General features: G+C 43.3%; 98 protein-coding genes, 9 tRNA genes and 2 pseudogenes (1 of these 109 running past the window's edge). 41 read left to right on the plus strand and 68 right to left on the minus strand.

Annotated features, from left to right (window positions below; genetic code table 11):
• Positions 1–2: 2 nt before the first annotated feature.
• The 3 genes from AC27HD_RS03755 to gltX form a co-directional block, all read right to left on the minus strand.
• Positions 3–78, minus strand: a tRNA-Glu gene (locus AC27HD_RS03755).
• A 169-nt stretch (positions 79–247) separates the two neighbouring features.
• Positions 248–323, minus strand: a tRNA-Ala gene (locus AC27HD_RS03760).
• 85 nt (positions 324–408) lie between these two features.
• Complete coding sequence (gene gltX, locus AC27HD_RS03765; RefSeq protein WP_487103917.1) at positions 409–1,818, minus strand: glutamate--tRNA ligase; 1,410 nt, start codon at positions 1,816–1,818, stop codon at positions 409–411.
• A 463-nt stretch (positions 1,819–2,281) separates the two neighbouring features.
• Here gltX and AC27HD_RS03770 point away from each other — a divergent pair.
• From AC27HD_RS03770 to AC27HD_RS03790, 5 genes are all read left to right on the plus strand, one after another.
• Positions 2,282–2,357, plus strand: a tRNA-Val gene (locus AC27HD_RS03770).
• 34 nt (positions 2,358–2,391) lie between these two features.
• A tRNA-Val gene (locus tag AC27HD_RS03775) sits at positions 2,392–2,467 on the plus strand.
• 25 nt (positions 2,468–2,492) lie between these two features.
• Positions 2,493–2,568, plus strand: a tRNA-Val gene (locus AC27HD_RS03780).
• A gap of 651 nt (positions 2,569–3,219) precedes the next feature.
• Positions 3,220–3,522, plus strand: a complete 303-nt coding sequence (locus tag AC27HD_RS03785) for a hypothetical protein (protein ID WP_032096084.1) — start codon at positions 3,220–3,222, stop codon at positions 3,520–3,522.
• 467 nt (positions 3,523–3,989) lie between these two features.
• A complete protein-coding gene (locus AC27HD_RS03790; RefSeq protein ID WP_032096083.1) occupies positions 3,990–5,618 on the plus strand; it encodes a response regulator in 1,629 nt (542 codons plus the stop codon).
• Positions 5,619–5,803: 185 nt separating this feature from the next.
• On the opposite strand, the gene AC27HD_RS03795 is transcribed toward AC27HD_RS03790, so the two are convergent.
• The 3 genes from AC27HD_RS03795 to moaA form a co-directional block, all read right to left on the minus strand.
• Positions 5,804–10,108 (minus strand): two-component regulator propeller domain-containing protein, encoded by a 4,305-nt coding sequence (locus AC27HD_RS03795; RefSeq protein ID WP_487104681.1) that lies wholly within the window; start codon positions 10,106–10,108, stop codon positions 5,804–5,806.
• 175 nt (positions 10,109–10,283) lie between these two features.
• Positions 10,284–10,811, minus strand: coding sequence for a GNAT family N-acetyltransferase (locus AC27HD_RS03800; protein WP_349378950.1), 528 nt, complete (start codon positions 10,809–10,811; stop codon positions 10,284–10,286).
• A gap of 160 nt (positions 10,812–10,971) precedes the next feature.
• Entirely contained in the window at positions 10,972–11,940 is a 969-nt protein-coding gene (gene moaA, locus AC27HD_RS03805) for a GTP 3',8-cyclase MoaA (protein WP_487103920.1), read from the minus strand.
• 331 nt (positions 11,941–12,271) lie between these two features.
• Here moaA and AC27HD_RS03810 point away from each other — a divergent pair, with 331 nt between their 5' ends.
• The 3 genes from AC27HD_RS03810 to AC27HD_RS03820 all read left to right on the plus strand — a co-directional run bounded on the left by AC27HD_RS03810 (position 12,272) and on the right by AC27HD_RS03820 (position 14,686).
• Complete coding sequence (locus AC27HD_RS03810) at positions 12,272–14,062, plus strand: ABCB family ABC transporter ATP-binding protein/permease (RefSeq protein ID WP_487103922.1); 1,791 nt, start codon at positions 12,272–12,274, stop codon at positions 14,060–14,062.
• Positions 14,063–14,084: 22 nt separating this feature from the next.
• Positions 14,085–14,300, plus strand: coding sequence for a DUF3820 family protein (locus AC27HD_RS03815; RefSeq protein WP_334028262.1), 216 nt, complete (start codon positions 14,085–14,087; stop codon positions 14,298–14,300).
• 62 nt (positions 14,301–14,362) lie between these two features.
• The gene (locus AC27HD_RS03820; RefSeq protein WP_487103924.1) at positions 14,363–14,686 is read left to right on the plus strand and encodes a hypothetical protein; all 324 of its coding nucleotides are present in this window, start codon (positions 14,363–14,365) and stop codon (positions 14,684–14,686) included.
• A gap of 142 nt (positions 14,687–14,828) precedes the next feature.
• Here AC27HD_RS03820 and AC27HD_RS03825 read toward each other — a convergent pair whose 3' ends face one another.
• The 4 genes from AC27HD_RS03825 to AC27HD_RS03840 form a co-directional block, all read right to left on the minus strand.
• Positions 14,829–16,172, minus strand: coding sequence for a class II 3-deoxy-7-phosphoheptulonate synthase (locus AC27HD_RS03825; RefSeq protein WP_334028257.1), 1,344 nt, complete (start codon positions 16,170–16,172; stop codon positions 14,829–14,831).
• A gap of 94 nt (positions 16,173–16,266) precedes the next feature.
• On the minus strand, positions 16,267–17,037 hold the full coding sequence (locus tag AC27HD_RS03830) for an ATP-binding cassette domain-containing protein (protein WP_487103926.1): 771 nt from the start codon (positions 17,035–17,037) through the stop codon (positions 16,267–16,269).
• Entirely contained in the window at positions 17,034–17,990 is a 957-nt protein-coding gene (locus AC27HD_RS03835; protein ID WP_487104682.1) for a FecCD family ABC transporter permease, read from the minus strand. Before AC27HD_RS03835 ends, AC27HD_RS03830 begins: the two co-directional genes overlap by 4 nt.
• A gap of 21 nt (positions 17,991–18,011) precedes the next feature.
• The gene (locus AC27HD_RS03840) at positions 18,012–18,494 is read right to left on the minus strand and encodes a low molecular weight protein-tyrosine-phosphatase (protein ID WP_287010030.1); all 483 of its coding nucleotides are present in this window, start codon (positions 18,492–18,494) and stop codon (positions 18,012–18,014) included.
• Positions 18,495–18,650: 156 nt separating this feature from the next.
• Between AC27HD_RS03840 and pepE the strand changes: the two genes are divergently transcribed.
• The gene (gene pepE / locus AC27HD_RS03845; protein WP_487103928.1) at positions 18,651–19,373 is read left to right on the plus strand and encodes a dipeptidase PepE; all 723 of its coding nucleotides are present in this window, start codon (positions 18,651–18,653) and stop codon (positions 19,371–19,373) included.
• Here the strand turns inward: pepE and bioD are convergent.
• From bioD to bioB, 4 genes are read right to left on the minus strand one after another with little or no spacing between them, the layout of a single operon-like run.
• Complete coding sequence (gene bioD / locus AC27HD_RS03850) at positions 19,344–20,033, minus strand: dethiobiotin synthase (protein WP_487103930.1); 690 nt, start codon at positions 20,031–20,033, stop codon at positions 19,344–19,346. The genes pepE and bioD overlap by 30 nt on opposite strands.
• On the minus strand, positions 20,030–20,932 hold the full coding sequence (locus AC27HD_RS03855) for a methyltransferase domain-containing protein (RefSeq protein ID WP_487103932.1): 903 nt from the start codon (positions 20,930–20,932) through the stop codon (positions 20,030–20,032). The genes bioD and AC27HD_RS03855 overlap by 4 nt, the downstream gene beginning before the upstream one ends.
• 29 nt (positions 20,933–20,961) lie before the next feature.
• The gene (locus tag AC27HD_RS03860) at positions 20,962–22,209 is read right to left on the minus strand and encodes an aminotransferase class I/II-fold pyridoxal phosphate-dependent enzyme (protein ID WP_487103934.1); all 1,248 of its coding nucleotides are present in this window, start codon (positions 22,207–22,209) and stop codon (positions 20,962–20,964) included.
• Positions 22,209–23,339 (minus strand): biotin synthase BioB, encoded by a 1,131-nt coding sequence (gene bioB, locus AC27HD_RS03865; RefSeq protein ID WP_487103936.1) that lies wholly within the window; start codon positions 23,337–23,339, stop codon positions 22,209–22,211. The genes AC27HD_RS03860 and bioB overlap by 1 nt, the downstream gene beginning before the upstream one ends.
• Positions 23,340–23,448: 109 nt before the next feature.
• Between bioB and bioA the strand changes: the two genes are divergently transcribed.
• From bioA to AC27HD_RS03895, 6 genes are all read left to right on the plus strand, one after another.
• A complete protein-coding gene (gene bioA / locus AC27HD_RS03870) occupies positions 23,449–24,714 on the plus strand; it encodes an adenosylmethionine--8-amino-7-oxononanoate transaminase (protein ID WP_487103938.1) in 1,266 nt (421 codons plus the stop codon).
• Positions 24,715–24,995: 281 nt separating this feature from the next.
• On the plus strand, positions 24,996–25,517 hold the full coding sequence (locus AC27HD_RS03875) for a DUF2937 family protein (protein ID WP_032096069.1): 522 nt from the start codon (positions 24,996–24,998) through the stop codon (positions 25,515–25,517).
• A gap of 264 nt (positions 25,518–25,781) precedes the next feature.
• Positions 25,782–26,063 (plus strand): hypothetical protein, encoded by a 282-nt coding sequence (locus AC27HD_RS03880; protein WP_032096068.1) that lies wholly within the window; start codon positions 25,782–25,784, stop codon positions 26,061–26,063.
• A gap of 245 nt (positions 26,064–26,308) precedes the next feature.
• On the plus strand, positions 26,309–27,145 hold the full coding sequence (locus tag AC27HD_RS03885; protein ID WP_487103940.1) for a substrate-binding periplasmic protein: 837 nt from the start codon (positions 26,309–26,311) through the stop codon (positions 27,143–27,145).
• A 323-nt stretch (positions 27,146–27,468) separates the two neighbouring features.
• Complete coding sequence (locus tag AC27HD_RS03890) at positions 27,469–28,308, plus strand: DUF1206 domain-containing protein (protein ID WP_487103942.1); 840 nt, start codon at positions 27,469–27,471, stop codon at positions 28,306–28,308.
• Between the two features lie 61 nt (positions 28,309–28,369).
• The gene (locus AC27HD_RS03895) at positions 28,370–29,500 is read left to right on the plus strand and encodes an AI-2E family transporter (protein ID WP_032096066.1); all 1,131 of its coding nucleotides are present in this window, start codon (positions 28,370–28,372) and stop codon (positions 29,498–29,500) included.
• Between the two features lie 43 nt (positions 29,501–29,543).
• Here AC27HD_RS03895 and AC27HD_RS03900 read toward each other — a convergent pair whose 3' ends face one another.
• The gene (locus AC27HD_RS03900; RefSeq protein WP_487103944.1) at positions 29,544–30,650 is read right to left on the minus strand and encodes a DUF748 domain-containing protein; all 1,107 of its coding nucleotides are present in this window, start codon (positions 30,648–30,650) and stop codon (positions 29,544–29,546) included.
• A gap of 751 nt (positions 30,651–31,401) precedes the next feature.
• Between AC27HD_RS03900 and AC27HD_RS03905 the strand changes: the two genes are divergently transcribed.
• On the plus strand, positions 31,402–32,370 hold the full coding sequence (locus AC27HD_RS03905; protein ID WP_032096065.1) for a calcium/sodium antiporter: 969 nt from the start codon (positions 31,402–31,404) through the stop codon (positions 32,368–32,370).
• 20 nt (positions 32,371–32,390) lie between these two features.
• Here the strand turns inward: AC27HD_RS03905 and AC27HD_RS03910 are convergent, their stop codons facing one another.
• On the minus strand, positions 32,391–32,825 hold the full coding sequence (locus AC27HD_RS03910; protein WP_152561537.1) for a hypothetical protein: 435 nt from the start codon (positions 32,823–32,825) through the stop codon (positions 32,391–32,393).
• 265 nt (positions 32,826–33,090) lie between these two features.
• Here AC27HD_RS03910 and asnS point away from each other — a divergent pair, with 265 nt between their 5' ends.
• The 9 genes from asnS (at position 33,091) to AC27HD_RS03955 (ending at position 46,054) form a co-directional block, all read left to right on the plus strand.
• Positions 33,091–34,488: an asparagine--tRNA ligase gene (asnS, locus tag AC27HD_RS03915; RefSeq protein ID WP_487103947.1), complete on the plus strand. Its 1,398-nt coding sequence runs from the start codon at positions 33,091–33,093 to the stop codon at positions 34,486–34,488.
• A gap of 160 nt (positions 34,489–34,648) precedes the next feature.
• The gene (locus AC27HD_RS03920; protein ID WP_487103949.1) at positions 34,649–35,992 is read left to right on the plus strand and encodes a short-chain fatty acid transporter; all 1,344 of its coding nucleotides are present in this window, start codon (positions 34,649–34,651) and stop codon (positions 35,990–35,992) included.
• Between the two features lie 136 nt (positions 35,993–36,128).
• Positions 36,129–37,271: a paraquat-inducible protein A gene (locus tag AC27HD_RS03925; RefSeq protein WP_487103951.1), complete on the plus strand. Its 1,143-nt coding sequence runs from the start codon at positions 36,129–36,131 to the stop codon at positions 37,269–37,271.
• On the plus strand, positions 37,268–38,923 hold the full coding sequence (gene pqiB / locus AC27HD_RS03930; protein WP_487103953.1) for an intermembrane transport protein PqiB: 1,656 nt from the start codon (positions 37,268–37,270) through the stop codon (positions 38,921–38,923). The genes AC27HD_RS03925 and pqiB overlap by 4 nt, the downstream gene beginning before the upstream one ends.
• A 244-nt stretch (positions 38,924–39,167) precedes the next feature.
• Positions 39,168–39,815 (plus strand): PqiC family protein, encoded by a 648-nt coding sequence (locus AC27HD_RS03935; protein ID WP_487103955.1) that lies wholly within the window; start codon positions 39,168–39,170, stop codon positions 39,813–39,815.
• Between the two features lie 5 nt (positions 39,816–39,820).
• On the plus strand, positions 39,821–40,912 hold the full coding sequence (locus AC27HD_RS03940) for a GGDEF domain-containing protein (RefSeq protein ID WP_487103957.1): 1,092 nt from the start codon (positions 39,821–39,823) through the stop codon (positions 40,910–40,912).
• A 184-nt stretch (positions 40,913–41,096) separates the two neighbouring features.
• Complete coding sequence (locus AC27HD_RS03945; protein ID WP_487103959.1) at positions 41,097–42,245, plus strand: efflux RND transporter periplasmic adaptor subunit; 1,149 nt, start codon at positions 41,097–41,099, stop codon at positions 42,243–42,245.
• Positions 42,246–42,258: 13 nt separating this feature from the next.
• Positions 42,259–45,435, plus strand: coding sequence for an efflux RND transporter permease subunit (locus tag AC27HD_RS03950; RefSeq protein WP_487103961.1), 3,177 nt, complete (start codon positions 42,259–42,261; stop codon positions 45,433–45,435).
• A gap of 127 nt (positions 45,436–45,562) precedes the next feature.
• A complete protein-coding gene (locus AC27HD_RS03955; RefSeq protein WP_334061425.1) occupies positions 45,563–46,054 on the plus strand; it encodes a GNAT family N-acetyltransferase in 492 nt (163 codons plus the stop codon).
• Between the two features lie 94 nt (positions 46,055–46,148).
• On the opposite strand, the gene AC27HD_RS03960 is transcribed toward AC27HD_RS03955, so the two are convergent.
• Positions 46,149–46,760 carry a TetR/AcrR family transcriptional regulator gene (locus AC27HD_RS03960; protein ID WP_487103964.1) on the minus strand — a complete coding sequence of 204 codons (612 nt, stop codon included), beginning with the start codon at positions 46,758–46,760 and terminating at the stop codon, positions 46,149–46,151.
• 168 nt (positions 46,761–46,928) lie between these two features.
• Between AC27HD_RS03960 and AC27HD_RS03965 the strand changes: the two genes are divergently transcribed.
• Both AC27HD_RS03965 and AC27HD_RS03970 read left to right on the plus strand, forming a co-directional pair.
• Complete coding sequence (locus AC27HD_RS03965) at positions 46,929–48,002, plus strand: efflux RND transporter periplasmic adaptor subunit (RefSeq protein WP_487103966.1); 1,074 nt, start codon at positions 46,929–46,931, stop codon at positions 48,000–48,002.
• A 3-nt stretch (positions 48,003–48,005) separates the two neighbouring features.
• Positions 48,006–51,047 (plus strand): efflux RND transporter permease subunit, encoded by a 3,042-nt coding sequence (locus AC27HD_RS03970; protein WP_487103968.1) that lies wholly within the window; start codon positions 48,006–48,008, stop codon positions 51,045–51,047.
• A 126-nt stretch (positions 51,048–51,173) separates the two neighbouring features.
• Here AC27HD_RS03970 and AC27HD_RS03975 read toward each other — a convergent pair whose 3' ends face one another.
• Positions 51,174–51,593: a CBS domain-containing protein gene (locus tag AC27HD_RS03975; protein WP_032096056.1), complete on the minus strand. Its 420-nt coding sequence runs from the start codon at positions 51,591–51,593 to the stop codon at positions 51,174–51,176.
• 329 nt (positions 51,594–51,922) lie between these two features.
• On the opposite strand from AC27HD_RS03975, the gene asd reads away from it, so the two are divergent.
• The 3 genes from asd (at position 51,923) to AC27HD_RS03990 (ending at position 54,357) form a co-directional block, all read left to right on the plus strand.
• Entirely contained in the window at positions 51,923–53,077 is a 1,155-nt protein-coding gene (gene asd / locus AC27HD_RS03980) for an aspartate-semialdehyde dehydrogenase (protein ID WP_487103970.1), read from the plus strand.
• A gap of 375 nt (positions 53,078–53,452) precedes the next feature.
• Positions 53,453–53,740: a hypothetical protein gene (locus tag AC27HD_RS03985; protein ID WP_487103972.1), complete on the plus strand. Its 288-nt coding sequence runs from the start codon at positions 53,453–53,455 to the stop codon at positions 53,738–53,740.
• A gap of 53 nt (positions 53,741–53,793) precedes the next feature.
• Positions 53,794–54,357 (plus strand): CBS domain-containing protein, encoded by a 564-nt coding sequence (locus AC27HD_RS03990; protein WP_487103974.1) that lies wholly within the window; start codon positions 53,794–53,796, stop codon positions 54,355–54,357.
• Positions 54,358–54,427: 70 nt separating this feature from the next.
• Here the strand turns inward: AC27HD_RS03990 and AC27HD_RS03995 are convergent, their stop codons facing one another.
• A complete protein-coding gene (locus AC27HD_RS03995; protein WP_487103975.1) occupies positions 54,428–55,444 on the minus strand; it encodes a 2-dehydropantoate 2-reductase in 1,017 nt (338 codons plus the stop codon).
• 888 nt (positions 55,445–56,332) lie between these two features.
• Here AC27HD_RS03995 and AC27HD_RS04000 point away from each other — a divergent pair.
• A complete protein-coding gene (locus AC27HD_RS04000; RefSeq protein ID WP_487103977.1) occupies positions 56,333–58,072 on the plus strand; it encodes a protein adenylyltransferase SelO family protein in 1,740 nt (579 codons plus the stop codon).
• A 437-nt stretch (positions 58,073–58,509) separates the two neighbouring features.
• The gene (locus tag AC27HD_RS04005) at positions 58,510–59,484 is read left to right on the plus strand and encodes a GGDEF domain-containing protein (protein WP_487103979.1); all 975 of its coding nucleotides are present in this window, start codon (positions 58,510–58,512) and stop codon (positions 59,482–59,484) included.
• A gap of 40 nt (positions 59,485–59,524) precedes the next feature.
• Here AC27HD_RS04005 and AC27HD_RS04010 read toward each other — a convergent pair whose 3' ends face one another.
• The gene (locus AC27HD_RS04010; RefSeq protein ID WP_487103981.1) at positions 59,525–59,905 is read right to left on the minus strand and encodes a glutathione S-transferase N-terminal domain-containing protein; all 381 of its coding nucleotides are present in this window, start codon (positions 59,903–59,905) and stop codon (positions 59,525–59,527) included.
• 549 nt (positions 59,906–60,454) lie between these two features.
• Between AC27HD_RS04010 and AC27HD_RS04015 the strand changes: the two genes are divergently transcribed.
• Positions 60,455–60,889 (plus strand): DUF1499 domain-containing protein, encoded by a 435-nt coding sequence (locus tag AC27HD_RS04015; RefSeq protein WP_487103983.1) that lies wholly within the window; start codon positions 60,455–60,457, stop codon positions 60,887–60,889.
• Between the two features lie 34 nt (positions 60,890–60,923).
• Here AC27HD_RS04015 and nei read toward each other — a convergent pair whose 3' ends face one another.
• The 6 genes and pseudogenes from nei to AC27HD_RS04045 form a co-directional block, all read right to left on the minus strand.
• Positions 60,924–61,748, minus strand: a complete 825-nt coding sequence (gene nei / locus AC27HD_RS04020; protein ID WP_487103985.1) for an endonuclease VIII — start codon at positions 61,746–61,748, stop codon at positions 60,924–60,926.
• A gap of 316 nt (positions 61,749–62,064) precedes the next feature.
• Positions 62,065–62,805 carry a hypothetical protein gene (locus tag AC27HD_RS04025; protein WP_487103987.1) on the minus strand — a complete coding sequence of 247 codons (741 nt, stop codon included), beginning with the start codon at positions 62,803–62,805 and terminating at the stop codon, positions 62,065–62,067.
• Between the two features lie 247 nt (positions 62,806–63,052).
• A complete protein-coding gene (locus tag AC27HD_RS04030; protein WP_487103989.1) occupies positions 63,053–64,003 on the minus strand; it encodes a tyrosine-type recombinase/integrase in 951 nt (316 codons plus the stop codon).
• A 26-nt stretch (positions 64,004–64,029) separates the two neighbouring features.
• Positions 64,030–64,515: a hypothetical protein gene (locus tag AC27HD_RS04035; RefSeq protein WP_487103991.1), complete on the minus strand. Its 486-nt coding sequence runs from the start codon at positions 64,513–64,515 to the stop codon at positions 64,030–64,032.
• 556 nt (positions 64,516–65,071) lie between these two features.
• Entirely contained in the window at positions 65,072–65,497 is a 426-nt protein-coding gene (locus AC27HD_RS04040) for a hypothetical protein (protein ID WP_287009062.1), read from the minus strand.
• A gap of 966 nt (positions 65,498–66,463) precedes the next feature.
• Positions 66,464–66,559, minus strand: a pseudogene (locus AC27HD_RS04045) (transposase); the annotation flags it as partial.
• A 50-nt stretch (positions 66,560–66,609) separates the two neighbouring features.
• Between AC27HD_RS04045 and AC27HD_RS04050 the strand changes: the two are divergent.
• Positions 66,610–66,815: pseudogene (locus AC27HD_RS04050) on the plus strand (IS3 family transposase); the annotation flags it as partial.
• Between the two features lie 103 nt (positions 66,816–66,918).
• Here AC27HD_RS04050 and AC27HD_RS04055 read toward each other — a convergent pair.
• From AC27HD_RS04055 to AC27HD_RS04095, 9 genes are all read right to left on the minus strand, one after another.
• Positions 66,919–67,437 (minus strand): hypothetical protein, encoded by a 519-nt coding sequence (locus tag AC27HD_RS04055; RefSeq protein WP_487103993.1) that lies wholly within the window; start codon positions 67,435–67,437, stop codon positions 66,919–66,921.
• A 298-nt stretch (positions 67,438–67,735) separates the two neighbouring features.
• Positions 67,736–68,278 carry a hypothetical protein gene (locus AC27HD_RS04060; RefSeq protein ID WP_487103994.1) on the minus strand — a complete coding sequence of 181 codons (543 nt, stop codon included), beginning with the start codon at positions 68,276–68,278 and terminating at the stop codon, positions 67,736–67,738.
• A gap of 690 nt (positions 68,279–68,968) precedes the next feature.
• A complete protein-coding gene (locus tag AC27HD_RS04065) occupies positions 68,969–69,832 on the minus strand; it encodes a hypothetical protein (protein WP_487103995.1) in 864 nt (287 codons plus the stop codon).
• 147 nt (positions 69,833–69,979) lie between these two features.
• Entirely contained in the window at positions 69,980–70,669 is a 690-nt protein-coding gene (locus tag AC27HD_RS04070) for a hypothetical protein (RefSeq protein WP_487103996.1), read from the minus strand.
• 214 nt (positions 70,670–70,883) lie between these two features.
• Positions 70,884–71,771 carry a hypothetical protein gene (locus tag AC27HD_RS04075; protein ID WP_487103997.1) on the minus strand — a complete coding sequence of 296 codons (888 nt, stop codon included), beginning with the start codon at positions 71,769–71,771 and terminating at the stop codon, positions 70,884–70,886.
• A gap of 245 nt (positions 71,772–72,016) precedes the next feature.
• A complete protein-coding gene (locus AC27HD_RS04080; RefSeq protein WP_487103999.1) occupies positions 72,017–73,342 on the minus strand; it encodes a hypothetical protein in 1,326 nt (441 codons plus the stop codon).
• A gap of 114 nt (positions 73,343–73,456) precedes the next feature.
• On the minus strand, positions 73,457–74,167 hold the full coding sequence (locus AC27HD_RS04085) for a hypothetical protein (protein WP_487104001.1): 711 nt from the start codon (positions 74,165–74,167) through the stop codon (positions 73,457–73,459).
• Positions 74,168–74,564: 397 nt separating this feature from the next.
• The gene (gene proA / locus AC27HD_RS04090; RefSeq protein ID WP_487104003.1) at positions 74,565–80,291 is read right to left on the minus strand and encodes an anti-phage protein ProA; all 5,727 of its coding nucleotides are present in this window, start codon (positions 80,289–80,291) and stop codon (positions 74,565–74,567) included.
• A gap of 57 nt (positions 80,292–80,348) precedes the next feature.
• Positions 80,349–80,474, minus strand: a complete 126-nt coding sequence (locus AC27HD_RS04095; protein ID WP_487104004.1) for a hypothetical protein — start codon at positions 80,472–80,474, stop codon at positions 80,349–80,351.
• A 675-nt stretch (positions 80,475–81,149) separates the two neighbouring features.
• On the opposite strand from AC27HD_RS04095, the gene AC27HD_RS04100 reads away from it, so the two are divergent.
• On the plus strand, positions 81,150–82,124 hold the full coding sequence (locus tag AC27HD_RS04100; protein WP_487104006.1) for a helix-turn-helix domain-containing protein: 975 nt from the start codon (positions 81,150–81,152) through the stop codon (positions 82,122–82,124).
• A 336-nt stretch (positions 82,125–82,460) separates the two neighbouring features.
• Positions 82,461–82,721, plus strand: a complete 261-nt coding sequence (locus AC27HD_RS04105) for a hypothetical protein (RefSeq protein ID WP_487104008.1) — start codon at positions 82,461–82,463, stop codon at positions 82,719–82,721.
• Between the two features lie 330 nt (positions 82,722–83,051).
• Here AC27HD_RS04105 and AC27HD_RS04110 read toward each other — a convergent pair whose 3' ends face one another.
• The 22 genes from AC27HD_RS04110 to aspS form a co-directional block, all read right to left on the minus strand.
• Entirely contained in the window at positions 83,052–84,173 is a 1,122-nt protein-coding gene (locus tag AC27HD_RS04110; RefSeq protein ID WP_487104010.1) for a hypothetical protein, read from the minus strand.
• Positions 84,174–84,591: 418 nt separating this feature from the next.
• Positions 84,592–84,816 carry a hypothetical protein gene (locus tag AC27HD_RS04115; protein ID WP_487104012.1) on the minus strand — a complete coding sequence of 75 codons (225 nt, stop codon included), beginning with the start codon at positions 84,814–84,816 and terminating at the stop codon, positions 84,592–84,594.
• An 87-nt stretch (positions 84,817–84,903) separates the two neighbouring features.
• On the minus strand, positions 84,904–85,314 hold the full coding sequence (locus AC27HD_RS04120) for a hypothetical protein (protein ID WP_163105725.1): 411 nt from the start codon (positions 85,312–85,314) through the stop codon (positions 84,904–84,906).
• A gap of 39 nt (positions 85,315–85,353) precedes the next feature.
• A complete protein-coding gene (locus AC27HD_RS04125) occupies positions 85,354–85,611 on the minus strand; it encodes a hypothetical protein (protein WP_487104014.1) in 258 nt (85 codons plus the stop codon).
• A 114-nt stretch (positions 85,612–85,725) separates the two neighbouring features.
• Positions 85,726–86,886: a site-specific integrase gene (locus AC27HD_RS04130; RefSeq protein ID WP_487104016.1), complete on the minus strand. Its 1,161-nt coding sequence runs from the start codon at positions 86,884–86,886 to the stop codon at positions 85,726–85,728.
• Between the two features lie 347 nt (positions 86,887–87,233).
• Positions 87,234–87,323: transfer RNA gene (locus tag AC27HD_RS04135), tRNA-Ser, on the minus strand.
• Positions 87,324–87,449: 126 nt separating this feature from the next.
• Complete coding sequence (gene nadA, locus AC27HD_RS04140; RefSeq protein ID WP_487104018.1) at positions 87,450–88,505, minus strand: quinolinate synthase NadA; 1,056 nt, start codon at positions 88,503–88,505, stop codon at positions 87,450–87,452.
• Positions 88,506–88,934: 429 nt separating this feature from the next.
• Positions 88,935–89,010 (minus strand) — tRNA-Lys (locus tag AC27HD_RS04145).
• 54 nt (positions 89,011–89,064) lie between these two features.
• Positions 89,065–89,140, minus strand: a tRNA-Lys gene (locus AC27HD_RS04150).
• Positions 89,141–89,163: 23 nt separating this feature from the next.
• Positions 89,164–89,239, minus strand: a tRNA-Lys gene (locus tag AC27HD_RS04155).
• A gap of 290 nt (positions 89,240–89,529) precedes the next feature.
• Positions 89,530–90,306, minus strand: a complete 777-nt coding sequence (ybgF, locus tag AC27HD_RS04160) for a tol-pal system protein YbgF (protein ID WP_487104020.1) — start codon at positions 90,304–90,306, stop codon at positions 89,530–89,532.
• Positions 90,306–90,872 carry a peptidoglycan-associated lipoprotein Pal gene (pal, locus tag AC27HD_RS04165; protein WP_032096027.1) on the minus strand — a complete coding sequence of 189 codons (567 nt, stop codon included), beginning with the start codon at positions 90,870–90,872 and terminating at the stop codon, positions 90,306–90,308. The genes ybgF and pal overlap by 1 nt, the downstream gene beginning before the upstream one ends.
• A 39-nt stretch (positions 90,873–90,911) precedes the next feature.
• The gene (gene tolB / locus AC27HD_RS04170) at positions 90,912–92,267 is read right to left on the minus strand and encodes a Tol-Pal system beta propeller repeat protein TolB (RefSeq protein WP_487104023.1); all 1,356 of its coding nucleotides are present in this window, start codon (positions 92,265–92,267) and stop codon (positions 90,912–90,914) included.
• Between the two features lie 4 nt (positions 92,268–92,271).
• Positions 92,272–92,994, minus strand: a complete 723-nt coding sequence (gene tolA, locus AC27HD_RS04175) for a cell envelope integrity protein TolA (protein ID WP_487104684.1) — start codon at positions 92,992–92,994, stop codon at positions 92,272–92,274.
• Positions 92,995–93,187: 193 nt separating this feature from the next.
• Complete coding sequence (tolR, locus tag AC27HD_RS04180) at positions 93,188–93,607, minus strand: protein TolR (RefSeq protein ID WP_163105423.1); 420 nt, start codon at positions 93,605–93,607, stop codon at positions 93,188–93,190.
• Between the two features lie 23 nt (positions 93,608–93,630).
• Positions 93,631–94,314: a protein TolQ gene (gene tolQ, locus AC27HD_RS04185; protein ID WP_487104025.1), complete on the minus strand. Its 684-nt coding sequence runs from the start codon at positions 94,312–94,314 to the stop codon at positions 93,631–93,633.
• Positions 94,304–94,702: a tol-pal system-associated acyl-CoA thioesterase gene (gene ybgC, locus AC27HD_RS04190; RefSeq protein ID WP_487104027.1), complete on the minus strand. Its 399-nt coding sequence runs from the start codon at positions 94,700–94,702 to the stop codon at positions 94,304–94,306. Before ybgC ends, tolQ begins: the two co-directional genes overlap by 11 nt.
• 393 nt (positions 94,703–95,095) lie before the next feature.
• On the minus strand, positions 95,096–96,100 hold the full coding sequence (gene ruvB, locus AC27HD_RS04195; protein WP_487104028.1) for a Holliday junction branch migration DNA helicase RuvB: 1,005 nt from the start codon (positions 96,098–96,100) through the stop codon (positions 95,096–95,098).
• A gap of 54 nt (positions 96,101–96,154) precedes the next feature.
• On the minus strand, positions 96,155–96,775 hold the full coding sequence (ruvA, locus tag AC27HD_RS04200; protein ID WP_032096021.1) for a Holliday junction branch migration protein RuvA: 621 nt from the start codon (positions 96,773–96,775) through the stop codon (positions 96,155–96,157).
• Between the two features lie 53 nt (positions 96,776–96,828).
• Complete coding sequence (gene ruvC / locus AC27HD_RS04205) at positions 96,829–97,347, minus strand: crossover junction endodeoxyribonuclease RuvC (RefSeq protein ID WP_487104031.1); 519 nt, start codon at positions 97,345–97,347, stop codon at positions 96,829–96,831.
• Positions 97,347–97,787: a dihydroneopterin triphosphate diphosphatase gene (gene nudB, locus AC27HD_RS04210; RefSeq protein ID WP_349378993.1), complete on the minus strand. Its 441-nt coding sequence runs from the start codon at positions 97,785–97,787 to the stop codon at positions 97,347–97,349. Before nudB ends, ruvC begins: the two co-directional genes overlap by 1 nt.
• Before the next feature lie 3 nt (positions 97,788–97,790).
• Positions 97,791–99,551, minus strand: coding sequence for an aspartate--tRNA ligase (aspS, locus tag AC27HD_RS04215; protein ID WP_487104033.1), 1,761 nt, complete (start codon positions 99,549–99,551; stop codon positions 97,791–97,793).
• A 233-nt stretch (positions 99,552–99,784) separates the two neighbouring features.
• Between aspS and AC27HD_RS04220 the strand changes: the two genes are divergently transcribed.
• Positions 99,785–100,696 carry a DUF72 domain-containing protein gene (locus tag AC27HD_RS04220; protein WP_487104035.1) on the plus strand — a complete coding sequence of 304 codons (912 nt, stop codon included), beginning with the start codon at positions 99,785–99,787 and terminating at the stop codon, positions 100,694–100,696.
• Between the two features lie 184 nt (positions 100,697–100,880).
• On the opposite strand, the gene AC27HD_RS04225 is transcribed toward AC27HD_RS04220, so the two are convergent.
• The gene (locus tag AC27HD_RS04225; RefSeq protein WP_487104037.1) at positions 100,881–101,516 is read right to left on the minus strand and encodes a DUF642 domain-containing protein; all 636 of its coding nucleotides are present in this window, start codon (positions 101,514–101,516) and stop codon (positions 100,881–100,883) included.
• A 123-nt stretch (positions 101,517–101,639) separates the two neighbouring features.
• Positions 101,640–101,813 carry a hypothetical protein gene (locus tag AC27HD_RS04230; protein ID WP_487104039.1) on the minus strand — a complete coding sequence of 58 codons (174 nt, stop codon included), beginning with the start codon at positions 101,811–101,813 and terminating at the stop codon, positions 101,640–101,642.
• A gap of 71 nt (positions 101,814–101,884) precedes the next feature.
• Here AC27HD_RS04230 and AC27HD_RS04235 point away from each other — a divergent pair, with 71 nt between their 5' ends.
• A complete protein-coding gene (locus AC27HD_RS04235) occupies positions 101,885–102,382 on the plus strand; it encodes a GAF domain-containing protein (RefSeq protein WP_487104041.1) in 498 nt (165 codons plus the stop codon).
• Positions 102,383–102,504: 122 nt separating this feature from the next.
• Here the strand turns inward: AC27HD_RS04235 and AC27HD_RS04240 are convergent, their stop codons facing one another.
• From AC27HD_RS04240 to AC27HD_RS04275, 8 genes are all read right to left on the minus strand, one after another.
• Entirely contained in the window at positions 102,505–103,845 is a 1,341-nt protein-coding gene (locus tag AC27HD_RS04240; protein ID WP_032096015.1) for a sigma 54-interacting transcriptional regulator, read from the minus strand.
• Positions 103,842–104,426, minus strand: coding sequence for a hypothetical protein (locus AC27HD_RS04245; protein ID WP_487104043.1), 585 nt, complete (start codon positions 104,424–104,426; stop codon positions 103,842–103,844). Before AC27HD_RS04245 ends, AC27HD_RS04240 begins: the two co-directional genes overlap by 4 nt.
• A 141-nt stretch (positions 104,427–104,567) precedes the next feature.
• A complete protein-coding gene (locus AC27HD_RS04250) occupies positions 104,568–105,983 on the minus strand; it encodes a sensor histidine kinase (protein WP_487104686.1) in 1,416 nt (471 codons plus the stop codon).
• 140 nt (positions 105,984–106,123) lie between these two features.
• Entirely contained in the window at positions 106,124–106,420 is a 297-nt protein-coding gene (locus AC27HD_RS04255; RefSeq protein ID WP_487104045.1) for an EF-hand domain-containing protein, read from the minus strand.
• A gap of 379 nt (positions 106,421–106,799) precedes the next feature.
• Positions 106,800–108,872 carry a putative bifunctional diguanylate cyclase/phosphodiesterase gene (locus tag AC27HD_RS04260; RefSeq protein WP_487104047.1) on the minus strand — a complete coding sequence of 691 codons (2,073 nt, stop codon included), beginning with the start codon at positions 108,870–108,872 and terminating at the stop codon, positions 106,800–106,802.
• A gap of 145 nt (positions 108,873–109,017) precedes the next feature.
• On the minus strand, positions 109,018–109,467 hold the full coding sequence (locus AC27HD_RS04265) for a tellurite resistance TerB family protein (RefSeq protein WP_032096011.1): 450 nt from the start codon (positions 109,465–109,467) through the stop codon (positions 109,018–109,020).
• A gap of 99 nt (positions 109,468–109,566) precedes the next feature.
• A complete protein-coding gene (locus tag AC27HD_RS04270) occupies positions 109,567–111,231 on the minus strand; it encodes a SpoIIE family protein phosphatase (protein WP_487104049.1) in 1,665 nt (554 codons plus the stop codon).
• A 155-nt stretch (positions 111,232–111,386) separates the two neighbouring features.
• Positions 111,387–111,692 (minus strand): STAS domain-containing protein, encoded by a 306-nt coding sequence (locus AC27HD_RS04275; protein WP_487104051.1) that lies wholly within the window; start codon positions 111,690–111,692, stop codon positions 111,387–111,389.
• A gap of 162 nt (positions 111,693–111,854) precedes the next feature.
• Between AC27HD_RS04275 and yciH the strand changes: the two genes are divergently transcribed.
• The 3 genes from yciH (at position 111,855) to pheA (ending at position 114,479) form a co-directional block, all read left to right on the plus strand.
• A complete protein-coding gene (gene yciH, locus AC27HD_RS04280; protein ID WP_487104053.1) occupies positions 111,855–112,187 on the plus strand; it encodes a stress response translation initiation inhibitor YciH in 333 nt (110 codons plus the stop codon).
• 50 nt (positions 112,188–112,237) lie between these two features.
• On the plus strand, positions 112,238–113,038 hold the full coding sequence (locus AC27HD_RS04285) for a response regulator (RefSeq protein ID WP_032096008.1): 801 nt from the start codon (positions 112,238–112,240) through the stop codon (positions 113,036–113,038).
• A gap of 259 nt (positions 113,039–113,297) precedes the next feature.
• Positions 113,298–114,479, plus strand: a complete 1,182-nt coding sequence (gene pheA / locus AC27HD_RS04290) for a prephenate dehydratase (protein ID WP_032096007.1) — start codon at positions 113,298–113,300, stop codon at positions 114,477–114,479.
• Positions 114,480–114,595: 116 nt separating this feature from the next.
• On the opposite strand, the gene tyrA is transcribed toward pheA, so the two are convergent.
• Positions 114,596–115,343, minus strand: the 3' portion of a protein-coding gene (tyrA, locus tag AC27HD_RS04295) for a bifunctional chorismate mutase/prephenate dehydrogenase (RefSeq protein ID WP_487104056.1). 398 nt of this gene lie beyond the right edge of the window; only the last 748 of its 1,146 coding nucleotides appear in the window; its start codon lies off the right edge, out of view; the stop codon is at positions 114,596–114,598.

Here is a 115,343-nt window from a genome sequence, read left to right on the forward strand (position 1 = left end):
TATGGCGTCCCCTAGGGGATTCGAACCCCTGTTACCGCCGTGAAAGGGCGGTGTCCTAGGCCTCTAGACGAAGGGGACAATAAATCTTTTCAAACGTATCCGTTTGAATCAGTTACACCTTAAATCTACTAAATAAACAACAATGTAATGAAATATTGTCGCAACCGATTACACTCAACCCGAGTTCTCAGTTAGCCTATTAAGTTACAAGATATTCTCTTTATCATGCTAGGCACAATGTGTAACTTGGTGGAGCCAGGCGGGATCGAACCGCCGACCTCCTGCATGCCATGCAGGCGCTCTCCCAGCTGAGCTATGGCCCCGTCGTGTCGTAGTCAATTCAATATGACTGTTCCGTGACAGCGGGGCGCATTCTAGGCATCCCCCCCTGCCATGTCAACGGTTTTTTTATGAATTTTCTCTGTTTGCTATAAAATTAAGCGCTTTGTCGATTCTCTCACCAACTTTCTCTTTTGAGAGCAGGTTTAACGTCACGTCTAGCGAGGGTGAATTACCACTGCCTGTAGATGCTACACGTAGCGGCATGCCTACCTTTCCCATACCTACTTCAAGTTCTTCCGCTGTGGCATTTATCGCAGCTTGAATACTCGCTGGCGTCCACTCTTCAAGTGCTAATAGCTTATCTTTCACAAGCTCTAATGGTCCTCTTGCCACTGGGCGGAGATGCTTTTTCGCGGCGTTGGCGTCAAATTCATCATAATCCTGATAAAAGTACGTCGAGATCTCCGCCAGCTCTTTGAGCGTTTTCACGCGGTCGGCTTGTATAGCAATAACCGATTCAAGAGAAGGACCCGCGGTTACATCCACATTCAACTGGTCAAAATGCCATTTTGCGTGAGCAGCAACGTCAATTGCTGGCATAGACTTAATGTAGTGCTGATTCAACCAAATAAGTTTTTCTGTGTTAAATGCGGAAGCAGACTGCCCTATTGCATCTAGGCTAAAGTGCTCAATCATTTCATCAAGAGTAAATACTTCTTGGTCGCCGTGTGACCAGCCCAACCTAACAAGGTAGTTCAACACCGCCTGTGGTAAAAAGCCGTCATCGCGATACTGCATTACGCTAACTGCGCCATGACGCTTTGACAATTTCTTACCATCATCGCCAAGTATCATAGATACGTGAGCGTATTCAGGAATAGGTGCGCCTAGTGCGTGAAGAATATTAATCTGACGCGGAGTATTATTGATATGGTCTTCGCCGCGTACAACGTGAGTAATACCCATATCCCAATCATCTACAACAACACAGAAGTTATAAGTAGGCGTTCCATCAGTACGCTGAATGACAAGATCGTCAAGTTCACCGTTACTGATTTCTATAGTGCCGCGCACATGGTCTTTTATCTCAACAAACCCATCTAGCGGATTTTTAAACCGGATAACGAACGGCTGCCCTTCAGGGTGATCTGTTCTGTCGCGCCATGTTCCAGGGTAGCGAGGTTTTTCACCTTTTTCTTTTTGTGCTTCGCGAATAGCATCAAGTTCTTCTGAACTCATGAAGCATTTGTACGCTTTACCTTCGTCTAGTAACTTTTGGATAAGCTCTTTGTATCGGTCAAAACGCTCTGTTTGATAAACCGGGCCTGTGTCCCAGGTTAAACCAAGCCACTGCATGCCGTCTAAGATTGCTTGTTTAGCTTCTTCAGTAGAACGTTCAATATCTGTATCTTCTATGCGAAGTACAAACTCACCGCCTTTGCTTTTTGCATAAAGCCAAGAATACAGCGCTGTGCGTGCGCCCCCAACATGAAGATACCCCGTTGGGCTAGGTGCAAATCGTGTTACAACCGACATGAATACTCTCTATAGTTAATTTAGAACTTAATTGCCTTCATTCTACCAGCGTAAGTGTTACGACAAAAGCCGCTTCATTCACTCTGCAATATTTAATACTCAGGTGACATTCAACATGCCGCTAAAACAATCATGGAATATATATGGGTGTACCGGACAGACACTCGAGGAGTTAAGCGGACAGACACTCGTATCCGTAAAGCGAGCAAAATGGACAGACACTCACCTCAGTAGAGAATGTCATTTTATAATTGTTTGCGTTGCCTCTCTATTTGAGGCTGTTAGGAGGCTCAGGAAAAAGACGTGGCAAAAAAACGGTGCGTTTTTCATCAATTTATAGAAAAAGGCGGCAAAATGTTTAATTTTCGCGCATACGGTAATTTTCTTTAATTTTATTGTTGACACAATCACGAGCAACTCTATAATACCGCCCCACTTGCCCAGGCAAGTAAACAAACAAGATGGACGCTTAGCTCAGTTGGGAGAGCATCGCCCTTACAAGGCGAGGGTCACTGGTTCAAGCCCAGTAGCGTCCACCACTCTTGCTTGTTGTTAGAATTGCGAAATACAGATGGACGCTTAGCTCAGTTGGGAGAGCATCGCCCTTACAAGGCGAGGGTCACTGGTTCAAGCCCAGTAGCGTCCACCATTCTTTTTTCGAATTCAGTTTTACCGGACGCTTAGCTCAGTTGGGAGAGCATCGCCCTTACAAGGCGAGGGTCACTGGTTCAAGCCCAGTAGCGTCCACCACTCCCCCTTTTTACTTCAAAATTTCATAAGATTCGATGGTTCAACAACTTCGTTGCGAGCCACAGCAGCGTCCACCACGTCCTCTTTTATTCCAAAAATCTTCATAAAACTCGATGGTTCAATAACTTCATTGCGAGCCACAGTAGCGTCCACCACTTCCTCTTTTTATTTCAAAATTTTCATAAGACTCGATGGTTCAATAACTTCATTACGAACCACAGCAGCGTCCACCACTTCCTCTTTTTATTTCAAAATTTTCATAAGACTCGATGGTTCAATAACTTCATTACGAGCCACAGCAGCGTCCACCACTTCCTCTTTTTATTTCAAAATTTTCATAAGACTCGATGGTTCAATAACTTCATTACGAACCACAGCAGCGTCCACCACTTCCTCTTTTTATTTCAAAATTTTCATAAGACTCGACGGTTCAATAACTTCATTACGAGCCACAGCAGCGTCCACCACTTCCTCTTTTTAGTCAAAACCCATAAAACTCGACAGTTCAACAACGTCAAAACGATTTACAGCGATACTTCTCCAACCTTTAAATAAAATCACAAAGCGATCAAGCCTCACCAATGGGTTACAGTTCAAAATGGGTGTGATACATTTAATATAGAAAGTTTACGAATAAAGGCGCTTATCAGCATGGCTGTAAAACAAGATGAAGAACTACTTTTTAAAAGTATACCTACCAAAGTAAGAGCCGCGCTGGTTGCAGGCCTTGGTGTTTACTTTTTAAACGGTTGTTCAAATGCTCAGCATCAGGCGAAAGTTGACGAGTTAAATACTGATTATTGCACTGAAGAAGTACAAAACAACTGTAGATATATCGCAGCAGGTTTTTTAACGCCCGTGCAACCAAATGACGCCTTTGAAGAACAACTAAAGCCTATACACGAAAGAGAAGAAGTTATTGAACAAGAGTTTGAAGTATTAAGGCGAAAGTGAGTGAGAAGTGGTCATTCAAATCTTCCTTTCAGTATTCTCAATTGCCGTTGATTCTAACTTTGGTAATCACATAATCATTAAAATATTCAGATAACATCCTATTTGCTATCAAAATCGCCTTTAAACCCAGCCATTAATATAACTAACTTAAACACTCAAAAACCAAGTGAAGCAGAGAATACGCTGAAGGGTGGTTAGCACTTATTGCTGCCGATCAAAAATTCTCACTGTATTTGCACATACCTTCTACAAGCTGTATCGAAGCAAAATTATTAATTAAATGCGTGGGACAATATGAGATTTTGCTAACCATTAGGTACACAAAGGTCAATTTTCGAGCATCTATGCCGATAAAAAGCTATAGTGAGGGTTATAGGGAAATCATTGTCGTTGCCCACTGTCTTTTATCGCTTATTGTAAAACGCTTTTTAATGGGTGTTTTTAAAAATTAACTATGCGGCAGGAATATGAAATATAACTTAGCCAAAGATACTAAATTACTTATTGCTGAAGATCAGGTGTTGGCCAAAAGTCATCTACACTATGCCCTTGAGCAACTTGGGTTTAGTAATATGGACTATGTAGACCGTCCTTCCACCGCAATTGCGTCGTTGCAAGAGCGCGAATACGATGCAATTATTTGCTCATACAACCTACGGTCTGATCAAGGTGGGTATTATCTCCTCGAGCAATTACAATCTCAAAACGCATTATCGTTAACTAATGCTTTTATCTTTACGAGTGCAGATACCTCCGCAGAAGTCGTTCACGCCATTATCGAACTGCAACCTGATGAGTTCATAGCGAAGCCTTTTTCAGTCAATGAGTTGGATAGACGACTTTCTCGGGTTCTCTCCAGGAAAGCAGCATTAAAGAATGTGTATCGCTGTATGGACAAGGGCGACCACGAGAAAGCCCTCTATGAGGTAGAGCAGTTTCTACTTCAGCCGGAACACGCTGAACATTTCCCGCTGGCAATGAAGATTAAGGGCGACTTATTAATTCTCAACGAACGATTCAGTGATGCATTAGCGTTTTACGACGCAATTATAAACGTACAAGATTTTAGCTGGGCAAAGTTAGGTATTGCCAACTGCCTTTTAGCACTTAAAGAATTTGATGACGCCGAAAGAGAAATTTTACAGCTGGCAATGCGTCCCGACTCTGAACTAGCGGCTTACGATTTACTCGCGAAATTAAAGATTCAGTTCGATGCTTTTGATGATGCCTTAGAGTGTACCAATCTCGCTTGCCATATTTCGCCAAGAAAAGTGTCTCGCCACCAGCAGGCCGTCAATTTAGCCCGTATAACACACAATTATGAAAATCAATTTTCTAGTGCCAAACAACTTGTGCGCTATGCCCGTGACTCCATACATGACACACCAGACATTTATCTAAACGCCGCCAGGGCCGGTGTCGACTTTGCGATGACTTCTGCACCTGAAGATATGAATAGAATTGTTAAGCAGTCTACAAGCTATTTGCAGCAGTTAAAGCAGGCTCACCCTAAGGCCTCACTTAAAGACGAGTTATATGTTTTAGATGCACGGTTACATTATTTAAAGGATGATGTGGCCAAAGCGCAATCGCTCTTATCAGACTTTCATATCGACCAAGCACAACACCACTCTACAGAAGCTCTTTTAGATAGAGCAAAAGCACTACATGAAGTGGGGCTTAAAGACGATTCACTGAAGATATTTGAAGCCCTCTCCCATCGTTTGAAAAAACATGAAGGAAGCGATGACTTGATGAGTCGCTACATTGCGCAGGAGCAAGAAGAGAAAAAGGCTATTTCGTTAAGTCCTAAAGCACTGAATAACTCTGCTGTCGCTGAGTATAAAAGAGGTAACCTTGAGCAGTCTTACTCAACATTTTCTCAAGCATTCAGAGTCATGCCTAAAAACCCTTCTATTGCCTTGAACTACTTGCAAGCCATTATACGTGCTAGAAAGTCTCGTGAGGCATTACCGGCTGACACGCGACAGGCCATCAAGTCTTGTCGGGAAACGTTGGAATCTGCGCAGCTTTCTAAAGAGCAATTATCCCGCTACGAAACCGTTAAAAGCATCTTAACGAATAACGGAAAGTAATTAGCAGTATCGCTTAATCCCTTCACGTAGGCTTGTGTGCAGAATTCAAAGCTTAAATCGATAGATGACTCGGTAACAAGGTAGCTCCGTAAAAAGGTAGCTGGGTAGCAAAGTCGCAAAGTCGCAAAGTCGCAAAGTAGAATAATGACTCGACAGTCTAGAGCCAGCAAGACACCATCGAGCATTTAGTTAGGGTTGTTAAGCCATTTTCTCAACGTAGAAATGACAACTGTATGCTCGATAGGTTTTGTCAGAAAGTCATCCATACCGGCCTGTAGGCACAGATCTCTATCGCTTTTCATCGCATTTGCAGTCATTGCAATGATAGGAACCTCTCGGTATTGCTTGCCTCCAACGCCTCTTCTTATCTGTCGGGTAGCTTCAAACCCGTCCATTTCCGGCATTTGACAGTCCATGACAACAAGTGAGTACACGCTATCGTTGCCACACTGTTGTAAAAGCTCAAGGGCCTCTTTTCCATTACTGGCCACGTCTACCTGAAAACCTTCGCTTTCCATCACGCTTGTAGCAACCATCTGATTTATCGTATTGTCTTCAACCAACAAAACCCGAGTACTACTCAAGGAAGACTGCGACGGCTCTTGCTTATTTTCAAACGTATCAATGTCAAAAGTATCGGTTTCAAAAGCGTCTGTTTTAAAAGTGCTCTTTTCAACACCGTCTGCTTCAACAGCAAGCGTGCCCCTCTCTGAGGTTTGGGTGCTTTCGCATTTAGGGTTATGAGAGTCATCCATTGATGAGCTATCTTCTAACACGCTCTTAAAGTCATTGGTCGATAAAGGCTTGGGGAAGCTAGCAAAAACGCCTAACGCATGATTTTGTTCAGCGCTACTAATATCTTTTAGCGAGGTCATTGTTACAACGCGAATATCACGAAAACGCTCATTATCTCGCAGTATAGTGCAGAACGTATCAAAAGGCATATCAGGTATGTCTTTATCAATAAATATTGTCGTAATTGGCTTTACACTATTAACAGTATTTTCGCATTGTTCAAGGGCACTTCTAGCCGAATTGGCCACTGATGTAGTGATACCCCACACCGTGAATTGTCTTTCAAGGGCTTTTCTATTGGCACTGTTATCGTCTACAACAAGGCAGTGAAGATTAGTGCTGGTTTTGCGTGGCGATATGGGTTGAGCGTCGTTTACTTTATTTACTTCACAAGTCACTACAAAGCAACTCCCCTCACCTAGCTTACTGGTTACCGTAATTTCACCACCTAATAATTCACACAACTTTTTAGTAATCGTTAACCCAAGTCCAGTACCACCATAACGACGTGTGGTAGACGCATCAACCTGGGTAAATGCATCAAAAAGACTTGCTAACTTGCGTTTCTCTATGCCAATACCCGTATCGCTTATTGCGCAGCGCATGACTATTTGCCCCTCCTCTTTTGCAGGAAGTAGCTCTGCCACAATGCTTAATTCACCTTGCTCCGTAAACTTAACCGCATTACTCAGTAAGTTAGTGAAAATTTGTTTTATACGGTTTGGGTCTGAATTAATTTTTGAGGTGGTCACCTGGGCCAGATCGACAACAACTTCTAGTCCTTTTTCTTGCGCGGTGTGGGCTATTGAATAAGCAAGTTCTTCAATTAAACCGCGTAAATCAAAGTCCACCGATTCGATTTCAAGCTTGTCAGCTTCAATCTTAGAAAAGTCTAAAATATCGTTAATCAGCACCAACAAGGACTTAGCGCTTGAATTCGCAATGTTAACCCGGTGTGCCTGCTGCGTATTTAAGCCACTGTTTTTAAGTAGCCCCAGCATGCCTATTACACCGTTAATTGGCGTTCTGATTTCATGGCTCATATTGGCGAGGAATTCAGATTTAAGCTTCGTTGCCTCTTCTGCTTCTTTTAATGCCGCTTTAAGTTGGTGTGCTTGCCCCTCAAGCGAAGCAGTTTTCTCAGAAACCTGTTGCTCTAAGGCCTGCACAAAACGCTTCTGCTTAAGAATTTCGGTTTGGTGCAGCCTGGTGCGTAAATAAATAACTAACAACACTAAGCCCACTAACAGCAAGCAATAAAAAGCATAGGCCCACCATGTTTTCCATGGCACTTTCTCTACGTGCAAATGAACCGCGAGCTGTTCCTCACTCCACTGACCGTTTGGCTTTAAGGCCTTTATTCTAAGCGTATAGTCGCCCCCATTTAAATTAGTGAATGACACATTATTGTAGCTGCCAATATCTATCCACTGCTCATCGTAGCCTTCAAGTTTGTAAGCAAAATGAGGTTTCGTTTGTGATGAATAATCAAGCAGTGCAAATTCAAAGGAGAAAAAATAATCTTCGTATGACAGATAAGCGTCAGTGAGATATGAAAGCGGTGTATTGGTATCCGCCTTCTCACCCATTATATTAAACCCAGTTAAGACAATGCCTGCATCGAGTAACTGCTGCTGTTCTTCTTCATCAGAAAAATATTCAATACCCCTTTGGCTGCTGGTAAACAAGGTACCTTGAGCAGAATTAACTAAACTGTTGGCATAGTAATTTTTCCCTGTTGGGGTTGTGCTGCGAGTATAGTTGCTGGCGCTTTGCTCATAAGGATCGTATAAAAAGATGCCCTTATTAGTGGTAAGCCAAAGTTTGCCATCATCCCCGTTTGCCATGGCGCGAATGAGGGTTGCGGGCAGCCCTTCTTGCTCACTAAACTGTTTAAAGCTTTGCGTGTCAGGTAGGTAACGATTTAATCCCTTTTGGGTTGCAACCCATATATCGCCATTGGCGCTTTGATGAATATCTTCCACAATACTGCCAAGCAAATTTTCGTCTTCCTTGGCGGTGCTGAATGCGTCGAAATGGTTGCCGCCTTTCTGCCATCGACTAACGCCTTTGCCTGTTCCCACCCACATGTTGCCATTGCGCTCTTTGAAAATAGTGTGGATTTCAGGGTGAGGAAGACCATCTTGTTGGGTTAAGTGCTTAAATGTTTTGTCTCGAACGTTATAAACATAAACACCGTTTTTATAAGTGCCTACCCATAGGTTTCCCTCATCGTCTACCTCAAGGGCTCTAAACTCGCGAAAGTGTCGAAATTCGCTGTCGTCTTTTGGGTATTCAATTCGCTGTATCTCGCCAGTGATTCTGTTGAGTCTTGCCAAGTAGTCATCTTGGGCTACCCACAGTGTATTAGCACCTACAAGGCCTTCAATAGAAGCTGCGTCAGAGGCTTCAACAGGGGTTTTAACAGGCAAAATAATGGGACGCTCGAGCACGCCGCTTTGTGAATAATCGTCAAAGCCAGCGAACACTGACTTTGACACCGGCTCGAGCTGTTGCGCGTTCACCTGCCACTTAAAAATTTCGGCATTTGCATTTACTATGAGCACATCGCCATTTTCATCAAGCTCAATGCCGTTTGGCGCAACTAACGACTCGCTGTTGATCAGTTTCACGTTTCGACGGGGCGACAGCTTAAAAATGCCGTGCACTTCACTAGTTATCCATTTTGTGTGAGTTTTATCTTCAAAAATTATTCTCAGGCCGTTGTCATAGCCAAAATCCATTTTCTCAACCGTATTTTCGCCGCCCGTATGGCGATACAAACCATTGGTTGAAACAAACCACACATCGCCCTGATGATCTTCAATCATCGAGTTAACTTGCCCCAACGACCTCCCATCTTTTGTAAGCTGCGCAGTGAAGCGACCTGTTTGGGGTGAAAACAGAAAAGGGCCTTCCTGGGTAGCAACATAAAATTGTCCAGAGCGTGTCAGTAGCAAACTTCGAATTTCGTTGGCGCCTGTGGCAGTTTTATTGTTTTCATCAGGGAAATAGTGTGTGGCAGTAAGCGTGGTTTTATTAAGTAGATTCAAGCCATAGCTTGTTGCTACCCAAAGGGATCCCTCATCGTTATCGATGATGTCCCAAATACGATTGTGCGATAAGCCGGTGCTCTTTCCCTCTTCCCCTTCCTTTAGAACTCGCTGAAACGCATTATTACCAAGATATTTATTGAGCCCTCTGTTATACGTTCCAAGCCAGATAGTGCCGCTGCTGTCATGAAACAGAGACTGAATGCGATTTGAAGAAAGCGACGTTGCATTGTTAGGGTCATTGCTAAATCGTTGAAAAGTTCCTGTTGCCGGGTCGTATTTATTTACTCCTCCTCCCCAGGTACCAACCCAGATATTGCCATCCTTATCGAGCATAAGATTGCCGGCATCATTGTGTGATAGGCCTTGTGTTACCTTTTTGTTTGACTCAAACAGTCTGACTTTATTGCCGTCATAGCGCATAACGCCATTTTCGGCTGTACCAAACCACAAAAAGCCCTGCTGGTCTTGAATGATGGAGTAAATTTCGGAGGATACGAAACCGTCACTGGCTGTAAGTTGGTCAACGGTGTATTCATTGATTAGCTTATCCGAGCCTGATGAGTACCCCTTGGACACACAAAGAAAAAACAAGAATAGTGCTGTGAAAGCCCGCAAGAAAAAAGCTTGATGGGTCGTCATTTTTCGCAAATGTACGCTCTCTTTATTTGGCACGCGAGCTGAATTTCTAATATTAAAACAATAATCTATTTTGCTCTCGCTTTCTATGCGACCAAAGGTGCATTTCCTATTTGTATATACAGTGCGAATGACATGAGCCGTTGTAACGAGCAGCAATAGGGCGTATTGATCTTTACTAGGTGGTATATACCACTACCAATTCTTGAAAAACGCTGTCTTTGTACTCAAGTTCGTGGCTAAAGGACATACCTAGCTTTTTCATAATATTGATAGACGCAGTGTTGTCTGGATTAGCGATGGCAGAAAACTTATCGATACCGAGGTCATATAAATTTTCCTTTATGGCATTTGCCGCCTCCGTGGCGAACCCCTTGCCCCAGCTACTTCGTTTGAAACGCCAGCCTAATTCTATATTGTCGCTTTCAGGCGCGTTAGTGAAGAAACCGAAAGGCCTTACTAAAATCCAGCCGATGCTTTCCTTGTTATCTCGCCTTTCAACACGCCACAACCCCCAACCAAAAGCAGGGTTAGAATACGCTTGAAATCGAGGAACAAAAATATTTTGAATGTCATCTTTAGAAGATTTTTTACCACCGTTTATAAACTTCATAACCAATTCATCTTGGTCTACTTCCCACAGAAAATCAGCATCTGCCTCGGTTATGTAGTGGTAGGAAAGACGTGCACTATCCCTGATTTGCATATAAATCCTTTTCTCTTATTATTTTTTTCGAATATATCTTATTTTTGTCATTATCCAAATAAATTTTTATGCACAATGTGGATCGTTTTCTTTTTAACCGCGCTAGGTTGATCCATCTCAATTATCCCCCATCTTTCGAGCAAAAACTCACTAAATAAATCTATCCACCCAACATAGCTAAGTGTTTAGTGGCACCGGTTTTCCCTTCATGCAAATAATGAGTTGCATGTTTTGTTCCTAAAGCATGTTTCAGAAATGTCACTACCTCCTGCACATCCCCTTTAGCCAGAAGGTCGCGCATATCAATACCATTTTCACTGAATAAACAAAGATGAAGTTTACCGGGAGCAGATACACGCAGTCTGTTACACGTTTTACAAAAATCCTTGCTGTAAGGCATGATTAGCCCTATTTTGCCTGCGTAGTCGGGGTGATAAAACTCTTGTGCAGGGCCCGCGTCTTTTCTCGGAACAATTGGCTGCCAGCCCATATTTTCAAGAGTTGTTTTTAAAGGTGAGCCACTTTGGTGCTGTTTGCTGAAAAATTGAGAAAGATCCCCTGTTTCCATTAGCTCAATAAAGCGAAGCGTAACTGGCATATCTTTAAGCCATGATAAGAATCGCTGTAGTCGACTGTCTGAAAAATCATTAAGTAATACTGAATTTACTTTTACCTCTAGTTCGGCGTCGACTGCGGCATCTAACCCTCTCAATACCGACTTCAGTTTGTCTTGCCCAGTAATAGCAGCAAACTGCCTGGGGTCGAGGCTGTCTATGCTTACGTTAACCTGATCAAGACCAGCCTGTTTCCACTGAGATGCATATTTTTCCATACGCGCGCCATGAGTTGTCATAGCAACTCTTTCGATGCCTGGCGTATTTGCGGTGAGTTGAAGAATATCAATAAAGTCGCGCCTTAGAGTGGGCTCTCCGCCAGTGAGACGTACCTTTGAGGTGCCCAAGCTAGCGAAAGCTTGCAATAAAGTGTCAATTTCAGATAGTGACATAAACTGATCGCTCGAGGGGCCATCATAGCCATCGGGCAAACAATACTGACAACGGAAGTTACATGCTTCGGTTACCGATAAACGTAAATAATGAAACTGTCTTCCGAAACTATCTTCTAGCAAACTAACTCCTACTGCTTTTATTGCATCTTTACCAACAACCTATTCTGGCAAGATACAACGATGAAAAAAATTACACCAACGTGTATTGCTATATCTTATTCGCCAATTGGCTTCTTATGTACTCTGCACTGTCGTTACTTTACACTACCAGCAGCGTATATAAATAGAGTAGCGCTTTTCTTTACGTTAATTGAGACCGACATAATCTTAGAATCATTTCATTTCGTACTGTTAAGCTACGTATTATTAAGTCACTAAATCGCCTTTGTAGCATGTGTTTTGATGTTATTGGCATACATAGAAGCAAATTTGGACGTTACTGCAGTATAAAATGAGAAGAAACCGCTTACCTATTAATGATGATGAGCCTGTAAAATGGCAAGTACTGTCCCAACTCGTCCCCTATCTTTTTGAATTTAAACAACGCGTGGGACTGGCCATTCTTTGCTTAGTGGCCGCAAAGCTTGCCAGCATAGGCCTGCCTTACGTATTGAAATACACCGTAGACAGTCTCAATGGCGATCTTACCACTCTGGCAGTGGCCGTTCCCATCAGCTTAATTGTGGCCTATGGAGTGCTTAGGCTGCTCAATGTATTACTGGGAGAAGTGCGCGATACCTTATTTGGTAGAGTCACAGAACGCGCGATGAGACGCGTGGGCCTCAAGGTATTTAAACACCTTCACAATTTAGACTTGGGTTTTCATTTAAACCGCAGAACAGGTGGCCTGTCTAGAGATATAGAGAGGGGTACAAACGGCATTAGTTTCTTAATGCGTTTTATGGTGTTTAACATAGTACCAACGCTGTTAGAAATAAGCCTTGTTGTAGGCCTTCTACTGTTTCAATTCGGTATCTCTTTTGCCCTGATTATCGTTATTAGTGTTGTGATTTACGTGGGCTTTTCCAAGAAAGCTACCGATTGGCGAACCCAATTTGTGAAACAGATGAACGAAGCCGACTCCACCACAAATTCGCGGGCGGTAGATAGTCTACTCAACTTTGAAACCGTGAAATATTTTAATAATGAGCGTTTCGAAGCCAATCGCTACGATGAAGATTTAGCAGCATGGGAAATAGCCCGTCGACGAAATAGACTATCCCTTTTTACCCTTAATGCTGGGCAAGCGAGTATTATCGCCATTGCCATGACCGCGATGATGGCCAATGCGGCGCTAGGCGTGTTAAACGAGGAAATGACCATTGGTGATTTTGTGCTGATTAACGCGTTTACCATGCAAATTTTTATGCCCCTTAATTTCCTTGGCTTTGTGTATAGAGAGATTCGGGGCAGCCTTGCCAATATTGACAAACTGTTTAATCTGCTGGCGCAAGTTCCTCAAATTAAAGATGCTGAGAATGCAGAGACATTGAAGACAACAAACCCTACCGTCAGCTTCAAAGACGTGCATTTTTCTTACGGCGAAAAACGCAAAATACTCAACGGCATCACCTTTACTGTGCCAGCCGGTAAAAAGATTGCAGTGGTTGGTGCAAGTGGTGCCGGTAAGTCGACTATTATGAAATTACTGTTTCGCTTTTATGAGCCAAATGAAGGCCAAATATTCATAGACGGCAAAGACATAAAACAGCTCTCACAGGATAGTCTTCGCGCTCACATTGGCATAGTGCCCCAAGACACTGTGCTTTTTAATACGTCGTTAAAAGAGAATATTCGCTACGGCAACCCCAAAGCCACTGATGACGAAATTAGCCAGGTGATTAAACTTGCCCATCTTGAAGCTTTTATCGAGAAGCTGCCAGAGGGACTCGAGACAACCGTTGGCGAGAGAGGCTTAAAGCTCTCTGGTGGCGAGAAACAGCGTGTGGCCATTGCTAGAGCCTTGCTTAAAGGTGCGTCTATTATGATTTTCGATGAAGCGACAAGCTCCTTAGACAGTGCCTCTGAAAAGGCTATTCTATCAGCCTTGCGCGATGCCGCTAAAGGCCATACCAGCCTTGTTATTGCCCATCGGTTATCCACTATTGTTGATGCCGATGAGATATTAGTGGTTAACGAGGGAGCCATTGTGGAGCAAGGCACACACGATAACTTACTCGCAAAAGACGGCGAATATGCCTCATTGTGGCAAACTCAACAGCGTAACAAACTCGAGCCTTAACAACTGGATTTGAAATTAACATATGGACCCGGAAAGCATAAAAGAAGCAATAAACCAAACTATGCCGTTCGGTAAATACGCGGGAAGACGATTGTTTCATCTTCCCGAAACGTACCTGGTTTGGTTTCACAAGCAAGGGTTTCCTAGCGGTAAATTGGGAGAGCAACTTGCACTGATGTATGAAATTAAATTGAATGGCCTTGAATCTGTTGTCGAGCCTCTTCTTTATGATGATTAAGGAATTTACCCAAAGAGCCCATACCAAGCACTATGAATAAACAAGCACGATGAACAAACACTATGTCCGTAAGACCCCGTAAACAGAGGCGAGGTGAAGTCAACGCCCGCATTTTAAAAATACACGAGGCCATGGCAACAAAGGTACTCAATAACCCTGACTTACTTGATGGCGTGCGCGAAACCTTAGAGCAGCGCTACAACAATAGGCTCATGCGTTACGGCAGCTATATGCTGTGGAGCAGTATTTTAGAAACCATCAACGACCCTGAGCTATTTAAGTCTTTACTGCTTGCTGATGACGAGCGCACGGCAAATCTGAGAAGAGAAACCATATTCACCGGCGTGTTAAGCGAGGAAGAGCGCCAGCATGTGCTGGCAAGCTAAACAAGAAAGTAAAACTAAAAAAAGCGCTCGCATTACATTTGAATGTAAATATGAGCGCCTTTTTGATTTGCGGCATAGCTTTAATGACGAGCTTAAACTTTATAAGCTCTGGCTTTATAAACTTTGATTTAAACGTTGAGGCTTAAGCGTTGCGCAAATGATCAGCCACTAAAAACGCCATTTCCAATACCTGATCCGCATTTAATCGAGGGTCGCATTGGGTTTTATACGCTTGGGCTAAGTCTTCGTCACTTATTTCGTACGCGCCGCCCGTACATTCTGTTACGTGCTGTCCCGTCATTTCTAAATGAATACCACCAGCATGAGTGCCTTCTGCTTCATGGGCTTGGAAAAACTGCTTAATTTCGCGCAATATGGCGTCGAAATTACGAGTTTTGTAGCCAGAAGACGCAGAGAACGTATTACCGTGCATGGGGTCTGAACTCCATACAACATGACGACCTTCATTTTTCACTCTGCGCAGTAAGCGCGGAAGGTTATCGGCAAGGTTGTCAGCCCCCATTCGCGTTATCAGTGTTAAACGACCCGGATCGTTTAACGGGTTTAATGTATCGATGAGACGAATTAGTTCGTCTTCTTCCATACTTGGCCCTACTTTGACGCCGATGGGATTGTGAATGCCGCGGAAAAATTCAATGTGCGCATGGTCAAGCTGGCGCGTTCTTTCACCTATCCATACCATGTGCGCCGAGCAATCGTAAGGCTTTCCAGTTAGCGTATCAGTGCGAGTTAGCGCTTGCTCGTAGTTCAATAGCAGGGCTTCGTGAGACGTAAACAGCGATGTCTCGTGCAGCGTAGAACTCGAATTAGCATTAATACCAATAACATCCATAAACTCCAACGAATCTTGAATGCGCGTGGCCATATCAGAATAGCGCTCTTTAAGGGGGCTATTTTCTACAAACGCCATATTCCAACGATTCACTTCGTGAAGGTCTGCTAACCCACCCTGCGCAAAGGCGCGTAATAAATTCAACGTAGAAGAACTGCGATGATACGCCTCTAGCAAACGGTTAGGATCTGGACGACGCGCCGCCTCAGTAAACTCAAAATTGTTGATGATGTCGCCGCGATAGCTTGGCAGTGTAATGCCATTTCGCGTTTCAAAATTTGAAGAGCGAGGCTTGGCGTACTGGCCAGCCATGCGAGCAACTTTGGTTACTGGGCAACGCCCCGCAAATGTAAGCACTATCGCCATTTGCAAAAGCACTTTAAACGTATCGCGAATTTTAGGTGCGTTGAATTCGTCAAACGACTCCGCGCAATCCCCGCCCTGCAATAAAAACCCTTTTCCTAGGCTCACTTCACCAAGCTGACGACGAAGCTCTCTGGCCTCAGCTGCGAACACTAATGGAGGATAAGTACTAAGGGTCTGTTCAACATTGCTTAATAAGGCACTGTCTTCATATTCTGGCTGCTGCAGAATAGGTTTCTGCCTCCAGCTATCTACTTTCCATTCACTCACCGGTACTCTCCTGAAAATACGTCAACGTAAAACCATGCATATACGAGCATGCTTACGGACGCTAAAAAAATAATCTTTGTATATTTTAACATACTTATGGGAGGGTGATAGGCGCGCAAACTTGAATTTCTAGAAAGTTTTTCTTCTTGCTTATTAGAAAATGACACTCAAATACGCGCTCTAAATTATGTTGATTCGCCACTGAATGCGGCGCACCGCTTGCAACAACACGCCCCTTATTCATAAGCCACAGTGAAGTACTGTAGTTAGCACTTAAAGCAATATCATGAGAACTCATAATAATGGTGTTGCCTTTAGCGCATAGAGCTTGGGTAAGTGTAGCAACGGCGTATTGATGTCGAATGTCTAGCCCTTGCAGGGGTTCATCAAGAATAGCAATGCCTTCCCCGATTTCCAGCTGAGGCCAAATTTGCAGCAGTGCCCGACAAATCTCTACTCGCTGTCGCTCCCCTCCAGAAAGGTGCGTAAGGGGCTTGTCGAGAAATGACTTTACTTCAAGCGCACGTTCCAGCATAACCGGAATAAGAAGATTATCGCGATGACTTTGAGCATAAAACGATAAGTACTCACCCACACGTAAGGCAAAGTTCGACTCCAACTGTTGCGATAGCATGGTTCTCAGTGACGCTAACTCGGCAAGTGACCAGGTGCTTAGTGCTTTATCGCACAGCACCACTTCCCCTTGCTCTGGCGTAATAAGGCCGGCAATAACGGCCATCAACGAACTTTTTCCCGCACCGTTTGGGCCAAGAAGGTGTACGCACTCCCCTTTTACAGCATGCAGAGAATCAACTTGTAAGCGGTTGGTGAGACTAATATTGTTTATATGAAGCACCGTACTCATCGAAGCTGACCTTTTAACAACGCCCAGATAAGCAGCGGCCCGCCTAGTGTAGCGGTAATCATCGACACCGGCAGAGTGATTGCTCTTGTAAGCTCTGAGCACAGTGCAACAAGCAGCAGCAGGGTTGCCCCGGCTAAAGCGCACAGTGGCAGAAGAAACTTATTATTGTGCCCAACGAGTAAACGAAGAATGTGTGGTATTAACAGCCCAACAAAGGCAATAGAGCCGGCCATTGAGACTGCAGCCCCTACCGCAATTGCACAGGCTATTAAACTGCGTTCGGTAAGCTGATGCACATCAACGCCGCTACTTGTTGCAGCCACATCACCAGCATATAGCCTGTTATAGCTTCCTGAACTGGCAAACTGGTACCACAACGCCGCAATAATCAGTGGGCCACCCACAAGCAGTATTGGCCAGCTGGTTTGGTACAAACTTCCCATTAACCAGAAGGTAAGATTTCTAAGTGAATTGGCATCGCTAAATAAATAAAGCCAGGCAATAATTGCCCCGCTCAAGGTGGAAATAGCAATACCTGATAAGATAACCGCAGTAGAAGATCCGAGTAGTTTTCTGGCGAGTTTGTAGATAGTGAAGGTGGTTGCCAGTGCACCGATAAAACACCCTAATGGTAATAAATAGTGAAGGTATGCTTGGGCCCAGTATGGCGTTATGAGCAGCAGCAAAGCCGCCACAAGGCTAGCGCCACTTGTAATACCGATAATCCCTGGATCTGCCAGTGGATTTCTAAGCACGACCTGCAAGGTCGCTCCGCTCACCGATAACGCAGCCCCCACCAAGGTGGCAGTCAGCACAAGAGGCAGCTGCAGTTGATATAAAATATGCAGCTTAAGCGCGTTCGGTGAATCTGAAAACGCCACGACAGCGAGCACACTCGCTAACGCAACAACAAATAATGATGCAACTGCAATAACCGTTGCTTTAGGATTTATCAACGTGTGCAGGCCTAGTTGTTACACCGCGCTACTGGAGGCGTTTTTTATGTGTGTAATTAAGCCGTCAGAGGCCGATTCAATGAGGTCGAGCACTAACTCAAACCCTCGTTTGCCACCGTAATACGGGTCGGGCACTTCTTTTTCATCTTCATCGCAAAAATCGAGAAACAGACTGACTTTCTCGTGATATTGAGCAGGACACATGCCGTGTAAATTACCCAGGTTGCTCTCGTCCATCGCCAATATATAATCAAATTTTTCAAAGTCACTTTCGTGAACTCGACGACACTTCAACCCTTTAAAACTGTAACCTCTCTCTACACCCGCCGCCTGAGAGCGCTTATCCGGTGGGTTGCCGATATGATAGCCATGGGTGCCTGCAGAATCGATGAAGAGATCTAATCCCGCTTCTGCCGCTTTATGTTTAAAAACTGCTTCTGCTGTAGGAGAACGACAAATATTCCCTAAACAGACAAATAAAACCGATGTGGATTGCTTCATTTACGTTCCTTTAACCTACGTAAGACTATCGATACGAACACCACAGCAACATAAAGTTCGCCGCACTAAACTTTAACGGCAATTTAGCGTACTCTTGCAGTAATTGACCTTACGTTAGCCAGCGTAAATTTATATCTATGATTTTGTGGAGTTTGTATGACCGCACATGCACTAATGCTTAGTAGTTCTCGTCAAGGTGACGAGGCATACCTTGAACATGCAAGGTCTCATATTCTTGCACACTTAGGAGATATTCGCGACCTCCTATTCGTTCCATACGCTGCCGTCACCGGCACCTACGATGAATACGTTAATAAGGTCGCCGAGGCTCTGCCAGAGTGCAATGTCACTGGATTACACACTGTAGAAGACCCAGTATCTGCCATTAACCATGCCAAAGAAAACGGCCAAAGTATTGTGGTTGGTGGAGGTAATACCTTTCACCTACTCTCAACCTTGTATGCCGGTGCGTTAATGGTGCCCATCAAGCATGCCATCGCAGATGCAACTCCCTATATTGGCTGGAGTGCAGGCTCTAACATTTGCGGTCAGTCAATTAGGACCACCAACGACATGCCTATTATTGAGCCGCCCAGTTTTGAAGCTTTAAATGTGGTTCCCTTTCAGTTAAATCCGCACTATACCGACTATCAGCCAGAGGGCCATAACGGTGAAACCCGTGACCAACGGCTTTTCGAATTTACAGCACTCAACCCCACTACCCCCGTAGTAGCAATACGCGAGGGAACTGCGCTTACACTGACGGACAGTAAGCTTTCGCTAGCGGGAGATAAGGAAGGTTATGTATTTTTGGGAAATGAAAAATCGCCCATTGCTCCTGGTACAGATTTAACAGAGTTGCTCAATCGCGAGGGCTAACCTGTCGTCGCTTGGTTGTTGGCCGAAGGGGATTTCGGCTAACAGCGGCTCTGGCAGCATTGCTTTTAACGACGCTAAATTATCGCTATAGCGGGTCATATTGCCAGTAATGTCGTTGGCTACCCAGCCAGCGATGTTAAGCCCGTCACCTCTAATAGCTTCAGCAGTAAGTAAGGCGTGATTTAAACACCCCAAGCGCATGCCAACCACTAAAATGACATCCATACCAATGGATGCCACCACATCAGACAAGAACCGGGTTGGCTTGCTTTCATCACCCACATTCAGCGGTAAACGCCAGCCACCGGCCCCCTCCATTAATAATAAATCTGGCTTGTAGGCTTGCAGGCTTCCCAGCCCCTTTATTATTTTTTCATCGCTTAGTAACACTCCCGCCTCAACCGCCGCAATATGGGGAGCGATGGGCGGTTTAAGGGCAATAGGGTTTATTTCGCTAATAGGTAAATCAATGCTGTTAAATTTCTGGATAGAGGCGGCATCCTCGTTTACCCATTCACCATCAATAAGGTCACATCCCGCGCTTATTGGCTTATAACCAATCGCCTTGTGCCCTAATTGTGACGCTGCTTCAAGAAGCTTGCATGTAACGTAGGTTTTGCCGACTTCGGTGTCTGTGCCGGTAATGAAGTATTGTTTCATGCCTTTTTTTCCAATCTAAAATGACATACTCGATAGGTAAGCGGAAGACTCCCCGCTTCGCCGTGAATGTTGTGATACGCCATGCTCAATTTTTTAATATCCTGACGACTAAGCACTTTTTGTTGCTTGCCTGTCTCTCCTGCCCCTACGCCTTTCACCGAGCGCAATAAAGACATAATGTCGCTGTGGCTATCCACATAGTCTCGTGTAATAACTCGCTTTACGGTCAGCCCTGCGCCGCGAAATGCGCGATTCCAACCATCGGCAGTGGGCAATGGAGTAATTGCCGTAGGAAGCTGAGCTAATTTACGCGCGTGCGTTAGCTCTTCAAAGGAACCCGATACCATTATGGCCAATTCTGCGATGGCATCGTGGTTGAGTACCCGATGCACTTCTTCAGCGACACTATTTAGGCAGTTGGCCCACTGCAATGCCATCGATGAATAGACAACATCAATGCTGTTACTTGCTATCGGTAGCGCTTGAGCACTGCCCAGTTTAAAAGTGAGATGGGGGTAGTTAGTACCCGCTAACGACAGCATCCCTTGTGCAATATCAACACCAACGGCATGTAAGCCACGTGCGTTGAGAGATTGGGTGTGTACACCCGTCCCGCATCCGATATCAAGGGCACTGCCTAAAAGTTGGGCAGGTAAGTTGTGTAACCCTTGCTGCGCGATGGTGTGTTGAATAGCCGCGAGCTTATCGTAACGTGGGGCTGCCTTGGAAAAGCGCTCTGCGACTGCTTTCTCACTTATTTTTGCGCTTATGCCTGGGCTTATGTCTGCGCTTAGATTTGGACTTTTACTAGTGAGCTGTAGTGGGGTTGGCCTATCCAAGCCTTTCTCCTGAGCCACTGCGCCTGCCTCCTGAACCACTGCGCTTTTCTCCTGAGCCATTGCGAACGCTGCTTGAGCACAAAATTCATTCACGATATGGCCCCATTCGCCAAAGCGAGCGCGTCGACTAACATATCGATATCTTGTTCGGTATGGGTGGTGGTTAGAGTAATACGCAGTCTATCTTCATTTTTCGGCACCGTGGGTTGGCGAATAGCGCTAACCCACATCCCTCGCTCTTTTAACGCATCACTAAGAGCTACAGCTCGCTTAGGGCAACCCACAATAACAGGCTGAATTGCGCTTTTAGAGCCAACCAAAGCGAGGTCGGCAACGGTCGCTGCGTTTTGGGTAACGCGGTCTTCTCCAAACTCTTGGGCAAACCGCGCTCTGAAATATTCAATATTTGCCCTAAGCTGGTCTCGGCGAGAGGTGTCAGTGCAAATATGGGTAAGCGAATACAAAGTGGCAACTGCTTGCGCGGGCGGCATGGCCGTTGAATAAACATAGTGTTTTGAGAAATTAACTAAATAATCAATCAGTGTTTGGCTACCCGCAATAAATGCCCCGCCTGTTCCGATGGCTTTGCCAAAGGTTCCCATTACAATAGGTACTTGGCTTTGACTTAGCTGTAGTTCCTCAACTGTACCAAACCCGTTGTCTCCATAAACACCCATGCCATGGGCGTCATCGAGCATAAACCAAGCGCGGTGTTGCTCAGCTAATGCAGCTATCTTTTTTACAGGCGCTCGGTCGCCATCCATACTAAACACACCCTCGCTGGCGATCAGTGCATCAGTGTGTAACGACTCGCGGGCAGACAGCAAAGATGCTAAGTGCTCCACATTATTGTGTCGAAACCGGCGAAGCGAGACGTTTTTTTTAAGGGACATAGCCCCTTCAAGAAAGGAAGCATGCATGAGTTTATCGGCAAAAATAGCCGTCGATTGCGCTGCCGACGCGTTTGGGGAGCCTTGGCCAAAAAGCGCCGTACACACGGCTTGGTTCGCGGCAAAGCCAGAGCTAAATAACAATGCCGCTTCACGATTTAGCCCGTCTGCAAGGGTGGCCTCTAGCGCAAGGTGAGCCTGTGTATGACCGGTAACAAGCGGTGATGCACCGCTACCGCCACCAAATTGGGCAAGCCCTTCTACCCAGCTTTGCAGTACTCCTTCATGCTGGCGCATACCAAGGTAATCGTTGCTGGAAAAGTTGAGATAGTGGTCACCGTTAATACATATAACGTTGTCTTTTTCGTACTGCTGACATACGCGTTGACGCAGCAAGCCCGCCTGGGCCCGCTGAGTGAGTGCATCTTCTAACCAAGAAAAAGACATCAGGCCTCTGCTGTATTCGATTCGTTTTTCAAAGAGGCTTTAGCAGTTTTTGGCTTACTAGCATCGTAAAAAAGTGCGTCAGCATCGCCCTCAGCTTGCTGTGCAATTTCTTCCTCTAGTACTTGTTGATGGGCTTCGTCAGAAAAGTCGCGGGTTCTTTCCGTATTGATGCCCAGCTTTTTGAACAGCATAACGTCTTCGTGAGTATCTGGATTAGACGTAGTCAACAGCTTGCAACCATAAAATATAGAGTTAGCCCCTGCCATAAAACACATGGCTTGCATCTGCTCGTTCATTGCCTCTCGACCTGCCGATAAACGAACGTGAGACTTAGGCATCATAATTCGCGCTACAGCGATAGTGCGAATAAACTCGAAGTAGTCTAAATCTTCAACGCTGTCTAAAGGTGTCCCTTTTACTTTAACTAACATATTGATAGGAACACTTTGCGGCTGCTCAGGCAGGTTGGCTAGCTGCACAAGCATGCTTGCTCTGTCTGCTGCTGTCTCTCCCATACCAACAATGCCGCCAGAGCATACGTTCATGCCTGCTTCTCTGACATTTTCTAGGGTATTTAGGCGGTCTTCATAAGTGCGTGTAGTAATAATATCGCCGTAATACTCTGGCGAGGTATCAAGGTTGTGATTGTAATAGTCTAGCCCTGCTTGTTTAAGAGCAACGGCCTGGTCTCGGGTAAGCATGCCAAGAGTCATGCAGGTTTCAAGACCCAGCTTTTTCACCTCTTCAATCATGCTTACAATGTAAGGCATATCGCGGTCGCGAGGGTTGCGCCATGCGGCTCCCATGCAAAAACGTGTAGAGCCTACTTGCTTTGCTTCTTTAGCGCGCTCAATCACTTTTTCGATTTCTAAAAGACGTTCTTTCTCAAGCCCAGTGTCGTAGCGCGCGCTTTGCGGACAATATTTACAATCTTCCGGGCATGCACCGGTTTTTATCGACAGTAGCGTACTCACCTGAACTTCATTGGGATTAAAATGCTGTCTATGCACGACCTGTGCTTGAAAGAGTAAATCGTTAAATGGCATTTCAAACAAAGCGGTTACTTCGTCTTTTGACCAATCGTTACGAATTGTTGTCGTTTGCGCATTTTGCGCTGAAGCCAGTGTCATGGACTGTCCTTTACTTGTTCTTTACTAAATGGGAATGCTGGCTTAGTCTATGCGTCATTACAAAGTTGTCAACTCTGACCATTCCAAAATATTTACTAACGGTTAAATTTTGAACAATATAGAATTTGATAAACAGCACATTTGGCACCCGTATACGTCTGCCGTTAATCCACTACCATGCTACGAAGTCACTGGGGCTAATGGCGCTGAACTGACGCTCTCTACTGGTGAGGTCCTTGTCGACGGTATGTCGAGCTGGTGGGCGGCAATACACGGCTACAATCATCCTGTGTTAAATAAAGCGGCTCACGATCAGGTAGATGCTTTTTCCCATGTGATGTTTGGTGGCATTACCCACCAGCCAGCAGTGGATGTATGTAGAACCCTGCTAAAAATGGTTCCAGCAGGGTTAGAACGGGTTTTTCTCGCCGATTCAGGTTCGGTGTCCGTTGAGGTGGCAATTAAAATGGCCATTCAGTATTGGGCCTGCCAAGGGCGACCCGAAAAGTCGCGAATTGTTGCACCCCGTAATGGCTACCATGGTGATACGTTTGCAGCCATGAGTGTGTGCGATCCGGTTAATGGCATGCATAGCTTGTTTGAAAGCGTGTTGAGCAAGCAATTTTTCGCTCCCGCCCCTCAGACTCGTTACGGTCAAACCTTCAGCGAAGACGACATCCTTGTTTTAGAAGAATTGTTTGAAAAAAATCACCACCAAATGGCGGCGCTGATATTAGAGCCTATTGTTCAGGGAGCAGGCGGTATGCGTATGTACCATCCTGAATATTTAAAGCGCTGTCGTCAGTTGTGCGATACCTATGATGTGCTGCTTATTTGTGATGAGATTGCAACTGGTTTTGGACGCACAGGGAAGCTCTTCGCCTGTGAGCACGCGGGTATTACGCCAGACATTATGTGCTTAGGCAAAGCCTTAACCGGTGGCTATTTAACCATGGCGGCAACGATATGCACTGAAGATGTGGCATTGGGAGTTTGCCAAGGTTCGCCGGGGGTGTTCATGCACGGACCTACCTACATGGGTAATCCGCTTGCCTGTGCTGTAGCGAATGCAAGCCTATCTATTATTAATGAAAACCATTGGCAGCAGCAGATACCGGCTATTGAGAAACAATTACAGAGCGAATTAGCAAAATGTGCAGACTTACCAAGTGTAGCGGACGTGCGCGTGCTGGGCGCTATTGGCGTAGTTGAAGCAGTGCAGCCCGTTAACGTGGCAGAGATACAGCGCCATTTTGTGAAACACGGTGTATGGATAAGACCCTTCGGTAAATTGGTATACATTATGCCTCCTTACATAATAAGTTCAGAGCAGCTAAGTAAATTGACTCACGCTATCTATGACTTCTTTAAATAGCGACACCTTTTAAGGCAAAGAGTAACTAAGGTGAAGTAGTAACTAATGTGAAGGCTACAAAGATTTAGTGCTTCCAAAATGTGGAAGTTCAACTACCACGCACTACGATAAAGACATGCGCTAAGTTTTACGCACAGCAAGTCAGTAGTGTAGTGAGTAAGTAGCGCACCTGCTGCGGTAGTAGGAGTCTTTAGCGTTAATGCATGCTTTGTTAAATACATATTTGCTGGTTTGGATGCCAAGCAAATCGCTTATATTTGTATTAAATTTGAGGTTAACTAATGATCACGCGCGTTTTAGATAAAGTTGTTTTTGCTGTTTTATTTATTATTACGCTACAAGTGCCCATTCTTGCCGACCATTACAGGCAGTACCTCAATGGCTATTACGATGCTATACGAGATGAAGTCACCTTGTCTTCTGAGTTAGCAAAGCAGCATGGCTTTTCATCGGTTGAAGCCATGCTCGACAGCCTCCAACAAAATGATGAGGCCCTAGTAAGAGATAACGCCTCGCAAAAAGCTCAGCGCTTTTCAATGATTGAGTCTTTAGAGCAAGGCATGCGCACCCTTGAGTATGGTCACTACTTTGAAAAGTTGACCTATATGGCCAGCCCAGAACAGTTTTCGACGTTAAAAAAAGTAGTCGATAACTTTCGCCCTTCTATTCCCTTAACGCCGGCTTCGGTCATTTTTAGTTTAGTAACGGCTATCTTGCTTAACCTGCTTATTTGGACCCCTCATTTTTGCTATTGCCAAGCCAAAAAGTTAAAGAGCACTTCAAAACCCTTCTCTTACAAGTAGCTTACTTGTGTTTATTATCCATTAACGATGTTGCTTTGCAACTAACGCGCATTTACACGTTGTAATTGCAAATTGGCATTGATGATGCAACGTCTTAGAGAGTAATAACGCATTTATTAATACAGATTATTAGATGAAGGTTAACGGATGAGTACGTGTATCAGCACCAACCGTGCTCTTGATACACATGCTTTTGAAGAACTTATTCTTCATAAAAAAGGGGCAATACCTCATTCGTGTTTGATAGCTTAAGGAGAAACAATTATGCCAACTGACGCACAAGTATTGATCGGAAAAGTGTTGCAAATTAAAGACAAGTTGTACGCTAAACGTCACTCTATCCCCACCGATTTGCAAAAAGAGTGGAACACACTTGATAGAAAAACAGCATGTTTTGAAAGCGAGGCTTTATTTCACACGGCGGTGAAAGGTAAGCAAATGAACAAGAAGATAAACTACTCAGGTTCGGTGGAAGAACTTTCTCAGCTTGTTTCACGTCTTAAAACGTTAAACAAAAAGGTCAATATTACTCACGTTCATCACTAATTGACTTTAACTGCTGGTAAATTTTGGTGCATACATGCACACACTATGGTTCTTACTGTTTATAAACATTGAGCTCCGATTAAGCGGAAGTTACAGGAGTGCACAACTGAAGTGCTTAATTTAAAAGCGCTTAGATTGAAGAACGCTTATACTTTAGATACGTTCTGGCTTGGTCATATTGCAATGCAGGCTCAGTTTCTACACAATGCTAGCGTGTCAGAAGAGAATGTTGTAGTGAACCAGTTTTGAAACCTTTAATGTGCCGCCTTAAAAGCCGACTGTCATGGTCTTTACTGTTACTGTCGCTAGTCAGTTTATTAGCAAGTGCACTACCCGCATTTGCAAATAATACCGTGAGCATTACGGTATTTGAAGATCATAAGCAGTATGTAGAAGCGTCTGAATCCTACGGTCTTTCTTGGAAGCTTTTTGAGCTAGCAGCGCAACATGCTAAATACCAGCTTGAGCTTCAGCCATCTTCGTGGCGAGCGTCTATGAAGCGAGTTAAAGACGGCAAAGTGGACATGATTTTTGGTGCATTAAAGACTGCTGAGCGAGAAAAATGGGCTTCTTTTTCGCTACCTCTTATCGCTGAAGGTTCGGCGATATTCACCCAGCCTAACAATCCTGTTACTCATTTTGACGACATAGATTTAGAGAACAGCACTATAGGTGTGTCTGCAAGTTCCCTTCAAGAAACGCTGGCTAAAGAGTTAGGTTTTAAAAATATCTATTCTACGGTTCGTCGCCCGCAGCTTTATGACATGTTGAAAGGAAACAGATTAGATTACCTATTCTTTGGCACTAGCATAATTAATTACTACTGTGTCAATTACAACAAGGCCGCAACGCCCAAGTGCATGAAACAAGTCAGTGAAGAGTTCCACCCCAGCGGGGTCCATACTTTAGCGTTAAGCAACAATAGCGCGGCAGTAGATAAGCTCAACCACATCAATCAAGCACTTGCCGCCCTTCGACATTCAAAAGAACTAAAAGCCGTGTTCAAGCAATACGCCAATTCAGATAGCTTGTATAAGGTCTGGCTTAAAAGCGTCGACGCTAGGCTTGCTGAAAGAAACTAAAGGCATTTTTTCAATTTATATTCACGTTCGATTTGTATTCATGCATCAACGTTTGCTCATTGCGTTAGCATTGCCAACTAAAGATATTACAGCGAATAGTGTAAATACTTCTTAATGTAATTGTGTGCACGGTGGCACAGATATTATATTTCACGCAATCTCATCTGAATCACTTTGCTTTTAAATTCTAGAAAATAGCGGTAAATACTTTGTAAGCCTTATCTTACCTACCCTTAAAGAAGAATTTAGAATACAAAAAAAGTACATCTCGCCAACCTCATATATTTCCCCACCACTTTGTCTCCATGGCGCATAGCTTGCACATGTCTCTGTCATTATCACAGCCACTACAAAGCAAATTAGATAAGCATATGGACATCACGTTTCTCACTAAAGTTATTGCTCGCATTGGATATTCAGCAAAATGCATTGTGTACTGTGTTCTCGGCATTCTTACACTGCTTGTTGCGTTTACCGCCACGAGAGCTGAAGAAGTGACGAAAAAATCAGTCTTTCAAGAGATTTTGTATACCCCGTTTGGCTCGGTCTCTCTCACCGCTGTTACTGTAGGTTTTGCCTGCTATGTGGCGTGGCGTTTAGCTCAAGGTGTTACTAATCCTGGCAACCTTGATATGACAAAGCCAAAAGATGTCCTCATGCGCCTATTCTATTTCTTTTCTGCCATCGCCTACGGCTCAGCAACTTATGTATCAATAAAAGTATTAATGTCACTACAAGACGATTCTAAACAGCAACAGCAGCAAGTTGGAGAGAGTATTCTTCAAACAACATGGGGAGCGATACTTGTTGGCGCGATCAGTTTGGCAGTTATCCTTTTTTCCCTCATTCAGTTTAAACATGTAGTAAAAACGGATTTTATGGATAAATTTGTAAGCTCTATGCCTGCCTTACAAAGCAAAATAGTAGTGTTGTGCGGCCGCTTAGGCTTCGCCTGTCGCGGCGTTGTGTATTTAATGGTTGGTGTGTTCTTTATGAATGCATCCATCGCGCAAAAATCCGAAAAAGCAGGTGGTCTTCCTGAAGCCGTATCCACATTATTAGTTCAACCCTTTGGACCATGGATGGTAAGTGCCCTAGGCGTTGGTTTAATGGGGTTCGGTATTTTTTGTGGTTTCGAGGGCCGATATCGGAAAACAGACTAGTTAATTTTGAGACTTAACGACAGAAGTACTCACTCACTCTTCACATTATAAGGACAGTACAATGAAGGAAAACCCACTTTTACATAGGCATGACGAATACAAGGTAAAAACAAGAGACGTTCGAGTTGTAAGGCTTCTTATTGTTTTAGTCGCGCTTGCCACACTCTATACATTGTATTTTGCTCAGTCGCTGATCATTCCAGTGGTTTTTTCAATGTTAGTTGCACTGCTGTTGAGCCCTCTTGTGACTAGACTCAAGCGGCTGTTCATACCGCGGGCCGTTTCCTCTATGGTTCTATTAGCGATGTTGGTTACGCCATTAACCTTTTTGGCATTCGAACTTTCGGAGCCGGCTGAGCGATGGATGAAATCCCTACCGCTATTGGCCGAGCAGATTGCTGAAGAACTCTCAATGTTAAGCGCCGTGGCGCACGGCGATACAACCTTGCAGGAAAGCCAAGCGAGTAATACCGCCTATCCGTGGTTTGAAAAAGAGCCAACGCAAAAAACCGACGATTCAGCTGTAGAAGAGCAATTTAAACAAGGTAGTAGGCAAATGATTTTTGAAATGTTGCTCGCTGCTCCGCTTTTTCTCGCACAGGTGATAGGCGCCGTTGTACTAACCCTCTTTCTTCTTATTTTTGGGCCACCACTGTCGAAAGTTGTCATCAATGACTTTCCGATAATCAAAAATAGAGAGCGAGCAAAACTGTTGATTAGAAGTATTCAACAGGCTCTATCTCACTATATTTTAACTATCAGTATTATTAATTGTGCACTAGGTGTTCTAACAGCAATCGGCCTTTCGTACTTTAATATTCGCGATGCGATTTTATGGGGTGCCATCGTCGGTCTATTAAACTTTGTTCCTTATATGGGCTCTATAATTAGTGTTGGTATACTGTTGCTTGTTGGTACGCTGCAGTTTGGAATAACAAGCACAGCGTTGCTTCCTGTTGGGATATTCCTTACTTTGAATATCATTGAATCTCAAATAGTAACCCCAACGGTTTTAGGCAAAAGTATGCAGATTAACCCGCTGGTTATCATAGTGTGGCTTTTTGTCAGTGGCTGGATCTGGGGCATGTTGGGTGTACTGTTGGCGGTGCCGATATTTGTATGTATCAAACTGACACTCCAACAAATGGAAGTCTTTCCTCACTGGTTAAAATTCATTGAAGCTCATGACTAGCAGAAATAGGTGGATAGAAATCGCCCTACAGAACTACGCAACGTTACGGCTCCTCTTCTGAGGAGCTTGTTTCGACTGATTCATAGGATACGATATCCTCGACTTGCATTTTCGTTGCGTCAAAAAATGCATTTTTCAATATTGAAACCACCGCTTGGAAAGTAGAAATATCAGTATTATCCAGTGTACCTTCAATAGGTATTCGCGCAGCGACTAATTGAGACTTATCATTTTCAAGTATTGCACTTAGCAAATCGGCACCGCCCTCAAAAATAATGGTAAATAATCCGTCATCGTCTTTTTCTACATCTTCCCGCCAAGAAAAAATACTTAAATCGTAAACACCGGCTTTAGCATAACCGCTAACTTCATTACTTTTTGCCGCTAACTCCATGGCGCCATCAATGCCACCGGCCTCAATATCAAATGGCGTGTATACATTGAATACCGTTTGTATCTGCTTGACCGAAAAGCGTTGTACTTCCATATTAAAATCAAAGTTGGCCTGTTCGCTAAAAGGATCTAACTTTCCAACTAAAGTGAGGGTTGCCTCACCCATTAAATCCCCTGTAACGTCAACACTGGTCACTAACGTTTTCATCAAGTTTTGTGCGTTAGTAATATTTTTTATATCTGCATTGATGTTTGCAATATATGTCGGTACTTCACCCTTCTTTGTTTGATTAACTAACGACACTTTCCCGTCAATAATTTTTAACGTATCGATAGAAAACACCACTAAATTATTGGCAAGTCCAACCCACGTTCCTTCATCTTTAACTTGTTGGTTTTGCTCCGGCGTCGTGGTGTCTTTGTCGTAAACGACTATCTTTGGTTGGCTAAACACCATATTGGTGACTAAATTGCCGTTTAATACCGCCGACCATGCCAAGGAAAAATCGAGGGTTGTCACAGACAGTAGCGGCTTAGGAGATGATTGCTCGTCAACGGCATAAATCTCAATATCGTCAACCGAGTAGGCGCCGCGATACAAATGTAAATCTACGTCGCCGACCTGCCCCGTTATGCCTTTTGTCTGATTAATTTGTTGATTGATATAATAGTGAACTGCGTATGGCGCGCCTATGCGCGCGAATATAAGAAGCAAAACAGTTACCACAATAACCGTGAACCATGTTCTTTTGTGCATATAAGCACTAAACCTATCGCTCCTAGAAAGAGACATCTCGCAATCCTTTTTATTTTTAATTGTGTTCATTTATGTAAATGCTAGCGATGCGCCATGTAAATATTAGCGAAACGCAGTGTAATTATTAGCTCAGCGCAGTGTAAAAACCACACAAGCAATGCTGGCATTAGCGACGTTATAAGCCCTCGTTATGACTAACAATCTATACATAAGTACTTTATTCAGGCCCCCTACTACACCCATAAGGCACACCCATGAGCCACACCCACGAGCTATACCCACGAGCTAAACCCATGAGGCTCTGGCAACGCTCCTGGTCTCCTTGTATGAAGAGATGGCGCGACTTAAGTAAAACGTAGTTTCACTGTGTTTTTGTTGCAGCGTTTTCGCTTTAGTACCAATCAAAAGCTTCCTTCAAAAATTGAGCCAAAACTGGCATCGCACAATTTTTAAAGCAGCTCCATACAGCACATGTATAAATACGCGTGCGAATGCTTTTTGAAAACTCAGAAACACGGGATAAACGTTACGTTAGGTTAAGAACTCAGTAGGGTAATGTGCGCTGTACGTTTAGAATGATCGTATAAAGCCAGTAATCGTAGCCTAGAACGGCGAATATCTTTTTCACTGCCTTTGCGTTTTCTGTATTACAAAAAAGAGCAGCATTTGCGATACTAGGTTAAAGAAAGAACCTGTTTACAGAACAATGTAAATAGACCGCACATAATAGATGCAGATTTAAGGAGAAAGTATGTTTTTAGCCTGCTTGGCTATTGCTATTGGTTTACCGGTACTACTGTGGAGCGCAGGAAAGTTTGTAGGTGGCGCTGCCTCGGTAGCAAATCACTTCGGCGTATCACCGCTATTGATAGGTATGCTCATCATCGGTTTTGGTACGTCTGCCCCGGAAATCATTGTCTCCATATTCGCTGCACTCCAAGGAAACTCAGGTATCGCGTTGGGGAATGCCTATGGGTCTAATATCGCTAACATCTTACTGATATTAGGGCTAACCGCTGTCATTAGCCCTATTGCAGTGAAATCAGAAATAATCAAAAAAGAACTGCCTGTGTTACTTGGCATTACTTTTTTTGCTGCTTGGCAGGTGCTCGACCAACAGGTTTCTAAAGACGATGCGTTTTCACTATTAGGATTATTCGTCCTGCTTATTTCGTGGAGCATTTACCACGGGATGAAAGGCGACAAAGACGCACTCGCCGACGAATACAATGACGAGATCAATGCCTCCGAAGGCACAGTGAAAACCCATGTAATCTGGCTTATTGCCGGTTTACTGCTGCTTGTTGCAAGCTCACGCATGTTGGTGTGGGGTGCGGTGGAAGTTGCTACATTCTTTGGTGTCAGCGACACTATTATCGGGCTTACGGTTATTGCTATTGGTACGTCATTGCCAGAACTCGCCTCTTCGCTTATTGCCGTTAAAAAGGGAGAGCACGACCTAGCCATTGGCAATGTGATTGGCTCTAATATGTTTAACACCCTTGCGGTAGTAGGCATTGCCGGCACCATTCAGCCCATGGCCGTGAGTTCAGATTTTATTTATCGAGACATCGTCGTCATGCTTGCATCCACGGTGGCCTTATTTATTTTTTGTATCGGTATTAAGCGCCAGGGGCGACTTAACCGCGTTGAAGGGGGAGCTTTCGTGCTAGCCTATATGGCGTATACCTATTGGCTTATACAAGTGGCTTTCATTTAAACTTTCCACCAACAAAAAAACTAACTCACTGTTGTGGCCAACGTGATTAAACTGGTGGCCACAATTATTGTGAGAATGATTAAGTTAATACCAAAGCTGTCGTTTTTTCGGCGGCTTCTTCTCGCCCGCATCACGGTGCTGATTAAACTCAACACTAAACATATGCGAAGCAACACAACCATGGCATCCACGTATGACATGGTCCACGTGTTATCACCCTCTACGCCCCAGTATTGCTGCACCCCGGTAATGAATTCTGGGCGAGCATAGTGAAACAGAATCAATACCACGACTAGGCCCGCCCAGGCTAAAATATTTAGCCCAAGCATAACCTTGTAAAACAAAGTGTCTCCATGAGGGGTTTTCCGTCTATCTTCGCTATGGTGTAACGGCTTTGTGCTCATTTTGTACTTTTCATCGCCTTTCATTGATAAAGAAACATTTTTATTTCCCATTTGTCACTCTGTTCTCTGGCATCCAGCTTATGGTTGAGTATACTAGCGTGCTATTGGATTGTGGCAGACTTCTCATTTAAAGCACCTTCGCCATTGTATTGGCAGCCGTGCGTCTAGAAAGCCACGTTTTAATTTGTGTTATTTTATCGGCAAAAAAATCCAAAACATTGACCAAAAACCATTTTTTCGTGCATTTTGCACACTGCGTTTATGTGACTAATGATAGTACATAGCAGCCAAGAAACAGTAAGACGGAGAAACTAACATGACGCACGCGCCCGTTGTTGACGTACTTAAAGGTAAGTACGCCGTTGGCGAATCGGTAACCGTTAAAGGTTGGGTGAGAACACGCCGAGATTCTAAAGCCGGTTTATCATTTATCGCGCTACACGATGGTAGCTGCTTCGATCCGGTTCAAGTAATTGCGCTAAACTCTCTGTCAAATTACGCCGACATTCAGCGCCTAACGACTGGCTGTTCGCTGTCGGTTACCGGCACAGTAAAAGAGTCACAAGGTCAAGGCCAATCTCTTGAGATAGATGCTACAGAAGTCGACGTTATTGGATTAGTAGAAAATCCAGATACGTATCCGATGGCCGCTAAGCGACACAGCATTGAATACCTTCGCGAATACGCACACTTGCGCCCTCGTACTAACGTTATCGGTGCGGTAACTCGCGTACGCAACTGTTTATCACAAGCTATCCACCGCTTCTTCCACGAGAAGGGCTACTACTGGATTTCAACGCCTATTTTAACGGCAAGCGATACCGAAGGCGCGGGTGAAATGTTCCGTGTTTCAACACTAGACATGATGAACCTTCCTCATGACGACAAGGGAAATGTTGATTATTCTGAGGACTTTTTCGGTAAAGAAACCTACCTAACAGTAAGTGGTCAGCTTAACGTTGAAACTTATTGTACGGCAATGTCTAAGGTATATACCTTCGGCCCAACCTTCCGTGCTGAAAACTCAAATACGTCACGTCACCTTGCTGAATTTTGGATGATTGAACCTGAAGTGGCCTTTGCTGACCTAAGCGATGTGGCACAACTTGCAGAAGACATGCTCAAATATGTATGTAAGGCCGTGCTAGAAGAACTTCCGGACGATATGGCGTTTTTCGCCCAGCGCATAAAGAAAGATGCAATAGAGCGTCTTGAAAGCCTAGTGAGTTCTGAATTTGTGCGCATGGACTACACTGATGCGATCGAAATCTTACAAAACTGTGGCAAAACCTTTGAATTCCCAGTTGAGTGGGGCATTGACCTTTCATCAGAGCACGAACGCTACCTAGCAGAAGAGCATGTTGGCGCGCCAATTATCATGCAAAACTATCCAAAAGATATTAAAGCCTTCTACATGCGCATTAATGACGACGGCAAAACCGTTGCTGCAATGGATGTATTGGCACCAGGAATTGGTGAAATTATTGGTGGTTCTCAACGTGAAGAGCGTCTTGACGTTTTTGACGCCCGTCTTGAAGAGATGGAACTGTCAAAAGAAGACTACGCGTGGTATCGCGACCTTCGCCGCTATGGCACCGTTCCTCACTCAGGCTTCGGTTTAGGGTTCGAACGTTTAGTTGCTTACGTAACTGGAATGCAAAATGTACGTGATGTGATCCCCTTCCCTCGTACACCAGGCAATGCAAGCTTCTAAAAAAGAGTAGCTTAATATTTATCGCTAAAGCCCGCTATTGCGGGCTTTTTTGTTTACGCCAATTCAATTTCAAATGCTCAATACCAGTCCGCCATGTAGGGAAAATACAAAAGATACGTTATGCTTTAGCAATCTCTTAACAAAAATAAATTTAAAAACAATGTTAAATAGAGCTGCCAAACCTTTAGTAAAACTGGTTGAGCGTTACCTACCCGACCCGTTTGTTTTTGTTCTTATTCTGACTGTTTGCGTCTTTTTAGCCGCTGTAATCATTGAGCAACAACCTGTTGTTACTGTTGTTGAACAATGGGGAAATGGCCTGTGGGGGCTACTCACCTTTTCTATGCAGATGTTGCTGGTACTTGTCACTGGATTTATGCTGGCTTCTACTGTGCTCATGCGAATGCTGTTAGAAAAGCTGGCTCACCTTGGCAACACGCCGGGAAAAGCAATCCTATTGGTGACCCTCGTTTCACTCTCGGCAAGCTGGATAAACTGGGGTTTCGGATTAGTTGTGGGAGCACTGTTTGCCAAAGCCTTAGCACGAAAAACTCCCGTGGATTATCGACTTCTTGTGGCCAGTGCCTATTCAGGATTTTTGGTTTGGCATGGCGGCCTTGCGGGTTCTGTACCTCTTACTATTGCCACACCGGGTCACTTTAGTGAAAACCAAATTGGTGTAATTAGCACAAGCGATACTCTTTTCAGTGGGTTTAATATTGCGCTGCTTTGCATTCTTTTTATTGTTGTTCCGCTGGTAAATCGGCTTATGCTGCCATCACATCAAGACAGCGTTATTGTCAGTCCAGACAAACTCATCGATAGCATAGAACAAGAACAAGGCATAGAAAAAGAACATGGCCTAGAACAAGTGAAAAGCAATGAAAGGCCCGCTGATAAGTTAGAAAACAGTAAAATCCTGGGCATTCTCATTGGCCTTTTGGGGATAGCGTACCTTGTTAATTATTTTATAAAAGACGGTGGTTTAAACCTCAACATTGTGAATACTATTTTCTTGTTTTTGGCTATTGCTCTACACGGCACACCAAAACGTTTGCTGCAAAGCCTACAGCAGGCAGTGAAAGGCGGCAGCGGAATTATTATTCAGTTTCCTTTTTACGCCGGCATTATGGCCGTCATGGTACAGTCTGGATTGGCTGAAAGTATGTCTCAATGGTTAATTAGCTTTGCTTCTGCCCAGTCGCTTCCGGTGCTTACCTTTATTAGCGCAGGTATAGTGAATATTTTTGTCCCCTCTGGCGGTGGGCAATGGGCAGTGCAAGCGCCAGTGGTGCTTCCTGCAGCAGCCGAATTAGGGGCAGATATCTCTCGCGTTGCGATGGCAGTTGCTTGGGGTGATGCGTGGACAAATTTAATCCAGCCATTTTGGGCATTGCCAGTGCTAGCGATAGCGGGTTTAAAAGCCAAAGACATTATGGGTTTCTGCTTAGTCCAGCTTATCATCACGGGTGTAATAATCGCCTTAGCGCTGCGCTTTTTTTAGTGGGCAAGTAGTTAACGTGTGTATTTACCCAATGAGGATAGTCTATTTATGTCTACGCTACGCTATTTTGTAGACACTCAATATCAATGCTTTATATTATTGATATTACACACAACGGATGTCGTTAGCGACTAGTATGGAAAATCCAGAGCAGTTAATAATAGTGTGCGATCAATGCCACACTAGTGTGAGTATCCCCACGCTTGCCCATCGTCAAAGAGCGACATGCCCTCGATGTGCCCATACGCTGATTTTTTTCAAAAACAATGCCATTGAAAAATTACACGCTTATGCCCTTAGTGCGTTAATTTTTTTGTTACTTTCGCTGCCATTTAATTTTCTTACCTTTAAAGCCAGCGGGCAAAAGCACAGTATCGATTTGCCAAGCGGTATCACTGTGCTAATTGAAAACGACTACCTGTCGCTGGCGATCATCACAGGGCTAGCCACCGTTTTATTGCCTGGATTGGTACTTATTGGCTTGGCCTGGCTTTCTCTTGCGCAACTCAAACAACAGCGGCCATTTTACCTATTCCGTTTGTTCTCTTTCGTAAAAGCACTGCTTCCTTGGAGCATGGCAGAAATTTTTTTAATCGGTACTCTTGTGAGTCTAATTAAAATAAACGAACTAGCCGATGTAACTATAGGGTTATCCTTTTTTGCTTTTGTTGGTTTTAGTGCGTTTACCACGCTGGCTATCATGCAGTTTGACCCGACACGTTATGAAATGTGGCTAAAACAAGGTAAGCCACCAACGCCAAAGCCATTAACCGCGGCCCAAGCAGACGCTAGCATTCAGCGCACGTGGGCATTGCTTATCACATCGTGTATTTTGTATATCCCTGCCAATTTACTGCCAATTATGTATACTGAACTTTTTGGGCAAGAAACGCCTAACACCATTATTGGTGGAGTAATTTCCTTATGGGAATCGGGGTCTTACCCCGTGGCTATTATCATTTTAATCGCCAGCGTAGTTGTGCCGGTGGCGAAAATTTTAATATTAGCGTGGCTGAATTATTCAGTTCAGCGACAGCGAACCAACTCGCAACAGTTGCGCACACGATACTATCGACTTACCGAGGCCATTGGGCGGTGGTCGATGATTGACGTTTTTGTGGTAGCAGTACTGGTTTCTCTTATACAAATGGGAAACACGCTATCCATTTATCCTGGCCAAGCGGCTCTCGCATTTTGTGCGGTAGTGTTTATTACAATGATAGCTGCAATGACATTTGACTCACGGCTAATATGGCAGCAGTGGAAGCAATTACCATGACCACAAACGATCCAAACAATAACGAGGCGAAGGTAAAACCGACTTCATCTGTATCTAGAATATGGTTAATTCCTATTATAGTGGCGCTGATTGGTGGGTGGATGGTGTATTACCAGTGGACTAATCAAGGCCCGCTTATCACCATCGAGCTACACTCTGCAACAGGGATAGAGGTTAATAAAACCCCCATTAAAGTGCGAGATTTGGACATTGGTCAGGTTAAAAAAATATCACTCAAGCCAGACCTAGACGGCGTGTTAGTCACCGCCAGAATAGACGCCAGCGCTTCTCACCTACTCAATGAAAATGCAAAGTTTTGGGTGGTAGCCCCCCGCATCAGTTTTTCCGAGGTCTCGGGCTTAAACACACTAATCTCAGGAAGCTACATTGCCATGTCTGCCGATGACAATGGCAAAGAGCAACTGCACTTTAACGCTCTCTCTCGACCGCCAGTGACTCCGCCTGGGACGCCAGGGCTTCACGTGATGCTGCGAAGCGATGATGAGTTTGCTTATAAACCGGGCGACCCTATTATTTACAAGGGTTTTAAAGTTGGCGAGTTTGAAGACGCGACCTTTAACATTGAAGAGCGCGTGGTGTATTACGATGCGTTTATCGAAGCGCCCTATCATAAACTCATCACAGTAAACACACGCTTTTGGGATGTGAGTGGCGTAAAACTGCATCTTGAGTCAAGTGGCGTGAGTGTTGAAACCGGCAGTCTAGAAACCCTTCTTGCTAACGGTATAACCTTTGGTATTCCCGATGGTGTGCCAAAAGGTGAGCTTGTTGTAGAAAATGCATTTTTCACCATTTACGAAGACAATACGGCCGCTTCAGACGCGCGCTACAAAGTTGCCGCTGAATACCTGCTGTTAATTGATGAAAGTGTCAGAGGCCTCACTGTTGGAGCTCCAGTTGAATACCGCGGTATTGAAATTGGCAATGTAACGGGGATTAACTCGCTGCCCGCGGTAGAAGGCAACATATTAGAACAAGATTACCCTATTCCAGTGCTCATCAACATTTATCCAGGCAAAGCTCGACAGCCCGATACCGAAGAGGGGCTGAGTGCCATTAAGCAGACTTTACGTAACTGGCTAGAGCGAGATTTACGGGCCACGTTGAGAATGGGGAACGTGCTTACCGGTGGTCTATATGTAGACTTACAGCATGTGCCTGATGCAGCGGATAGTGGCAAAATATCAATAGTGAATGGTTACGAAGTTATTCCTACGGTAAGCAATGAATTTACCCAGCTTACGCAAAAAGCAGATGCCATTCTCGATAAGATAAATCAACTGCCGCTCAAAGAAATGGTGGCAAACGTACAGTTAGCGGTAGAGGACATGAAGCTGGCAGCAGAGTCGGTGGAAACCGCAAGCACCGACTTCGACCTTCTTATTGAAGACATTGACGCCAAGGCGCTCAATGGCAATTTAAACCAAGTACTGGTAAGTTTGGACAGTCTACTTAAAAACTACAGTGATGGCGGTTTCAATCAGTCGGAAATAAAAGAGACGGTAGATACGCTGCAAGATACGTTGAGAAACATTCAACCCTTGCTGCTGAAGTTGAATCAGTCACCGAATAGCCTCATTTTTTCAAAAGACGGTGGCGAAGATATTCAGCCTAAAGCACAAGAGAAATAACGATAAAATTAGTTTACAGTGCGTTGAAATATTAGGCTAAATTATCCTTTATTAGTTTAATAGTGTGTTATCTGAACGGGAAATGTATCGCATCGCAAAAAACAGCCATCAATAAAGGTGCGTTGCGATAAGAATTTGCGGAAATTAACGCTTATACGTTCAGATGCAGCGTACACTTGAAGTTTTCGCTTACTCGTCTTTTTGAGAAGCGAAATTGGCGTATTTTGATAGTTAGGGAAAGCGCGTGAAGGGACAAAATGAAATGAAAATGACGACTGGGCTTCTTTCGAAAACCCGACACAATACTTTTGCGTTAGTTATTGTTTCGCTACTTTTTGCGTTATCTGGCTGCACAAGCACTCAATCGTCTCTCTCTTATTACTTGCTTCATTCTGCAGTTTCATCCGCGCAGTCGGAAGGCTCTTTCAAGTCATCAGCAGATTCACCAGAAAAGAGCACCCCACTGCTGATAACGAGTATTACCCTACCCGACTATCTCAAGCATCGAGGGCTAGTGTATCAAGTAAGTGATACAAACCTGCATATTTCTACGACTCATCTTTGGGCCGAACCCTTTGAAGAAGGGCTGCGCAAGACGCTTCGAGATCAGCTTACCAACGACAATCTAGTAGTACTCACAAATAGAGACTATCAGGGCGATAGTGCAGTTGAGCTCAGCATTCACATTTCCGACTTCGTTAGCACCTTCAATGGCAACGTAGTATTAAAAGGTCATTTTATCGTGTCTACCCAGCAACCAGAAAAAGGTCGCTATCCATTTTTTATTGAAACAACGCTAGAAGAAGATGGGTTTTCTGCCAGTGTTATAGCTATGCGAAGAGCCTTGGCCGTGTTGTCCACTGAAATTGCAGAAAGTGCTAGAGCTAATTAAGCACAATGATTAGTATTTTCAAAAAATATGTGACGAGCGGCGTTAAGCATCACTATAAAGATGAGACTAACCGCAGGATCATGGTAGTGAATCTATTTTCCGCGGTTGGTGTGTCCATCACCTTCTTTTTAGGAATTAGAGCCCTACTTGCGCAAGAGCTCCCTCTCGCCATCATTCTGCTAACAGCGAGTGTTGTTTTTGCTCTTTCCCAACGCATTCAAATTCAATTTGGTACGCGGCGCTCACGCACAGTGTCTATTACCCTGTTGATATCGTGCTTAATGATATTGGTATTTCTTTTACTCGTTACCGGCGGCAAAGATAACACCGGGCCTTTATGGATTTACTTGGTCCCGCCGGTGACCATGTTTTTCGCGGGGGTCATACGAGGTCTTCTTGCGCTACTTTTATTTACCATCGCCTGCACCCTGTTATTTTTTGTTTTCGATGAGTCTTTGCTTATAGCGTCTTACTCCTACGCGTTTAAATCTCGCTTACTCTACTCGTTTTTAACGGTGACATTTCTGTCTGCTTTTTACGAATACAGCAGACAGAAAAGTTACGATATTGCGTTAGATTTGTCTGAACAGTTTGAGCAACAGGCTAATCATGACCACTTAACCAAGCTTGTTAACAGGCGCGGTGCGCAAACCGCACTAGAACGTGAATACGCGCGAATTCAGCGAAGCAGTAATACATTCTCAATAGCGATTGCCGATATAGACAGATTTAAAAGCATTAATGATACTTACGGTCACGAGGCCGGCGACGAAGTACTTCGCAAAATTTCGCGAATTTTTAGCGCCCGGTTAAGGAAGCAAGATATTCTTGCTCGATGGGGTGGTGAAGAGTTTATGTTTATCTTCCCAGAAACATCCGCTAGCGAAGCTGCGAACGTATTAGAAGCGCTACGTGAAGTCTTGAGCAATTCGCCTATCGCCATTTCAGCTCACGATATTCACATTACGAGTAGTTTTGGGGTTTGCGAGATAACTTCTCAAGTATCTTTAGCCGATGGAATACGACATGCAGACATGTCCCTTTACCGCGCAAAGGAGTCTGGCCGCAACAAGGTCGTAGTTTACTCCAACAGTTAAAATAACTGTTTACATTTTTCAATCGTTGATGACATTGTCATCCCCCCCTTCTCCACTAGCGTCTGCGTTTTAAGCTGTCTCAGTGCTTTCTTTGTAAGGTCATGTTTAGTTACAAATATAATGGAAAATGTATCGGTATAAGCGCTAGACTATAGGCAGACTCGGCAACCACATAGACTAAACAATGAAATTGATGAAAATTGTATTACCCATAGGCATTCTTATCCTCGGGTACGCAGGTATGAAAGGTATTGAAGTATCAGCTGCCGACAATACGGCTGCCGAAAAAATTGATACGCGACCTACCGTCACCATCGATTCTTTGGTTCCTGAAGACGTAAGAATACAGCTTACGTCATACGGAGAGGTTGCCCCCTTAGAAACCACCAACCTTTCAGCACAAGTATCCGGCGAAGTTCAAACATGGAACCCGAAACTTGTAAGCGGAGGGTTAGTGCGCCGAGGAGAAACATTATTTACCGTAGAGCCCGACGCCTATGAGGCTGCGCTACTTCTTGCACAAGCTAACGTAGCCAGTGCAGAGGCTCAACTGATCCAAGAAAAAGCGCAGGCGGATGTTGCCGCAAGAGAAGCGAAGACCATGCCCAACTCTAAGGTATCCGACTTATACCTTCGAAAACCGCAAGTGAAGAGCGCAGAAGCCGGGTTAAAATCAGCTCAAGCTCAACTAAAACTTGCCAAGCGTGACTTAGAGAATTGCAAAGTTAAAGCGCCCTACGATGCCCTTATTGTGTCGCGCAACATTAGTACAGGCGATTATGTGACCCAAGGCTCACCCGTGGCTGTACTGAACAATATTGAGTTTGCAGAAGTGACCTTTCCCGTTGCAGGCTTTGATAGCAAATTCCTTGACGCCAACTCAATTGGCAGAGAAGTCGTCATATCTGACAACAACGCACAAGGCATATCGCTTAGAGGCGTTATTCACCGTGATACAGGCGTAGTAGATAATAACACCCGAATGTCTTATTTCGTTGCCCGCATTAGTGACCCCTACGCCATTAACTCTAACGGCCCAACGATAAAGTTTGGTTCTTACGCGTCGGTAACGTTTGAGGGCAAAGTACTAAAAGATGTATTTCGCATTCCTCAAGAGCTGGTTACCAATAGAAAGTTATGGACCTTAGATGAAGACAATAACCTGCATTCAAATAAGGTTAACGTGGTTCGTGAAGACAGCGGGGACTTTTTGATCAAGGGCGACTTTGACCCAAAAAGAGTGGTGATGAATTTACCCGAGTATCCGCAAAACGGCATGGCTGTGAAAGTTATTGAAAACCTTTCCGACTCAGTGACAGCGAAAGCGAACTAATTTAGGAACCGCCATGGAAACTCATAACGACACTCAGCACGGCCTTATCGCTTGGTTTGCGCGAAACTCAGTCGCCGCAAACTTATTAATGGTTTTTATCATTATTATGGGCATTGCCAGTTTTCTAACCATTCAACGTCAAATGTTTCCCAACATTGAAATTAACTACATCACCATTAATGCAAATTATCCTGGCGCCTCCCCTCAAGAAATAGAAGAGAGTATCTTTATAAAGATTGAGGAAGCCATTAAAGACATCACAGAAATTAAACGCACGGTTTCTCGGGCGTTTAGAGGTAGCGGCACCGTAAGTCTTGAGATTGAAACAAAAGCAGAGCTTACGGACGTACTCGATAAGGTAAAACTGCGAGTAGACGGCATCGCTACCTTTCCGGCAGGTATGGAGCCGGTCAACGTTTCGCAAGTAGAGTTTCAACAAGACGTCATCGAGATGCCCTTAGTCGGCAATCTTCCCCTTGCTGAACTAAAGAAAATTGCGAAAGAAGTGGAAGATGAGCTATTACAGCTAGGCAATGTGTCTCTTGTGCAAATGTCGGCACCTGATGACGAAATTGCCATAGAAATAAAGCCGGATACGCTTAGAAAATATAACCTGTCAATTTCTGATATCACTCGTGCAATCAATAGCTACTCAGCAAACATGTCAGCAGGACAAATTCGCACTAATGCAGGCCTTGTATCGGTACGTGTTGAAAACCAGTTTTACAGCGGTGAAGAGTTTGCAGAAATTCCGGTTAAAATAGGCGCGGGTGGCGCTCGAGTGACCCTTGGCGATGTAGCCTATATTAATGACGGTTTCGTAGAGGGCGAAAGGTACTTTAAATACAACGGCATGAATGCTATCTCAATGGCGGTCAAAGCTACAAAAACACAAGATACCATTCCCGTTGCAGAAACCGTTAAAGCATACATCGAACAAAAAAATCAGTCATTTACCGAAGATGTACAAATTGAAGTGTTAGTAGATTTAACCTACTACCTTAATGCACGACTGGACATGATGCTATCAAACCTAATTCAAGGTTCGGTGCTCGTTGCCTTTATGCTTACCCTATTTTTGCGGTTTCGATTGGCGCTATGGGTAATGGTTGGCCTCCCCGTTTGCTTTTTAGGTGCGGTAATGCTGATGCCGTTGTTTGGTATTAGTATCAACATCCTCTCGTTATTCGCATTTATTATGGTGCTTGGGATAGTGGTAGATGACGCCATTGTGATAGGAGAAAGCGCCTATACCGAAATTGAAAGTCAGGGCGGCGGTGTCGATAACGTTATTCGCGGGGCCAAGCGTGTAGCAACACCGGCTACATTCGGTGTACTTACCACTATCGCTGTTTTTGCCCCCTTTACGTTAAGCAGCGGGCCTGAGGGTGCATTTTTCTATAATATCGCTGTCGTGGTTATTCTGTGTTTAGCATTTAGCCTTGTTGAATCGAAACTAATATTACCAGCTCACTTAGCACACACGAACTTTTCCCCTATTAAACCAGACAGCTGGCGCGCGAAATTTAATAAGCGCTTTCAAGGTATTATAAACGGCCCATACAAGCGCACCGTTGAAGCGGCAATCAATGCACGCTGGGTAGTGTTTATGATGTTTGTTGCCCTGCTTATGATCAGTTGGGGACTAATAAGCGCCAATTATGTACGTATGGTACCTAACCCTAAAGTCCCCCATGATTTTCCTAGTGTCAGAATAGAAATGAACGAAAATGTCTCTGACCTTGCCACAATCAATGCGTTAAAGATTGTCGAAAACACCATTCTTAGTGTTGAAAAAGAGCTAATAGAAGAATTTGGCACCGGCATGGTTCGCGACAGACTGGCTTTTAATAACTCCCGCAATGAAGGCCGAATTCTTACTCCATTAGTGAATGAAGATGAACGACCAATCGACACGTTTGAGCTGGCTAGACGCTGGCGAGAGGCTATACCTGAAATTAGCGGCATGAAGTCATTCACGGTTATCGACGATGTTAACGGCGGTGGTGGTGATGACGGCGAATTCGGTTATCTTCTTTTTGGCCCCGATATTGATACGTTGAACGCCGCCGGCTTGAAGTTTATTGAAATGCTTCAGCAGCAGGATGGGCTTTTTGATGTCAGCTCTACTATCGACCCACCCAGTAAAGAAGTGCAGATGTCATTGTTGCCCGTGGCTTATGATTTAGGGCTTACCCTGTCAAACATTGCATCCCAAGTTGGCGCTGGATTCTACGGTGGTGAAGCACAGCGAGTAATACGCAACGGTGAAGAGGTGCGCGTTATGGTTCGCTATCCTGAACTGACTCGCGAACGATTTGCCGAATTAAAATACTCTCTCATTACCACTCCCACTGGCGAAGAAGTCATGCTTGGTGATGTTGTCGTACTTGAGGAAAAACCAGGTATTAGTTACATCCGCCGAGAAGGTGGATACAGAAGCGTATACGTATGGGGCAATATTGACGAGGAAACCGTTGAGCCAAATGAGGTGGTAGAAGAGATTAAAGAAACCTTATTACCTCAGCTCAAAGAGGAGTTTCCTTCGGTGATGACCGAGCTTGGCGGTGACATTGAAGAACAACAGGCTCAACAAAATGAACAGGTCTTATTTTTCATAGCCGCGATGGTGATGGTGTATATACTTCTTGCTGTGCCGTTAAAAAGCTACGGACAACCGCTCATTATCATGTCGGTTATTCCGTTTAGTCTTACAGGGGCTATCTGGGGGCATTTTATTCTAGGGTTAGACCTTTCTATGATGTCTACCTTTGGTTTAATCGCCGCCGCCGGTGTTGTTATTAACGACTCCCTGGTAATGACCGACTTTGTCAATCAGCGACGCAGTCAGGGTTACAGTGTAAAGCACGCTGTGGTTGAAGCAGGTACAGCGCGCTTTAGGGCTATTACACTAACCTCAATAACCACCTTTGTTGGGGTTTTACCCATAATGTTTGAGACTAGCCTACAGGCGGCCTTCGTAGTGCCAATGGCAGCCGCGCTTGGCTTTGCAGTTCTTTATGCCACCCTAGTTACGCTAATTTTAGTGCCATGCCTCTACTTAATCTTACTTGATTTGAGGCTGCCCTTTTCATGGATAAAGAAAAAAGTGTTTGGAAGCAGAGGCCTTAATTCAAATGTGGATATAGGCTCCAGCGAACCTGCTGTTGATAGCAATGGTAGTGATTAACCTTTGGTCCTCGTTTAAATAGCGCACAGAGCGCTGCAAAAATGGTTAACATAGATAAAACGCCCTGAGCAAATGTCAGCCTTATTTTTAAGGCTGACGTTTTTTATAGAGTAAATAAGGAATTTCCATGAGTAATGCGCTAAGTATTCGCCAAGCCACTCCACAAGATATCCATCAAATTCGCCAGTTTATTCTAGAGCTTGCGATCTATGAAAAAGCTGAGCACGAAGTTGAAGCCTCAGAAGCTGACTTACACAACACCCTATTTGGTGATAAGGCCACGGCTCACTGCGTTATTTGTGAAAATGATGGTGCACCAATTGGTTTCGCCGTTTACTTCTTTAACTACTCTACGTGGCAAGGCAAAAACGGGCTTTATTTAGAAGACCTTTATGTCTCACCACAGTCTCGTGGGTTAGGTGCTGGTAAAGCACTACTTCAGCATCTTGCTAATATTGCAGTAACATCAAATTGTGGTCGCTTTGAATGGAGCGTACTTGACTGGAACAAACCGGCTATCGATTTCTATGAATCACTGGGTGCGAAAGCGAAAAGTGAATGGTTAGGCTATAGAATGGATGGCGAAACCTTAGTGAATTTTGCGAAAACGGGTCAGTAAGGTGGTATCGAAGTCATTGCCTATTGCAGTAGGCAATGATTATTTATACTGAAAGCTTTTAAACGACTGCTTTTATAGCTCGTATCTGAGGAGCCTAGCTGGCGTATCTACACAGCACTAGTGCTGCAATATTCTTAGTAATTCGCCGCTTGTCGTCTTCACTTAATGTGTCTTCTATCTTAAACAGCTGCGGCCAAAAACACTGCCCTTTAATTAAGCTGTCTATTTCATTAACCACTTGCTCTAGGTCGTCAAACACTAATCGACCATCGGCTTTTCCCGCTTTAAGCCAGCGATGTAACGACGACTCTTGCGCTTTAAGTTGCGCTACTTCGTCTTTCAGCTTTTCTGGTTCGTAAAAGAAATGCCCGATGGCAACGCGAGCTAACTCTAAGTGACCCTCGCTACACATAAACGTGACTTCTTGAAATACAAGCTCTTCTAACTGCGCGTTAAGGGGTAAATCATGCTGATACTCAACGCCAATATTCACCAAAGCGCTCTTCCATTGCTCTTTGATTAAATGCATCACCAATTCTTCTTTTCTTGAAAAATGGTTGTATACCGTTCGCTTCGACACCTGCGCTAGCTCGGCCAGTTTATCCATACTGGTGCCGTTAACCCCAAACTCTTGAAATGCTTGAGTCGCGGCTTGAATAATCGCTTCGCGTTTTTTATCGCTTCGCTTACGTGTAACGTCAGTCATTTAATATAGTCTTAATGAATATTGCCTTTCATTTTACACTGAACAGTTTACTTTTCAATGTGACCGAACTAAAATGCACTCATCAGTTTACTTTATAAAGAAATCTTTGTTGCCGTATTCTGTTTCTTCTAGTCCCATTTACTTACTTGATATGGATTACAAAACACTATGTCCATGATGCGAATCTCTCGTACCGTTTTTGTCACCGCCCTCGCCTTTTTCACACTTGCTGCGTGCACGTCTGAAAAAAGTGAAACATCAGAACCTGACTCACCACGCTATGTGAAGCTTGCCGATGTGAGTAATATTCCAAATTTTGATGAGTTTACGTTTCCGGCAGTGGTATCTGCCGTAAAAACGGTAGATTTGAGCTTTGAAGTGTCAGGGCGCCTAATTCAAACCGACCTAGTCACCGGCAACGATATTGAAAAAGGCAAACTGCTTGCAACCATAGACAGAAAGCCCTTTGAACGTCGCATGGAAGAATCCAAAACTCGCTTAGAGCAATCTGAGCGTGAGCTTAATCGCATAGAAAAGATGTTTGCACAAAAACTAGTGGCTCAAAGCACATTAGATTCAGCAAAAACATCGTATGAGCTAGCAATGCTGGACCTTAAAAACGCAGAGCAAGATTTAAGTTATACCCAACTTTACGCCCCATTTGATGCCAAGCTGTCTCAACGATTGGTAGAGAACAACAGCTTTGTTGCAGCAGGTACACCCATTGCTCGTCTACAAGACGTGTCAAAAATATACTTTAACATTAACGTGCCAGAGCGTTTGCTTACCGCAAATTTAGGCCGTGGTATTAAGCAAGCCAGCGCAACCCTTGCCACTAATAGAAGCCAATGGTATCCGGTTAGCTATGTTGAGCACTCTACTCAACCTGATCCGGTGTCGCAGACTTATGAAGTTGTTTTTGCCATGGAGCCTCGGGATGAATTACCGCTAACACCTGGCGCTCGCGCCATTGTTAAGGTAAGCCTGCAGGGCTCAATGTACCCAGAGGGCCTGGTAGTCCCGGTCAAGTCTTTGGTTGGCGATGAAAACAACGGGTTTGCAGTGTGGATTTTTGATAACACCACCAGCCGCGTTAACAAGCAAACGGTTAACGTAAAGCATATTGAGAACGAGCTTGCCATCATCGAAGGCGATATTAGTCTGGGTCAGCGAGTTGTGTCTGCTGGTGCAACGAAAATGACCGCTGACATGAAAGTACTTCCCTACAAAGGAGAAAAGTAATTCATGGATATAGCACGCTTTTCAATTGATAAGCCGGTTAATGTCTGGCTAATGGTGGTGATACTGCTTTTGGGCGGCATTTTGGCAATGACCAAAATAGGACGCCTAGAAGACCCTGCATTTACCATTAAACAGGTAAAAGTGTATACCGCTTACCCTGGTGCAAGTGCACAAAAGGTAGAAAGAGAAGTCACCGAGCGATTAGAAATCGCTATTCAGCAAATGCCTCAGTTGAAGAAAGTAAACTCGGTGTCATCGCCAGGACTATCTGAAATTACCGTTGAAGTTAAAAGTACTTACGACAGTGATGTGCTGCCGCAAATATGGGATGAGCTAAGAAAGCGCATTCGGGATACAGCAAGCTCCCTTCCTACTGGCACTCAAGACCCCGTTGTCTATGATGACTTTGGCGATGTGTACGGTTTGTATTACGCCCTAAGTGCACCTGACTTTGACACGCGAGAGCTTCGCGAGTTTGCACGTATAATTCGCCGCGACCTTCTTACCACAGACGGAGTGGCCAAAGTAAATGTTACTGGTGTACAAAACGAACAAATTGTTGCCTACATAGACCCCTATCAGCTTGCGGGTTTAGGTATTTCTTTTCCAGATTTAGCCTCACTGTTTCAAGATAATCTGCGCCCGTTTAACGGAGGACGGGTAAAAGTAGATGAAAAAAATGTTCGCATTATCGTTGAGCGTGCTCCCGATAAATTAGAAGAAATATCTAACTTATCTGTGGTAATTCCAGGTACTAATCGTTCGTTACGTGTGGCAGACATTGCAACGCTTAAACTTGAACCTGCCGATATTCAGTCGGTATTGGTACGTTACAATGGCGCCGAGGCATTAACGTTAAGCGTGTCAGCACTTGCAGACGTCAACATTGTAGATGTGGGCGAGCGTGTTAATGCCAAAGTCGACGAGCTATTAAAGCAACTACCAGTAGGAATTACCCTAACGCCTATTTACGATCAAGCCTCGGTGGTTGACGAATCGGTAGATGGCTTTATCACCAACCTTGTGATGTCGGTTGCCGTGGTAACCCTGACCTTGTGCCTGTTCATGGGCTGGCGCTCAGGCGTTGTAGTAGGCACCGTATTGCTTGTTACCGTGTTAGGTACAATCCTTATTATGTGGCTAATGGGTATTCAACTTCAGCGCATATCGTTAGGCGCAATGGTTATTGCCATGGGTATGTTAGTTGATAACGCCATTGTAGTAGCAGAAGGCATGATGCTAAGAATGGCCACGGGCACAACAGCGAAAAGTGCAGCAAGCTTTATTGTGAAACGTACTCAATGGCCATTATTAGGGGCAACTGTAATAGGTATAGCTGCATTTTCAGGCATTGGTTTATCAAATGATGCCACCGGTGAATTCCTTTATTCACTGTTTGCCGTAGTACTCGTGTCGCTTATGATCAGTTGGGTGCTAGCCGTAACGCTAGTACCCGTGCTAGGCGCTTATTTTTATAGAAAAGGCATGTCCCAAGGTGAAAACGACAAGCCATCTGCCATGCTTAGTGCCTTTAAGGGCGCACTATTAAAAGCGCTTAAATTTCGCTGGATAACCATAGCAGCCCTTGTCGTTATTACTGTTGTGGCTTACGGCAGCTTTGGTATGGTGAAACAAGGCTTTTTTCCACCGTCGAATGCGCCATTGTTTTTTGTTCATTATTGGGGGCCGCAAGACCGCGACATTCGCGCTACTGAAGAAATAGCTCAACAAGCTGAAAAACGCATTCTTGGTATGGAAAACGTGACGGCGGTGACTACTTTTATAGGCCAAGGTGCGGATCGCTTTACTTTGACCTATGCCCCTAAAAGCGCTAACGAAAACTATGCGTTTTTCATGGTACGGGCAGAAACACTCGATGCTATCCCCTCTATTCAAGCTAAACTTGCTGATAAGCTCAGCGACTTAGACTTTGATGCAAACTTTTATATGGAGCGCATGCAGTTTGGCCCTGGGTCGGGCGCAAAATTAGAGGCTCGCTTTTCAGGTCCTGATGCAGAAGTGTTAAGAGAATTGGCAGAGCAAGCAAAGGCGCTGTTCTTTGAAGATGAGCAAATTATTGATGTACGCCACAACTGGCGTGAAAAAGGCTTTGCCATTAATACCCAATACGACAATTACAACGCGGGTATTGCGGGTGTCTCTCATTCTGACTTTAGCCAAACGGTGCAATATGCAAGTAGCGGCGTACAGCTTGGAACGGTGCAAGACGGCGACTACGCCTACAGTATTATGGCCAAAATGGGTAAGGCAGAAGACACTGAACTTCAGTCGATTCGCGAGTCACAGGTGTGGTCGTCACAGCAACGCCAATATGTACCATTCACACAGGTGTCAAAAGGTCTCGAACTCATTACCGAAGAAATGCGAATTCATCGACGAGATCGCCTTCGTACAATCACTGTTGAAGGTGAACCAGGTCCTGATGAAACCGCTGCAAAAGCATTCGAGAGAATACGTCCTGTGGTTGAGTCTATTGAATTGCCGCCAGGCTACCATCTTGAATGGGGTGGTGAATTTGAAAGCTCTGGAGATGCTCAAAAAGCGTTGGGCGCTGGGCTACCAGCAGGCTTTTTAGTGATGTTTATCATATCAGTGCTTCTATTTGGTCATGCTAGACAGCCGCTTATTATATGGCTAGTAGTACCCATGGCCGTCGTAGGTGTGGTTTCTGGCTTGCTAGCAACCGACATGCCCTTTGGCTTTATGTCATTGCTTGGCTTTTTAAGCTTGTTTGGCATGCTAATTAAAAATGCCATTGTATTGATTGAAGAGATTGACCTTCAAATTGAGGAAGGGCTAGCCATTAGAAAAGCCATTGTAGAGGCTACGTTAAGCCGTGTAAGGCCAGTCGCATTAGCTGCTGTAACCACTATATTAGGTATGGCGCCGCTGTTGTTCGACCCATTCTTTGCGGATATGGCGGTGACCATTATGGGTGGACTGTCTTTTGCTACCGTGCTAACGCTTATCGCTGTACCTGTGCTTTACAGCCTGTTATTTAAGGTGAGCTACCGTAAATCGTAGTTTTAAATAACGGCTAAGAACAAAAGCGATAAATAGACAAAAGCGGCCAAAGTCCCAATGAGTGGACTGGCCGCTTTTTTGTTTTCTTGTTGTTTAAAAACGTTCTACCCTCACCCTATCGCAGCGCTACCGCTTCGATTCAACACGTTGCTGCATAAAGCGCATTACATCGCGCCACGACACCATGCCTACCGGCTGGGACTTTTCATCGACAATGGGAATACAGGATATTTTGTTGCTATTGAATAGCTCAATAGCGGTGAAAATTGATGATTCTGGAGACAGAGTAATAACCTCGCGGGTCATTATCTGATGCGCCCTTTTGTCCAGCGTTGCTCTATCGGCCATTCGCTCACTAATAGTATCAACAAAGGGACTAACGGCTTTCAACAAGTCTCTGTCTGAAATAATACCCTGTAGTGTGTTGTCATGCACAACCACCAAGTGATGAAAGCCCGTTGCAGTAAACAGTTCTCGCAAAGACTGTAAGCTGTCATCCATATAAACGCTTACCACGCGTTTAGACATAATATTTGCAACACTCATACTAAAAGGTCTCGTTTTTCTATTGAATTTAATTGAAGCGATAGAGTTTGAGCATAAAAAGAGTGCCCGGTAAATGCAAGGGCAACTGCCATTGACGCAAAGCTCAACACAACAAAGTCATAAATTATTAAAGTAATAAATCGAAAGGATTATGTCTAAAAACCCACTAGTAAGAGCCCGCAATAACCCTTAGACTGCGAGCATAAAAATAAAAACGACAGGTAAACCGCGGTATGTGCTGTGCATACTGCAACAAAGGCTTTCGTAGGTAATGTTACGCTACAGGAAAGGCCGTACTTATCATTTTAGCAACAAGGGTTCTCAATTCAATGGCACAACAAAAAGTAGGTTTAGTGGGCTGGCGCGGTATGGTTGGCTCAGTATTAATGCAGCGCATGCAAGAAGAAGACGATTTTGCGCATATTGAGCCCACCTTTTTTACCACCTCACAAAAGGGCACACCTGCCCCAGTTTTTGGTAGCAATTCCGCGGGTGATGACACTCACAATGGAAATGGTGTTTTAGAAGATGCCTTCGATATTGATGCGCTTTGTCAGCAAGATATCATTATTACCTGTCAAGGCGGTGATTACACTAAAGCCGTTTACGAAGACTTGCGCGCAACCGGATGGAAGGGATATTGGATAGACGCAGCGTCTGCACTTCGAATGAATGATGATGCTATTATCGTACTCGACCCGGTTAATAACAGTGAAATTACATCTGGCATCGACGCTGGCGTTCGCACCTTTGTGGGCGGCAACTGCACCGTCTCGTTGATGTTATTAGCACTTGGTGGTCTGTTTGAAAAAGATTTAGTTGAATGGGCATCGCCTATGACCTACCAAGCTGCGTCGGGTTCTGGCGCTAAACATATGCGAGAGCTTATCTCGCAAATGGGCGCTATTTCTGACAATGTAAAAGCCAGCGTTGAAGACCCAGCAACCGCCATTCTTGATATCGACCGACAAGTGGCAGAGTTTATTCGCAGCGACGATTACCCCAGCGAACAATTTGGCGTACCGCTAGCGGGCAGCCTCATCCCCTATATTGACTCTCAGTTACCGTCTGGGCAAAGTCGCGAGGAATGGAAAGCGCAAGCTGAGGCAAATAAAATATTAGGCATTAGCAACACTGAGCAAAAAGAAATACCTATCGACGGTATTTGCGTGCGTGTTGGTGCAATGCGTTGCCACAGTCAGGCCATTACCATTAAGCTTAAAAAAGACCTTCCTGTAGAGGAAATAGAAACCATTTTGGCATCACATAATGAGTGGGTAAAAGTTGTGCCTAATGATAGAGACGCTACTATGCAAGAACTTACCCCTGCCAAAGTAACGGGTACATTAACCATACCCGTTGGTCGAATTCGTAAACTAACGCTGGGGCCAGAATATATTTCCGCTTTCACCGTAGGCGACCAGCTCTTGTGGGGTGCCGCAGAGCCACTGCGCAGAATGCTGCGCATAGTACTTAAGAAGTAACATTGGAAAAATGATCTTAGAAAAATAGCACTGGAAAACAATCCATTGTGCCCTAAATACCAAGAAGGGCGATAATTGTGCCAGTCAAAAAAATTGACTGGCACTTTTTCTTTTCAACGTCGCTTAAGTATCTTATGGGTCTTTTTACTAGGGAAATGGTCCTCCTACTTCATCCACTATTCGCCGCCACGCGCTCATCCTCGCGTCCGCAAGCGCCCACTGCATTCTACATAACTGCCCAATATACGCCCCGCAAGCGCCCAAGATACGATAGCTCGGTGAAAAATTACGACAAAACGGCCTATTTCGAAAACAAAACATACCTATATTATGTTTAGGGAAAGATCCCTACCACTTTGAGCTGGAGTTTTACTTTTGAATTTATTATTGCTGCTTATTACGCTTTCATTATTCGTACCGGAAAATGGTACAGATGGCGCGTTTAGCAATGATATTTCACCAGTAAATTATAGCGAAACTGTTTCACCCTATGCGTCAGCAGAACAAGCAGGCGACTATGATGATATCGACGACACCTCCGTATTAAATTATACGTATGTCGTCAGCATTCAACATATTAACGCTAGTGCTTTTGCTTGTGTTTACAACGATGTTGCAAGCTGTCCAGCACACCTTATTCGAGCCCCACCCCAACGCAGTTAAACAAAACCGTTCGTCTCTTTTTAACATTTGTTTACTACTTTAAGGGGAAGGTAATGCATACCTTACAACTTCATAAAACTGATGCAGCAGACCGTCTTGCATGGCCTGTAATTGAAACCAATGTAACGTTAACCTCATCTGCAATGTCGGTATTTACTGACTTTAAGCAGTACATGCCGTTGGTAATTGATGAAAATGCTCCGGCCACGAGAGTTGAAAATAGAATGCGGCAATCACACGTTCGAATGATGTTAGTGGTTAATGCGAGTAATGCGTTTTCTGGCATTATTACGTCTGAAGACGTTAATGAACAGCACATTGTAAAGCAAATTGCTGAGTTGCAATTACCGAGAGATAGCTTAGTGGTACGTGATTTTATGCAAGACAAAACGTCCCTAATGTCATTCGACTATACTGAACTAGCAAAATCCACGGTGGGTGACGTTATTGAAACGCTGAAAGATTACGGCCAACATCACTGCCTAGTGCTCGACAGAGGAACGCATGAAGTTCGAGGGGTAATCAGCGTTAGCGATATTGCTCGTAAACTGAAGGCTCCTCTTGATGTGCAAGACAAGCCCACCTTCTCACAGCTCATTCGCGCCCTTGCGGCCTAATAACTAGGGTAAAACAGCGCATACAATCGCTTTATGACTGTTGCGCTGTTTGTCACTCCTAGTGCGGTCTTCATGCTACCATCAATTCCTCTGCCGATAGATGTGGTGAGCCTGTAGCGCTTTTCTCAGCGAGCTTTACCAAGGCTGTAATGTGGCTATTAACAGGTGTCGGTATATTCACCTGTTTTCCTAACCGCACAATTTCCCCATTAAGAAAGTCGATTTCAGTTGGCCTGTTGAGCTGTAGGTCTTCATACATAGAAGAGCGTGCTTGAGGGTCTATTTTCAGCGTAGAGGCAGCAACCAACTTAAAGAGGCCGTTTGGGAGTGACAAAATATAGGGCATCAAAGATGGTATAACCTTACCCAATCGCGCAGGCGTAATTCCTTTGGCCTTGAGAACGGCCAAGGCTTCTTTTTGTATCGCTGCGACTACTTTTCGATAATCTCTATTGCCTAGCTGTTGCTGAAGCGGAATACCAGAGAGTGCGTTAACCGCATTATTAAGGTTAATAATTAATTTACCATACTGAACGCTAGTCAAATCGTCATAAACATCAACGGGCAGTGCTGCACTGTGCAGCTGCGTGAGCAGAGCCTGGCAAACATCATCTTTATTTTCTATTGCTAAGCTGCCTTGAGTGCCACAATGAAAATGCCCTTCACCTTGATAAAAAATATTAAAAGGCACCATTCCTTTCAGTACCGTTTGATGCAGTGATGCTTGAAGTAATTCGCCATTGCCAACGCCGTTTTGAAAACTTACCACTACCGCATTCGGGGAGGCATATTGCTTTATCAATTCCGCCGCGCTCTGTGTGTCTAAGCTTTTAACGCACAGCAATATAAAGTCAGCTTCAGCAAGTACATCATTATCTGTAGTGAAATGAATATCGCTTGCGCTCACAGTGCTATTTCGATGTTCCCAATCAGTTAATCGCAACCCGTGCTGCGCTATATCGTGTTGTAAGCGGGCTCTTCCCAATAGACTTACATTGGCTCCTGCGGCAATTAGACACCCGCCAATGTAGCACCCCACGCTGCCTGCGCCGAGTATGACTATTTTTGTTGATTTATTATTTGTCATTAGTTTCAAATCCAGTAGAGCATTAATTGGTTGGCGCTACGCAATCAGCATTTTTGCTAGCTTGCTAAAACCACTAAGACCAACTAATACGACAAGCAAGTACGATGAGCTATTCCGATATGCTATTAACTGCAATCATCTAAAACATCTTATTTATCCGCCTAAGCAGGCATGCAGTTGCATAGCCCCTTCTTTTGGTTCTGCAATATAAATCAGTAGTATGCCAACACATTGGATAGTTAGGTTGCTCTTAATCCATCAAAAAGTAAACACGCCAGGTGCCTGTTTATGTGTTTACTCTCCTTTGCAACCGACGAATGAATGAGCGCATTTTTTTGAGCGTAAAGTAAAAGAAAGCGAAACAAACAAAGTCGAAAAAAATGTACTTATACTTTGAAAGAGCAGAGGCATTTAACGCTAAATCGGCCTCACCAATAAAAGACATAGGGTTAATAGAAAACGGGAGGTTTAAATAACTAAGAACACTGTATTGAAGAAGTTTACTGCATAGTGTTACACCAAGGAGAAGAATGACTCCATCGAAAACTTTGTGAGCGAAAGATATGTTTTTCATAGCGCAGACCTAAAATGTATAGAACTCTGCCAGTAATAGCGACAAGTGAAACACGTTATTGTGATGCGTATGAGCTTAGTGCAAATGGCTGTTGATAAAATACTGTACCCTAGTCCTAAATTAGCACCGTTAGAGAGTATCGCTAATTATTACCGTTAAATGATGCTTTTATCGCAGAAGATATTTACCCGTTGCACTTTCGGATATCTACTCACGTATAGAGTACCGCGAGCTGAGTTTTGCACTACAGATGTGTCTTTCAATACATTTGTAGTAGCATGTCGTTCAAATCAAACGTTTTAAAAGAGGCGCCAATGTTAGATGATCAACAAGATAAAGCTCAGCAACCCATTCAAACAGTAAGCGACCTTGCAAAACACCTTGATTACTCGTTTCTCAACAGCCTTGTTATGGACCCAGATGCTAGAGCAGACGGCAGTGAGCATAACCCAAGACAAGTATTCTCAGGCCATTATGTACCGGTAACGCCCACCCCAATAGCTAATCCCAAATACGTAGCGCATAGCCCTATGTTCTTTGAAGAATTAGGGTTTGATAATAGCCTTGCGCGCACCCCTGAATTTATGCGCTTGTTCTCTGGCGATATGTCTTCACTCCCTGCTGAGATAAAGCCACATGGATGGGCTACCGGCTATGCACTGTCAATCTACGGCACTGAATATATTCAGCAATGTCCATTTTCAACGGGCAATGGGTATGGAGATGGGCGAGCCCTTTCTATATTGGAGACCGTGACCAACGGAAAGCGCTATGAAATGCAGTTAAAGGGCGCAGGAAGAACACCATATTGCCGAGGTGCCGACGGCAGGGCTGTGTTGCGCTCTAGCGTGAGAGAGTTTTTAGTACAAGAGCATATGCACGCACTGGGCGTTCCTACGTCTCGTTCCCTCAGCTTATTTATGTCTCAGTCGGAAACGGTGGACAGGCCTTGGTATTTAGAAGGGTCAAACTCCCAAGACCCCGAAGTGATGGTGCCAAACCTCGTGGCAATATCAACCCGCGTTGCCCCCTCATTTATGAGAGTAGGTCAGCTAGAGCTTTTTGGAAGACGGGCGAGAAGCAATCAACATCCTTCAGCTTTACACGAGCTAAAACTGCTGGTTAAACACTTAATTGAGCGTGAGTATAAGAGTGATATTGATACGAACCAGCCATTTGAAGCTCAGCTAGTCGCCCTTGCTACTGCGTTTCAAGACAGACTCACGTCGCTTGTGGCGCACTGGGTTCGAATAGGCTATTGCCAAGGTAATTTCAACAGCGACAATTGCGCGGCGGGAGGTTATACACTGGATTATGGACCGTTTGGTTTTTGTGAACTGTTCGATCCAGCTTACCAACCATGGACGGGTGGAGGTCGCCACTTCTCATTCCTCAACCAGCCCGTAGCAGCAGAAAAGAACTTCGGCATGTTTTGTCGTGCAATTGAGCCATTGCTTACCGACACGCCACAGGAACTAGAGGCACTGCGCAATATAAACGAAAATTTCGCCTCGGTTATGCAGCAAAAAATGAACACCATGTGGGCAGCAAAACTGGGGCTTGCTGCTTATGATAATGAACTACTGCTTCAACTTTTACACTTAATGATGCGCACGGGGGCAGACTATAACCACTTTTTTAGAGAGCTATCTCACCTTCCTAGTGATGTTGAAGCGCTGACGACGAGTTTTTACGCACCACTAAAAGAGGATATGGTTGCTCAGTGGAATGAGTGGATTCAAAATTGGCGAGCCCAGCTAGAAAAGTCAGGTGAAAAGTCGTCTGAAGAGACAGGTAAAGAGTCAAATAATGTTGACGAATGCGCGAGAAGAATGAAGCTTACCAACCCAAAATTTACGTGGCGTGAATGGTTCGTTGTGCCAGCGTATAAAGAGGCAGAAGGGGGTAACTTCGACCGCATTCATGCTTTGCAAGATGTGCTTACTAATCCATATGAAGAACAATCAGAACATGCGCAAAGCCGGTATTACCAGTTGCGCCCCAGAGAGTTTTTTGGCGCTGGCGGCATTTCTCATTATAGCTGTTCTTCTTAGAAGAATAGCTGTTTGGGTAAAACAGACCACAGGCACTTCAATCACTTAGTTCAAGGTTTTGGTTCAACGTCTTATTTCAAGGTCTTATTTTAAGAGCCTGGCTCAGCAGTCTGTATGGCCAAGTATTTTATATCACAGCATATACAACAGCATAGCCAGCACCATCTCTAATCTGCTCCGACAGTCTTTATAGTCAAACTACATAAACAGTTGGGAAGCCCAAATTTAGGGTTTCTTCCCAGACCTTCCTTGCAGTGCTTCCTTGCCGGATTCTTAAGCAATAAACTTTACGCATCAAGAGTATGAACTACTATGTAAGGGAGGAAAACTCATTGAATGTCTGCACGTTGACGCCGTCGCACCGATAAATTTCACCGCTATAAACATTATCATTCTTTATTGATGACAGTGTGTAGTTTGAATAAAGGGAGAGTGTAGTGCTTGAAATAATTTTCAACGGTAGCTTTATGCCACACGGACACTGTCTTTTGTGGCGTTGGGATTTACTGTTTCTACATGTAACCGGTGATGCGCTCACAGCAACATCTTACGCATTGATCCCCATTGCGCTGATACATATCGTTCGTAAACGAGATGATTTAAAATTTGACCGCCTTTTTTTACTCTTCGCTGGCTTTATCAGCTTTTGTGGCATTACGCATTTGTTAGGGCTGGTAAATATCTGGCACGGGTATTACTTTATTGAGGGCCTGGCAAAGCTCACTACAGGAATAGTTTCAGCGGTGACCGCATTGGCACTATGGAAGCTCACACCGACCATTGTCGCGCTTCCCAGCTCTGCTTTACTGGCGCAGCGCAATAAAGAGCTTCTGAACGCGCAAGAAGAACTTAAAGAGATTAACCTTACGCTGGAGGCGAAAATAGAAGCGCGCACTCGAGAGCTTCATATACAAGCCAACACCGATCCACTCACATCTATTCTTAACCGACGCGCTATATTGCAACATTTGGAGAATGAAATTAGTCAGTGTGAACGCCATGATCAACTCTGCTCAGTGTTGATGCTTGACGTGGACTATTTCAAGAAAATAAACGACAGCTATGGCCATCAATTTGGCGACGACGTGCTAGTGATGATAGCCGATACCATTACACAAACATGCAGGCAAACTGATTATGTTGGACGCTATGGTGGTGAAGAGTTTCTTATTGTTTTGGTGCAAACTAATGAGCAACAAGCCAAAGAGTTAGCCGAGCGGATAAGAAAAAACATTTCTGCATTGTCATCGCTTTCGCCGCTGTTATTACAAAGCGAATGTTCGATAAGCTGTAGCATAGGCATTGCAACACTCACCGAAGATCACAATATCCATGCACTAATAAAACGTGCAGATGAGGCCGTGTATAACGCAAAACATGGGGGTAGAAACCGCGTGGCAACCTCAAAATAAAAAAACGCTGTCATCTCAGACAGCGTAATTAACAATTCGGCTATTTTGCTTCAACAAAACGCTCTTCTAAGTAACCAATAATAGCTTTAGAATCATACATCCATTCAACGCCCTTTTCGTTTTCGATGCGAAGGCATGGTGTTTGAATTTTTCCGCCGCCCTGTAACAACTCTTCTCTATAGGGCGAACCCTCTGATACATTTCGCTTTTGAATGGGTACATTGTATTTATACATTGCTCTGCGCGTTTTGATACAGAAAGGGCAACCAAAGAATTGGTACAACGCTAATTTCTGACTTTCTTCAGCCACCTGCACTTGCTTTTCTGGCGAACGCTTTAGTTTAGTGCCGCGGGTAACAACATCGAAAAAGGCAATGATGGCACCGAGTAAGTTGCGAATAAGGTTTATAAAGAGTTTCATTTTACAGCTCTACTAACGAATGATGAAAAGACAGCGTGATTGTACTACTTAGTGTCACCTGTTGATAATTAAGATCAGGAAATTTATTGATGTGCGCAATGCTAGAGTTCGTATTCTTAAAAAATTTTTAATTTTTCTATATCGATACGCCGAGTTTGATGCATAGAAGACGAAACCCCTTACCTCATTTATCGCCCTTTGATGAGCAAACAGCGAAAGCAGAGGAAAATTTGTGCTAATGTGTAACAGTAGGGCGTGTTGATCTTTGCTGTACATTTTTGCAGCGGTCTGTGAGCTATTTAGACAAGGCGAATGGTTGAAGGTCTAGCGGGCTAAATCGAAACCATTTAACGCAGGATAAATAGCTCACAGGCGCTGCCCGAAGGGGGCGTTATGGAAGCATTTTACTCTTTGTCACAGCCCTTTGACTTAGCCCACTAGGCCTACAGGACTGTTTCGCGATTAAAATGCTTCCATTTAGCCCAAAAATCGTACAACAAAGATCAACACGCCCTAGTAAAACGTGATATTTATACAAAAAGAGAAATGATGAAAAAGCTGTATTTATTACTTTGTTCTTTAACGCTTGTAGGCTGCTCTGTTACTCCGCCAGAGCTGGGTATAAGCGGCGAATCGCTTAAAGACTGCCCTGCTACTCCCAACTGCATTAGCAGTATGAACAATGGCTCTGGGGATATGGTACCAATTCTATTTAACGGTTCAAAGGCAATCACAAAGGAAAAGTTGCTTAGCGTTATACATTCACTACCTCGAACCACCGTAGTTGAAAAACGAGATAATTACTTGAGAGTAGAGTTCAGGTCGCATTTATTTGGCTTTGTTGATGATGTTGAGTTTTTACTATCTCAAACACAAGATAATAAAACGAAAATTGACTTTAGATCGGCATCACGGCTTGGGTTGTCCGACCTAGGTGTAAATAAAGCGCGAATGAAAAAAATTACTGCGTTGTTTGCCAAGTAATACCGTTCCCGGTTTTTAGGATAAGGTAATTCAACTAGATGAATGGCTGACAGCTTTCACACCAATATATCCGGCGTCCATTCCGCTGCCTTTTAATTATTGGTGTAACACATTCTCTACAAGGAAGTTCCTCGCGATTGAACACCATAAACCGAACGCTTTCATAGCTTCCCTTGGTTTTTGCAAGCGCAGTGGCCGTACTCGTTGGCACTGTATGCCCTCGTGTTTTATACGCTCGCTTACCTACCGCTATCGTTTGTTTGGCAAGGGCCTCTATTTGCTCTGAGGTTAACTGCTTAGGTTTGTAGTCAGGATGCACGCCTGCGGCAAACAGTATTTCACTTCGCAAATAGTTACCAATACCCGCTACAAAATGCTGGTCGAGATACAGTGCGCTTAAACTGCGATTGCAGAAGCGTGCTGAAAGAAGTCGTTTACTTAGGGTTTGCCACTTTAAATTCTTCTGAAGTATGTCTGGACCAATCTTTGTCAAAAATGGATGGACGAGAAGCTCTTCAGGCTGATAAATACCAATATCTGACGCACTATAAAGCAATGCGCTCTTTTCCTTGGTGTGAAGCGCTAATCGCAGGGAACGCTTGGTAGCGGGTAACTCGCCTCTTTTTGCGGTCATCCAAACGCCATAAAGTTGATTATGAGAGTAAACCGAAAGCTGATTATCAAAATGAATAAGCATGGCCTTTCCTCTCGTCTCTACTTGCTCAACCCGTCGGCCTTTTAGCTTGGCAGCGCCTTGAGTTAGGTGAGGCAAGCCAACCTCTATCTCTTCTATCTGCTGACCTTCAATAACCTTAGCAATTTTATCCGCAGCAAGACGAATTTCTGGACCCTCTGGCATTTCACTACACCCTTATGCGGATAACAATAAAACTAATAACACTAATAACACTAATAACACTAATAACACTAAGATTTTACGTTTGAATTCTGTGAAGGGATTTTTATTTTTTTAGTTGTTATAAACCAAAGTTGTTCAGACACAAAAACGCCCCGTTCTTTTCAAAGAAACGGGGCGTTTTTGTTTATTTGGCGGAGAGAGAGGGATTCGAACCCTCCCCCCTTTAAGTAAGCAATTGATTTTAAAAAATAAAGTGATGATAAATATGGGTATTATTTAATAGTTTTTTGCTCTCTCTGATCCCAAATTGATCCCATCATTTAGGTAGGTTGAAGCTTGGCTTCTTCTTCACTACTTTCCAAGCGCAACAAAGTAAACTAAAGAAAAACATTAGTAATATACTAGGCTCTGATACATTTACGATATTTGAGTTCTGAGCTTTCTCCCTAACTAAAGCGACACCAAGGGTTCTAGTGTGTACATTCATGTTACCAGTTAAATGGGAAACATATATTTCACTCGCATAAGGACGATTGAATGTTGTGCTAAAAAAGTCTCCTTGTACCAGAACTCTGTTGGGTGCCTGTACTGTTGAGGTATTTTCACCAAACTGTGCGTAGGAATAAGATAAAGGATCTACACCCGTAGTATTGGCAGATAAGGTGTAGGTATTTCCGAATAATGTCGTAAATTGTGTAAATGGATCTTCACTTAAATTGTCACCTCGTACATACGGTCCCTTTTTATCTTGAAAGGTGCGGTAATCAGTATCAATCTCTAGTCCAAAATTAAATGTATTAAGTAAACCAGCGACTTGTTCATTATTTGCTAATTTCCAGCCGCCACCATCGTAACTTTGAGCTATTCCCGAAAGAGCCTGGTTTGGAGATAAGTTAATAGTTTTTGACCACTGCAACCACTCCAAGTTATCACTAGAAGAGATAATTCCTTTGTCAGTATCTAGCGAATAACCATTAATCGAAATAATACTCGCGCTAGTAGCTGCGTGAACACTAAAAAACAAAAAAGTAATTAAATAATATGGTCTTAACGACATACAACATCCATGTAAAAAATTAATTTGTCGTGAAGACTAAATCACTTAAGTAGCATTTACAATATACCGTTGACGTCGAATCAATCAAAATCATAAAAAATAGTCAGCAGTTTGAAAATCTTTTTAAGTTAAAAAATTAAGACTCTAAATTTTCTACAAAATTCGAAACTACACTTAACAAATTAGTACAATTATCATCCAAATTACCAAGTGAAATATTCTGTAAAAACCTTATTAGTGATGGCTATTATGGACTATTTGGCAGGTGAATTAGTTTGGGTTGACGCTCAATAACAACAGAGTGTATGGACTCCCAAGCTTTCAATTTTTGCTTATTATCTAAATTAATTCGCATTGGTACTGTCGGCTGCCGACACTTCTCTTTCTTTTTTAACCGATTTTTTTCTAGTGGCTTATTTTCGGTAGACCAAAGATTATCTAACTTGATATTAATCATTTTAGTTTTTTCAGGCGAGTTGCGAAGCTGAACCGCACCTGCATAAAACTTTATTGTTGTTGAATGATTCGCGTGAGTGAGCTGTTTACAAAAATCTTCGACAGCGACCCCAGCATCCTGAAACGTTTTTACTGCCGTATGTCGCAATTGCTTTGGAGGTATTGGCTTTTGAATGCCTGCATATTCTTGCAATCGATAGAATTCTTTTCTGTATTCTTTTTCGGTGTAAGTATTTCCTGTAGCTGGGTTGATTACGAGCGGCGTGACACTCTGAAGCTCCACTTCGTTATTCTGGTTTAATACTTCGAGTTGTCTGCTACTGTAACCCTGGGCATCCTCTATTAAGCGCTCTAAATAGAGTTTAGCTACACCGAATACGTCTACAACACTCAGACATTTATTGTATGTTTTGGGTTGTTTGAATTGTTCGAGAACAAGAGACCGGACTACGTTAATCTTATAGTCACCATTTTCGTCTCTTAACACATCTTCCAATGCAATAGCGCGAGCTTCACCAGATCGTGTAGCAACCGACTTTGCAGTTAATAATGCTGAATCTCTTATAATGTGTAAGTTATGTTGCAACAACTCTTCATGACTCAGCGCCTCTAAAGTCTGTAGATCATCTACTGAAAGTGTTTTTGTATCGTCAACTGTTTTTTCTTGTTGCTCGAATCGAGAGAGGTATTTCTTCAGCTTCTTGAAATCAACTGCGCCTTGGTTTACCAGCGTGATATTCATAAGCTTCGCTCTGGATATTATCTGCTCTAACATCCATAATGATTAAGTTTTTCCAGTGGTATATGATTAAAATGCTTCACAAGTCGATTTAGAAGCGTTTTATAACCTTTTATAGTTGCAGGCTTTAAACCTACCAGCTCATTGCTCTGGTAATCTGCGCAAACATCTTTGACCGTTATTCTTACTGAGCTACGCTTCTCACATCTTGTTTTCTCAGTAATGAGATCACACTCATTTGCGATTATGAGTTCTTTTGATCTCTTTGCCGAAGATACCGCCCCATTGTATGTCGCATCACCTAAATTTATTCGTATAGGCTTACCTTTCACCCTCTTTGCAAATCGAATTACTTTTCCATGATTGCTTAAATTTACGCCTCCAAAATAATCTATAAGAAGCTTAAGCACTGCTTTATCAAGTAAGACATCACAGTTTTGTCCCAGCCACGCAAAGTCTAACTCGCCGTTTGGGAGTAGACCATTTATTGTAGGTTGGCTATTGGGAAGCATCACTAAACGTCAGTTTTGGAAAAGTCTGAGACGCTACACGGTGTGAATCATAGCTGGTTTAACGATAAATAATGAATACATATTACTGCTCTCTGAATACTAGGTTGAGAACAGTGTAAAGAAAAATCCATTTTCTCCCTAAACTTCTATGTTTTTGAAAACGGTAAATTTATCTTTATTTTTCATTCAGTTATTACTAACAATAGAAATTCTCAAAAAAATAAATTTATTTTTTTTGCTTTATCAGAAGGGTATTTATTCCGAAGGGTGCCATCCATGGCAAGGACATAATCGTTTCATATCCAATCAAGTAGGCTTTCTAAAGTGCTAATTTTATGACGTTAATCAAATCTCCAGAGTGTAGTGAGTAACAATTCACGGCCACTTTTAGCTCTTGAGTCATCTTTATAATATGCTCTCATACCGAATAACACTTTATGAAGACAAACAAGGTTCAGGAAAACAAAGCCTAGGTTTAACGTCAAAAAAAACGAAGCGAGACAAATACCGCTGACGGTGCCCAGGGCAAGGCAAATTACTTGATGGGCTTCCAACTCACTCACCAATCACCCCAGCTATCATCAAACGAATGGTCCGTGGAAGTATCACTTAAATCATCATCTAAAAAGTTCGTCGTGGTGGCGTCATCAAAGCTATCAGTGTTAACACTTAAAATACTCGAAGTTCCAATATCCATATCAGCTGTGTCTGATTCATCAATTGAATTGCTCATTTGATGCAAGCCATCCATTGGTGCTAAATCGCTTTCAGTTCCTAGTTTGTCGCAGACACCAAGTGGATTGCCTCCGACGTCAATATGAGAGCAACTATCGACAAACGGTAAACCTGAGCAAGGATTGACCACAGTCAAAGAGCTGTCTTCCATACCCGATGGCGAATCAATCGTTTTTGATTGAGTAAAGTCAGTCTGGTGAGTAAGGTGCGGTATGCCAATAAGTTCTATCAACGACATTATCTTTTTCATTAAATTCTCCGTTAAGTGATTGTCTACAGTAGAAAATTTAATGAAATTGTGATACTTTTCAAATTCTTTGACTGCAACGTTCAGCAGCAAAAATTTGCTAGTTCCCTGCTTTTTTGTCTATTTTGGTTATTTATTCATACAAACAAGGTAGAGCGCCGAGCATTGAAACAATGCCAGCACACTGGATTTGAATACACAACAGGTTTAACGCACTCACACTGCTATTTAGCTTAGAAACATATCTTTTCAGTCATTTTTAACGCCTCCAGATTTGAAAAAGTTTGCCGATTCATACTCAATCAAGCCAATATTTGTTATTGCAGTTTGGATGCAGCCTTATGCACGCTTAGCCTCATACCAGCTGTGCATGGACTGGTTAGTGTGGTTACCCAACTGAAATTATCAGAGATTCTGGACTTCCTTAATGTTTTGAGTCCAAGCTTCAATTTAAACGCTTGCAAGTGCTCCTCCCTCGATACGTAGAAAAAACACCAACCAATTTTTCACCCAGCGCTTCATATTCAGCCCTACTTTCAAAAAAAAGATGCATAAAAAACTCTCGGCAAAATCAGTATTGCGGTATTGGCAACCGTCAATCAAAACAAGAGGCTCATTCAACAAAAAATACTATAAGCCCACTCATTTTTTAAAAAAATACGTTGGGTGATAATTGCCGTTGTTAATGTGCAAACTTTTAAACGAAAGAAATGAGTATTGTTGCCGTTGACGTTTTGATAAATGAATGGCAACTATAGACAATGAGCGGTCATTCAGATGTCACACGTTTCTGCCCCATTCCGTGCCAGTGACAATCAACCTCTCGAACTACAGAGCCTTACCTTCCCTAATACTTTGAAAGCGTCTGCGGATTGCCAAAAACTGAGCCATGGAAATCGTTCCAATATTTAATATGAAAAATAGTCAGACGCGCCACCTGTCTTGTGTAATTACCTGAACAGTATAAAAGCCATGTTGACAGCAGACTTCCTCAACTTTCATACCTGCATCAACTTCTTTTAACACCCTGATGCTCTGAGATTCTGTGTAGCGTGATTTTTTCATAGTCGTTCCCTGCATTAATGATTGCAGAAAACTCCAATTATGCCTGTCCCAGTGCAGGGGGAACTGGACTTTGGGATAATGCTACTGTTGAATCGCTTTTAAGCAGCTTAAAGCATGACTCGCTGTTGAAAGCCTCTCATCCAACACGGGAGCATATGAAAATGATGTGACAGCGTATATGCGCTACTACAACTTAGAAACGCTTCATAACGCTAACGATAATCTATCACCAATAGAGTACGAGAAAACTCCTTAAGAAATGTGTCCTGATTTAGTTGTACAGAACATTACGCGGAGGGCTTAATTTATCGAATAATGCACACTTCGGACTTGAATTCGCGACAGATATCCTGCTCAATTCAGTCTTCAGTTTTTTTTGCAGTCTCGTATTTATTTTTAGCACTCAAATATGCTAAATATTTTTCAGCAAGAGATTTATTTTTTTTGATTAGTTCTGACATTAAATTCGCCATGTCTTTATTTTTTTCTCCTACACGTCGCCTGGCACTCGCATTATCTGGAACAGCATTCATAATGTTTGAAATTGAAGTTCGTCCCCCGACTCGGTCAACGGCTTTGTCCATCTCATCGCTTTTAATTGTCTCAAAAAAATTTGGCACACAAATACGTTTTTTGACTCGCGTAAAGTCATGTATTGACTGCATTTTACAATCCATTTGCATTTCACGGTCTTTAACGAGAGCATTGTACGCATCATAAAAGTTATCTTCGGCTTTTATAAAATCTTTCTTCAATAGAAATAGTGGCTTCTTTCCGATAACTTCAATACTTTCAATTTCATTTTCAGTGGATGTATCCGCAACTACCACGTTTACAAAAAACAATGAAACGATAATTGAGATTGAATAGTTAGACATACTTATAACCTAGTTAAGCAAATTTTTAGAGTTTAGATTGACATATAATTCTTACACGCCGCTTATATTACGAGCGGAACATTGCTCCGTCACCACCAACCCTGCTTTTGAACATCGATTCTCTACCCCATTCCCAATCGACAATGCTACCTTGACCGGTCCGTATATAAGAAAATCTCTAAACATCACACTAGAGACTTCAGGTGGCGCACGAGCAGCTGTATGCCAATGACGCGGAGTGAGGAAAAACCCCATGTGCGATACCTCATAAGAAGCTGCAAACTGAATTAGTTAACAGCTATTTCTCATCTAGCTCAAGTCGCTCTTGGTAAAGATTGCGTGCTTCAACCAGTTTGTTGTATCTCTCAAGTAATTTGGGATTAGTTTTTAAATGTTCAATGATGTTGTTAAGCTGTTGTTCACTATAATCATCAGTTGCAACTTTAAGGCGAGAGCGTGGTACCGGTAGGTATAAGGGGTTACGGCCGAGATATTCGCTCGGTGCTCGTAGAGAGTTAATGAGGTCCATTTGTTCAAACATCGCGATACTAGCAAATGCCGGAATACATTTTCTTTCCTTTATTCTTGAAAACGTATGGCGAGCCACCTGCTTGCATTCAACCTTAAACTTTCGGTTTGTAGTTATGTCATTGTAGAGTTCGTAAAAATTTAGTTCAGCGCTGTTGACCAGCTTCTTAAAAAAGGAAACCGGTCGCTTTCCCGTAACCTCTATTACTTCGATTTCTTGAGAATCGGTTGTGCTTCCGAAACTCATGGTAGAAAACAATGGTGTAAACACCAACACAGACCATGTTACTAATTGTCTTATATTAATCATCACTTGTTTAATTCCTTTTATTTTGCGACTTAGATAAAGTATCGGGTAATGAGTACGGAAACTACCCTTTACCCATATTTATTTCTACTTAGCTAGCAGAAGGCAGGGCTATCGCCACCAAAACCTAGCGTGGTAGTCGGCTCTCCCCCCAGTCGAAATCAACAAATTTGCAAGCACCACATCTAGGAGAGCCGCCCGTAAGAGGATTCGGATTGCTGCAAGCATCCGCATCTTTTCTGCTACTAGTCCACTTATTTAAGTCATCTTTTTGCCACGTTAAACACAAACGATTTTGTATTCGCCATAAATCTTTTACTCTTCAAGTTAGGTTGAATTATTTAATCTCACTTACATCGTCGACAAACTAGCTGCTGCTAAAGACCTCCAACTAGGTTTCGGAGTTGGCTTAATATATTTTGCGATAGCAAATCTCATTGTTCTGATAGATTTTCAATATGTCTACAAATTGTTCCATTCGAGCTGAATACCTGCTCTCTGTTTGTCGACATGAAATATTCCTTTCTATAGGCCATTAATTCGGCCTTTTTCCGAATCTTCAACGTCTGCTTCACGTACTTTCTAGACGCACAGATATTGTTGACAGTCTCAGTTAGACAAATTGCAGACCTTCTGCGCCCGCATTTTTTGTTGGTTTGTAGCGCTGCGGAAAACCAATCCGACAACATGCGCTTGTTACATTTCTGCCAACATAATTTCGGGGAAAAGCTCCCGTTGCTCGTCAGAACCGATTTGATGGTAAGTAAGACTTTCACCATCTGCTCCGATCTTAGTTACCAGCTTTGCGTGAAACAGATAGTCATCTTTTTCTCGAACTACACTAGCAATTTGGGAACCAATCAACTTAAGTTTGGATCTTTTATCTTTACGGAAGCACACATTGAAATGGCCTTTCTTTGCAACAGACGGGTAACACCAAGCATCTTGAAAATCAGGAGGTAAATCAAAGTAATCCTTAGTTATCGATTCAGAGATTCTATAAAGGTACTCTGTACCCACACCAACATCTCTAATGAACTCATGTTTCAAAAAATCTTGAATCATCTTAGATTTAAGCACTTCCTCTGCATTTAGCCCTTCAGTAGTTGGCAGTGCCCCAATCATGGTTACATTAATTTGCTCTAGCGCTTCGTAAACAATAAGTGAAAACAACTCACCATCTGGAATCTTCAATTCCTCTACTGCAACAAAAGGTGAAGGCGCTGTATACAACAAAGCTTCATTGTCTCGATTTAGCCTTCCTGCTTTCACGATATGTTCAGGAGGCTCCCAACAATCAGACACCCTAGACATAGTTTGGAAAGGAATTTTTCGATCACTCTCAGGCAATGCTCGAACTCGGTAAAACCTTGTACCAACTGGATAACTAGCATTCATCGGCATCAATACTGAAATGTTGCCATGCGGAGTGCTAAAAGTAATCACATCAGCTATAGCTTTTTGAATTTCCTGATATGACATTCGTTTGAAGTCTAAATCACGAAATCTATCAATCTTGTCGTGTAAATGCGACGCATCAACGTGCTTTAGAAAATCCATCAAGTTGACCACTAATCCCTCTCAAGAAATGTAACGCCCCAACTTTGGGGCACAAATATATGGGCTAAAATTACGAGCGAAGCGTGGGTGCCCATGTATTTGTGTCCCAGCGAACGCAGTGAGTGACAACAGTTGTTTGGTTAGCGTTCATATCTCATTCAGTTCTAGCTTCATCTGCTCTTTTAAAGCATTATGACAGTTTTGTGCGTCTTGCCCGAATATGGTCGCTTTTTCCTGATATGGGGTGATCAAAGTTTGATCTGCCCAGAACTCTTGCGTTGACATGAATCTAAGCATTTCGGTAGAAGCATCGGTTGCATTTTTTACCGCTATTTCTAACTTATCCACTAACGAGTCAACTTCCTTCGAAGCTATCAACCGAATGCTATTTTGTTCAGTTTTAACTTTAAGATGTTCCTCATTCAAGTCAAATACAAGCGATTGAACGTCTTGATTATATTTAACAATTGCCTTGTTTTTGACCGTCTCATCATCTTCTAAACAAGCAGTTAAAAATTCAGTCATGATTGGCTGAAACTTCTCTACAAAGATTGAATTACACTTTCCGTGGAACTCATCAAGTAGAGAAAAGTATTTTGAGAATTGGAGCCTTTTATCCTCATATTGATATTTTCTTTTTTCAATATCTAAAGAGTGCTGTTTTTTAATTTTTTCTGTTTCGACCCGATACTTTGCAACAATCTTCTGTTTGTCTTCTTCAAGCTGGCGATTATCTTCAATAAGCGCCCGGTTTTTACCCTTAATCTTTAAATACGCGGTCAGGTAAATCGAAAGAGCACCCAAGGCAAAGCAAAAAATATCAAATAACACATCCATGCTCAATATGAACTCCATTACGGCTAACTGCCTATTACTAAGACTTCATAATAACACCCGTTTTCCCTTAAAAACCATATTTTGTATTTTCATGGGAAGAATATGAAATGTCCGCTTTACGTACGCAGCTTCCTAATAGCAAGCACTGCCGGGCATCAAAAGACCATGAACGTACGAGTAACGCCTTGCCTACGGAAATTTCGAACGTAGTAGCTCATGTCTCCGAGTACGGTAGTTTTTGTGCATTATCAATCAATGTCACTGCCACATTGTAATCTGGAAAAATCGCCAAATATTTACTATCAGTAATTTCGAGAGTTGCCTTTATATATTCCTCTCCCAAATAACCATGCTGACACAGAGTATCTTTCAAATTAACCAATTGCGATTGAAGATGCTCTTCTAAATTTCTTAACATTGATCGTTGTCGGTCTGTATTGATAATTGATCGGGCGTTATATCCGGAACTTACAACGCCATCACCAATAGGTGCGTATATCGTCCCATCCGATACTGTAGAAAAGTTATTCAGATTCTTTGATCTTAAAGTTAGTCTTTCATTTTCCGATAATTCAGTAGCAGATATAACATTCTTGATTTGATAGTGACTAACAACATCAGGCCAGTTCCTATGAATTATCTCAACTATATCCTGATCCGCCCAAGCACCATGACGAAATACATTGATTGCATAGAATTTATTTTTCGTAATAAGGGCGAAGAGTAAAGGTCCGGTTCTCTCAATGAAATTTCCGTCTAGCGACTCGCCCAAATGAAAATGATGGACCCCCCAGTCATTTAACAACGAATCTTTATTATTTAGTTTGCCAACTAACTTGCTCAAATTTGGAGTGATATCTTCACCAGATTCAACTACGCTTTTCAAGCGTTCCCAGCCAGCCTGAAGGTTTACAGGGCAAGTAAAAATATCAGAAACTTCAACGCTTCTTATTCTTTGATCGGGCCTACGTTTTTCAGCGTTAAAGTACAGATATGGCAACTCCTCTTCTTTAATGCCCGAAATATCATACCCCCAGTGATTCCGAAGAATCTCTTTAAGGATATTTAACCAGTCGCCAAAAAAATCTGAACTTAACTGCATTTTTACTCCTTGTAAGCAAACAGCATATTAGTGAGGCCTCGTAATACCACCCGATTCCTGTGAATAACCATATTCTGTGTTTTCGTCTGAAAGGTAAAGTCTCTATGCAAATGGAGTAATACGACGGAGCTGTCTTTGTTCAAGCGGCACTGACTGTTTGGCTTCAGACAAACAGCGGACGTTCAACGTCCGGAACCCCGGACAATTTGAAACACGGCGTAAAATTGTTCCAAGTGCTAACGTCGTTATGTTTTTGTTACTCTATGCCATATATAGACTGGAGTTTTCTTGAAGTCCTGATGACGACCAACTGAGTCCAAAGTTTCAGTCGCTCCTCCCGCTGCCGCAACCATAAGAGATGGAATAAGCGGCAGAGCCGAACCTGAGAGCATCGCAGTTGTTATTCCGCCTAATGAGAGAAGTGCCCCTTTTGTTGCAGATCGGGTAATTGATCGAGCGTTACGTCTCAATTCATCGATCTGTGGCAGGATTTCATTATTAAAGTATAGTTGAGCCTTGGCTTCAAAGTTTTCTATGTCAACATCTTTCAGGTGCTCTACCGCAAACAGAACAGATGAGTTGAATCTTTCGAATGCTGCAGGATATTTTTCGCGTAATTCAATGATCATTTCAGGACTGTCTATATTAATCAACGCTTTGTTCGCGTTAAAAAATTTACAGGGCCTATTTGACTGGGAAACATTTTCCGTACCGGATAGACTTAGTAACTCAGATTCGAATTCAGATTCTGTGACATAAGTGTGGCCTAACTGTCCAGCAAGCTTGGTTTCGTTATATATGTTCTTTAGCCTAACTCTCATCGCTTGGTTAATTGATTGATAGGCCCATCGATCGAATTCTTTTTTGTCCAAGAATTTTTCTGGTTCCCATACCTGCTTAAACCTTATTTCTCCATCTTTCTCTGTAACTTCTTTGATTGTTTGAAATAGATAGAGCTGGACGCCTTTTTTCCAGAAGTCCCCGCTGAAGCCAACATTTAACGCTGGCCTGCGCTTTTCCGATGCATTCTCATTCAAGATTAGCATTCTGCCATTGTCATCTCGCACTACCGACTTGAGGTGGGCGCGGCTATGTATGAAGTCATGCAATTCATCTGGAATACTTGATCTAAACGCGTCGTCTGAATGTAGAAGCGGAATGTCATCGCTGGGTCTATTGAGCAAAGAAAGCGGTATTACCTTAATGAGATCCGATTGAATAAGATGAAAATACCTAGAAAATAGTCTCACACCTTCTTTTATAGTGGATAAGCTGATAGTCGAGCTTGAAGAGATCAACGGATCGTCAATTATTATCGATTGATAAACCAGAGCTGATGGTAGAATTTTTCCCGCTGTTGCTTCCGTTGACTCAGAACCAAAAAGTGCTCTGAGACTATTGGAAGCCCTAGATGACTCTAACTCATAATTCACGGTTTGAACTCTACCGTTCATATATTGAGAAATTCGAGCAGAGACCTCATCATCTGGCAGATTAGAAAGCTCTACTGGGTCACCAGATGCTGTGAGCAACCCTGAATCAATTAACAGATTTATCGCAAGCCTGCTCATATTGTCTCCAGAAAAACACGACGCCCCAAGCAAGGGCAATATCACGTGGACTATAATACGGAAGTGACGGGAGCCTTCGTGTTAGTGCCCCGCTACCTTGGTTTGTAAGGCCGCTTACGACTTAATATCTACGACCCTATAATTTCTTTTACTTTTCCTGCTTTCTCGCCAAATTTCAACTCTATATTGGTCTGGTGGGGGTAAAGGCTGGTGAGGCGCGGGCTTACCTTTTTCCCTTTTTACTTTTACAGGAATTTCCAACAACTCCCCATCAGCATCTTCAAATTCAAAGGATTCTTGCTCTGGCTGCAACTTCGTTTCTTTGAGTGACTTTTGCAATGCTTTTTTAAATTCTGGAGCTTCGTCTAGTTCATTACCGAAAATTATTTTCGATTGAATCATCGCTTCTTCCGCTGACATTTTACCCTGCTCGACTTTTCTAAACAGGTATCTTAGTTGGGATAGAGCTTGCCCATTATTACGGATTTTAAACTGAGACTTGGGAGTGGAAAATGGGAGTTTGGCTCTATTACCTAGAAAGTTTCCAGCAGCCACGACTTGACTATGAATAGTTTGCAAACCGCTTATAAAAGAGCCGTATTGCCCAATACCAAAATATAAGACTCCTAACGTCGCAACAATTTTACCCGACGCTTTTATTGAGCCTTCTTCAACATCTAAAGAAAGCGAAAAATCAGCAAGGTTTGTAGCGGTAGCGACAAACTCATACCATTCATCAAACAATGTTGTTGAATAGTTTTCAAAGTCGCTGCGTGGCAATGTTTGCCCGCCTATATATATATTAGTTTCAGAAATATTTGCCATGTTATTACATCCTTGTGCTACGAACGCGGCCTAACAGCTTAATACTGAGATTTCATAGTAACACCCGCTTCCCTAGAAAAACCATATTCTGTGTTTTCATGGGAAATAAGTTTGAAATGTCCGCTTAACGTACACTCCAGCCATATAAGCTCAGACGCCTGAGCAGCAGAAAATGATACACGTTGGCTGGTATACTTGTTTAAATCAAACGATGTAAAAATAAAAAGCTGCTTTCCAACTATCTTAATAGCCAGCTCGCCAGCTCGTAACCATTTAGACTGAAAGAGAAATGCAATAACTCACCTCTTTTATTAGAACTCATATCGTTCCCTATTTACTATTCTATGTTCGAGTTTATTTTTATTATTCCTTCAAAACTTAGCTATTTTTTGAGCTTCTACTCACTTTGCTCTTTCAACTCGACTATCCACCTATTAAATTGTGAAAGCGTTGTTTCGTAACGTCTCTTCAACTTCAATTCATCACACATTACATCAACAGGAGAATCTGAACTCCTCGCCACTGCGAATTTAGCTAAGCCGAGTGCCTCTTCGTATGCCAGCTCATTCCATTTCCTCTCAAAGCCAAAGGCATCCACGCCTCGCCATTCAATAAGATCAACTCGGTCTTCAGGTGACAACCATACAGTAGGCGAATATCCTTCGTTCTCGTTAATGCCCGCAAACGCCTCTACGATTTCTCGAATATAATCTATTTGCTTCTTACTTGTTCTCGTGAGGCCATGAAGGTTTGCTATTTCAAGAGATAGTGAGTGAAGTGTTATTCCAGGACGCTCCGTCAAAACCTCCTTCACTAAGGAGGTAAGACGCTTTTTGTACTGCGGTTTGAAATAGTCAGCAGCATTTAAGGTCATATTCTGTGAGGCTTCGATCTCATCTTCATTAATATCCCTTTCGTGTGCAACTTCGCCACTTGCATTTTGAGCCAGCACACGCACTTCTGCTTCTGCTTCTGCTTCTGCTTCTGCTTCTGCTTCTGCTTCTGCTTCTGCTTCTGCTTCTGCTTCTGCTTCTGCTTCTGCTTCTGCTTCTGCTTCTTGCAGTGTGTCTCGCTCTCTTTCCTTTTCAAGAATTTCCTGCAATTTAGCATCAACTTTTTCTACCGCTGATTCAGGATCGACAAAGTAGTCAGTAGACCACAGCCTTACGATATTCCAACCTAAGTTTTCTAATATAATTTGCCTCACTCTGTCTCTATCTCTAGCTGCTGGTGAGCCATGATAGGTAGCGCCGTCACACTCTACGCCAGCGATATATTTTCCTGGCTTGTCAGGATGCAGAACTCCCAAATCAACCCTGAACTTACTTACTCCTACCTGGGTCTGTATTTTCCAACCTTTCACACGTAGAGCCTGAGCAACCGCCTCTTCAAAGTCACTATCGAATTGATCGACGCCGTGGTCAGCAGAGGCTATTTCAGCAAGCGCGATTGGGCCTTTCTCAGCAAACTCTAAGAAGTGTTTTAAGTGCTCGACAGCAACAGAATTAGTGCGACTTAAATCTATCATCGAAGAGTCAAAACTTGAGAATACGACTACCTCGGTTGTTGCTCGCGTAATTGCAACATTTAATCGACGTTCACCACCGCTCTTGTTAAGCGGCCCGAAATTCATGCTCATCGTTTTCGCTACAGGTTCAGTTGGCCCGTATGCAAGGCTGAGCATAATCACGTCTCTCTCATCGCCCTGAACTGACTCCAGATTTTTTACAAATACAGGATCTCTGTTTTGACTGTCCTGAAAATATTTCTCTATAGAAGGATGCTGCCGTCTAGCATCGTCCAGCAAATCCTCTATGGTCCGTTGCTGATCAGTATTCAGTGTTACCACACCTATAGACTTGTTACGCTCATGCTTATCTAACAGTCTGCGAACAATTTCATCAACTACGGCTCTAGCTTCGACGGTGTTGTTTCTTCCTTTACCCTTCGCATAAATACCGTTAACACGGTGAAGAGATACTGCCGACTCTTTGGTTTCTGATGATGGATAGGTCACCAGCGAATTTTCATAATATTTGCTATTTGAAAAGGCTATCAATGTTTCGTGTTTGCTTCGATAATGACCCATTAAACGCTTGAGCGGTAACCTTGCTGCCAATGCTTGATCAAGAATTGACTCCATATCTTCTTCATCAGGATCGTCAGAATTCCCTCCCGCAGAAAAGAAATTAGTGGGCGGCATTTGCTTAGGGTCGCCAACAATAATGACATTCTTGCCTCTGGCAATAGCACCAACTGAATCCCATGTCGTCATTTGTGAAGCTTCATCAAAGACGACCAAGTCAAAGCCTTTAAAATCAGAAGGCAAAAACTGCGCGACAGACAATGGAGACATCATTAGACATGGACATAAATCTAGTAACGAATCACCAAGTTGATTAATCAAGGCTCTGATGGGGATGTGTCGTGTTTTCTTTTGAAGCTCTTTTGCCAGGACTCCAAACTCTTTTGGATTATCTTTTGATTCCTTAACAGGCTTGCCCTCAGATGCCAGCGCAATAACATAATCACTGGTAATCTGAGCCACACGCTCATCGAGTTTCTTAAATGCCTCTATTGTTTGTTCATGGGTAGATGCTTTGAATTGACGAAGTTCGTGATCGGCGTCAATTAACAATGGTGCAAGCCAATAGCAGAAAGCACTTCTAAATTGCTGCCCCAACTCCTCATGATTAAGTGCGCCGCTCTCTAGCGCTGAACTTAAAACCTCAAGATTAACCGATACCGCTCGCGCTTTAGCTGATTGCCATTCACACCAATTTTTCAGCTTATTCGCGTTTGCGTTTATATCTCCCAAGCTCTGTGAAACAACCTTTAGCGATTCATCGCCGCTTACTGACACTCCTATTTCACTAAGGGCGGCGTTCGTACCTAGGAAAGCATCAATGGCATTTGCATAAGCATTAGCAGAGGCAAATACTTTTGATTCTTCTAGAAACTCTCTTCCATCCACAAACCATTTCTTAACTGGGATTAATACCTCAGTTGGATCATCAGTGAGAGTCACTAGTTCTGAAATTCTTTTCCTAACTTCACTACCCACTTCCGCTTTTTCCAAAAGAGATTCAGAGGTAGTTGTCCAGCCTTCCCAGATAGAATATTTTTCAAGTTGCGCAAGCCTGCTTTCAATATCTGATTTCTGCTTCTGACAAAGGTCAATCTTATCAATGATAGACAAGTCAGTTATTTTAGTGATGCCCAGAGAAGCTGCTTCTTTGTTGATCTTTCGCTTATTGAAAAAAGACTTCAACCAACCCGATTCAGCTTCTTGTGCAAACTGCTTCCACTGTTGGACAGGCACTTCAGATACATTTTCACTGTTAACACCGTGGGATATTCTATCGAGCGAGTTATCGAACTCTTCCTTTAACCTTGCCAGCTCATAAATTAGCTCAACACGCTCTTTGGCTCCTATATCGACGGCAAATGCAATGTCTTGCTTAGTTGCCAACTCTGCCAAGTAATCAACATTTTTAAGCGCAATAAGATTTACAATAGTTTGATCTATACTCTCAAGTGAAAAAAGAGGTAACAGTGCGGCTAAGCTCTTTTCTGTAGCCTTAAATTTTTGCTGCCAATCATCAACTGACATGAGAAGTTTCGATTGCCAAACGTTAGACCACTCGGTAGCGGTGACAAACCTGAATGCATCTACATCAAGGTCACATACATCGGAAAAAGCCAGAGCTAACTGTTCTACTAACTCTTGTGTCGTATCCAGTTCACTTTCTGACTTGATAGGTGCGCCAGCTAAATCTAGGGGCCAGTCGAGCTTTATTTTTAATGAATCAAGGTTTAGCGCGATTGAAGATATTGCATCACGTGGTGATACACCGAACTCACTTTTTCGGTGTAATGCCCTTACATAGTTATTTAATTTATCTTTCTTTTGCTTTAGGTCAGCAACAGTCGCTTCCCAAGTGCGTGGATTCAATCCTTCACGTTTTTGCCAAGCGTTGTTTAACTGGTCTAATACTGCTCTCTTGTTTGCTTTGTTACTGTGTAACTCTAAACATAGATGATCTAACCCTACTTTTTGAAGACGACGGTAAACTACGTTTAAAGCAGCCATCTTTTCAGCAACAAAAAGTACCTTTCGCCCCTTACCAATATTGTGAGCTATTATATTGGCGATAGTTTCAGATTTCCCTGTACCTGGAGGCCCTTCGAGAACGAAGTCTTGCGCTTTTGCAGAGGCATCAACTGCCACAAGCTGTGAGCTGTCACAATTGAGCGGCGTGTATATCTGAGCCGGATCTAATTTGTCGTCTATTTCTTCTCTATTTACGAAACTGCTCTCTTGAGGATAAGGCTCTCGTGGGTTATCTACCAAATGTTGAACAAACGGATTTTCTTTCAGATCATCGAGTCGATCACGCAAGTCTCGCCACATCAGGTATTTCGCAAATGAGAAAGAGCCTAGAACCAATTCTTCGACCAATTCAAAACCTGGCTGCTCCTTAACTGCTTCCCTAACCCTTTGCCAAACGAAAGGGACGTCTACTCCACTGTCATCTTCAGGCAACTCATCCTTAAACTCGCTCAGATTGATGTCGTGTTCTGATTGGAGAAACTCAATGAGCGTGAGGTTGAAGATAGGATCTTCTTCCTGCAATTGTTCTACATAGACAGGTGCACGCGCACTTCGACGAGTTAACTTTACGGGGATTAGCAACAGCGGCGCTTTGTAGCTTCTCGAATCTTCTGGGTTCTCTTTCCATTTCAGAAACCCTAGCGCTAAAAATAGGGTGTTTGAACCACCTTCTTCAAGGTCGTTCTTCGCACGTCTAAACAATTCTACGGAATTTTTTTCAAGCTTTTTGGCTGGCTGGTTAGCAATTAAAACCTTATTTTGAATTTGATTGAGTGCATACTCACGATGCACATCAGATCCTGTCTGAAGCCTAAACATCTCACTGTCGCGACTTGGGTCAAAATGAGGACTCTCTTGGGCTGAAAGAAATTTGAACTTTGTACCATCTGCCAGCATGTCTTCCATCACTGCAATGTTAGGACAGTAAAGTTTGATAGCGACAGCTCTATCGCTGAAGTTCAAGAGGCTATTTTTCTTTGTCAGATCTAATAGTTTTCTAGACCATGAATCAATTCTTGTCTCAGGTGTTTCCTCAACCACTTGCTCGTCTTTTCTGACGGGAGGCAATGGTGGAATGACAGGCAAAGCAAGCTCCTCAGAGCTTCCCTCTGATGTTCTTTCTTCCTTGGCTTCTTCAACTGTTGATAAAGGCTTTATAGATTGTGCCCTGGCCTGCGCAATATCGATAACCATGACAAACTCTGACTCGTTCTCTTCTGAAAGTAGTTCTCGTGCATGGTCTTTCGCCTGTTCAAATGTAACTGGGGAGTCATTAGTCACTAATGTTGTTTCAAATAAAACCAAATCTCTATTATCAACTCGCTTCCTTATATCCTGCGGATCATCGTTTGTGAGAATCGGCAATTTCTCATCGATTAACCAGGCTCCAACAAACGCGTGCCCTTTTGTTACGGCAACAACAGGATTCAATCCCATCGCTTCAATGCAGCTGGCAAACAATAAGGAGGAATCGAGGCAGGCAACCATTCGAGAGTTGCTTATGTCGGAAGCCAAACGAATCCTTTGTCCAGTTTTAGCAAAGCCTTGCGGAGGACTTACATATGCCAACTTCTCTTTGAAAACAACATTCCACAACGCAGCAAGCATCAAGTAAGGCTTTTCTCTTGTGTTAGATTGATAGCCATCTACAGTTCGGCCATAACCACCCTTTTCTAACGCTAATGCACATTGTCTAACGAGAGACTCAACATAAATGCCGTTTGGCTTAACAAATGCTGCTAATAACGCAGGTTGTCTTTCCTCCCCACCCCAGAAATTTGCTGGCAATATTTCAAGTTTAGGATGTTGCTCTGCGAGTACATTTTGTTCATCATCAAGAAGAGAAAATGAAAGAACATGAGTGATCTGTTCAGTTATGCCGAAAAGCTTTTCGAAAGGAAAGCGAAGTTCTTTCAGCTTGATATTAATCGATTGCCCTGGCTCAAGCCGATCAATATACCAAACCTCTTCACCGAGCCATCCTTCAATTGCAGTCAGTTTTACTGTCAACGAGCTTAAAGGCAGCAGCGGTTTTTCATCGTGTTTTGGATAGCTTACGCGGATAGATTATAAAATAGGGTAAGAATTTTGCTGAGCTGCCAATGAAAAAGTGGAGATAATATCAATCGTTAGATCTATATGCCCGACACAAGGCTCTTCGACAACATTTCTCTCGATATTTACATCTTTCATCTTTGGGTTCCCTCCACATTGTAATTCTCCCCTTCTGCCAGAGGGGTTAATTGTATGTTTCACTTGTTTATTATACTTAAGTCCAATAGCAGTTTAAATTAACTGATTAGAATGGCTAGGTAAATATATCGCTTTACTTCAACGAAGCACTAAAAACGAACTCTAAAAGAGTTTGAAAAACAGCTTGAGCAACGCTCAACAACCGGCGCGTAGTTAAATGCTATGTGAAACATAGTAATTAACGAAGCAGAGAGTCAGCATCGCAGATTAAACACCATTTTCGTTTGCTTCAGCAAACTTGCAGATTATTGCGCAGCAATAAATTGCAACCTTCACGACTAGTCGTGAATTGTGCGAAGGGGTATTCAAAGCGCAGCTTTACCTGAGTCAGAAAAAGGGAAAATGGTGTTTAATCAGCGGTAGCTGACTCTCTGCAACGCTTCTGTCGAAATCGCGCAGCGAAGAGTGTCAGAGCAGCGACAAGTCGCGCACGCTCTGACTTGCAGAAGCTTTGCTACAACAAAGTTGTTTGCATTTTTCGTTAGAAAAATGCAATAGCTAGGCAGTATGCCTAGCGTGGCGAAGCCTCGTCATAATGCAAAGCATTGTGCCCTCCCCTGCTTATTTCTCTCACTACGCTTCTATTTAATTTTGAATTTAAATACGGAGAAAATTATGAATTATATAGAACGAGCTGTCGATACATCTATGAATCACATATGTATCACAAATCCAAACGATCCAGGGACACTTGGATTGCTACGGGAAAATGCGGTCATAGCTATAATCGGAGGTTTCGGTGTTTCGACCAAGACAATACTTCAAAGGCATCTCAGCACGAGCCGCGAAAGCGTTAACAAACTCGTAAACCGTCTGAAAAAGAAAGGTCTAGTGTCGGTTCATCATACTTTTTCTAATACTGATAGGGGCTTTATTGTTCTAACGGCCCATGGAATCAGAGAAGCAGAATTCTTACTAAATCGTGAATTGTATCTTCGCTCCGATATAAGTCGAGTAAATGAAAGAAATCTTATTCACGATTTGTCAGTCCAACTTGTAGTGCTAGAACTCGCTAAAACGCAAAAAATTAGCGGTTTTGCTACAGAACGAGATATTTCAATTCAGTTAGAACAACGCGGAAACGATCCCCGATTGATTGATGCAATCGTTATAGATGCTGTGAGCAACCAATCTATAGCAGTCGAGATGGAAGCTTCTAACTCAAAAAATAAAGGAAATGGTGATATTCGTCGCAAAATTCTCAGCAAATATTTACAAGAATTTGAGAGTAATAACGGGCTTTATGAATTTGTCTATATGTATAGTCATCGACAACGGTTTCTCACACAAATTGAGAAGGCACATACTAAATTGTTTGCTTCACAGCGGTCATCATTCACACCTAAGCAGCAAGAACTGCTCACGAATCGCATAAAATTCAAACATAATTTCTGTAATAGTATTTATGAGTTAATGTTTAATAGCAAAAGACAGCTTAACGATAACAAACTAGAATTCGCACGAAAAGACGTGTACCTACTTCAACTAAAAGAAATTGAGAAGTTGGCACAAACATCAGGCGACAGAGTTGTCGAAATCAGAAGAGATGGCTTTGTAGAAGCCGGCAAGATAATGGGTTTGGTAGAGTGACGACTTAAAAATTCTGGCCTTATGGGAGCCTTCCGGCTCCCTTTTTTTGTCCTCTGATAGCTTCGACAGTCTACAGCAGTCTCGGTGACTGAAGCGTTCTATCTACTGCCAGCACCTCTAGCAAGCAGCGAACCAGCGGGAAAGTACAGTGAGGTTTACTGAGCTTTCAATATGGTTCTCATATATTAAAAATATATTGATAAAAACTGTGGTTCCGCACACATCCTTATATAGTCTCGAATGCAGGAAATTTTAACTCTTCATCAATAACAGCGGATTTTCCTTGCGTGGATCCTAATTAGTTGTAGGACAATAACTGATGAGGAGAAGCTACAAATGAGGATAAACTACGAAAGCGTTTTCAATGCATGTATTAAAATCAGCGGTAAATGGATGTCGTTAAGCAACGCTCTGATTACTATTGCGGCTATAAATACACTTTTAAATACCGTTTTTTTAATGCTCGGACATATAGACTACATTGAGTATCAATCGCTCTCAAACAGACTGATTCTAGTGTCGTTTGCATGCATTGGCATAGCGCTACTATTGGCGCTGGTATCTTGGTATGCATTGCGAAAATTAGAAAGCGAATAATATTGAGCACCCCGCTGTGGGGTGCTTTTTTTTAATTTTTCGCTAGTCGCACATTGTTTAGATTGACTTTTGAGATAATGCTAGTTGGTAAAATTATGTCATTGATGACCATAAAGGTTATTTTCTATTGTGTTATTCCGCGAACAGCGAAACGCACAAAATCATCGCTAGAAATCGAAAAACCATTAATATAGTTACAAACAGCAGGGCTACCAATCAGTCCCTCTTACTCGGAAAACACAGAAAATAGGGTGTAGTCAGAGTAGTGGGTGCAAAAACTTAAAACAAAATAACCCAACTTTCTGTCAGCCGCCTCCACCATCACCTTACTCACAGGCGATTTGAAACAGTTTCCTCGCCGTCATTTTTTTCAAACAGTGCTTTCCACTCTTGCTCGGTGAAGATTTCTGTTCTTGCATCGTGGATTTTTGCATTGATCATATTTGACTTTTGTAAATTCCTTGCACTACTGCGCGCTAATAAATGCATGTATGTGACTTTACCATCAGCTATAACTAGGTCACCCTGACAAGCATTTACGCTTTCATTAGTATTTCTATAACTAATATCTTTCTGCGAATAACAGACCTGAGTTTCTATCAAAACGAAGTTAGGATAAGTTTCACTGGCTTTAGCAAAACCCAATGTTTGACTGTTATCGTAATCCCAACGGTAATAGTTTCCCATTCTATTGAGGGTTGCAGTGAAAAATTCTTTTGTAGTGACTTTAGAGCCGAAGTATCGCTTTCCATTCACATAGGTAAAATCTGCATCCCACAGTGAGAAAAAAGAACGCTCAACTGAGAATGGCTCGTATCCTTCCGGCATTATAAGAAGGTCATTGGCATAACTTTTAGAGAGGGTTTCTCCAAAAAATGATTTTTTTGTCCCATATGCCTCAAACTCTCTTATAGGTGATTCAAGTTCCTCGTTCATTCTCCAATCATGTTCCACGACGCCTTTTTCAGACAAAAGAACTAAATTCTTGGTTTGCTCTTTTGCTGCTAAAGAAACAATGTCGTAAATTTTTTGATACCCACATTCACGATCACAGTCTTCTTCCACTTCTACCCAGAAAAAAGTTTTTTTCAGGTGATTTTCATATCTATTTCCTCGAAATAGTGCAAGTGGATTAAAAAAGTCTGTCAATGCTACGCCGCCACCAAAAAGCTGGGCTATAGCAAACCCCAAAAACATATCCCCGCCGTCTGTGACTTGTCCTAACGCAGACTCCTTAAAACGATAGAAGTTGTCGGATAACGCTTTTCGCTGGCCGTTGACGACCTGCATTGCGTCGCTTTTTGAGATGATGCCAAAGTCCACCATAGTTTGATAAGACTCTGGCATAGCTGGTGGTGCATTTGTCACAGACTGAGAGTCTGCGTTGTCGGTACTGCTGCAAGCGGTCAGTAATATTCCGAGCACCCCTGAGAGAATAAGAGACTTTTTCATAAATTTAATCCTTTAAACTAGCGTATTTACTGAGAATGTTCTAACTCCATAGTCTCACATACTGCTCACCCTGCATCTTTTGGAGTTTTTTATACATGATTAAAAAACTAGCACACTTGAGATATCAGTTAAATTGTTTTGATGGAAAGCGAACAACGTAGTGTCCACTCCCCCTTTAACTGGACAGTACCACTGCTGATGTCCGCTTGGCTAATTGGAGCCTTCATTTCCACACAGAACTAACTTGCGGAATACGTGTATTTCCGCAGTTTACACGCTAGTTGTTCGACGGCAGTAACACAGCTAAGTTATTGAGTATAAGAGCCTTAAGAACCGCTCTTGGTCTTTGGTTTTAAAGCTCAGCTCTTTATAGAGTTAAATCTTAAAAAAGCGCTCTCTCGAGCGCTTAATAAGCGGACTAACTTTTCCGTAAAAGCCATAGCTTCAGCAGCATATACAACACCGCAGCCACTATCGCTCCCAATAACAATCCATCTTCTTTAATCGGAAAGTTAGGGTTAATTTCTATCTCAAATACAATATTCATAGAATGCAAAGCCAGTAACACATACGTTAATGTATGTAATAGATCCGACAGCACTTTAGCAATGATCTCTATAAAGTTGTTTTTGTTTGTCTTCATGCATTTTCCTCCAGAAATTTAATGCATGATTAAATAGGTTTGGGACACGGAAAAAAGCGAGCCTAGTGGCCCGCCAATAAATTACCATCAGTCATCTGATATTATATCGAGCCAATATTTTTCGGCTGCGGCAAAATAATCTAATGGTGGTATTAAAAAGACATCTATAAATTCATCTCTGAATACTTCACAAAAGGCACATATTTCTTCAACGTGAAGTAGAAGAAATGCGTACATAGGGATACCTTCCAAATAACGCATGTCCTCAAATTCAGGGTTTTCAGCAAGAATCTGTTTACTCACACTAATGCCGCAAATAGTACCGTTTACCTCTCGATGAAGATAAATATAGCGCTCATAAGTTAAATTTAGACCTTCTTCATTATCGTTTGTAATACAGGCAAGCCAAAGTATAGTTCCATGGTCATCAAACGGAGATTTACTGGCTCGCTTATATACCCTCGTGAATAGATTCTTTTTATCAGTTTTATTGCTCATATTAACCTCGTGTTATGTACTCAAGGTTAACTAGGCACGTTAAAAGGGAATGTTATGGTCTTCTAATAGTATCTTCGCAAATTTTATTGCTAGCTCTTTGTGTCTATCCACATGAATTGTTTTTTGCAGATAATACAAAACTTGTTCTTTACGTTCGCCCTTACGTATTGGGTAATCCATTTCTCCATCAACATAGGTTAAAGGATGCAACATCGCTGCTTCATAGAGTTTTTCGATTACAAAGTCGAAAGTGGTTGGGAGACACTCTATGTCAAATTCGAAAGAGTTGTTATTCATGTCATTCTCGCGTTTTAGTTAAAAAACTACGTATGAGCACCCTTTGGGAATTTATCGGTTTATAGAACTAAACCTTCATAAAAGCCTTAAGTTAAATTCACGATTACTGGATATTTAAAACGCACTAGAGGCCATGGCTAACATGTCTTCGTTATTAGTGAGTAACCACTTGCTGTAATGCTTTTCTATCATTTTTATACTGTTATGACCCATTTGCCGTGCTACCCAAGCCAGCGGAAGGCCTGCCGATATAAGATGCGAGGCATATGTGTGTCTAGTTTGGTTAATTCCCCGCAAACGAACCCCACTTTTTATAAGCAGCTTTTTATAAGTTACGTTCCGAAACTGATTGTCATGAGATAATGCCAGCCCCGTTCTTGAGTCGAAGAACACAAAAGTTACCTCTTGTTGCTTTTGGCTACGATTGTCTGGCTGAGTAACTGAAATATTTGAAATTGGGGAGGGCCTCAACATTTTTTGCCTCATCAGTATCTCTCGAGCTTTTGGTAATAACTCTACTATTCTTATACTTGATTCCGTTTTAGGTGTTTTATAGTCCCTCTCTACCACTGCTCTTTGGATATGAATAATATTTCGTTCAAAGTCGATGTCCTCCCAGGCCAAAGCCATAAGCTCACTTAATCTTAGACCTGCATAGCAATTGAAAAGCACCATATTTTGTTCTGATTTTCGCGGAGTTTCTGTCGAAGCTATAAGTGTAATTTCACGTTGAGTGAAGGGATCTGGCTGACTAAAAGAAGCTTTTAACTTTAGCACCCTCGAAGTAGTGAGTGAGGCTATTGGATGTTTGTCTATCACTCCCTCTAACTGTGCAATAGTAATTATTTGAGAAAGAAGACTGACTAATTCTTTGATGGTTTTGTCGCTCAAATACGCTAGCTCTATTGCTACCCATTTCTCAATATCCAATGGAGAGATTTCTGTAACACAAACGGATTCGAATTTAGGCTTTATATGTTTTCTAATTTTTCGTACATAGTTCTTATAGGTGCAAGAAGCCAGTTTATGGCGCTTGATTTCTAAAAAGGTATTTATGTAGTTAGCCATGTCGTATTTATCAAGGCGGTTCGTGGCTGATGCTAGAAGCAGAAATTTATTAAAATTGTATTTTGCGAGCTGCTTATACTCTTTTACCAATTCGGCGGCTTTGTAGAGACATGTTTTAGACGTATCAATATCCGTAGCTGGAATTCGATACAATTTTTTATCTGCTCTGATGAGCAATCTTATTGATGTTGTGGAGCGGATATCCAAATTTTTGATATCGTTTGCTTTGCAGAATGCTTTTGCGGCTGTTACAGATAGTTTCAGGGTAAACTCAATTTCGTTTACCTATTGATTTTAATGACCTTTTAATATATAAAAAGGAATCTTCGCTGCAAAGCTCAGACTAAATTCCTTCCCTGGTGAGATTTTTCAGTACCCATCCAACGGTATAGTTCCAGATTGAACAAATAATTAGGCCGTTTTCAAAAGCCTCTAAACGCTATTTTGTCGCCCAAAGAAAATGATATACACTTGTCAAAACTTAGCCGCAAAGATCCCAAAGTGATCCCAAACAAAAAAACCAGCGACTAAGTCACTGGTTTTATTGACAATTATGGCGGAGAGAGAGGGATTCGAACCCTCGTTAGGTTTAACCCTAAACACACTTTCCAGGCGTGCGCCTTCAGCCACTCAGCCACCTCTCCAAATTTTTTATCAAGAAAGTTTCGGTTACGAAACTTCTTGAGCGCGCGTATATTAGGTAAACCCGCGGCTATTATCAAGAACTTGCTTAAAATAAGTATGCAAGTGCTTATAAAACAGACTATTTACTACAAGCCGCCCTTTGCTTTCAATTCAGCTGAAAATTGCAGCATGCGATCAAGTGGAATAAGCGCGTCAGTGCGAAGTGAATCATCGACAAAAATTTCGTGCCCATCACTACCCTCGGTTAACGACGCCTTAATCGCCTCTAACCCGTTCATTGCCATCCATGGGCAGTGAGCACAACTTTTGCACGTAGCGCCGTTACCGCCCGTTGGAGCCTCTATAAACGTCTTATTTGGCTCTAGTTGCTGCATCTTGTAGAAAATACCTTTGTCGGTAGCAACAATAAAGGTGTCATTTTCCATTTCTTGCGATGCTTTAATCAGCTGACTTGTAGAACCAACTGCATCCGCCATGTCTACAACACTGGCTGGCGACTCTGGGTGTACTAACACTGCGGCGTTGGGATAAAGGGCTTTCATGTCACCAAGTTTTTGTGAAGAAAACTCATCGTGAACAATACACTCACCCTGCCACATTAGCATGTCGGCACCGGTTTGCTTGGCAATGTATGCACCTAGATGTCTGTCTGGGCCCCAAATTATCTTTTTGCCCTGACTGTCGAGGTGCTCTACGATTTCTAAAGCAATACTCGATGTTACTACCCAGTCGGCACGCGCTTTCACTGCAGCAGAGGTGTTGGCATACACAACAACAGTGTGATCAGGATGCTGGTCGCAAAACTCACTGAATTCTTTTGCTGGACAACCAATGTCCAATGAACACGTTGCCTCTAGGGTTGGCATGCGCACTGTTTTTTCAGGGCTGAGTATTTTGGCCGTTTCGCCCATAAAGCGAACGCCAGCTACAATCAGAGTTTGTTCTTCTGCGTCACGCCCAAATCTCGCCATTTCTAAAGAGTCGGCAACACAACCACCCGTTTCTTCAGCTAATGCCTGAATTTCGTGGTCGGTGTAGTAATGGGCTACAAGCACGGCGTTACGCGCCTTAAGTAAGGCTTTTATTTCTGCCTTTAACTCGGCTTTACGTGCTTCTGATAATGGCTGTGGTTTTGCTGGGAACGGGTAATCCACCTGCTCCACACGAAATGCTACTGACATTTACCTACATCTCAATTGCGACAAGGGTCGCGATTATACCCAAGTGTCATAAAAATTACACACTACATGATCAACAATAGCGTAATAAAAGGTCTTAACGTTGTAAGCTGTCGGCTATTAACGTCTGATACTCATCGCGGGAGTAGCGAATGTTTCAAAATGGCTACTACAGTACCTGCAAAACTGCTTATGAGACTGCTCATAATAATCGATACTAGGAACGCAAATTGTGAGATCAAAGTATCTGCGATAAAGAATGTTTGAAGAGCCTACATCTGAAGCGATTAGGACGGCAGTTGATATTGTATTCGTGCGCTAAAACTTAGCTAGGGATGTGTGGCAGTGTACTTAAAACGATGATGCGTTTTGATAAAGATATCTGAGTTTTGAATTCTAACGCGGGAATGTTTAATTAGTCTAGGAAAGGGATGGTGGGTCGTGCTGGATTCGAACCAGCGACCAATTGATTAAAAGTCAACTGCTCTACCAACTGAGCTAACGACCCATCCAATGACACAAAATGTATTAACGAAAAAATACAGTATAGCAGCTTAAATGATGGTGGGTCGTGCTGGATTCGAACCAGCGACCAATTGATTAAAAGTCAACTGCTCTACCAACTGAGCTAACGACCCATCATTTGAAGCTTGAAAAGAAGTGGTGGGTCGTGCTGGATTCGAACCAGCGACCAATTGATTAAAAGTCAACTGCTCTACCAACTGAGCTAACGACCCATCTTTTCGGTTGTTGCCTGTGTCTAGGCAACGGCGGCATATAATACTCAGATTTTTATCTGACGCAACCCATAATGCCCTTTTATTTTGATATTTTCATTAAAACAGGACTAAGCGGTCAAAATGAAAACAAATAGCTGAGTATTTGTACCGCGCCACTGGATGTTTAATTGAAAAATCTCACATTTACGATTTTCAATGCGATAAAAAAGTTGTTATTAAACCGTGACAAACTTGTTTTATTACTTAGATGGTAGAATAAAAAAGCCCCTTTAAAGGGGCTTTAATTATTACAAGTTGTTTAATCTTGATTCTGCTAAACGTTTAGCAGATGAATCGGGGTGTTCGTTCACTACTTGCAAAAATAGTTGACGTGCCGATGCGTTGTCACCATTTCTCTCAGCAATAACACCAAGTTTTAATAGCGCATCAGGTCGCTTCGTTGAACTTGAGAACCGATTGACCACAATATTGAATTGCTCGCTTGCATCGCTCCACTGTTGCTTGTTAAACAACAGCTGCCCAAGCCAGTAATGCGCATTTGGCGCATATTCACTGTTTGGAAAACGCTCGATGAAAGACTGGAAAGCAGGTATCGCTTTGTCGTACTCTCGCGACTTCAATATGAGGTTAACAGCACTCTCATAAGCTTCGCTTTCTCCAACCTGCACAGGCGATGCTGGTGCCGATTCCGGCACTGTGCTTACCGCACCAGAGGAGCTCGTGCTTGTTAACGCGCCACTTTGCTTGAGGGCCTCTACCCGTTTATCTATTTCTAGATAGAGCTCTCGCTGGCGTTCCAGTACTTTTTGAAGTTCATTGGTATTAACCTCAACTGCACCGCGAAGCTGGTCCACCTCGTTTTGCATATTATCTAGCTGAGTTTGCATTCTATGCTGCATCTCAGTTCGACTTTTTACAATACGCTCTAGCACAACGATACGTTGTTCAAGCTCGCTGCCGCCATTTGCATTAACAACAGGTGCCTGTGCGAAGCCAGTAGAGGCTGTGAGGGCGGCACATAGCGTAACGCCCCACTTAATGGTGTCTCTTACTGAAGCTGCCATTAGCGGTATACAACCACTCCGCGACGGTTTTGCGCGAATGCATATTCAGTTGAACCCATTACCGCAGGCTTTTCTTCGCCGTAAGAAACAACCGTTACCTGGCTGCTACTTACACCCGCGTTTAGTAGGTAGGTTTCTACCGACTGAGCACGACGCTCGCCAAGTGCGATGTTGTATTCAGGCGTACCACGACTGTCGGTATGACCTTCAACAGTAACGTTCATGTTAGGGTTTTTAACTAAGAACATTGCGTGCTTGTCTAAAACACGTTGAAATTCTGGCTTAATGCTAGCGCGGTCGAAATCGAAGTATACCGTTTGCTCATTTTTGAGCGCTTCCATTTCTTGCTGAACCATTTCTTCTTGGCGCTTCATACGCTGAGCAGCTTCTGCTTCTACACGCTGAGCTTCCGCTTCACGGGCTTCAGTTTCTGCTTGAGCTTGTTCTTGTGCCATACGGTTGCGTTCTGCCGCTAACTCTTCTTCGCTAGGTCCCGACGAACATGCCATCATTGTCACTACTGGCAAGGCGATAATGAAGCTTTTCATCACTTTATTCATTTGCATCCTACTAATCCTTAATTTTATTGTTTAGTCGTTAAATTGTTAGAACAAAAATGGTGACCAACTTGGCGATTTCACTTGCCCATTGGCTGCTGGTAACCTAGCTTTAAAGCGCCCGTCTAGAGAGACAAGTGATAGCACTTGCTTGCCCTCGTGAAGGGTACTGTAAATAATCATGCTTCCGTTCGGCGCTACACTTGGCGACTCATCTAAATACGTTCTAGTAAGAACTTGCAAAGAGTCTTCGTCTAGCGCTTGCTTGGCAATATGGTAGTTACCATTTGTTTGGTTAACTACTACCATTTGTTTACCGTCAGGCGTTAAAGTTCCGCCAAGGTTTTGTTCACCGACAAAGGTGACTCGCCTTACTTTCCTTGAATTTAAATTTACGCTATATATCTGAGGTTTACCACCCCGTTCCGAGCTAAAAATTAAGCCACTGCCGTCCGGAAGCCAAGCCGGCTCTGTGTCAATCGCTCTGTTGCGCGTAATACGACGTAAGTTTTTCGTCGCTAAATCCATGATGTAAATCTCAGGATTCCCGTCTTTTGACAGCACCATGGCAAGTTGTTTGCCGTCTGGCGAAAACGCCGGACTACTGTTAATTCCAGGAAAATCAGTAATACGCGTACGTTCACTGGTGTATATATCTTGAATAAATATTTGTGGTCTTCTGTTCTCGAAGCTCACATACGCTAAGCGCTCACCATCTGGCGACCATACTGGCGACATCAATGGCTCCGGTGATGAAAGAAGCCTAATTTCGTTCTCACCATCATAATCAGCAATCACTAATTGATACGGTTTTTTAACGGTTTCCCTATCGCGAACGATCACATAGGCTATTTTCGTTAAGAATGCACCTCGAACACCGGTAAGCTTTTCATACACAATATCACTGACTCGGTGGGCGTATTGGCGGAAGTCTCGCGCACTTATCGACGCTTGGCGCGCCAAAATAACGTGCTCATTGCTCGTTACCAACGTCCCCTCTTTTAAGACTTTTGCTTTTCCGCCATCAAGCTGACCTTTCAAAATATCGATCAGTTGATACGACACGATGTACTTATCAGCGGTTTGCTGCTCAATGCTACCTACTAATACGGTATCAACCCCAAGTGTTGCCCATGCAGTGTAACTCACCTCTTCTGCCGTCTCTGGATACTGGGGCATGCTATCTACTGAGATAGGATTAAACTTACCGCTACGCATTAAGTCTGCGCGAACAACTTGTGAAATGTTCCCAGGAGGTGCGCCTTCGCCTTTCCACTTAAAAGGGACAATACCGATAGGCCTTGCACTATCCACCCCTTCGGTAATGACAATCTCCAGAGAGGCAAATGCATTTGCACTCACCGCTAGGGAAATCATTGCTATCCATAAACCTAGTTTTTTCATACCGCTATAATTCCACTTTTAAAGTTATATCTTTTAACTGCTCGTAAACGTCGGGGGCATCAGACACCGGAAGCTTGTCTGCACGTCGAACTGCACTTTCTGCCGCCCGACACAGTGCGTCATTGCCATCTAAAACCCGAATACTGGTCACAAAACCCGTTGTCGCTAGCCGGATATTCAGTCTACACACTTTCCCGTCAAAACTATCATCTGAGTACAAATTCCGTTTTATGGTTTGCTGTATCAATGCTGTATATCGCTCAACTTCCGTGAGAACTTGTTTTTGACGCCTTTGTTGCTGTGCAGCGCGCTCTTGAGCAAGTTGCTCTTGCATAATTCTTTCCATTTCTGCTTGTTCAGCAGCTTCTTTTTGTTTTTTTATTGCATCTTCTTTCGCTTTTGCCTCTCGCGCTTTACGTTCTTTTTCCTTTTGCGCCGCTAATCGCTCTAGTTCTTTTTGTCTCTTAACCTCTGCAGCTTCGGCTTCTCGCTTTTCCCTCGCTCTTTTGTTTGCAAGGGCTTGCTGTCGTTTTTGCTCAGCTGCGGCTGCGGCTTGACGCTGCTTTTCAGCTTCTTCAGCGCGAGCTTGTGCCTGCGCCTGAGCTTCTACTCGTTTTTTATCCGCAATAGCCTGCGCATCAATAAATGTTGCTTCTATTGTGGGTGCATTACTCGGTAGGCTAGGCAGAGGATCGGGAGAGAAACTGACGCTTATTAGCAACACCATGGCAACCACGGAGTGAAGCGCTAGGGACTTATAAAGCCCCTGCTTATCATTGGGTTTTGAAGGTGCTCTCGCGCTGCGGCTATTCGTGAAGCTGTCAGCACCGCCCGGCGAACTGCTTTGAGACGGATTGTTAGCGCTAGCTTGCCTGCTATTTGAGGGACTATTCGGTTTAGTAGGGTTAGACATGCTGCGCCTACTCAACAGGGTCGGTCATTAAACCCACCGAAGGGACGCCTGCTTGTTGCAGTAACACCATTAGCTGAATAACCTCGTTATAAGCCACCTGCCCGTCACCTTTCACCACCACAGGCGTGTTTGGCGACTTCTGCAATTGGGCACTGACTATAGCCCCAAGCTCTTCTTCACTAATTGGCGACTCTTGATCGTCACCCACATTGAGGAAGTACCTCCCCTTCACATCAACCGACGCGATAATAGGCGGGTTATCCTCCTGCTCTATAGGGTTTGCACTTGCCTTCGGCAAATCCACTTTTACCCCCTGAGAAATGAGGGGGGCAGTCACCATAAAGATAATAAGCAGCACCAACATAACGTCGATGTAAGGCACTACATTTATTTCTGATACCGGCCTACGGCGTTTTCTCACATACATAGCAACAACCTCCGCAGTAACGCTTAAACCTGATGTGCTTGGGCAGCAGCCTGACGCTGAAGAATTGCTGAGAATTCTTCCATGAAATTACCGTAGCTATTTTCCAACTTTTCAACTTGATGGCTGAAACGGTTGTAAGCAATAACCGCAGGAATTGCAGCAAATAAACCAATAGCAGTAGCGATAAGCGCTTCTGCTATTCCAGGCGCAACCATCGCAAGGGTGGCTTGCTGTACTTCACCTAGTGCGATAAACGCATTCATAATTCCCCACACCGTACCGAATAGGCCAATGTATGGGCTGATAGAGCCTGCCGTTGCTAAAAACGGTAGGCGACTCTCAAGCTCTTCTACCTGACGAGACATAGACACTCGCATAGCGCGGTAAGTGCCATCAACAATGCCGTTTGTTGGGGTATTGGATTTACGTAATCTCACGAACTCTTTAAAACCTGAACAAAAAATGCTGCTCATGCCGGTAAGGCTGGCTCTTGATGATAACTCTTGATAGAGCTTGTTGAGATCGGCACCAGACCAGAATTTATCTTCAAATTGGCGCATTTCAGAACGCGCCGCATTAAGGGCTTTACTGCGCTGAAAGATAAAGGTCCATGATGCTACTGAGACGCTTAGCAACAACAGCATTACGAGTTGAACAATAAAACTTGCTTGTAAAAACAAGCCGATAAATGTGAGATCAGATGACACGCGAAATTTCCCCTAACAAAGTACGTGGTAGTCGTTTTGGCTTCATAGCCGCTAAATCGACACAGGCAACTTGAATATCCGCAGATACTAATTTTATGCCGTTGTTATTATTTATGATTTGTTGAAACGTCATACTAGCGCCTTTTAATTCTACAACGCGAGTCTCAATACTCAACAGTTCATTGAACCTCGCTGGCGCATAGTTATGCATCTCAACGCGTTTGACGACAAAAGCGATGGATTGTTCCATTAAAGTGTCTTGCTCAAACCCTAGGCCTCTAAGCCACTCAGTACGCGCCCTCTCCATAAACTTAAGATAATTAGCGTAATACACGATACCGCCAGCATCCGTATCTTCGTAATACACTCTTATTTGATGTTCATGCATAACTATTCCCTAAACAATAAATAAATTCATCTATAAGGCAGATTAATAGTAGCTAAATTGCGATAAACAACATTTTAAAACAAGCCTTAAGACAGCATCAAGCCTGAGCCTTAATGTTTTCACAACTAATGCGCAACATTCAATTAACGCATTAGTTTTTCTAACTCAAAAATATAATTTTACTCAATTGTGCATTTTTAGAAGGTCTCTATAATGCATCGCATCAGTCGCACAGAGCGTGATGGTGCTTAGCACGGTCATGCACGAGTTAATCTCCTGTTAGACATGAGTTCCCTGGATTTATTTCCTTCAACACTTGTTGTTTTAGCCCGCTCTATGAGCGGGCTTTTTTTTGCCTTGGATTTACCAAGGCTCTCAGTTTAAGTAGAAATACTAACTCGCAGGGGTAAACCCAAAATGAAGGTAGGCACGCTGAGACGCTATACGACCTCTCGGCGTTCGCTGCAAAAAGCCCTGCTGAATAAGGAAGGGTTCAATGACATCTTCGATGGTTTCTTTCTCTTCTCCGATAGCTGCGGCGAGATTATCTAAGCCCACAGGACCGCCATCGAATTTTTCTATAATGGCCGAAAGCAATTTTCTGTCCATATAGTCAAACCCCTCCTTGTCCACATCGAGCATATCAAGGGCTTTTGCCGCTGTGTCAGCGCCAACGGTGCCATCAGACTTTATTTCTGCATAGTCTCGCACTCGTCGTAATAGACGATTGGCAATACGAGGCGTGCCTCTAGCTCGACAGGCTATTTCTCTAGAACCCTCTTCGGTCATTGATAAATTCAGGTAGCTAGCGCTTCTAGACACAATAGACGTTAGGTCTTTCACTGAATAAAACTCAAGGCGCTGTACGATACCAAAACGATCTCGTAGCGGAGACGTCAGTGAGCCAGCACGGGTTGTTGCACCTACCAGCGTAAACGGAGGCAGGTCGAGCTTTATCGAACGAGCAGCCGGTCCCTCGCCTATCATAATATCGAGCTGATAATCTTCCATTGCAGGGTAGAGGATTTCTTCCACTACGGGGCTCAAGCGATGTATTTCATCAATAAAAAGAACGTCGTTTTTTTCAAGGTTAGTCAAAAGTGCGGCTAAATCACCCGCTTTTTCTAATACCGGCCCAGACGTGGTTTTAATATTAACGCCCATTTCATTCGCAACAATGTTCGCTAGGGTTGTTTTACCCAGTCCTGGGGGACCAAATATAAGAAGGTGATCAAGGGCGTCTTCTCGATTGCGTGCGGCCTGAATGAAAATTTCCATCTGCTCACAAACGTGAGGTTGTCCCGTATAGTCATCCAACATCTTTGGACGAATAGCGCGATCTATTACTTCATCTTCAGTGCTGGCGTCCGGCGTTATCAGTCTGTCGGCTTCTATCATGGTTCGTCTACTTTTTAATAAAATGGCTGCAGTATTTTTTATACCGCACCGTTATTACAGGGCCGCTTTTAGCGCTTCGCGTATCAGGGATTCACTTTCCATACCGTCTTTGTAAACGCTATCCACCAACTTACTGGCTTGCGCTGGTTTATAACCCAATGCAATGAGTGCGCTTTGCGCTTCTTCTCGTGCACTGTTTACAGCAACAAAGGTACTACCAGAAAGCAGGTCACTGCTTGGTGCGGGAACAGCCACACTTTGCATTTTTCCAAACTTGGCCAGTCGGTCTTTAAGTTCAACCACTAAACGCTCTGCGGTTTTTTTGCCAATACCCGGTAAGCTGACTAACGCAGAAACGTCTTCATTTTGCACGCTTGACAGAAACTGTGGCGCCGACATTCCCGATAAAATAGCCAAACCGAGTTTTGGTCCAACACCATTTGCTTTTATCAGCTCTCGAAATAATCCGCGCTCTAACTTATCGGCAAAACCAAACAGCAACTGAGCATCCTCGCGAACCACAAAGTGCGTGTAAACCACAACTTCATCGCCTACTGCAGGCAGTTGGTAAAAGCTCGTCATAGGCATGTGTATTTCGTAACCTACACCGGCCACATCTACAAGAATTTCTGGTGGCTGCTTTTCAGCCAACGTACCGCGAATTCGTCCAATCATTTATATTCTCTTTGTGCGCGCTTGAATGCTTAAAAAGGATTGGTTCTAGGAAATTAACGCAAACGACCGCGAACGGTTTTCCGTGCTTGGCCTGCCATATTGATAAGGCTTTGTTCGGTATTGGCATGGCAAAGTGCCACAGCAAGCGCATCTGCCGCATCGGCCTGAGGGGTCCCGCTTAAGTTCAGTAGGTGCTTCACCATATGCTGAACTTGTGTTTTATCAGCGTTACCTTTACCCACAACTGCCTGTTTAATTTGTCTTGCACTATACTCGGCAACAGGAAGCTGAAATTGGGTTGCTGCCACTATTGCAGCTCCCCTTGCCTGACCTAGCTTTAACGCAGAGTCTGGATTTTTAGCCATAAACACTTGCTCGATAGCAAACTGTGATGGGTTATATTGGCGAATGATGTCGCTCACGCCGGTAAAAATATTTGCCAAACGAGAAGGTAAATCGGTAGTGCCTACTCGAATGCAACCGCTCGCCACATATACCAGCTTACCCTGCTTTCGCGCTATTAAACCGTAGCCTGTGATCCTAGAACCTGGATCTATACCCAGTATAACCATTAAGCCTTACTCGGTACAAACAAAGATACCGCCTCTTTGTTTGAAGGAGACCACAAGCGTGCTAACGCCTCATCTTTTGACACCCATTCGTATTGAAGATGCTCGGTAAGCGTTATCGGTGTTTTACTACTCACTTGAAGAGAAAATACATGCTCAGTATTGTGAAGGGTACCCGGAGGGTAACGATGACGCCATCGCTCGCGAATAACGTATTGGTTTTGCTTGTCGTGGTTGGTGATGGACAAACCTAAGGCTTTGGCATCAATACCGGTTTCTTCAGCCACCTCTCGATAGGCTGTTTCAATGGGCATTTCGCCGTCTTCTAATGCGCCAGTGACAGATTGCCAAAAAGACGCATCATCCATTCTTTGCAATAACAGCACTCGGTGGTGTTCATCGAACAACACCACCAGCGCTGATTCTGGCTTTTTATAGGCCATAAATTAAGATTGCTTCTTCACCGTCGCAATGGCCAAATCTTCAAGCTGCTGCGGGTTAGCTGGGCTTGGTGCCGATGTGAGTGGGCAAGCCGCAGTGGTGGTTTTAGGAAACGCCATCACATCCCGAATAGAAGTAGCCCCAGTCATCAACATGACAAGGCGATCTAAACCAAATGCTAAACCTGCGTGAGGCGGAGCACCAAAACGAAGGGCATCGAGCAAGAAACCAAATTTATTTTTCGCTTCTTCGTCGTCTATTCCTAAAATATTGAACACGGTAGACTGCATATTCTCATCGTGAATACGAACCGAGCCACCGCCTAATTCAACGCCGTTAAGCACCATGTCGTAGGCATCAGACAATGCGCCAACCGGATTGGCTTTCAACTCTTCTGGTGTCAGCCCACGTGGTGCAGTGAATGGATGGTGAATAGCGTGAAGCTGACCATCGAATTCCTCAAACATAGGGAAATCAACAACCCACAGTGGCTTCCATTCACCCTCTAGCAATTCAAAGTCTTCACCTAGTTTTAGACGAAGTGCGCCCATGGCCTCTGTCACTACGGTGTAATCATCCGCACCGAATAAAAGAATGTCACCCGCTTGAGCACCTGTGCGCTGAATAATAGCATCGGTCACATCTTCGCTTAAGAACTTAAGCACTGGCGACTGCAGGCCTTCTTGACCAGGAGAAAGCTCGTTCACTTTAACCCACGCCAGGCCTTTTGCACCGTAAATACCAACAAACTTGGTGTATTCGTCTATTTGCTTACGGGAAAGCTTTGCACCGCCAGGCACGCGAATGGCGCTTACACGGCCTTTCGGGTCGTTAGCAGGCCCACTGAATACTTTAAACTCAACTTTTTCAAGCAAATCGGCAACGTCAGTAAGCTCAAGTGGATTACGCAAGTCAGGCTTATCACTTCCAAAGCGCTTCATCGCTTCTGCGTAAGTCATTTGAGGGAAATCGCCAAGGTCTACATCTAGCATCTTGTTGAACAAGTCGCGGATCATACGCTCGGTAATACCCATCACGCTTTGCGCATCGAGGAACGTCGTTTCGATATCGATTTGAGTGAATTCTGGCTGACGGTCGGCACGTAAATCTTCGTCTCTGAAACACTTCACTATTTGGTAATAGCGGTCCATGCCCGACATCATTAGCAATTGTTTAAACAGCTGAGGCGATTGAGGTAGTGCGAAAAACTCACCTTTGTGCGTACGACTTGGCACCAAATAGTCTCGCGCGCCTTCTGGTGTCGCCTTTGTAAGAATAGGCGTTTCGATGTCTAAAAAACCCTCTTCTTCCAAGAAGCGGCGAACCGCGCCGGTTACTTTTGCTCTGAACTGTAAACGCTGGCTCATTACCGGGCGACGTAAGTCGAGGTAACGGTAGCGCAGGCGCTGCTCTTCAGAGTTTTCTTGATTCCAGTCTAGAGGAAGCACGTCAGATTTGTTGATAACCTCAAGGCCCGTGCCTAATATCTCAATTCCACCTGTGCGCATTTCTTTATTAATCTGTCCTTCTGGACGAGCGCGAACTTTACCGGTTAGCTTTACACAAAACTCACCGCGAAGGGTGTTAGCAACAGAAAGTACATCAGGTAAATCAGGGTCGAAAACAACCTGTACAATCCCTTCTCTGTCGCGAAGGTCGATAAAGATTACGCCACCTAAGTCACGACGTTTGTTAACCCAGCCACAAAGTGTGACTTCTTGCCCAATGTAAGTTGAATCGATGTTCCCACAGTAATCTGTGCGCATGGTCGTTGACCCCTGATAATTTTCTTGCTTAACGTGATGATTTGCGTACTTTATGGCCCTGAACTAATGCTCTACACTGACGCCTCTTTTGCTAATTCGTAAAATCATATACGAATTAGCAGCACGAGGGAGTTATAAGCACGTTTGTTAGTAAAGAAGCTCCACAGAAGCCATCACGTTTAATGTATTAGATTTAAGGTCGCATAGTATAAACAAATGCGTCGTAAAGCCCAATGACAAATATGAACAATACCGCAACGAATATGGCTAACGCCCAGCAAAACTTACCGCCTGTATTCATTGGGTTGCCCATGTGGCAGCACAGCCATTGGCCAAATTCATGGTTTGCCTCATTTCCCAAGGCACAAAGCCAGCTTATCCATTACGCCAATGAATGTAATTCCGTTGAGGGTAATACCACTTTCTATTCCCTTCCCGATGCAGATGCGGTAGCGCGCTGGGCAGATTCCGTGCCCTCACACTTCTCCTTTGCTTTCAAATTCAACCAGCAAATCACCCATGTAAATCAATTACAGCATTGTGAAGATGAAATACGGCAACAGTTGTCACTGCTCGCGCCTCTCAAGCACAAGCTCGGCGTGATGATGGTTCAACTACCTGCTAGCTTTGGTCCTGACAAATTGGCTGTGCTAGATGCATTTTTAAATCACATTCCCGCCTCTATGGATGTAGCTGTAGAAGTGCGACATAGGCAGTTTTTTGCTAAGTCAGATGCTGAAACAGCATTTAATCAACTGCTGATTAAACACAAGGCAAACCGCATCATTATGGATACTAGAGCCCTGTTCACAGGACCTATCACCAGTGAAATAGTTAACGAAGTAAGAGGTAAGAAGCCCAAAGTGCCAGTGAATGTAATTGCTACCGGCCAAAAGCCCGTAGTGCGCTTTGTGGGTAACGATAACGAAGCAGACAATATCGCGTGCCTTAGTCCATGGGTAAGTAAGATTCATCAGTGGCGTGTTGAAGGCAGGTCTCCCTACTTCTTCTGCCACCGACCAGATAATAAAGATGCGCCGTGGTTAGCGTCTTTGTTTATCAGTTTATATAACGAGGCCTATCCAGATTATTCTCTACCGACTCTCTCCATGACAAAAAATCCTCTTCAGGATAATTTGTTTTAGGGTGGAGAAGTCAGCAAGAAAATTGGTATTCAGTGAACTTTGCATCCCCCTGATGAGGTCGCTTTTTTTCTATAAATGCTGCTTTGATAAATACTGCTCGTTCAGCTTTCTTTAACTCATAAAAAACCGCCAAACTAACGAAGTCAGTTTTGACGGTCTTTAAAGATTTGAGTAAAAAACGAGATTATTTACGTTTCTTTCTTCTCATTAAAACAACAATAGAAAGTGACAAGACGGCTAAACTCATCGGCTCTGATACAGAAACACTCGAAATACCCGCTGTCGCTGATGCTTGATTGACAACAATATTATCTAAGAAATTGCCAAGCGTTCCTTTATTTATCGTTGAAAAACGAATGGTTGTAGAGACTGAATCTGCAATAAATTGCCCGTAAAATTCATTCCAGCTTTTAATTTTATGGTCATTGAAAACTTGGCTAAACAACAAATTAGAGTCATTGTCGCCACTGAATATTTCGAGCTTAAAACTGTCGACATTACGGCGAGCAGCGTAGGCAAACGATAAGTCATATGTAGCTCCTTTGCTCGAGGTAAACGTTTGAAGGATTGAGTATTCACCGCCGTTCCCATTCGCATTTAGCTCTGCATATTGACTACCATCAAAAGCATTTAAATTTTGAAAATTATCCCATAGCTCCATATTAGTGCCGCTCCATCCATCCACAGAGCCCGCGGAAAAGGCTTTCCAACTGTTGCTTTTAATATCGTTGTTTTCAAAGCTGCCATTCAAAATGAGGTTAGCGCTGGCCACATTACACACCAACAATAAAAGGCTAATTACTACTGATATCTTACGCATGATTGACTCCACCAATAATCGTTACGTTACCAGTGTATTTTATCAAGTGGTCGTACCTGTGTATCTTATTCTTTCGCATAGTATGAATATTCATACTTCTCGATTATTCCACTGACCGTTGGCTCAACCGTCGCCTATGAAAATAGAAGAGAAATAAAGAGGAAAATAAAAACAGTAAATAGCGTCTTTGAACATAGCCATGTATACTTTGACGTCTTCATAGGCTTCCATAATTTTCCTAACCAGAGCGTGAAACGTTGATTCATAATCGATGACCCCTGCCATATCTTTATGCACAAGCCTAGCTCTGATTTTTCACACTTTTTGCGTGTAGCCACACAAAAATGTTACCGGTAAATATTGTAATTATGACTGACGTACACCCACAACTTTCTCACGAAGAAGAACGACTTAAAGCGCTTTATAAATTGGATATTCTGGATACACCACCAGATGAAAGGTTAGATGCGATCACAAAGAATGTGCAGGAATTCTTCAAGTGCAAAATTTGCTTGGTGAGCTTAATCGCAGATGATAGACAGTGGTTTAAATCTCGCCAATGCTTAGATGTTACCGAAACACCGCGAAATGTCTCGTTTTGTACCTATGCCATTGCGGAAGAGGAATACCTTATTGTGCCTGATGCGCATGAGGATGACAGATTTGCGAACAACCCATTGGTTAAAGGAGAGCCATTCATCCGCGCTTACGCTGGTATTATCTTGCGCTCTACAGATGGTTACGAGCTAGGCACCCTTTGCGTTATTCATGATTCCCCCAGGCAGTTCGAAGACGTTGATATTGCCATGCTGCGTCACTTTGGTCTTCAAGCTGAGTCTATCTTGAGAGAAAGCGACAAAGACTAAGGGGTTTCAAGATATTAATACATCGCATGGGGCTATTTTGCCCCACGCGATTTTTCTCCAGCCGATTTAGCCCCAGATGATTTTAGTCCCAAGCCATGGGGCTCTCATTTCACAACGCTTCTTTAACGAAAGTCAGCAGCGTCCAATTCATGCTTTTTCATTAACTTATGCATATCGGTGCGATTTCTTCCCGCTAAATCTGCAGCTCGAGTAACGTTGCCGTCGGTCATTTTAAGCAGCTTAAACAAGTACTGTTGTTCGAAGGCGTCTCGCGCTTCGGTCAGCGTAGGCCAGCTCTGCTTTGTGGCAGATAAGGCTTGTTCTACGAGGTGTAAGGGCACCACCGGTGTTTGCGTTAACGCCACACACTGCTCAACAACATTCACCAACTGTCGCACATTGCCCGGCCAAGAAGACGTAACTAACTGCTGCATAGCATCATCTGAGAACTGGCTTACGTCAACACCATGACGCTGAGCGCTTTGTTGCAATAAAGAGCGCGCAAGCAGCGGAATATCTTCGCTGCGGGACTTCAGTGACGGTAATTTTAAATTAACCACATTGAGGCGGTAATAGAGATCTTCTCTAAATGTTCCCGCTTCCATTTCTTTATGCAAATCTTTATGGGTCGCAGATATTATTCGAACATCAATATCGACTTGTTTACTGCTGCCAACGGGGCGAATCTGACGCTCTTGCAATGCACGCAGCAATTTAACTTGAAGCGTCATTGGCATATCACCAATCTCATCTAAAAACAGCGTACCGCCATCAGCCTCTTTGAAAAGACCTGCATGGGCAGTGACTGCGCCAGTGAACGCGCCTTTTGCATGACCAAACAGCTCAGACTCAAGAAGGTTTTCAGGCAACGCGCCACAGTTTATAGCAACAAATGGCTTGTCGCGGCGGTTACTCGCTTTATGTATAGCATTAGCGAGAAGCTCTTTACCCGTTCCGCTGGCACCGCTAATTAATACCGACACTTCGCGCTGCGCAATGCGAAACGCTTGATCAAGCACATTCAGCATTTCCGGCGAGCGCGTGATTATTTCTTTTGCCCAATCTCCTGGCTTAACCGCCTGTGATTGGTTGAGTGCTTTTTGCAATAGAGCGCGAAGCTCTTCGTGCTCTACAGGCTTAGGTAGAAAACCAAACACGCCGCGCTGAGTAGCCTCAATAGCATCGGCAATGGTGCCATGGGCCGTCATTAAGATAACGGGAATATCCTGTCTAATGCCCATAATCTCTTCAAATAAGCTTAAGCCGTCTAAACCTGGCATTCTTAAATCGCTCAGCACAACGTCGAAACTATTGCCCTGTAGTTTTTTAAGTGCGCTTTGTCCATCTTCCACTGCAGTGACGTTATACCCTTCACCTTCAAGGCGAATGGTTAGCAAGCGAAGTAGGCTTTTATCGTCATCAACCAACAATAAGTCAGGATTGTTATTCGCCTTTTCACTCATTGTTGCGTACTCCTATTTTTATCCATCAATGTCGCTTCTATTTGTAATAATTCTTCAAGTTTCTTACGTAAGCTATCTATCTCGTTTTGCAGTGTTATGAGCTTTTCACCGCGAGAGGTGTTTTCTTTTTCCAACACCACCAGCGCAGACTCAAATTGCATTAATTGATTATTTTGAGCTCCTGCAATAACGTCAATAACCTTCCGGCTCTGCTCTGTAAAGCGCGGAGATATTTCATTGAACGCTAGCTGCGCTCGCAGTTTATTCTGGTAGGGGGTGTCGTTCATAAGCGTGAGAATATAAGCGTGTAAACGGTCGTAGTCACTGTTTGTTAACGTGGCTAAGGTTTGCTGGCGCATCGACCATGGCTGATCAGACGCATCAACCCAAAGTTCTATCCAATGCTTCGCATCACAATTATGTAAAAAATCTTCCGGTGGGTTTTCATAAAAACAAAAAGCACTACCAAGGGCCGTCTTGGTGTTCGCCGAGGACTCGTCAGACGCTTCCTTACTGACATCTGTCAGACTTTCGCAACCTACTAAAAAAAATACGGCAATAAAAAAACAACTTAATCTCATTTTACTTTTCCTGTTGCGCAATGCTTCTGCTGCACGCTTTTAACGGTGCGTGCTTTTTATTTTATGTGCTTTCTGCTTTGGGCTTTAAGTGCTGCGTTTCAAGTACAGGGTATTCTATGCTGTACCTTAAATGCTGCACTTTCATTTTTGCGAGAGGGAAACCCGAAAGCAGACATCCGCATAGTCTACCTCTACCACTTGAACATCGCCATGCATAAGTCGCGCGCAATCTGCAACAATCGATAACCCTAAGCCCGTTCCGATGACGTTATCATTGCGAGGTTCACTGCCTCGAATGAAAGGTTCAAACAGGGTTGTGACTGATTCAGGGGAAATTGGCTTGCCGTGGTTGGCTACATCAAGAATAAGCATATCTTCTTCAGTGCTCTCTCCCGTGCTTTTGCTCATGTAAACCTTGACGAAAATAGGCCTGCCGACAGCACCATGCGCTACCGCATTTGACACTAAATTATCCAGTACACGACGGAAGAGCTCTTCATCGAGAAGAGCCTCATCAACCTGCACATCAACGACAACTTCTCTGTTTTGAATAGCGAGTGCATAGTCTTCAATGCACTCATCTATCAGCGTCTGCGGCTTGTAAAGCACCAATTTGGGCTGAGCCTGCTGCAGTAACAAATTGTAGTCTAATAGTTTTTCAACCAAAGTGTTGAGCCGTTGAGTGCTTCCACTTAGCAAAGACAATACTTCTCGCTGGTTATCGTTTAGATCGCCAACCACATTTTCAGATAACAGACTGCAACCTTCCTTAATACTGGCTAAGGGCGTCTTTAATTCGTGGGCTGCATGGCGCAACAAAGCCGTTCGAATATGCTCAAGTTGCTGAAGGCGGTCATACAGCCAGTGCAAATCTTTCTCTACATCAAGTAATTCTTTGGGCGCATGGCGAGTTAGGGGTGGCAATTCGCCTTTGCTGTGGGCCAGTATACGAATTATTTTTTTGAGGTTATTGACGGGGTTAACAATAAGCTGACTGCCTAACAATATCAGCATTAAAGAAACACTTACCAGCATAGCAGTAGACCAAGCTTGCTTTGCCTGCATCGCGTTCAGGTCGCTCTGCTGCAGTGCCACTCGCTCGGTGATGACCCGTTCAACATCTTTTCTCAGCTGTTTAACGCTATCTTTGATAGTCGCGAGATAAGCATTTAGCAATAACTGATCTTCAATGTTTCGATAGTCTGCCAGTTGGTCTATTTGTGTTGTCAAAAAGCTACACACTTCGCTAGTGCCAAGACCTTGGCACAGATTATCTGCCGCCAGTGCAAATTGCTCTAACGCATTGTCTGAGATGGCCGCCACTCTCTCACTTTTCAGTACAGAATATTGTCGAATACTTCGTTCAACATCCACTACGGCGTTATCAAGTTGCTGAACATCACCCACAATTTCAACGACAAAGCGGGTTTCCAACGTTGTCATTTGGCCAACTTTGGCTAAATCGCTCTGGCTTTGCCACAGCAGGGCAATAAGAGGAATTAGGGCTAACACAAAACTACCTAATGTTAACTGCCTCAGAGAACCTAGCTGAACTATCCGTTCGCTTAAGGAAAACTTTTTAACCAGAACCCTATCCTCTTCATTTTTCTGCTGCTTTGTTACAGCTAATGTTGATATCAGCGTAAATTAATATTCACGGATATTACTATTTCTTGGTGATTTTACTACTGCACTTGCTACTGCTTTAGCGCCGCGGTAACACTATTATTCGCATCATTTGCCTTAGGCGTAAGCTTACTTTTTGCTAACTCATTTTCCGTGAGCTTGCCATCTTCATTATCATCGATTAAGCCAAAATTTCGCAATAATTCGATGTGTTGGACAGCTTCTTTAAGCGAAATAAAACCGTCCTTATCTTTATCAAGCTTTTGCATCAGCGTGTTGGCCGGGCTTGCGCTTACCGACGCTACAAAAAAAACCTGCAACATCACAACTGCTGACAACGTAAATATTTTTCTACCTGAAATCTTCATTCTGAATCCCTCGCAATAGATAGCAGGTGCATCCTGTCAACTCAGTAGGTTGCGCTAATATGTGCGTCTATGGCATGTTGTAAGACGTCGCATACTTACTATGAGTCTAATTCGCTAACGTTGGATAGAACCAAAAGCCATGTTAGAGCCTATCTCGACGTTTGCACTTGTCCCACTGTAGTACATGCACCAGTACTAAAATGAGAACCTACATAAGTACTGACATAGTTACCTAACCAGTACTTGGTTAGATATAGCCAGATTCGCGCCACATTATAGAAAAAAGAAAATATACTTTAATATCAGAAGCTTGGATTAATGCAAAGAAATAGCCGCACGGCTATGTGTTGCTGATTAGAAACACTTTTATATGTAACCTTTACGACTTAAATTGCTTTTCGTCATAAAATGGCGCCAGACTGAGTAGCGTTTTTAAAGGAACGGGTTTACTGAACATAAAGCCTTGAACGTTATCGCAGCCGTGCTGACGTAAATAGTCCCACTGCTCATAGGTCTCTATTCCTTCAGCGCATACTGTCAGCGATAGACGTTTTGCTAAATCAATAATAGCGCCGGTTACTAGCCTGCTGCGCTCAGAGGTTTGAAGCTCCATCACAAACTGTCTATCCACTTTTAGCGTGTCGATAGTTATCTGAGTAAGGTAACTCAGTGATGAATAGCCCGTACCAAAATCATCTAAGGCAATGGAACAACCCATATTACTCATTCGTCTGAAGAACTTATTAGAGAGTTGGAAGTTTTCGAGATAAGCACTCTCTGTTACCTCAAACTCCATGTTTTCAGGATTAACGTCGTAAACGTTTAATGTGTTGTATATGTAGTCAAAAAGCTGTGCGTTTCTGAGATCGTGTCCCGATAAATTCACCGACACTTTGAAGTTTTGTGGCGCCCAATGTTTAATGTCAGGAAGGTCTATACACACACGTTTGATTATCCACTGAGTAATAGCGGTAATCTTGCCGCCCTGCTCAGCAATAGGAATAAATTCATTGGGCATTACAAGCCCAAATTCCGGATGCTGCCAACGTATGAGGGCTTCAGCGCCAATAACATGACCGTAGTTATCAACTTTCACCTGATAATAAACAATAAATTCGTCTTCGCGTAGTCCTTGCTCAATGCCATTTGCAATCTGAAGCTTGCGCTTGTGTGACTCAACCATATCTGGTGTAAAGAGTGTATAGCTTCCTCGCCCTCTCGCCTTCGATCTGTACATTGCTAGATCGGCGTTACTCATCAAGTCGCTGAGTTCAAAATTCGCATCGCTTGCTTTTGCAACACCAACGCTTATTCCTACTGTCAGAGAAAGACCTTGCATCTCAAATGGCTCATCAAATGCAGACAATAAACGTATCGCTAACTGCTCAGCAGCGTAGTCGTTCACCTCTCTATCGGGAAGAACGATAAACTCATCACCACCTAAACGGGCAAATAAATCATCGTTTCGCAAAAGACGCTGCACTCTATCGGCAACTTCAATCAAAATTAAATCGCCGGTCTCATGACCTAATGAATCGTTTATTCCTTTAAACCCATCTAAGTCGAAAAACAGCAGCATCATGTCTTCGTCGTTTCGCTTGGCTCGCGCTAATTCGAGCCTGAGATTATCGAGCACATATTGTCTGTTCGGTAGCCCTGTTAAACTATCGTAATTGGCGAGCCGGGCCATAGTCTCTTGCTGGTCGAACAGGGTTTGTTTCTGTTCAAAATTTATCAATAGCTCTACTTCGATGGTATCAAGCAAACTATTTATATTTGAGCCTAACTGTCCAAATTCGTTTTGTGAGGAAATTGAGCTTCGCAGTGCATAATCTTTTGTTTCAAAAAGGTCCTGAGTGAACCGCTTTAATTCAAATAATGGTGTAATAAGACGATGGGTCACCAACAGACAAATACCCACGCAGAGCAATCCTATGACCAGAATAAGGAAGAATTGACGTACCAACGTTCTTGCACTTTGCTCAGGTATGGCAGCTTTAGCGTCAGCATGAATAACAACGTGTCCAAGGGGGTAAGTACTTGTACCTACGAGATTATGAGTAGTAATAACATCGTTGGAATGCAGGGTTACGCCGTAGGGAATGTCGCGGGGTGAAGAGGGAATTGCTGAGCCATAATCAGACTCTTTTCTCAATGCTACAGACGTAATCGCTTTATAATTGATATCGTAAAGCGTTGCCGATATGAGGTAATTGTGTTCTCGCACCGATTTAAATATTAACTCGTACCTGTCTACATTATCTGAGCCCGTGTCTGCGAGCACACTCAATTGCGACGCTAAACTATTACTGATTGCACTGGTGTTGCTTTCTACCACTTGCTTCATTAGCGCGTTGTGCTCAACTTTATTGATCACAAACACCGCTATAGCAAGGGCACACATCGATATTGCTATCACAATACCCATGGTTATTTTTATCGATTTAAACACCAACACAACCTTGTTCGACGAAATAGTAACGTAAAAGACAGCAAACGAGTTTACCCGCTAAAGGCGTAAAATAATATGTGAAGGAGAGTAAATAACAACTCTTTTTAACGACGCTTTAATATGAACATCAACGAAAAGGCTGAGACTATATGTCAGTTTGTCCGCTCTTCACATCCAATTTTGTCTTGATAAATTGGCTGTGAGGTACATAAAGTAAATCTGCAATTTGCCTTATGGTACTTTCCTCAAGCGGTGCTAGGGTGCTGTCTGCATAGGCAATCGCCCAAAGGCTACGAATGATATTAGCTTTTTCTTCACTACCGCAGTGCGCATTAACAACTTTTGTGAACTGAACAACATCAATGGCATTTTCAGACGTCTCATTCCCTTCTTCTAGTAAAAGGGCCAGTGCATCGTCATCAATATTCACATGTTTTTTGAGTTGATATTGATATGCCTTACGCTCTTCTTCGGTAACTTCGTTATCGGCATTCACTATTTCACTGAGTAACGCGGCCGTGGCAAGCTCATAAGAATAAGTCGGCTTTTGCTGTTTTTTTGCATCTTCAAACAAGGTTAAAAATTGTTTTAGCATTTTAGCTCCTTTAGCGTTAGCGCCTTGTGCGTTATTTACTTTGTAACCTTAAGCAGATAATAACGAAAGGAGTTATCGTTTAGTGACCTAAAATTAGCGCTAACGAGGATTGGTGCTAAGGGTAACTATTACCTTTCGACCTCCTTCTTCAAATCGAACCTGTTCACACAACGCATGCACCATTGCTAGCCCTCGACCAAAAGACTCATCGTTAGTCACATTTTCAAGACTATCCAAACTAAAACCGTCACCACTATCGAGCACTGACACTTGTATTTTCTGTTCGTTAGGCAAAGACTCAATTCTAATGGTGATACTTGCGTCGCTGAGCTCTTTTAGCGATGCTTCTCGCAGTTCATAGTAGGAATGAAAACCTTCAGTGGTACTTTTCATCTCTGAATCGAGTTTTAACACACCGTGCTCTAGTGCATTGTTAAATAATTCTGAAAGCACAGTGTACAAGACTGAGCGGATGCTTTGAACGCCCTCACACTGCCCTGCTATCTGCAAAACGCGTTGCAAAATGTCTGGCTGCTTTAACAACTCAGCAGTAAGGGCTACTTCATGTGAAGAAGGCAAACCAAATTGACTTTTCACTGTTGGTAAAAGTTGAATTGGTTTTGAAGAAAAGATAATAGCAGAAACATCATCATCAAATGAATTGCTTACATTGAACTGCAAGGCCTTCTCGTACAGCGATTGTGCCGTAATGGTTTCACTGTTCGATAGCTTATCCTTGATAATATCGCTGATTCCATCTTCCATGAGCATATCGTTGTTACTATCAAACACTTCTATTAATCCGTCGCTTACAATAATAAGCTGCTCACCGTGAGATAAGTGAACGGTGTCACAGGCCGTGTCGAATTCCTCATCATCGAGGATCCCCAGAGCCATATGCCGTGAAGGACGCTGACGCAACCCTGAGGCCATTTTACCCGCGGTGAGTACGGCCGGCATACCGCCTTGCCACAACGTAATATGAGAGCCTGTCGAATCAATCTCCCCGATGACTGCCGCCATAAACATGTCGTGAGGAAGAAACTTAAGTAAGATAGTATTGAGCTCTCTGGCAATTTCAGACACGGTGACGCCCTGCTGAGACATTTCCTGAAAGGCTCTGGTGACTGGCAATGCGCCTACCGCCGATGCTAAACCGTGACCGGTAAAGTCTCCAACCGCAAAGTAAACGCCGCCATTTGGGTTTTTCTCACATAAAAAGACATCACCATTGAAACTTTCTGCAGGTTTAATGTAATAGTCAAAATAAGACAGTACTTGAGGGTCGTTTACAATTGCATTGCTAAAGATATGCTCGACGATAGCGTGTTCGCGAGCTACCCGCTGGTTAAACAATAATAAGGCTTTGTTTTGCTGCTCAATACGAAGGCTTAATGCTCTGATTTTTAAGTGCGCTCGAATCTTGGCAACAAGTATGTGTTTGTCGAAAGGTTTAGTCGCAAAATCATTGCCGCCAACCTCTAAACACTTAACCAAGCTGGCCTTGTCTTCCAGTGCAGTAATAAAAAGAATGGGAAGGTATTCTTCTGAGGCATGCTTACGCAATTGTGGTACAACATCAAAGCCACTCATATCTGGCATTACCACGTCGAGTAATATCAGGTCTGGCGCCTCTGATTTAAACTTTTCAATTGCCTGTGTGCCGTTCTCAGCCTCGATGCAGTCGTCATACCCTTCTGCGCTGAGCATATTCAAAAGTAAAATGCGATTGATAGGCTCATCGTCGACAATAAGAATTTTCATAATACATATCCTTAAAAACAGAAGCATCGAACAGCACCCGAACATAGGATGAGACTTTTTTATTTCGTCTTATCTCACTCTATCTCGCCTAACCTTATCTCATCTAGTTATCGGGAGGTACATTACTTCAAAGCGTTAAAACGCTTCTCGCCTTCCTAGCGAAGTTTGAACTTTTTATCAAAACGAGAAATTTCCAGTATTTTACTCACCTGTGGACGTGCATTTTCTATGCTGTACGTGTAGTTGCCACCCTTGAGCGACTTCTGCATGTTTAACAACATACCCAACGCAGAGCTATCCATATATTCCGTAATGGATAGATCCACAGCGATTTCGTTCGTTTTATCAGTCAGATCGCTGTAGGCGTTTCTAAATTCTTCAACTTTACTGAAGTCGAACTTTTCCCCCACTTTAATTACTAAAACTTCGCCATCTTGGCGATACTGCGATGTGATCGGCATTGAACCTCCAATGTACCTCGTTGAGAAAAGTTTCATCATATGTCGTCAATTTTGCTATCCTTAACCCTAGTACAAGTTTGCAATAATTTCTCAGACATTTTTATCGTCAGCATGACAGTTTTTCTGAGAAATGAAAGGTTAAGTTTAAAGTTAGAGGCAGATATGCAAGATTGGCAAGATGCGCTTTTGGTCTACAGTACTGAAAGCGGTAAAGTCAAACCAGAACAAAAGGACCAAGCTCGCTCAGTGTCGGACGATGGCATCGTTCGTATTCACCGGGAGACTAAGGGACGAAAGGGTAAAGGTGTATCTCTTATTAAAGGGTTAGACATGCCTCCTGCAGACCTAAAGAAGCTAGGCTCAGAACTTAAAAAGAAATGCGGTTGCGGCGGTGCGGTCAAAGACGGTGTGATTGAAGTTCAAACCGACGACAGAGAAAAACTTCGCCTGTTGCTGGAAAAAAAAGATTATAAGGTAAAACTTGCAGGAGGATAGCGTCTGTCCCCTCCTACTTTTTCATAAACACATAACAAAAAGAGTCCGAAATGGAAAAGCTGTCAATTTCTGATTTACATATTATTTTGGTAGAGCCCTCTGATACACAGAGAAAGATCATCACTACCTTGTTGCTCAAAGAAAGTGTTAAGGAAATTGATCCTGTTAGTACATTCGGAGAAGCAAAATCTGCCATTCGCGCACATGGCGCAGACCTTGTCGTTAGCGCTATGTATTTTGAGGACGGCACAGCGCTTGAATTGCTTAAATTCATAAAAGAGAGCGACGAGTTTAAGTCTATCCCATTCATGTTGGTTTCAAGTGAAAACCGAATGAGTAAGTTAGAAGAGTTTAAACAGGCAGGTGTGGCGGCCATTCTTCCAAAACCGTTCGAACCGCTTCATCTCTCCAGAGCGCTGAATGCTAGTCTCGACCTTATTAACCACGATGAACTTGATTTAGAGCTTTTTGATGTTCACGACGTGAGGGTATTGTTAGTAGATGACAGTAAGCTAGCCCGTAACCATATTCGCAGAGTACTCGAAGGTATGGGGCTACAGAAAATCAAAGAAGCAGAAAACGGGGCTATGGCTCTTACATTTATTAAAGATGAAGCCTTTGATTTAGTGGTAACGGATTACAACATGCCAGAGATGGACGGCAGAGAGCTATCAGAGTTCATCAGGTTCAATCCTGAAACTACGCATATCCCCATTATTATGGTTACATCCGAATCTGCAGACAGTATGCACATGGCAAACATACAGCAAACCGGTGTAAATGCGCTTTGCGACAAACCCTTTGAGCCTAATGAAGTAAGACAAATGCTCTCAGCCCTTTTAAGTAACTAGCAAAAAATTATTTCAACTTTTTTATTTAAATAATTTGACCAGCTTGTAAAAAAGAATTGACAGCTTTAGGCATTAGACTTACATTCGCTTTATGAAAACGAATATACAGCACGTAGCAATTCTATTTTTCGCGTTTACATCCTTATACTAGGAGGGCGCTGCTACATGCATAACAACCTCCCTTCAGGGAGGTTTTTTTTTATCACTTATTTACTACAACTTTTGAAGTCATAGATTTAGATTTTTATACGGGAATATTATGTCAGACAACGCACTAGATACTGTCAGGAAGCGCATTACCGCTCTAGACAGCGAATTACTAAACTTACTGGCTGAAAGAAGAAAACTCACCAACGAGGTCGCAGAAACAAAAATCAAACATCACATCCCCGTACGAGATCAAAAGCGTGAAGAACAGCTGCTTGTTCGTTTGATTAAAGAGGGGCAGAGGGTTAATTTAGACCCTCACTATGTGACGCAAATCTTTCATGTGATCATTGAAGACTCAGTTCTCAACCAGCAGGCTATGCTTGCGGAGCGCGCTAACCCAGGAAGCACGTTGCCCCTTAACCGCGTTGCGTTTTTAGGTGACAAGGGTTCTTATTCCTACCTTGCTACCCAAAAGTATTTCTCACGTCGCCCGGGTGAACTATTAGAGATTGGCTGTCAGAGTTTTGGCGAAATCATTCATAAAGTGGAAAATACTGAGGCTGATTACGCTGTATTGCCCATCGAAAACACGACATCCGGCAGTATTAATGAGGTTTACGACCAACTCCAACACACACAGTTGAGTATTATTGGCGAGCTAACCCACCCTATCCGCCATACTCTATTAGTTGGTGCGGACACATCGATTGAAAAAATTAAGACGCTGTACGCTCACCCTCAAGTTTTCACACAATGCAGTCACTTTTTAGCAGAGCTTGGCAACGTGGAAGTAAAAACCATGGACAGCACCTCTTCTGCCATGCTTACCGTAAGCGATTTAGCGCGGGATGATGTTGCCGCCATTGGAAGTGAGGCAGGTGGAAATCTTTATGGTCTTACGGCGATAAAAAGTAATTTAGCCAATCAGAAAGAAAACCACAGCCGCTTTATTGTGGTGGCAAGAAACGCAGTGACGGTTCCGCTTCAAGTACCTGCAAAGACCACGCTGGTGATGTCAACGATACAAAAGCCAGGCGCACTCGTAGAGGCATTACTGGTATTAAGAGAAAACAAAATCAACATGACCAAGTTGGAGTCTCGCCCCATTCCTGGCAACCCGTGGGAAGAGATGTTCTATATTGATGTGGAAGGCAACGTTGAGGATGGGCCGGTGCAAACTGCGTTTGCCTCGCTGCAAAGTATCACTCGTTATATAAAAGTACTTGGCTGTTACCCCAGCGAAGAAATAAGCCCGACCAAGGTGGCGGCAGCAAGTGCACTCTCTCAGTAATAGAACATCAGAACGCCAGCCCTTCGATAGTTGGTTGGATAACACATAGCAAAAAGGCGAGGTTGCATTTGCGCTTAAATGCCCTCGCCTTCTCTTTCTTCATAACTATTAAAGGTCTATTTGTCTCTCAATAACTGTCCATCGTCAGCTTTTAACAATAGCTGCTTACTATCTACTAAACATTTTTTCGCATAATCACCAAACCAGCCGCCAACTTTCATAAACTGCTCAACAAACCCTTTCTTATCGCCACTTTCCAGCAGTGATAACGCTAATCCAAAGCGCTCGTAAAATCTTCGCAATAGTGCAAAATTATCGGGGTTATTAAAAATAATGTCGGCGTATAACTGAGGAGACTGAGCAAACAATCGTCCAACCATAGCCAATTCTAAGCGATAGATAGGCGAGCTAAACATGGTCAGTGAGTCTAAATTGGGGTTTTCACCTTTAAGATGTTGGCCATACACAAACGTGTTGAAGTGGCGCATAACCTGTATATATGCCATAGCTTCATCGTGATCTTTTGCACTGGAGTTGTGAACAGTCGCGCCCCAGATTCGCATTTGCTCTATTAGCCACTCATACTTATCACTCTGGCGGCCGTTACACACCACCACCACCTGCTTAATCATACCCGGGGCATCAGGGCCAAACATTGGATGTAATCCCACCACAGGTCCTTTGTGTACACCAAGCATGGCGTTGAGCGGCATTGCTTTTATACTGGTAATGTCTGCAAGAATACAGTTATCAGGTAGCATGGTTAGGCGCTTTATAACCGCTTCGGTTAAATTGATAGGTACTGCCACAATAACTAATGAGGCGTTTGACAACAGCGTCTGCGCGTTGCCATTTTCCCAGTCG

This window comes from Alteromonas sp. 4NS20-0143, from assembly GCF_057542855.1.

What these genes read in the sequence shown, in the direction of transcription:
- AC27HD_RS04225 (WP_487104037.1), bottom strand. Translation starts at nt 101,516, where the DNA reads ATGCGTAAGATATCAGTAGTAATTAGCCTTTTATTGTTGGTGTGTAAT.
- ruvC (WP_487104031.1), bottom strand. Translation starts at nt 97,347, where the DNA reads ATGGTTATACTGGGTATAGATCCAGGTTCTAGGATCACAGGCTACGGT.
- AC27HD_RS04265 (WP_032096011.1), bottom strand. Translation starts at nt 109,467, where the DNA reads ATGCTAAAACAATTTTTAACCTTGTTTGAAGATGCAAAAAAACAGCAA.
- tolB (WP_487104023.1), bottom strand. Translation starts at nt 92,267, where the DNA reads ATGAAAAAACTAGGTTTATGGATAGCAATGATTTCCCTAGCGGTGAGT.
- AC27HD_RS04285 (WP_032096008.1), top strand. Translation starts at nt 112,238, where the DNA reads ATGGAAAAGCTGTCAATTTCTGATTTACATATTATTTTGGTAGAGCCC.
- AC27HD_RS03950 (WP_487103961.1), top strand. Translation starts at nt 42,259, where the DNA reads ATGGAAACTCATAACGACACTCAGCACGGCCTTATCGCTTGGTTTGCG.
- AC27HD_RS04115 (WP_487104012.1), bottom strand. Translation starts at nt 84,816, where the DNA reads ATGAAGACAAACAAAAACAACTTTATAGAGATCATTGCTAAAGTGCTG.
- AC27HD_RS04010 (WP_487103981.1), bottom strand. Translation starts at nt 59,905, where the DNA reads ATGAAACTCTTTATAAACCTTATTCGCAACTTACTCGGTGCCATCATT.
- AC27HD_RS03795 (WP_487104681.1), bottom strand. Translation starts at nt 10,108, where the DNA reads ATGACGACCCATCAAGCTTTTTTCTTGCGGGCTTTCACAGCACTATTC.
- AC27HD_RS03790 (WP_032096083.1), top strand. Translation starts at nt 3,990, where the DNA reads ATGAAATATAACTTAGCCAAAGATACTAAATTACTTATTGCTGAAGAT.
- AC27HD_RS04270 (WP_487104049.1), bottom strand. Translation starts at nt 111,231, where the DNA reads ATGAAAATTCTTATTGTCGACGATGAGCCTATCAATCGCATTTTACTT.
- AC27HD_RS04275 (WP_487104051.1), bottom strand. Translation starts at nt 111,692, where the DNA reads ATGCCGATCACATCGCAGTATCGCCAAGATGGCGAAGTTTTAGTAATT.
- AC27HD_RS03910 (WP_152561537.1), bottom strand. Translation starts at nt 32,825, where the DNA reads ATGGGAAATAAAAATGTTTCTTTATCAATGAAAGGCGATGAAAAGTAC.
- AC27HD_RS03800 (WP_349378950.1), bottom strand. Translation starts at nt 10,811, where the DNA reads ATGCAAATCAGGGATAGTGCACGTCTTTCCTACCACTACATAACCGAG.
- AC27HD_RS04235 (WP_487104041.1), top strand. Translation starts at nt 101,885, where the DNA reads ATGACTGACGTACACCCACAACTTTCTCACGAAGAAGAACGACTTAAA.
- AC27HD_RS04085 (WP_487104001.1), bottom strand. Translation starts at nt 74,167, where the DNA reads ATGGCAAATATTTCTGAAACTAATATATATATAGGCGGGCAAACATTG.
- AC27HD_RS04255 (WP_487104045.1), bottom strand. Translation starts at nt 106,420, where the DNA reads ATGAAGATTTCAGGTAGAAAAATATTTACGTTGTCAGCAGTTGTGATG.
- AC27HD_RS03880 (WP_032096068.1), top strand. Translation starts at nt 25,782, where the DNA reads ATGCCAACTGACGCACAAGTATTGATCGGAAAAGTGTTGCAAATTAAA.
- AC27HD_RS03840 (WP_287010030.1), bottom strand. Translation starts at nt 18,494, where the DNA reads ATGAAGCAATCCACATCGGTTTTATTTGTCTGTTTAGGGAATATTTGT.
- AC27HD_RS04080 (WP_487103999.1), bottom strand. Translation starts at nt 73,342, where the DNA reads ATGAGCAGGCTTGCGATAAATCTGTTAATTGATTCAGGGTTGCTCACA.
- AC27HD_RS04055 (WP_487103993.1), bottom strand. Translation starts at nt 67,437, where the DNA reads ATGTCTAACTATTCAATCTCAATTATCGTTTCATTGTTTTTTGTAAAC.
- nudB (WP_349378993.1), bottom strand. Translation starts at nt 97,787, where the DNA reads ATGGCCTATAAAAAGCCAGAATCAGCGCTGGTGGTGTTGTTCGATGAA.
- aspS (WP_487104033.1), bottom strand. Translation starts at nt 99,551, where the DNA reads ATGCGCACAGATTACTGTGGGAACATCGATTCAACTTACATTGGGCAA.
- AC27HD_RS04025 (WP_487103987.1), bottom strand. Translation starts at nt 62,805, where the DNA reads ATGTCGTTAAGACCATATTATTTAATTACTTTTTTGTTTTTTAGTGTT.
- pheA (WP_032096007.1), top strand. Translation starts at nt 113,298, where the DNA reads ATGTCAGACAACGCACTAGATACTGTCAGGAAGCGCATTACCGCTCTA.
- AC27HD_RS04100 (WP_487104006.1), top strand. Translation starts at nt 81,150, where the DNA reads ATGAATTATATAGAACGAGCTGTCGATACATCTATGAATCACATATGT.
- AC27HD_RS04095 (WP_487104004.1), bottom strand. Translation starts at nt 80,474, where the DNA reads ATGAAAGATGTAAATATCGAGAGAAATGTTGTCGAAGAGCCTTGTGTC.
- AC27HD_RS03940 (WP_487103957.1), top strand. Translation starts at nt 39,821, where the DNA reads ATGATTAGTATTTTCAAAAAATATGTGACGAGCGGCGTTAAGCATCAC.
- AC27HD_RS03960 (WP_487103964.1), bottom strand. Translation starts at nt 46,760, where the DNA reads ATGACTGACGTTACACGTAAGCGAAGCGATAAAAAACGCGAAGCGATT.
- AC27HD_RS04040 (WP_287009062.1), bottom strand. Translation starts at nt 65,497, where the DNA reads ATGAAAAAGATAATGTCGTTGATAGAACTTATTGGCATACCGCACCTT.
- AC27HD_RS03785 (WP_032096084.1), top strand. Translation starts at nt 3,220, where the DNA reads ATGGCTGTAAAACAAGATGAAGAACTACTTTTTAAAAGTATACCTACC.
- AC27HD_RS04245 (WP_487104043.1), bottom strand. Translation starts at nt 104,426, where the DNA reads ATGAGATTAAGTTGTTTTTTTATTGCCGTATTTTTTTTAGTAGGTTGC.
- AC27HD_RS04220 (WP_487104035.1), top strand. Translation starts at nt 99,785, where the DNA reads ATGACAAATATGAACAATACCGCAACGAATATGGCTAACGCCCAGCAA.
- AC27HD_RS04110 (WP_487104010.1), bottom strand. Translation starts at nt 84,173, where the DNA reads ATGAAAAAGTCTCTTATTCTCTCAGGGGTGCTCGGAATATTACTGACC.
- AC27HD_RS04075 (WP_487103997.1), bottom strand. Translation starts at nt 71,771, where the DNA reads ATGCAGTTAAGTTCAGATTTTTTTGGCGACTGGTTAAATATCCTTAAA.
- AC27HD_RS03945 (WP_487103959.1), top strand. Translation starts at nt 41,097, where the DNA reads ATGAAATTGATGAAAATTGTATTACCCATAGGCATTCTTATCCTCGGG.
- yciH (WP_487104053.1), top strand. Translation starts at nt 111,855, where the DNA reads ATGCAAGATTGGCAAGATGCGCTTTTGGTCTACAGTACTGAAAGCGGT.
- AC27HD_RS03955 (WP_334061425.1), top strand. Translation starts at nt 45,563, where the DNA reads ATGAGTAATGCGCTAAGTATTCGCCAAGCCACTCCACAAGATATCCAT.
- bioD (WP_487103930.1), bottom strand. Translation starts at nt 20,033, where the DNA reads ATGAAACAATACTTCATTACCGGCACAGACACCGAAGTCGGCAAAACC.
- tolA (WP_487104684.1), bottom strand. Translation starts at nt 92,994, where the DNA reads ATGGTGTTGCTAATAAGCGTCAGTTTCTCTCCCGATCCTCTGCCTAGC.
- ybgC (WP_487104027.1), bottom strand. Translation starts at nt 94,702, where the DNA reads ATGCATGAACATCAAATAAGAGTGTATTACGAAGATACGGATGCTGGC.
- pal (WP_032096027.1), bottom strand. Translation starts at nt 90,872, where the DNA reads ATGCAAATGAATAAAGTGATGAAAAGCTTCATTATCGCCTTGCCAGTA.
- AC27HD_RS03905 (WP_032096065.1), top strand. Translation starts at nt 31,402, where the DNA reads ATGTTTTTAGCCTGCTTGGCTATTGCTATTGGTTTACCGGTACTACTG.
- pepE (WP_487103928.1), top strand. Translation starts at nt 18,651, where the DNA reads ATGACCGCACATGCACTAATGCTTAGTAGTTCTCGTCAAGGTGACGAG.
- AC27HD_RS04240 (WP_032096015.1), bottom strand. Translation starts at nt 103,845, where the DNA reads ATGAGTGAAAAGGCGAATAACAATCCTGACTTATTGTTGGTTGATGAC.
- AC27HD_RS03970 (WP_487103968.1), top strand. Translation starts at nt 48,006, where the DNA reads ATGGATATAGCACGCTTTTCAATTGATAAGCCGGTTAATGTCTGGCTA.
- asnS (WP_487103947.1), top strand. Translation starts at nt 33,091, where the DNA reads ATGACGCACGCGCCCGTTGTTGACGTACTTAAAGGTAAGTACGCCGTT.
- AC27HD_RS04015 (WP_487103983.1), top strand. Translation starts at nt 60,455, where the DNA reads ATGAAAAAGCTGTATTTATTACTTTGTTCTTTAACGCTTGTAGGCTGC.
- AC27HD_RS03830 (WP_487103926.1), bottom strand. Translation starts at nt 17,037, where the DNA reads ATGAGTACGGTGCTTCATATAAACAATATTAGTCTCACCAACCGCTTA.
- AC27HD_RS04065 (WP_487103995.1), bottom strand. Translation starts at nt 69,832, where the DNA reads ATGGATTTTCTAAAGCACGTTGATGCGTCGCATTTACACGACAAGATT.
- AC27HD_RS03995 (WP_487103975.1), bottom strand. Translation starts at nt 55,444, where the DNA reads ATGACAAATAATAAATCAACAAAAATAGTCATACTCGGCGCAGGCAGC.
- AC27HD_RS04105 (WP_487104008.1), top strand. Translation starts at nt 82,461, where the DNA reads ATGAGGATAAACTACGAAAGCGTTTTCAATGCATGTATTAAAATCAGC.
- AC27HD_RS03975 (WP_032096056.1), bottom strand. Translation starts at nt 51,593, where the DNA reads ATGAGTGTTGCAAATATTATGTCTAAACGCGTGGTAAGCGTTTATATG.
- pqiB (WP_487103953.1), top strand. Translation starts at nt 37,268, where the DNA reads ATGACCACAAACGATCCAAACAATAACGAGGCGAAGGTAAAACCGACT.
- AC27HD_RS03875 (WP_032096069.1), top strand. Translation starts at nt 24,996, where the DNA reads ATGATCACGCGCGTTTTAGATAAAGTTGTTTTTGCTGTTTTATTTATT.
- AC27HD_RS03855 (WP_487103932.1), bottom strand. Translation starts at nt 20,932, where the DNA reads ATGGCTCAGGAGAAAAGCGCAGTGGTTCAGGAGGCAGGCGCAGTGGCT.
- AC27HD_RS04125 (WP_487104014.1), bottom strand. Translation starts at nt 85,611, where the DNA reads ATGAATAACAACTCTTTCGAATTTGACATAGAGTGTCTCCCAACCACT.
- nadA (WP_487104018.1), bottom strand. Translation starts at nt 88,505, where the DNA reads ATGTCAGTAGCATTTCGTGTGGAGCAGGTGGATTACCCGTTCCCAGCA.
- AC27HD_RS03890 (WP_487103942.1), top strand. Translation starts at nt 27,469, where the DNA reads ATGTCTCTGTCATTATCACAGCCACTACAAAGCAAATTAGATAAGCAT.
- ybgF (WP_487104020.1), bottom strand. Translation starts at nt 90,306, where the DNA reads ATGGCAGCTTCAGTAAGAGACACCATTAAGTGGGGCGTTACGCTATGT.
- AC27HD_RS04030 (WP_487103989.1), bottom strand. Translation starts at nt 64,003, where the DNA reads ATGAATATCACGCTGGTAAACCAAGGCGCAGTTGATTTCAAGAAGCTG.
- AC27HD_RS03920 (WP_487103949.1), top strand. Translation starts at nt 34,649, where the DNA reads ATGTTAAATAGAGCTGCCAAACCTTTAGTAAAACTGGTTGAGCGTTAC.
- ruvA (WP_032096021.1), bottom strand. Translation starts at nt 96,775, where the DNA reads ATGATTGGACGAATTCGCGGTACGTTGGCTGAAAAGCAGCCACCAGAA.
- AC27HD_RS03860 (WP_487103934.1), bottom strand. Translation starts at nt 22,209, where the DNA reads ATGTCTTTTTCTTGGTTAGAAGATGCACTCACTCAGCGGGCCCAGGCG.
- AC27HD_RS03895 (WP_032096066.1), top strand. Translation starts at nt 28,370, where the DNA reads ATGAAGGAAAACCCACTTTTACATAGGCATGACGAATACAAGGTAAAA.
- asd (WP_487103970.1), top strand. Translation starts at nt 51,923, where the DNA reads ATGGCACAACAAAAAGTAGGTTTAGTGGGCTGGCGCGGTATGGTTGGC.
- AC27HD_RS03820 (WP_487103924.1), top strand. Translation starts at nt 14,363, where the DNA reads ATGTCCGTAAGACCCCGTAAACAGAGGCGAGGTGAAGTCAACGCCCGC.
- bioB (WP_487103936.1), bottom strand. Translation starts at nt 23,339, where the DNA reads ATGACACTGGCTTCAGCGCAAAATGCGCAAACGACAACAATTCGTAAC.
- AC27HD_RS03925 (WP_487103951.1), top strand. Translation starts at nt 36,129, where the DNA reads ATGGAAAATCCAGAGCAGTTAATAATAGTGTGCGATCAATGCCACACT.
- AC27HD_RS03815 (WP_334028262.1), top strand. Translation starts at nt 14,085, where the DNA reads ATGGACCCGGAAAGCATAAAAGAAGCAATAAACCAAACTATGCCGTTC.
- AC27HD_RS04000 (WP_487103977.1), top strand. Translation starts at nt 56,333, where the DNA reads ATGTTAGATGATCAACAAGATAAAGCTCAGCAACCCATTCAAACAGTA.
- tolR (WP_163105423.1), bottom strand. Translation starts at nt 93,607, where the DNA reads ATGTATGTGAGAAAACGCCGTAGGCCGGTATCAGAAATAAATGTAGTG.
- AC27HD_RS03990 (WP_487103974.1), top strand. Translation starts at nt 53,794, where the DNA reads ATGCATACCTTACAACTTCATAAAACTGATGCAGCAGACCGTCTTGCA.
- AC27HD_RS03810 (WP_487103922.1), top strand. Translation starts at nt 12,272, where the DNA reads ATGAGAAGAAACCGCTTACCTATTAATGATGATGAGCCTGTAAAATGG.
- gltX (WP_487103917.1), bottom strand. Translation starts at nt 1,818, where the DNA reads ATGTCGGTTGTAACACGATTTGCACCTAGCCCAACGGGGTATCTTCAT.
- AC27HD_RS03900 (WP_487103944.1), bottom strand. Translation starts at nt 30,650, where the DNA reads ATGCACAAAAGAACATGGTTCACGGTTATTGTGGTAACTGTTTTGCTT.
- ruvB (WP_487104028.1), bottom strand. Translation starts at nt 96,100, where the DNA reads ATGATAGAAGCCGACAGACTGATAACGCCGGACGCCAGCACTGAAGAT.
- AC27HD_RS04120 (WP_163105725.1), bottom strand. Translation starts at nt 85,314, where the DNA reads ATGAGCAATAAAACTGATAAAAAGAATCTATTCACGAGGGTATATAAG.
- nei (WP_487103985.1), bottom strand. Translation starts at nt 61,748, where the DNA reads ATGCCAGAGGGTCCAGAAATTCGTCTTGCTGCGGATAAAATTGCTAAG.
- AC27HD_RS04070 (WP_487103996.1), bottom strand. Translation starts at nt 70,669, where the DNA reads ATGGATGTGTTATTTGATATTTTTTGCTTTGCCTTGGGTGCTCTTTCG.
- AC27HD_RS03965 (WP_487103966.1), top strand. Translation starts at nt 46,929, where the DNA reads ATGTCCATGATGCGAATCTCTCGTACCGTTTTTGTCACCGCCCTCGCC.